Here is a 111,557-nt window from a genome sequence, read left to right on the forward strand (position 1 = left end):
GGGTTCGGGGGCGGCCGGGGGGTTGACGGTTGGGACGGGCATGGTTGCTGCGGCCGGGGACGGGGTTTCCGGCGGGGTGAGGGGAGCTGGGGCCGGGGTGGGGCGGTGGTGGAGTTTGTGGGGGGCTTGTTCTGCGGAGCGGGTGAAGGGGGTTCCCGGCAGGGTGGGGTCGTCCGTGTGTTCCGGGGGGCGGGTGGGGTCGCCTAGGAGGATCCAGTTGCGGGTGCGGACGGCGCCTACCAGGAACTGGGCGTCGGTGATGGCTTCGGCGCCGGTGACGATGAGGGTGTCGTACTCGGCGGACGGGGGGAGGGGGGCGGCTGCGGCGGCGAGTGGGGTGGCGCAGACGAGGTCGGCGGTGCGCAGGAGGATGTCGGCGGTCTCGCCGGAGGCGTCGTGGGCGCCCGCCTCCAGGTAGCCGGTGAGCTGCTCGATCCGTTCCATGGCGCGGCGCTGGTGGGTTTCGAGTTGGCCGGGGGTGGCGTCGGCGGGGTCGGTGCCGCAGAAGTCCTGGACGTTCTCGCGGGTGCGTCGGGCGGTCTCCTCGGCGGACGCCAGTTCGGCGGAGCGGGTGGCCTGTTCCTGTTCGGTGGCCGATTCGAGGTCGGCCAGTTCGGCTTCGGCCTCGGCCAGGCGCTGCGCCGCGGTCGCCGCGAGGGTGCGGCTGCGTTCGCCCGCGGCCTGGGCCTCCTGGCGGGCGGTGCGGGCGGCCGCGAGGCGTTCCTCGATCAGGCGGACGGTCTGGTGTGCGTGCCGGGCCGCGCCGGACGCCTGGGTGGCCCGGTCGACGGCCTCGGCGGCCTCGCGGGCGCGTTCGCGGTACTCGCCGGCGGCGGTCTCGCGTTCGGCCGTCAACCGGATGATCTCGGCGTCGAAGCTCTGCTGGGCCTGGCGGGCGGCGGTCAGTCCGGCGCCGCCCTCGTTGACGAACCGGATCAGCCCCGAGCGGCGCAGTTCCGCCTGTTCGGCGGCCTGCTTGGCCTCGGCCGCGCGCAGGGCGGCGTCGTCGGCCTCGCGCTTGCGGGCCTTGGCCTCGGCGCGCAGGTCGCGCAGGTCGGGCGGCGGCGCGGCGACGTGCAGGCGCTGGCCGAGGGTCATGGTGCGGCGCCGTGCCGACAGCGCCGACTCGGCGGAGACGGCCCGGTAGTAGGCGGCGTGGGCCACGGCGGCGGCGTCGGCGGAGGCGGCCTGGAGCCGTTCGGCCTCGGCGGTGGCGACGGGCAGGTCCTGGCGCGCCTTCTCGAGCTGCCCCGCGAGGGTGGTCTCCTGCTCGCGGGCGGCCTGGAGTTCGGTGCGCGCGTGGGCGAGCCGGGCGTCGATCTGGGCGCAGCGGGCCTGGGCGGCGTCGGCGGCCTCGGAGAGGCGGTTGGCTTCGGACGCCGCCGCGTCCGCCGCGGCCTGGAGACGTTGCGCCTCGGCGCGCGGCTCCGCCAGCTCGGCGGTGATGCGGTCGAGTTCGGCGGCGAGCCGTTCGTCCTCGCTGTCGGCCTCGGTGACGGCCTGTTCGGCCGCGCCGACGGCGGTCCGCAGCTCGTCGATGCGGGCGCGCAGGTCGGTGCGCCGGGCGTCGGTTTCGGCGCGGCGGCGCCGGTCCTCGGTGCGGAGGGATTCGAGGGCGGCGGCGTCCCGCGGCCACTGCTCCATCCACACCAGGCCGCGGCGCAGGAAGCGGACCTCGGTCTGCCACGCCTGCCGCCACGCCTCCCCGACCGGGCGGATGGTCGCGGCGCGCACGGTGGTCTCGGGCGCCGGAGGTTCGCCGGACGGCACGTCGTCCACGGGGAGCAGGGGCCTGGTGCCGGTCGTGTCGGCGAGGTTCTCCTCGGTGGCGGGCGTCAGCGGGAGCGTCCCGGTCGATCCCTGCGGCTCCGGCTCGGCGACCGTGTCGAGCCGGACGACGAAGGTGGCGTGGTCGTCGGCGAAGCCGCCCGTGATCTGCTCGACCTCGTCGGCCGTGGGCGCCAGCAGGAGGACGCGTTCGCCTCGGGAGAGCAGGGGCTTGACGACCTCGTGCGCGGCCTCGGCGGCGTCCCGCGTCACCTCGATCAGCTTGACCCTGGACGTGTCGAGGGACGCCGGGTCGACCAGCAGGCGCGCCAGTTCGTCCCAGTCGCCGACGACGCGTCGCTCACGGAAGGCGCGCAGCACGTCGACGTACGGGGTCCAGCCCACCGGGCGCACGCCCGTGGCCGAGGGACGCAGCCGGTCCTCCAGCCGCTCGTACGTCTCGGTGAGCGGTCCGTAGGTCTCCTCGACGGCCGCGCGCAGCCGTTCGGCCGGCGGAGTGTCGTCGTTGGTCCCGCTGCCCTGTCCTGACTGCTCCACCGCCGCCATCCCGCTTTTCCGACTCGGCTTGCGACCGTATGTCTCCCGTCCGTCCCGGGACTAACGTCTCATACGTTGTGGATCAACGATGCCCCGTCAGGACGGCGTGGTGGTCGATTCCGTCACGCGGCTGCGGATCGGCGTGGACGGCGGCGCCCGCCAGCCGGGGCAGCGCGTGCATCAGGGCGTGCTCGGCGTCCACGGCCACCTGGTGCGCCGCGACCACGTCGAGCCCCGGGTCGACGACGACGTCGCATTCGGCGCGCAGCCGGTGCCCCACCCAGCGCAGCCGCACCTGCCCGACGCCCAGCACCCCCGGGGTGCCGGCCAGGGTGCTTTCGGCGCGTTCCACGAGCGCCGGGTCGACCGCGTCCATGAGCCTGCGCCAGATCTCGCGGGCGGCCTGCCGTAGCACCAGGAGGATGGCCGCGGTGATGACGAGGCCGACGACGGGGTCCGCCCACGCCCAGCCCAGGGAGACCCCGCCCGCGCCCACGAGCACGGCCAGGGACGTGAACCCGTCCGTGCGCGCGTGCAGGCCGTCAGCCACGAGCGCGGCCGAGCCTATGCGGCGTCCCACGCGGATGCGGTAGCGGGCGACGAGTTCGTTCCCGATGAAGCCCACGAGCCCGGCCAGCGCCACCGCCCCCAGGTGCGACACCGGCTGCGGATGGGCGAGCCGTTGGACCGCCGCGTACCCGGCCCCTACGGCGGACGCGGCGATCGCCAGCACGATGACGATTCCGGCGAGGTCTTCGGCGCGGCCGTAGCCGTAGGTGTAGCGGCGTGTGGGGGGACGCCTGCCCGCCAGGAACGCCACGGCCAGCGGGACGGCGGTCAACGCGTCCGCCGCGTTGTGCAACGTGTCCCCCAGCAACGCGACCGACCCCGACACCGCGACCACGAGCGCTTGCAGCACCGTGGTCAGCCCGAGCCCCGCCATGGAAATCCACAGGGCCCGCATCCCCTCGGCACTCGACTCCAGCGCCGAATCCACTTTGTCGTGCGTCTCATGCGAATGCGGTCGCAGTACATGGGTGACGCGCGCCCGCAATCCGTGCCGGTGTTCGTGATGGTGATGGCCGCTCATACCCTCACCATGACTCACGGATCGCGTTGCGGCATCTCGACAACAACGCAGGTCAGGCAGCGGCGAATCGTTCGCAGGTGCGTTCGCGGCGCGGAATGGGAAGCCGCCTGGGAAAGCGTCCGGGAAACCGCCGGTGAATTGGAATCCGGCGGCGGGCCGGAATTGGGAGTGCGCGGCCCGCCGCCGGGGTCGGTGCGGTTCAGGTGTAGATCGCGTCGTGGAACTCGATCTCGGCGTCGAGCATGCCGGTGAACCAGCGGATCAGGTCGTCGTCGGGGACGGTGAGGCGGTCGACCTGGGCGGCCAGGGCCGCGACACCGGCGCGGAAGGGGTCGCGGGCGTGCAGGGCCACCCAGTCGCCGATCGGTCCCGGCCGCACCGTCCCCTGCTGGTGGGCCCGCGTGCACCAGGTGAGATACAGGATCTCGGCGGCGAACATCACCGTCGTCACCGCCGGGTACCCGCCGGCGCGGGCGGTGTCCAGCGCGTAGGCCGACAGGCGGTCGGCGCGGGCCAGCGCGTCGGGGCCGAGGCCGGACGGGACGGGCCAGGCGGCGCGGGCCGCCCGGAAGTAGTCCGTCTGCTCGGTGGTCAGCGCGTACGCGGCGGCGGCGTTGCGCTCCAGGGCGTCGCGGTCGGGGGCGTCCCAGACCGCCAGGCCGTGCAGGCGCGTGGCGGTCTCGACGAACCGTTCCTCGATGAGCAGGTAGTCCGCGTACGCCTGGTCGCTGATGACGCCGGTGTGGACCTCCTGGACGAAGCGCAGCCCCAGGGCCCTGTCGAGGGCGTCCGAGCAGGTCTGCGCCAGCCACCGGGAGCGCGTCATTCGGCGAGCCATTCGACGACGCCGCCGAAGACGCGGGCGTAGCCGTCCCAGTCCTCGCAGAAGTGGGTGGGCGCCCAGTGCGGGGAGCAGTCGGAGGTGAACACCGCCGTCCTGCCCTGCCCGTACTCGCCGACGGCGACGAGCGGGTCGTCGTTGAGCGTGGCCAGGACCTTCGTGCCGGGACGGGGCAGCACCCGGTTGTAGCCGAGCAGGGACGGCCACTCGCCCTCGACCCCGCCGAGCGCGGGGTGCGCGGCGTCGGTCACGGTGGCGTGCGCGCCCGCGGGCAGCTCGACCCGGTCGTCCTCGGGCAGCAGCTCCACCGGCAGCACCTCGTGCAGGACGGTGTTGCGGTACGCCGCCTTGCCCTCGATGCCGGTGAACGACAGGTACCCGCCGATCATCAGCAGGCCGCCGCCGGACGACACCCAGTCGCGCAGGGCGGCGAGCCGGTCCGTGCCCGGCCGGGCCTGCTCGAACACCTCGGGGGCGAGCTGGACGGAGTTGGCGCCGATGTCGGACAGCACGACGACGTCGTAGTCCGACAGGTCGGTCGGGAACTCGGCGGGCACCAGGTGCGCGGGCAGGTGCACCACCTCGTGGCCGCGGCTCCGCAGGGCCTTGCGCAGCGGTTCCACGCCGACGACGTACGAGCTGGCGGTGAAGTGGTCCACGCCCTTGATGTGGGTGGCCTGGGTGATCCAGCTCTCGCCGGCGATCAGAACGCGGCTCATGAACATGCTCCTTGTCGTGTCGTTGCGTCCGAAGCGGGGCGGCGCGCGAGGGGCTCAGGCGTCGGCCCGTGCCGCCTCGAACAGCCGGGTGGGGTTGGCGCGCAACAGGTCGTGGGCGGTCTCCGGGGGAGTGCCCAGCTCGACCAGGCGCTGGACGAAGAGGGTCGGCACGTAGCGGAACCCGTTGCCGCCGTAGCGGGTGAGCATGCCCTTGAGGAACACGTCGTGGCTCAGCAGCAGCCGGTCGCCGTGCCCCCGCCCGATCAGCCCGTGCACGGCGCGGGCCGTCTCGTGCGGGGCCGGGGACTGGCCCTCGCCGGGATACCGGTACGGCATCCCGATCATGTCGAACTCCAGCCAGACGCCCCGGTCGGCCACCGCGTTCTGGTAGCCGGGGTCCTCGCCGGAGGGGTCCATGTGGCACAGGACGACGGCGCCGGGCGGCACGCCGTACTCGCCGAGGACGATGTCGAGCACCTCGTGGGCGCGGCGCTGCCATCCCGGCAGGTGGATGTAGAGGGGCACGCCCGTCTCGCGCTGCGCCCGCGCCGCCGCCCGCAGCGCGTGCCGTTCGGCGGGGGTGAAGTCCGGGGAGACGCCGATCTCACCGATGACCCCCGGGACGATGCCGGTGTCGTCCACGCCGTGGACGAACTCCGCCACCAGCTCGGCCGCCAGGTCCCGCTCGGAGGTGTCGGCCAGGTGCGGCGGATGGAACCGCTCCAGGTACCAGCCGGACCCCATGACGACCCGCAGGCCGCTGCGCTCGGCCAGCGACCGCAGCACCCGGGGGTCGCGGCCGAGGCCCGCCGGGGTGACGTCCACGACCGTGCCGCCGCCGGACGAGGCGAAGGCCAGCAGGTCGGCCAGCATGGCGCCGGTGTCGTCCAGGACGCAGTGGTCCAGGCAGGCGTACGGGTTCTCGCGCAGCAGCCAGGCCAGCTCCGGTGCGGTCCTGGCGTCGCGCAGGAAGGCCAGCTCGGGGTCGTCCGGCGGGCGGACGGTCCCGCGCAGGTCGTTGCACAGGTGCTCGTGGGTCAGGGTGAGGCCGAGCCCCGTGGCGGGCACGGGGCCGGTCACCGTCATCACGGTCGTCGCCGTCATCGCTCCGCCGTCGCCGTGCCGTCGTCGATCCGCGTCATCGGCCGGGGGTCACCGCTTCCCCGTCAGATGGGCGAACAGGTCGGAGATCGACCGGCCGCGCAGGTTGATCCAGATCGCGATGAGCAGCACCAGGCCGGTGATGATCGGCGTCAGGAACGGGCTGACGCCCAGCAGCGTCAGGCCGTTGGCGATCACGCCGGTGAGCAGGGCGCCGATGATGGTGCCGACGACCGTGCCGCGCCCGCCGAACAGGTTGGTGCCGCCCAGCACCACCGCGGCGATCACGGTCAGCTCGAAGCCCTCGCCGGAGTTGGCCGACCCCGAGCCCAGCCGGGCCGCGGTGAGGATGCCGGCCGCGCCGGCCGCCAGGCCGGTCAGCATGAGGGTGATCATCTTGATCCGGTCGGTGTTCACGCCCGCCCGGCGCACCGACTCCTCCTGCGAGCCGATGCCGTTGACGTAGGCGCCGAAGCGCATCCGCGACAGCACCACCGCGCCGACCACCACGACCGCCAGGGCGATCCAGGCCAGCACCGAGAAGCCGAGGAACTCGGTCTCCCCGATCCGGGCGACCAGCAGCCGCCGGTCGATCGGGACCGAGAAGCCCTGCGTCCACAGCTGGGCCAGACCCCGGATGACCGACATGGTGGCCAGGGTGACGATGAACGGCGGGATCTTCTGGTACGCCGACAGCCAGCCGTTCACCGCGCCCCAGAACAGACCGGCGAGCAGCCCGGCCACGATGACCAGGGACGAGTCCCACCCGGCCTGCAGCAGCTCGGCGGTGGCCACGGCCACGAACGCGACGGTGGAGCCCACCGACAGGTCGATCTGCCCGGTGGTGATGACGAACGTCATCGCCACCGCGACGATCAGCGTGATGGCGACCTGGGTGGCCAGGTTGGACAGGTTGGTGAACGTCAGGAAGTTGTCCGACGCCACGCCGAAGCCGACGAACACCGCCACGGTGACGCAGGCCATCGCCAGCGTCGCCTTGTTGGCACGTTCCCAGAAGCTCGGGTTCGAGGCCGTGACCGTGCCGCCGGCCCGTCGTCCCGGCGCGGCCGTTCCCACGCTCATGCGGCCTCCCCGGAGTTCTCCACGTTCGATCGGGTGATCATGCCGACCAGGCGTTCGATGTCCAGGTCGGCGATGGCCTCGTCCTCGACGCTGCGGCCCTCGTACATCACCGTGATCCGGTCGCAGACCTCGAACAGGTCCTGCAGCCGGTGGGTGATCAGGATGACGCCGACGCCCTGCGCGGCGACCCTGCGGATCATGCTGAGCACCTGGCGGACCTCGGCGACCGCCAGCGCGGCGGTCGGCTCGTCCAGGATCAGCACGCGCGGCTGGAACGACACCGCCCGCGCGATCGCCACCGCCTGGCGCTGCCCGCCGGACAGGTGGCCGATCTCCTGGTGCGTCGACTTCACCCGCACGTGCAGGTCGGACAGCATCTCGGCGGCCCGGCGGTGCATCTCCCGGCGGTCGATGAACGGCCCGCGCCGCGGCTCGCGGCCCAGGAACAGGTTCCCGGCGACGTCGAGGGTGTCGCACAGCGCCAGGTCCTGGTAGACGATCCCGATCCGCTCGGCCCGCGCGTCGGCGGGGCTGGCGAACCGCACCTCGCGGCCGTCGATCTCGATCGTGCCCGAGTCGTGCCGCAGCGCCCCGGCCAGCACCTTCATCAGCGTGGACTTGCCGGCGCCGTTGTCGCCGACCAGGCCCAGCACCTCGCCGGGGTGCAGCGTCAGGTCGACGCCGCGCAGGGACTTCACCGCGCCGAACGACTTGGTGATGCCGCGCAGCTTCACCAGCGGTGTGTCACTCATGGTTCACTTCCCGAGGTAGTACAGGTAGTCCTGCACGTTCTGCGGCGTCACGATCTGGGTCGGCACCGGGATGTCCTTGGCCGGCTTGCGGCCGCAGGCCAGGTCGATGGCCGCGTTCATGGCCTCGTAGCCGAACTGGTAGGTGTTCTGCTGGACGACGCCGACGATCCAGCCCGCCCGCAGCCCGTCCACCGCCTGGGACGACAGGTCCCAGCCGACCACCTTGATGTTCTTGGTGCGCTGCTGGGAGTTGACCGCGGCGGCCAGGCCGACCAGGGCGGGCTCGCCGGTGGCGTAGGCGTAGGGCAGGTCGGGGTTGCCGGTGAGCAGGTTCTCGGCGGCGGTCTGCGCGTTCTCCTGGATGTTGCGGCCGTCCACCACCGTCTTGATCTTCATGCCGCCGCCGGTGACGGCGTCGGTGAAGCCCTTCTGACGCTCCAGCTGGATGGTGCTGTTGAGCGCGCCGACCACGCCGATGTCTCCCTTGCCGCCGGAGATCTTCAGCAGGTGCTCGGCGAGCTGCTTGCCGCCCTCGGCGTTGGCGGTGCCGACCTGGGTGGACACGGCCGGGTCCTTGACCGTGGCGTCCACCGCGACGACCGGCACGCCCGCCTTGTGGGCGCGGCGGACGGCGGGCTTGATGCCCTCGGTGTCGACCGCGTCCACGATGATCGCGTCGTACTTGTTGGCCACCAGGTCGTCGATGGCGTTGGCCTGGGTGGTGGAGTCGTCGTTGCCGTTGACGACCTGCACCTGCGCGCCGGCCTTGGACGCCACCATCTTGGCGCCGGTGTTGATCTGGTTGAAGAACAGCGCCTGCAGGTTGATCGTGACGATGCCGATCTTGGGCGCGCGGCCCTGCACCTGGCAGGACTGCGCCACCTTGGTCGGGGCGGGCGGCCCCGCCTGCTGCGCCTTCTGCTCGGAGGCGGTCTCCTTGCGGGCCTGGGCGTCGCAACCGGCGGCGGTGGCCGCCAGGCCGAGCGCGACCAGGGCCGTCACCATCTTCTTCATACGGGGTCCTCTCCCTCGGGTCGTCCCTCGGCGCCGACGGATGGGTGGGGCGGGGATGGGGTGGGGGTTTGCTGGGCTCACGGGGCTGGGGCTTACAGGGCTGGGGCTGTACGGCTGGGCTATGCGGCTGGGGCGGGGTAGGGGTGGCTGCTCAGGTATTCGAGGACGGACTCGCGGGTCGGCAGGCCGTCCCGCGCGCCCGGCCGGGTGCAGGACAGCCCGGCGGCGACGGCGGCGAACCGGGCCGCCTCGACCGGGGACGCGCCGCGGTCGAGCTGCGCGCCGTAGGTGCCGGCGAAGCAGTCGCCCGCTCCGGTGGCGTCCACGGTCGTGACGGGGATCGCCCGGCCGTCGTGCCGCTCGCCGGAGGGGGTGAGCAGCGTCCAGCCGCGGGGCCCGTCGGTGACGACCAGGTGGGTCCCGGACGCGGCGGCCGCCCCGGCGAGCGCGGCGTCGTCGCCGAGCAGCCGGGTCGCCTGGGCGCGGCCGACGATCGCGTGATCGGCGACCGCCAGCGCGGCGCGCACCGTCTCGGCCGTCTCGGCGCCGTCCAGATCGACCAGCAGACGCGGCATGCGGACCCGTTCTGGGCCTGTGACCTGGGTGAACACCGTGGCGGCCTGCGGGAAACGATACCCGTCCAGGTAGAGCCAGCCGGCCCCGGCCGCGGTCGCGGCGCGCAGCACGGCGGCCACGTGCGCGGTGTCCAGCTCGTCGTCCTGGCTGATGATGGAACGTTCCCCGTCGGGGGTCAGCAGGATCACCGACGTGGTGAGGGTGCCGGTGCGCGCCGTCCAGGACACGTCCACGCCGTCGTCGGCCAGGGCGCGCAGGAACGCCTCGCTCAGCGCGTCGTCGCCCACCACCCCGGCGAACCGGACGTCCGCGCCGGCCCGGGACGCGGCCACGGCGGCGTTGGCGCCCATGCCCCCGTCGCCGCGGTCCAGGCGCGTGGCCTGGACGCGGGCGCCGGCGGTGGGCAGCTCGGGCACGCTCACCGTGAGGTCGCTGTTGGCGTAGCCGCAGAAGACGATCACGGCAGCTCGGCTCCGGCGCGCTGCGCGGCCCTGGTCAGCTCGCGGACCTTGGCCGGGTCGACCCGGCCCCACCAGCGGCCGTTGTCCTTCACCGACGAGGCGACGATCCCGCCGGAGCAGGCGGGCAGCAGCTCGCCGATGTTGGCGGCGCTGATCCCGGAACCGATGATCACCGGCAGCACGGTGGCGGCGGCGATGCCCTCCACCTCGTCCAGCGCGGCGGCGTCGCCGGTGCGCGAGCCGGTGGCGATCAGCACGTCGGCATCGAAGAACTCGGCGTCCTCGGTCTGCTCGGCCAGCGTCCGGTCGGCGACGATGGCGTGCGCGCCGTGCTTGACGTGCACGTCGGCGAAGACCTTGACCGGCTTGGCGCCGATCCTGCTGCGGTAGCGGGTGGCCCGCGCCGACTGGCCCTCGATGATGCCCTCGTTGGCGACGTAGGCGTTGGCCCACTGGTTGACCCGGACGAACCCGGCGCCGCCCGCCCACGCCGAGGCGATGGAGCACTCGGCGGCGTTGGACAGCACGCTCACCCCGACCGACCCGGCGGTGGCCTCGCGCACCCGCTGGGTCACCACGGCCATGGACGCCGCCGTCTCGTAACCGTGCTCGCCCGGCTTCAGGAAGGGGATGTCCCAGTGGTTCTCGACGATGACGCCGTGGAAGCCGTTGTCGAGGTACGCGCGGGCCTCCTCGATCGCGAAGACCGAGATCTCGTCCAGCGGAACGCCCTCGTAATGGGGGCTGCCCGGCAGCGGCGGCAGGTGCACCGCGCCTATCAGGGCCTTCGGGGTGCCGAACAGGTCCTTGATCGCGTTCGGCTTGGGCGGGAAGACGCCCAGCCCGCGCCCGTCGTGGCCGTCCCCGGAGGTCTGCGTCATCCCGTGTCTCCGCCCTGTTGCTGTAATCGATTGCAGTGGAAGTTGGAATGAACCGTAGGTATATATCCGCAGGCAGTCAAGGGTCTATACTCAATTGATCAAGGGGCAGCCGATGACGTTCTGGTTGCGGATCGTTTCATGGAGGTAAACGATTGCGTAGCACCGAGGCAGGCAACGGACGTCAGGGCGCGGGCGGCCCCGGGAACCGGGTCACCATCGCCGAGGTCGCCGAACGGGCCGGGGTGTCCACCGCCACCGTGTCCCGCGTGCTGTCGGGACGGGGCCAGACCTCGGCCGAGATGCAGCGCCGCGTCCGGCGCGCCGCCGACGAGCTCGGCTACCGGGTCAACTCCATCGCCCGGGCGCTGCGCAACAGCCGCACCGACACCGTCGGCATGGTCGTCCCGAGCATCACCAACCCGTTCTTCACCTCGCTGGTCGAGAGCGTCGAGCACGCGCTCGGCCGGGAGGGCAAGGAGCTGTTCCTCTGCGACGCCCAGTCCGACCCCGAGGTCGAGGCCCGGCGGCTGGCCTCCCTGGTGGCGCGCAACGTCGACGGCATCATCGTCAGCCCCAGCCACGGCACCGCCAGCGGCGCGGCGGTGCAGGAGACCGCCGACCGGCTGCCGCTCGTCCAGCTCGACCGGTTCGTCGGCGGCACCGACACCGACTGGGTCGGCGTGGACGACATCGCCGCGATGCGCCAGGTCATCGACCACCTGCACGACGGCGGCGCCCGGTCGGCCGCGTTCGTGGGGTCCCAGCTCACCAACTCCTCCACCGAGCAGCGGCTGGCGGGGTTCCGGCGCCGCGCCGCCGAACGCGACCTGACCGTCCTGGAGGACTGGGTTCTCCTCGGCGACTACACCGTGGAGTTCGGCGAGGCCGCCGTCGCCCGGCTGGCCCGCATGGACGCGCTGCCGGACGCGATCGTCTGCGCCGACGACCTGATCGCGCTGGGGGTCACCCGCGCCTGCCGCGCCCACGGGATCGACGTGCCGGGACGGGTCCAGGTGACCGGATTCGACAACATCGAGTTCGCGCGGCTCGGCGAGCCCGCCCTGACGACGGTGGACCAGCCCCGCGACCGCATCGCGACCGAGGCGGTCCGGCTGCTGGCCGCCGCCGCGTCCGCCGCGGCCGACGGCGGCGAGCGGGGCCCCTGCGCCCACATCGCCCTGATCCCGTCCCTGGTCGTCCGCGACAGCACCCGCGCCCCCGCCCCGCGCGAACGCCCCACCGACCACTGACGGGAGACCCCCATGACCGACCCCGCCCGCGCCCATCAGCCGCCCGCACACGCCAACTCCGATCGCACCGCCTCCGACCTCGCCGAGGCCGAGCGTGGCTCGGGCGGACGTGAGGGGGCTTCGGCCGACGCCGCCATGCGCGAGGAGGCGGTGGCGCTCGCGCAGCGGCTCGTCCGGCTGGACACCCGTGCCGGCGGCGAGCGGCGGGCGGCCGACCTGGTGGCGGACATCCTCACCGACGCGGGCTACCGAGTGCGCGTGGACGAGCCGGTCGAAGGGCGTGCCAACCTCGTCGCCCTGTACGGCTCCGGCTCGGACGACGTGACGTTCACCGGGCACCTGGACACCGTGCCCGCGCGCGAGTCGGAGTGGTCGTTCGACCCGATGAGCGGCGACATCCGCGACGGCCGGCTGCTCGGGCGCGGCTCCAGCGACATGAAGGCCGGCGTCGCCGCGCAGGTCGCCGCGGCGGTGCGTCATGTGCGCGAGGGGGCGGACGGCCCGCAACTGGTCTTCACCTTCGGCGAGGAGACCGGCTGCGACGGAGCCGCCCACCTCGACCCCGCCGGCCTGCGTCCCGTCGCGCTGCTCATCGTGGCCGAGCCGACGGGCAACCGGATCGTCCTCGGCCACAAGGGCGCGCTGTGGCTGCGCGCGACCGCCCGCGGCGTGTCCGCCCACGGCTCCCGCCCCGAACTGGGCAGCAACGCGATCGCGGCCCTGGCGGGCGCCGCGCTGCGCGTCCACGGCCACGACGGCTGGCCCGCGCACCCGGCGGTGGGTCAGGCCACGGTGAACGTGGGCACCTTCCACTCCGGTGTGCAGCCCAACCTGGTCCCCGACCACGCCGAGATGTGCCTGGACATTCGCACCGTCCCCGGCTTCGGCTCCGACGAGGCGGCCGACGCGGTCGCTCGCCTGTGCGGACCGGGCATCGAACTGGAGCGGCTGCTCGACCTGCCGGGCGTGGCCACCGACCCGTCCGAGCCGGGGCTCGGCGACGTCCTGGAGACCCTCGTCCCCGGCTCGTCGGCGCTGCCGCCCACGTACGCGACCTACTTCACCGACGCCTCGCTGCTGCGCGACAAGCTGGGCGGCCCGGCCGTGGTCGTCTACGGACCGGGCGACCCCGAGCAGGCCCACGTCACCGACGAGACCTGCTCGGTGTCCAACATCGGCGACTGCGCCGCCGCCCTGTACCGCCTCCTGCGCAGTCGCTGACGCGACCGACGCGGCCTGGCGACGGGCCGCTTTGAGACGATGCCTGCCCGATATCGGGCAGGAATGTTGGCGTTGGCCCGGCGGGGTCGGCAGGATTGTGGCTCATGGTCGCCCAGCCCCATGACGAGCTCGTCGCCCACCTGTGCCGCACCAGCCCGCTCCGGCCGGGCGAGGCCGCCCGCGTCATCGCCGACGTGCTGGCGTACTTCGGCGAGCCGGTGGAGGAGTTCATCCGGCGCAGGCACGGCGAGCTGCGGGCGCGCGGGCTGACCAACGACCAGATCTTCGAGCGCATCGCGGCCGAGCTGCCGTTCCGGCGGGTGGCGCCGCCCGAACTCTCGCTGCGCCAGCTGCGTCGCATCGTCTACGGATAAACGCCTCAAACGGAGACATCGTGTGCGGAATCGTTGCCTACGTCGGTCCCCGGGACGCCGTCCCCATCCTGACCGAGGGACTGGCGCGCCTGGAGTACCGCGGGTACGACTCGGCGGGCCTGGCCGTCATCGCCCGCTCCGGTGACCTGAAGGTCCGCAAGGCCAAGGTACGGGTCGCCGAACTGGCCGCCGGCCTGCCCGCCCGCTTCAAGGGACGCACGGGCATCGGCCACACCCGCTGGGCCACCCACGGCGAGCCCAGCGACGTCAACGCGCACCCGCACGTGTCCGGGCCGATCGCGGTCGTGCACAACGGGATCATCGAGAACGCCGACGAGCTGCGCGCCAAGCTGGAGGCCGACGGGGTCGTCCTGACCTCGCAGACCGACAGCGAGGTGCTGGCGCACCTGATCGCCCGGTCCGGCGCGGACGAGCCGGAGGACGCCGTGCGCGAGGCGTTGTCGCAGGTCGTGGGCACCTACGGGATCGCGGTCATGGACACCCGCCACCCGGACGTGCTCGTCGTCGCCCGCAACGGCAGCCCCGTCGTCCTCGGCATCGGCGAGAAGGAGATGTTCGCCGCCTCCGACGTGGCGGCGCTGGTCCGCTACACCCGCCAGGTCGTCCACCTGGACGACGGCGAGCTGGCCACCGTCCGCGCCGACGGGTTCCGCACCTCCACCCTCGACGCCCGCGCGACCAGCAAGAAGCCGTCCGTCATCGAGACCGACGAGGCGGCCTACGACGCCGAGGGCTACACGCACTTCATGCGCAAGGAGATCCACGAGCAGCCCGCCGCCGTCGAACGGGCGCTCGGCGGACGGCTCGACGACCGCTTCCACACCGCGCACCTCGGCGGCCTCAACCTCGACCCGCGCGAGGCGCGCGGCGTGCGCCGCGTCAAGATCCTCGGCTGCGGCTCGGCGTACTACGCCGGGCAGGTGGGCGCCCAGCTCATCGAGGAGCTGGCCCGCATCCCGGCCGACGCCGAACCGGCCTCGGAGTTCCGCTACCGCAACCCGGTCGTCGAGCCGGACACGCTGTACATCGCCGTCAGCCAGTCCGGCGAGACCTACGACACGCTCGTCGCCGTCCAGGAACTGCGGCGCAAGGGCGGACGGGTGCTCGGCGTGGTCAACGCGGTCGGCAGCGCCATCGCCCGCGAGTGCGACGGCGGCGTCTACCTGCACGCCGGCCCGGAGATCGCGGTCGCGTCCACCAAGGCGTACACCTCCACCGCCGTGGTGTTCGCCCTGCTCGCCCTGCACCTGGGACGCATCCGCGACCTGTCGCCCGCCGACGGCCGCCGCATCGCCGCCGGGCTGCGCGCGCTGCCCGGCCAGATCACCGAGATCCTCGCCCAGGAGGACCGGATCGCCGCGCTCGCCGCCGACCTGGCGACCTACCGCAGCATGCTGTTCATCGGACGCGTCCGCGGCTGGCCCATCGCCCGCGAGGGCGCGCAGAAGCTCAAGGAGGTCTCCTACGTCCACGCCGAGGCGTACCCGGCCAGCGAGCTCAAGCACGGGCCGCTGGCGCTGGTCAGCCCCGAGCTGCCGACCGTCGCGATCGTCCCGGACGACGAGCTGCGCGACAAGAACCTCTCCACCCTCGGCGAGATCCGCGCCCGGCAGGGCCGCGTCGTCACGATCGGCCACCGGGACCTGGGCGACGACTCCCTGGTCGTGCCCAAGAACGAACCCGAACTCGACCCGATCCTCCTGACGATCCCGTTGCAGCTGCTGGCCTACCATGCGGCCGTCGCACTGGGCCACGACGTCGACAAGCCCCGCAACCTGGCCAAGAGCGTCACCGTCGAATGACCCTCCTGACCTTCGCCGGAGTCGCGGCCCTGCTGACGCTCATGCCGGGCCCCGACTCCCTGCTTGTTCTGCGCACCGCCGTGGCCCACGGCCGCCGCGCCGCCCTCACCGCCGCCCTCGGCATCCAGGCCGGCTGCCTGTGGTGGGGCGTCGCGGCCGGCCTGGGCCTGTCCGCCGTCCTTGCCACGTCCGAAACCCTCTACACGGCGGTGCGCTGGGCGGGCGCCTGCTACCTGCTCTACCTGGGCGCCCGCCTCCTGCTCCAACGCGCCGACGCCGACGACGCCGTCGAGCCGCCCGGCCGCCGGTTCTTCGTACGCGGCCTGCTGACCAACGCCCTCAACCCGAAGGTGGGCGTCTTCTACCTCTCGCTACTGCCGCAGTTCGTCCCACAGGACGCTCCCGTGGCCGCGTGGAGCCTCCTGCTGACCGGCGTCCACGTGGCCGAGGGCATCCTGTGGTGCGCGACGATCGCCGTCCTGGCCGACCGCCTCGGCCACTGGCTCCGCCGCCCCACCTTCCGCCGCGCCCTGGACCGCGTGGCCGGAACCGCCTTCATAGGCTTCGCCTTCCGCCTGGCCCTCCGCCCCTGACGGCGGCACAGCGTCGTTCCCGGTCAGGAAGGCCGGGAACGACGCTCGGCGTAGAGGCGGCCGACGAGCGCCCCGAGGTGGATGACCACCCCCACCGCCACCAGCCAGGACAGGATGACCATAACGACGCCGATAGAGCCGTAGATCTGCTGGTTGGCCACGATCTGCGCAGAGAAGTAACGGGCGGAGAACACCCCCAGGCCCACCCAGCACACCCCGGTGGCCAGGGCGGACGGGAACAGGGCGCGCCATCGCATCGCGCCCAGGAGCAACACCTTCATGCTGCCCCACCAGAAGAGCGTCGCCAGCACCAGGCCGAGCAGAGCCTGCGCCACCGGCCCGCCGACCGGACCGATGATCCGGCCGGCCGTCGCCTGGACGGCACAGTAGGCGAGCAGCGCCGTCAGCCAGCACACCTGGGCGGCGACACTGCGCCACCCCTGGTGCGGGACGTCGAACACCCTCTCGTACCAGCTCTGCAGGGTCCCGGCAACGGCCACGGCGCCCAGGATCAGCAGGAACGCGCTCGGCACCGTGAAGGTGCCCGACCGGTGACCTGGCCTGAACAGGGCCGCCACGGCCTGCGCGGCCGGCTGGTCCAACCCCAGCCAGCCGGCGACCACCGCCGCGACGTCACGCCCGGCCGCGCCGGTCACGACGATGAGGAACGGAAAGAAGCACAAGATCGCCAGCGCGGCCAGCTGGAACGAGCCGGCGAAGAAGTCGACCGCCGTCAGCCGTCCCCACAGCCGGCCCGCCTCGCTGGCCCTGAGCCGCTCGGCGGCCACCCGGACCTTCACGGCCGAGACCGCCCAGCCCACGCGCCTGCGTCCTCGCTCACCGCGTGGGCCGGTCGGCGTCCCGGGGCCCGTCATGGACGTCGCTTCACGACCGCGCGCCCTCCGTCGCCCGGCCCCGGTTCGCGCACCGCGGCCGGTCAGGCCGTCCGCCGCTTGGGCATCCGCCCCGGTCGAGCGGCTCGACCGGGCGTCCGAGGGCGAATCCGCCAGTGCCGGCGGCCGCGCGGTTCACCCGGCCAGAACCTTGGTCTTGGCGCGCTGGTACTCCTCCGCAGTGAGATCGCCGTGATCCTTGAGCGCGGCGAGCCGGCCGAGTTCCTCCGCCTGACTCGCGGCGCGACCTCCCATGGCCGCCTGGTACTGGGCCTCGCGCGCACGCATCGAAGCGATCTCGCGATCGCCCATTCCCCTGCCCCGGACGATCAGGTACGCCAGGACACCGACGACCGGCAGGACGATGACGAAGATCGTCCAGCCGGCCTTCGCCCAGCCGTTCAGCGAGTCGTCGCGGAACACATCGGTGATGACCCGGAACAGCAGCAGGAACCACAGCGCCAGCAGGAACAGCCACAGCATCGTCAGGAACGCGTTGAGCAACGGATAATCCATGATCGTTGTCCTGTCGTCGTGTCCGGCGCGCGACCTGACGGCGCCGCCGCACATCCAGCGGGCCAGGTTCCGGCGTGCCCGAGGAATCACTGCGGGCGCCGCGTCCCCCTGCGGCCCCTCGTCCACGACGCGGAGTGAATCCTGCCCCTCACCTCATGTAATGGCTGAATTCCCCATTGCGCGGCGCATACTCGGCACCGCCTCCAAAGCCGCACGGCCGCGTCATGAACGCCGCGGCGACACTCACACGGCCGACCTCACCGGAACTCTCCCCGCGGCCTCGGCGCCCCGACACTCGTGGGACGAATTTCGCGGTAGTGACATAGTGGCGCGGGCCTCCTGTGTCTGTGAGGGAGACAGGAGGGAGGCCCGGTGAACCCAGAGTCCCGGGAGAGCTTCACCCGGTTCGTCGCGGCACGGTCGGGCAGCCTCATGCGCCTGGCCTACGTGCTCACCGGCGACCAGCACGCCGCCGAGGATCTGCTGCAGTCGGTGCTGACCAAGACCGCGGCACGGTGGCGGCACGTCGACGACAACCCCGAGGCCTACGTGCGTCGCGCCATGTACCACGAGCAGATCAACCGCTGGCGGCGGCGCCGCCGGGAGTCGGCGGTGGCCGCGCCCCCGGAACGTGTCGCCGCCGACCGCAGCGACGAGGTGGACCTGCGGCTGGCGCTGGAACGGGCCCTGCTGGCGCTGCCCGCGCGCAAACGGGCCGTGCTGGTGCTGCGGTACTTCGAGGATCTGCCCGAGGCGCAGGTCGCCGAGATCCTCGGCTGCTCGGTGGGCACCGTGCGCAGCCAGACGCACCGAGCGATCGTCCGGCTGCGCGAACTGGTGCCCGAGCTCGCCGACCATCTCCAGACCGCGAAAGGCTGACATGAGCGACCAGATGTTCAAGGAGGCGTTCGAGCGCATCGCCGACCGGGCCGAGCCCGTGGAGGGGCTGGCGGAACGGGCGCTGCGGCGGGCCCGGAGGCGGCGCGCCGCGATGCTGTCGGGCGCGGCGCTGGGCACGGCCGCCGCGGTGGCGGTCCCGATCGCGCTGCTGAACGTCGGCGGCCGCGCCGGGCCCGCCCCCCGCCCGCAGACCGCCGTCACCGCGCCCGGCCTGCCGTCGAACAGCCCCGCGGAGGCTGAGGTCGTCCGGGCCTGCATGCGGAACGGACCGCCGATCGGCCCCAGCCAGAAGCCCGAGCCGCAGCTCGGCGGGCCCGCCGACTACCGGCTGCTGGTGAGCCAGAAGGTGGGCCGGGAGACCGTGGCCCTGGTAGGCGGCGACCGCGGGTTCGTGCTGTGCGCACGTGAGACGAAACGGAACTTCGAACCGCCCCTCTTCCATCCGTGGCCGAACACGACCGGCAAGGGCCTGGGGAGCTTCGCGGGAGAGGGCCGGGTCGACGTCATCAGCAGCCTTACGAGCGCCGCCGGGACAGGCAGGGACCTCCACCACCTGGTCGCCGGCCGGATCAAGCCGGACGTCGCCCGCGTCGTCGTCACCTGGGACCGAGGCCGGACGGTGAACGCGACCATCCAGAACGGTTTCTTCCTCGCCCGCGTCGACAGCCGAATCGTCAAGACCGGCCCCGGTGCGTGGTCGGACAGGGACGAACGGGTGTTGTCAGTGGAGGGCTTCGGCAGGGACGGCGTGAGCCGCTTCCTCGTCAAGGCCCCGAACAAGGGCGTCCAGGCGTTCCGCCCCGGCGACTGCCCAAGCGAGAACGGCCCGTCCAACTTCCTCTGCCAGGGATTCGTCCCACGCTGACGCTGCCGCAGGCAGCCGGTGCAGTTGTCCCGTCCGGACGAACCTCGCAGAGCCGGAGACGGAGGCTTCAGTGGGCGCGGAGCGCGTCCAGGATCAGGGTCACCGTCCGGTGGCGGAGGTCGTCGGACCAACCGGCGGCCAGGGCGCCGTGGACGGTGCCGGTGAGAAGGGCCATGACCTCATCGAGGCGGACCTCCGGGCGGACGGTGCCGGCGTCTCGGGCGGCGTCCAGCAGTGAGCCGAAGGTGTGGGTGAGCGCCCTGATCTGCTCACCCGGCTCGATGGGGGTGCCCTCCTCGGCGAGGAGGCTCACGACGGTGCCGACCTTGGTCGAGCGTTCGACGAGGAAGGCGAAGTAGTCGAAGAACGCGGTGCCGGGATCGCCGTCGGCGATGAGGGCCTCCGCCTTGTCGATGAGGCTCCCCCGCACTTCCTTCATGATCGCGGCGAGGAGGTCGCGCTTGGTGGGGAAGTGACGGAAGACGGTCCCGATGGCGACGCCGGCGCGGGCGGCGACCTCCTCGGTCGAGGCGGAGGTGCCGCGTTCGGCGAACACCTCTTCGGCGGCGGCGAGGATGCGGGCGCGGTTGCGTCGGGCGTCGGCGCGCATGGGCTTGCTCGGTGTCATTCGTCCACTCGTTGACAACGTGAGTAGAGACTCATATTTTTCATGAGTCGCCACTCATGTTAGGTGCTTCCGAAGGGATCGCTCCATGTCCACGCCGACCCCACGGGACCTGTTCGCCCGCTTCCAGCACAACGCCCTCGCCGGTGCGGCCGGTTTGGACGAGGAGATGCTGGCCGAGAACGTCGTCGTGGAACAGCCGTTCGCCCCCGCCGGGCACCGCAGGATCGAGGGCCGGGACAAGGTCATGGCCATGACCCGGGCGGGCCGCGAGGCTCTGCCCCTCGTGTTCGAGGAATTCCGGGACGTGGTGATCCACGAGACCACCGACCCCGAGGTGATCATCGCGGAATACCAGATGGTGGCCACCACGCCGGGCGGTGGCACACGAGCACAGGCCGCGTTCCTGGTGGTCCTGCAGGCTCGGGACGGACGCATCGTGCGTTGGCGCGAGTACCAGGACCGCACGGCGATCGCCGAGGCCCTGGCCTGAACCACTCCAGAAATCCGCCGCCCCGCAGCACGCGGAGAAGAGCTACCGCAGCAAGGCACGTTGCCGCGCGGCCGCGGCAGGTGAGCGCGTCACTCGACGGGGATCACGTAGGCCCGCAGATCATCGGCGATTCGCAGGTAGGCGGGCTGCATAGGAGCTCCGGGGTGTCGTCAGTCCAGGCCTAGCCAGGAGGCGAAGGTGCGTAGGTCCTCGCTCGGCCGCGCCTCGGCTGTCGCGATCGTCTGCACCAGGTCCCGCACCATGGGATGAATCCGCGCCTGCTGCGGCGACACCCGCCGAGCCCGCCGCAACGCCTCAAAGGCACGACGCCGGTCGCCGTAGTAGTACCAGGCGCGCGCGACGTCGATCCAGTGGTGGCCCGCTCGCTCGGGCGGTAGGTCGGCCGGGAAGTGCTCGTACAGCGGGAGGGCTCGTTCGACCGCCAAGGGGCCGTCCTCCATCTCGACGGCCACCGACACGGCGTGGAGGGCGACGTTGGACGGCCCGAACTCCATTCCGTAGTGGTTCGGCGCCGGGCTGGGGAGCAGTTCCGCGGCCCGCGCCGCCTCCCGGAGGTGCTCGTCGGCCAGGTCACCGTTCCCGGCCCGTGCCGCCAGCACGGACGACCGCAGGTGCAGGCTCCCGTACACCGAGATCGCGGCGGGTTCCATGCGCCCGGGGTCGTCGCCGAGGTCGCGGCGGGTCCGGTCCATGAGCCGAAGGCCCTGCCCGTAGGCGGACACCGCGAGAAGTGACACGCCGCGCGACCACTTCGTCCGTGCGACCAGCAGCGGGTCGCGGCTCAGATGGCTTTCTCGTTCGACGCGGTCGAGCGCGGCGCTGCGCAGGTCCAGATAGCCGATCTTGTGAGCCAGCGCGGACACGCCCCCGTACGCGACCGCGAGTAACCGATGCAGCTCGGGATGGTCGTTGTCGGCGAGCGCTGTGGACAGCTCCTCCAGGAGCGGCGGCAGCATCCGCCCCAGCTTGACGTACTTGGCCTGCCGGGCGAGCCGTGACGTCTCCTCGACGTCGGCGCGAAGATCCTCGATGGGGCGGGGCGGCGCGTCCTCGGGTGGAAGGTCGTGGGTGAGCAACGCGCGGCGCAGCGATTCGACGCTGGCCTGGAGCTGTTGCATCTGCCTGGCCGGCTCGTGGTAGGGCTGGCCGGTGATGCGCGGCACGTCGACTTTGAGTGCGCGCGCGACCGCGCCGATCAAGGCGGGCGTGGCCGGGGCGTGCCCGGATTCGACCTTGGTCAGCAGGCTGTAGGACACGTGGGCGCGGGTGGCCAGCCCGCGCTGACTGAAGCCTCGTAGCTTGCGCAATGCGGCGATCCGGGCGCCGATGGTCTCCGCCATCACCCCTCACTTTCAAGGCTTCTGAAAGTTCGCGGTCTTCCTCAGTATGACGCTGGGCTCCATGACGCGCTGTGACAATGCAGATACGGCGAGGGGCTCGCTGACCAGAACGCGCCGTCGGACGGTGCGTCATGAGGGCCGCGCCGTTCGAGGACGCTGCCGCGTGGGAGAGGGAGATCGCGGTGCTGGAGCGCAACTTTCCCGGGGTGCAGGTGTGGTTCGGCCGCTACACGCGGTGCTGGTGGGGGTTGTATGCGGGGCGCTTGGTCGAGGGGCGGACGCCCGCGCACATCGGTGAGCAGATCTTCCGTGCCCGCCAGCGTGTGAACGTGCACGGCGCCGACCCGAGGCCGCCGGAGGCGTCCCACCGGTGCCAATGCTTGTACGACTGCGTGTGCCGCTCCCAGGAGGGAAGGCCATGACGGTGGTGGGGGTCATTCTTCTGCGCTACTACCTGGGGCGTCGCGGGTGGCGGTTGTACGACCGTGGTAACGGGACGTTCGAGATCGCCCCTGCGGACGGTCAGCGCCTGCGTCTGCCGCTGCCGCCGCTGCGTCTGGCGCCGTTGCGGCGGGACGGCTGGGTGTGGTGGCAGTGGGACGCCAGGCCGCCGGTCCCGATCTGCCCCGGCGGGTGGCTCGACCGCGCCGGTCCGCTCATCGTGGCGACGCTCAGCAAGAACGGCCTGGATGACTGACAGGCGGAAGAAGGAGATCGGCGTGAGGTATGAACTCGCTTTCCTCAGTCGTTGAGGAGTCGCCATGTGGTTAGGGCGAGTCTGGCTCTTGCCAATCCGGTGGGGTCGGTGAGGTCGATGCCCAGGGTCTTGCCGATCTGCTCGAGGCGGCGGGCGACGCTGCTGTGGTGCAGGTGGAGGACGTCGGCGGCCTGTCGTAGGGAGCCGGTGACGCAGTAGGCGTCCAGGGTTTCGAGATCTTCTGGGGTGTCGGCCATGCGGGTGATGGCGGCGACGTCGGTGTTGGCTCGTGCGGTGTCGGGAGGTATCTCGGCCAGGAGCGCCAGTGCGCCCAGGTCGTCGTAGTGGACGACCGGTTGGCGCGGGGTGGCGAAGCGCAGGGCGGTGCGGGCTTGCTGCCAGGATCGGTCGGGGCTTTCGGTGGCGCCGATGCCCGCGCGTACGCCCGAGGGAATCCGGGACGGGGCAACGGTGGTGGCCAGGATGACGCCCACATCGGCGAGCGGGGCAGCCTTGACCGGGCGGGACGGGCAGATGAGGCCGCCGATCTGGTCGAGCGGGGTTTGCGTGCGTACGGCGACGACGCGGACCGGCACGTCGGCGGCGAAGCCCAAGAGGCGCAGTGCTCGGGCTCGGGCGGCCTCGTCGGCGTCGGTGCTGATCGCCAGTTCGACGAGGGCGGGGTCGGCCATGGTGGTGCGGGCCGGGCCGTACCGTTCGACGACCGCCGCGGCGGCGATGACGAGCCGGTCCAGCAGCCCTTCGTCGAGCGAGCCCGGCACACCGGGGCGTTCCAGCCACGCCGTGCCGATCTCCTCCTCGTCGAGTGTGATCGGCGCCGTGCTGGACGCGGGCGATGGCGGGCCGGACGCGCGCCTGCCGTCGGGCGACATGCGGATCACCTGGCCCGTGCCGTGCAGCCGGATGCCGACCACGCACTCGGCCAGACCCGCCGACGCACGGGCGAGGGCCGGCAGATCCACCCGTCGGCGCATCAGCGTGTCGTAGAACATGACGATGCGGATCATGCCCTCGACCTGCGGGTCCAGGTGCGACAGCCGTTCGGCCAGTGCCTCCATGACAGGAGCATAGGCCGCCACGGTCGGAGGCGCCGATCGGTGCGTGATCTCGGCGGGATGCCCGACGGACGGCGGATGCTCGCGAAGGGGGCGACCCGTGAGGATGGCCGGCATGGACCCCGAACTCGAAGCATTCATCCCCTTTCTCCCGCAGCTCGACCTGACCGACCCGGTCAACGCACGCAAGGGCTTCACCGAGCTCGCCGCCGCGCGGCCGGCGCCGGACACGTCCAACCTGGAGATCGAGGACCGCACGGTGCCCGCCGAACCGGACGTGGCGGTGCGGATCTACCGCCCCCATGGGGCGCAGGGCGCCGTCGTCTGGCTGCACGGCGGCGGGATCATCTTCGGCGACCTGGACACCGAGCATCCGTGGGCCGCCCGGCTCGCCGACGGCTCCGGCGCGGTGGTGATCTCGGTCGACTACCGCCGGGCCCCCGAGAACCGGTTCCCGGCCGCCTTGGACGACGCCTACGCCGTGCTGACCTGGGCGGCCGAGCACGCGGCCGAACTGGGTGTCGACCCGGGACGGATCGCGGTCGGAGGCCACAGTGCCGGCGCGGGCCTGGCGGCGGCGGTGGCGCTGCGTGCCCGCGACGAGCAGGGGCCGCCGATCCGCTTCCAGCTGCTCAACGAGCCCGGGCTCGACGACCGGCAGGAGACGTGGTCGGCACGCAACTTCACCGACACGCCCTGGCATGACCGCGACAAGATCACCGCGGCGTGGCGGCACTACCTGGGGTCCGCGCCCGCCACGCCGTACGCCGCCCCGGCGCGGGCCGCCGACCTGTCCGGCCTGCCGCCGGCCTACATCGCCACCGCGGAGTTCGACCCCGTCCGCGACGAGGGCATCGACTACGCGCTGCGCCTGCTGCAGGCCGGCGTGTCCGTCGAGCTGCACCAGTGGCCCGGCACGTTCCACGGATCGCAGGCGATCCTGTCCGCCGAGGTGTCGCAGCGGCAGATCGCCGCACTCGGCGACGCGCTGCGCCGTGGCCTGGCTCGGTGAGGCGGGGCGGCCGACCGGCTCGGCCGCCCCCGCCCCAGCCGATGGAAGATCACCGCAGGAAGGGCGTCCCGGCATGGCCGTCATCCCGATCGATCTCTTCGCGTCCTCCATTCGTCTTCAGCAAGGCGGCAGGATCCGCGCCGACAGAAGAACAGCCGACGTCGACCAGGACGGCTGGCGGCTGCGGGCCTTCCACGCGAAGACCGACGCCGACGTCCACGCCGGCCACTGGGAGGTCCACCCCGAGGCCGAGGAGGTCGTGTCCTGCCTCATCGGGAAGATCCGCCTCTACCTCCGTCCGGAGCGGCCGGGACAGGAGGAGGAAGAGATCAGCCTGACGGCCGGAACCGCCGCCATCGTCCCGCGCGGGCGATGGCACCGGATCGAGCTGGACACGCCGAGCACCATCATGGCCGTCACCCTGCCGCGCGGCAGCCGGCTGGAGGAGCGGACCGAAACCTAGACGGCGCTCCTCACCCATGAGCACGACGGCGGTCGCGGTCCAGCAGGGTCGTGGCTATCGCGATCTGGACCGGGTCGAGCGCGGTCTTGCCGTCCTCGACGTCCCACAGCGCGTTCTGCAGGACGCGGCCGAGCGTCCAGCCGGTCGCGCGTCGCCGGTCCAGGTCGAGCACCTCGGTCAGCAGGTCGAAGCGGCGGAGCACCGCGCGGGGGACGTCGCCCGAGGCGACCACCTCGTCCCAGCGGTTGTCCAGGGCCGGCAGCAGGTCGAAACCGGGATCGCCGGCGAGCGGTTCGGGGTCGATCGCCAGCCATGGCTCGCGCTGCCCGGCCAGGACGTTGTCATAGTGCAGATCCCAGTGCAGCAGACGGTCGCCGGGCTCGCCGATCAGCTCGGCCACGGCCGAGGCGCAGGTCCGCACCAGTTCCCGCTCTGCCGGGTCGCGCAGCGCCGGCACGGCGTGCGGTACCTGGTCGAGCATGGCGGCGGCGACGTCGGCCAGGTGCCGCAGACCGTCCGGTGCGGGCACGGCGACCAGGCGGGCCAGCAGCTCGGCCAGGATCTGGTCGGCGTCGTCGCCGGCCACCGAGGACAGCGGCCTGGTCGCGTCCAGCCGTTCCAGCAGCATGGTGCCGGTGGCCGGGTCGTGGTCGAGCAGGAGCACCACGCCGTCGCCGTTCCAGGCGCGCAGCCCGATCGGCGCTCCGGCGTTGTCCTCGGTGACCGGCTGGAGCTTGAGCACGGCCGGTACGCCGTCCGCGCGGGTCACCGGCAGGACGAGCGACGCCATGCCGTGCGCCGGAGGTCCGTCCGGCCGCAGCGACCAGCGGTCCAGGAAGTCGGTGACCAGCCCCGGCAGCGCCGGGATCCAGGCGCGTACGGACGCGTCGCTGTGCTCGGCGTAGGACGCGACCAGTGCGTCTGGCACATCGATGTGCATGTGCGGGTTCTCCTTCGTGGGTTCGGGATTCCGATGGCTGACACGAAGGAGGTGATGGTGGTGCCCGGCTGCCGGGCAGGGGTCAACGCATACTCCGACCCTACTCGAACATGATCAGTGTGGCCGCCGGGCGATCACCTGCGCGGTACCGAGGGCTTGGGCGGCGTCCTGCCCAGGCCGCGTGCGGTCGTTTCGGGGCGTGGGGTGACGGGCTTCGTGGCCCGTGACGACGCGGCCGGTGATGACGCACTGGGGGAGGACCTGGTGGCCGGTGGGGTTGCGTGTTGTGGGTCGGTGTCCCAGTTGTGGGCTTCGCCGGTGAACGCCGGGGTGGGGAAGGGCTCCACGGGCAGGTCGCGGGTCGCCTTCTCCATGAAGGAACGCCAGATGCGGGTGGGGCCGGTCTCGCCGCTCACCTCGCCGGGGTGGCCGGGCAGGTTCCTGAGCGTGCGGCCCTGGGTGTCGGCCATCACCACCGCGGTGGACAGCTGCGGGACGTAGCCGACGAACCAGGCGGCGCGGTGGCGGTCGGTGGAACCGGTCTTGCCCGCCGCCTCCCGGTCGGGCAGGGCCGCGTCGCGTCCGGTGCCCGTGGTGACCGTCCTGCGCAGCGCGTACGTCACCTGCGCGGCCTGCTCGGTGGTGAGGACGCGGCGGCGTGGCCAGGTCCAGGGCAGGGGGACGGTCCGACCGCGCGCGTCGACGATCTTCGTGATGAGGTGCGGGGTGACGGGCGTGCCGCCGTTGGCGAACGCCGCGTACCCGGCCGCCTGATGGGCCGCCGAGATGTCCGCGATGCCCAGGGCGATGCCCGCCTGGCCGCGGAACGGTTTCAGCGCCTCGGCGGGGACACCGAGATCGACAGCGGTGTCGGCCACGTTCGACAGCCCTGCTTCGAAGGCCAGCTTCACATAACCGGTGTTGACCGACAGGGCGGTGGCGGTGGCCAGATCGACACGTCCGACGGAGCCGATCTTCTCGTCGTTGTCCACCAGGTAGCCGGGGGCGCTCAGCGGGGTGAGGCTGCCATCGGGGGCGAACTTCCGCGGGGCGTCGCCGTTGACCACCGAGCGGACGCTGTACCCGCGCCGCAGCGCCGCGGCCAGCACGTACGGCTTGAACCCCGACGCCGCCTGCGCCACCGGCGTGAACAGGCTGTCGTGCTGGGTGCGTTCCGGGTCGCCGCCGTAGAGCGCCCGCACGGTGCCGTCCGCCGGGTCCACCGCGATGAGGCCGCCGCGCACCCGCTGCGGCCACTCCGGCTCGCGTGCCCGGCGCATCGCCTGCTCGGCGTACGCCATCCAGCGCCTGTCCAGGCCGGTGTAGATCTTCAGGCGGCCGTTGACGACGGACTGGGCCGGGATGCCGAGCGTCTCCAGTTCGTCGAGCACCCGCTGCCGGACCAGCAGGTCCTGGCCGGTCAGGTTGACGCCCTGCCATTCGCGGCGGGTGCGGGGGAAGCGCAGGCGCTCCGCCGCCGCGCGGTCCAGGCGGCCCATCGCGACCATGCCGTCGACCACGTACCTCCAGCGGGCCCGCAGCGCGCGGGCGGGCGCGTCGTCGCCCTGCGTCCGGAAGTACTCCGGCCGCTGGATCATGGCGGCCAGCAGCGCGCTCTCGGCGACCGTCAGCTGCCAGACGTCCTTGTCGAAGAACGCGCGGGCGGCGGCCTGCACGCCGGAGGTCTGGCGGCCGAAGTAGACGGTGTTGAGATACAGGTCGAGGATCTCGTCCTTGGGACGGTCGCGGTTCATCTTGACGGCGACGACCAGCTCCTTGACCTTGCGTCCGAGCGTGCGGTCCCGGCTCAGCCCCTTGTAGTAGTTGCGGGCGAGCTGCTGGGTGATCGTGGAGGCACCCTGCATGTCGCCGCCCGAGGCGTTGTTCATCAGGGCGCGCAGCATGCCCTTGGGGGAGACGCCGTGGCCTGTGTAGAAGCCGTGGTCCTCGGCGGCGAGCACCGCCCAGCGCAGATGGTCGGGGATCTGGTGGTGCCGGACGACCTCGCGGTTGGCGCCGAGGCGGAACATCGGGGTCCGGCCGTCGCCGTAGTAGACGGTCGAACCTTCGTCGGCCGCGCCGGCCTGCGGTTCGGTCGGCAGCGGCGTCCGGACGTAGAGGACGGCGATGGCCGTGGCTGTCGGCAGGACGCAGGACAGGACGGCGGCGAGCAGCCCGCGCCCGCCTCTCAGGAAGCGGGGCAGGCGGAAGGAGCGCTTGGGACGGGTTCGGGCATGGCGGGGACGACCGGCACGCATACGACCTCATTCGACGCGGAGCGGGAGGAATCCCGTCCGAGCGCGCCAGGGCGGTCACCGACCGGGCCGGAACCGTCCAGGGGACGCGTCCGGTGCCGAGAGACCGCCGAGGTAGCCCGCGCCAACGCGGACAGGGCGAAGTCGGACGACGCTGCGAGGAAACGCAGTCGAATGCATGCCAGGTCGTGGCCGGTGGACACCGGGCATCGGAGCCCGCGGAGCGCGAACCCGTGCCGGCGCGTTACGTCACCGTGATCGCAACCTAGTCATCGGTCCGGTGCCGCCGCAAGCGATCGAGAAGATCCGGGGTCCAAAGATCGGAGTCCCGCCCGCGCTGCGGGGCGCGGACGGGACTCCTCGTGCGGGTCAGTGCGGGTTGGCGGCCAGGAGTTCGGCCAGCAGGTCGTCCAGGGTGACGATGCCCATGTAGTCGCCGCCGGGGGAGTTGACCACGGCCAGCTGGGCGCGGGCCCGGCGCATCCGGGTGACCGCGTCCAGGACGGTGGTGCCCGCCACCAGCGCCGGGGCCGGGTGGGCCAGGTCGGCGGCGGTGCGGGTGCCGTCGGGGTTGGTCACGGCGGCGCGGACGTGGACGATGCCGGCCACGGTGCCGTCGCCGGCGCGGACCAGCAGGCGGCTGTGGCCGCTGGCGGTCGCGACGCGGCGGACGTCGGCCGCGGTGGCGTCCGCGGCGATCGTCGTGACCGACGTGGCCGGGACCACCAGGTGGTCGACGGTGACCTCCCGCGCCGAGATGGCCCGGCGCAGCAGCTCGTGGTCGTGCCGTCCGATCAGGCCCAGGCGGCGGGACTCGCCGACCAGGTGGCTGAGGGACTGCGGGTCGGTGTGCTCCTCCAGCTCGTCGCGCGGCGGGATGCGCACCAGGCGCAGCAGCGCGTTGGTCGTCTCGTTCAGCAGCGACAGGATCGGCCGGGAGATCTTGGCGAACGCGCGGAACGGCAGCGCCAGGATCACGGCCGAGCGCTCGGGGTGCGCGATCGCCCAGGACTTGGGCGCCATCTCCCCGATGACCATGTGCAGGAACGTCACGACGGCCAGGGCGGTGGCGAACGCGATCGCCTTGGAACCGGCGTCGGGGACGCCCAGCGCGTGCAGCGGCGGCTCCAGCAGGTGCTCGAACGCCGGCTCGGTGACGATCGCCAGGCCCAGCGAGCACATGGTGATGCCGAACTGGGCGCCCGCCAGCATCAGCGACAGCTCCCGCGACCCGGCCACGGCGGCGGCCGCCGGGCGGCTGCCGCGCGCGGCGGCGCGTTCGAGCTGGCCGCGGTTGGCGGCGACCAGCGCGAACTCGGCGGCGACGAAGAAGCCGTTGCCGAGCAGGAGCAGAACGGTGATCAGCAGGGTGGTCATCGGGTCCATCAGGACTCCACCGCCGCCAGGTCGGGGGCGAGGACGCGCAGCCGCACGTGGCGGGCCACGCGCCGGGCCACGGTGACCACCTCGATCTCGACGCGGCCGGCCGGGTCGAGGTCGACGGTGACCCGGTCGCCGGGCGAGGGCAGGCGGCGCAGCCGCGCCATGACCAGCCCGCCGAGGGTGTCGTACACCTCGTCCTCGGGCAGCGCCAGCCCGGTCAGGCGGACGATCTCGTCGATGCGCTTGGCCGCGTCCACCAGCCACGACCCGTCGGGGGCGGCGGCGGGGGCGCTCTCGCGCACGTCGGTCTCGTCGGTGATCTCGCCGACCAGCTCCTCGGCCACGTCCTCGAAGGTGAGGATGCCGGCCAGGCCGCCGTACTCGTCGACGACGCAGGCGAACTCCTCGCCGGTCTCGCGCATCCGCTCGATCACCCCGTACAGCGGCTGGCTGCCCGGGATCAGCAGGGCGGGCCGGGCGATCTCGCGGACCGGGGTGGCCGGGTCGAGGCCGTCGTCGGCGACCTCCCGCACGCCCGCCACGCCGATCACGTCGTCGACCTCCCCGTCGTACACGGGGTAGGCGGTGTGGCCGGTGCGGCGGATCAGCTCTACCAGGTCGGCGACGGGGGCGTCGCCGGACAGTGCGCGGACGCGGGTGCGCGGCACCATCACCTCGTCGGCGGTGTGCTCGCCGAACGTCACGGCGCGTTCCAGCAGCCCGGACAGGTCGGCGGGCAGGTGCCCGGCGCTGTGCGAGCGGCCGATGATGTCGCCGAGCTCCTCCAGGGTGGCGCCGCCGTGCAGCTCCTGCACCGGCTCGACGCCGACCGCCCGCAGCAGCCGTTCGGCCGACTTGTCGAACAGCCGGATCAGCGGGCCGAACACCGTCAGGTAGACCAGCGTGGAGGAGGCCAGGGCGCGGGCCAGCGACTCGGCGCGGGCCAGCGCGAGGTTCTTGGGGAACAGCTCACCCAGCAGCATCTGGATGAGGGTGGCCAGGACGAAGCCGGTCGCCAGGGCGATCGCGCCGGCCGCGCCGGTGGGCACGCCCACCAGCGGAAGCAGCGGCTCGATCAGCTCGGCCAGGGCGGGTTTGGCGATGAAGCCGACCACCAGCGTGGTCATGGTGATGCCGAGCTGCGCGCCCGACAGCATGAACGACAGGCGGCCGAGGACCTTCAGGGCCCGCGCGGCGGCCTTGTCGCCGCGTTCGGCGGCCTGGCTCAGCCGCGACCGGTCGGCGGCGACGTAGGCGAACTCCTGAGCGACGAAATACCCGGTGGCCGCGGTGAGCAGCACCACGGCCAGCACACCCAGCACCGCGCTCACCGTGGGGCACCGGGTCTATGACTGGGGTCCGACACTGCGGACGCTCAACTCCTCTCTGGACTGCCTCATGTACGCAAACGCAAGCTCACACCAGGTCGTTCCCGAAAACAAGAAGGGAGGTCGTGTGATGACCACCGCTTGTGCCCGAAAGTGTCACCGATCACACTGATTGGTAAGCACCTGCCGGATTCTTGACGCTGAGGGTGGTCTTTTGCTCCCGGGCCGCCCAGCGGGGGGACGGGGCGGGGCAGCGAATCCAGCGGGGGCCGGGCCGGATCGAGCGCGGAGCGGACGTGAACGAGAGCGGGGCTGGGGCGGCCGCGCCCATGAGCCGTGAGGGCGTCGACCATGCCCTGCGGACGTTGCGCGAGGAGCACGAGCGGATCGCCGACTCGCTGCTGGAAGTGGAGGCGCACCAGGGGTTCCGGCTGCTCAAGGGCGCCGTCCTGACGGGGGAGACCTGGCGGCGCTGGGACGAGGCGCAGCGCCGCATCGAACGGCTGTGGCTGCTGTTCGACGCCTGCCGGCAGGTGGTGGAGGCGGCCGAGCGGCTGCGGGCCCGCCGCAGCCGTCCCGACCCGGCGACGCTGGCGGAGCTGAGCGAGCTGCTGGCGGGCCCGTCGGTGGAGACGCCCGAGAGCGAGATCCCGCTGGAGCGGCGCACCCTGCTCGGCCCGGACCGGCGGCGGCTGACGCTCGGCGAGGCCGTCGCCCTGATGTCGGAGACGTTCGACCGGGTGGTCGAGGTGGTCGTCGCGGCGGACGCCGCGTGGACGGCGCTGCTGGTCCCGCTGGACGAGGTGGAGAGCGACTGGCGGGAGGCCGCCCGGCTGGCGCAGGCGCTGGACGGCGCGCGGCGTCCCGAGGTCGACCGGCTGGGGCGCGAGCTGACGGCGTTCGGCCAGCTCGCCCGCACCGACCCGCTGTCGCTGGTGCGGGACGGACGGGCCGACACGTCCCGGCTCTACCGGCTGCGCGCCGCGCTGGACGCGCTGCGCGAGTCGCTGGGCGAGGCTGTGCGGCTCAAGGAGGACTACGAGCGGCGCGTCTCCGACCTGCGCGCGTCCGTCGACGGTGTGGCGGAGGCCGAGCTGCTCGCGGCCCGGGCCAGGGACGAGGCGCTGGAGAAGATCGCCGCTCCGGTGCCGCCCGAGCCGGGTCCGTCGCGCGCGGCGGCGCTGCGCGAGCAGGTGGCGACGCTGGACGGGCTGCGCCGCGCGGGCCGCTGGACCGAGCTGGTCGGCCGGGTCACCGAGCTGGACGCGGCGGCCCGCCTGGCCCTGGAGCAGGCCCGCGACGAGCAGCGGCTCAGCACGGGCCTGCTGGACCGGCGCGGCGAGCTGCGCGGTCGCCTGGAGGCGTACCGGGCCAAGGCCGCGCGGCTGGGCCTGGCCGAGGACGACGGGCTCACGACCCTGTACAAAAGGGCCCGTGACCTTTTGTGGTCAGCCCCGTGCGACCTGCGACGGGCGACGGTGGCGGTGGCGGATTATCAGCGTGCGATCAAAGTGTGGGAGAGCGAGGCGGGGGCGGGGCGATGACACGGTGCACCCAGCCCGACTGCTCGGGCACCGTCGGTGAGGACGGTTTCTGCGACGAATGCGGCATGGCCCCGCCTGCCGGAGGCACGGTCCCACCGGCCACCGGGCCGACCACGGGGCCGGTCCCCTCGTCTGCCGGGTCCCCGGCTTCGGGGCCGCTCGCCGCCCCGCCTTCCGGCCCGCCCGTCACGACCCCGACGGCCGGCAGCGGCTCGGGCGGGGTGAGCGCGGGGTCGGCGGGAGGCGCGCCGTCGCCCGGGAGCGCCGGGAGCGGTGGGACGGCCGGGGGGCGGGCGAACTCCCAGACGCCGGGGCCGTCCAAGCCGCAGGCCGGGACGCAGCCGTCCGGCGCGGGCTCGCAGGGGTCCGGGCCGTCCAGCGGGGGACGGACGTTGTGGCGGGGGTCGCAGTCGTCCGGCGCCACGGGCGGCTCCGCGCGGCGCGGCACGCTGGGCGAGGGACTGGTGAACGTGCCGCCCGTCCCCTACCGCGACCCCGCGTCGGCGATCATGGAGCGGCCGGAGGTGCCGGAGAAGCGCCGGTTCTGCAGCCGCTGCGACGAGCCCGTCGGCCGCAGCCGCGACGGGCGTCCCGGCCGCACCGAGGGCTTCTGCCGCAAGTGCGGGCACCCGTTCTCGTTCACGCCCAAGCTCAAGCCCGGCGACCTGGTCGGCGGGCAGTACGAGGTGCTCGGCTGCCTGGCGCACGGCGGGCTCGGCTGGATCTACCTGGCCCGCGACCACAACGTCAACGGACGCTGGGTCGTGCTCAAGGGCCTGCTGGACACCGGCGACGCCGACTCGCTGGCCGCGGCCGCCGCCGAACGCGCCTTCCTGGCCGAGGTGGAACACCCCAACATCGTCAAGATCTACAATTTCGTCCGGCACGGGGACTCCGGCTACATCGTCATGGAGTACGTCGGCGGCCAGTCCCTCAAGGACATCCTGCTGCAGCGCCGCACGCAGGACGGCGAGGAGGCGGCGCTGCCGCTGCCGCAGGTCCTCGCCTACGGATTGGAGGTGCTGCGCGCGCTGGGCTACCTGCACGGCGTGGGCCTGCTGTACTGCGACTTCAAGCCCGACAACGCCATCCAGTCGGAGGAGCAGCTCAAGCTGATCGACCTGGGCGGAGTGCGGCGGGCCTTCGACGTCGACAGCCCGATCTTCGGCACGCCCGGCTACCAGGCCCCCGAGATCTCCGACCGGGGCCCGTCGGTCACCTCCGACCTGTACACCGTGGGCCGGGCGCTGGCGGTGCTGAGCTTCCCGTTCCGCGGCTACACCCGGCGGCACCTGCGCAGCCTGCCGCCCCGCGACGAGGTGCCGCTGCTGCGGCGGGAGGAGTCGTACTACCGGCTGCTGCGCCGCGCCACCCACCCGGACCCGGCGGCCCGCTTCCAGAGCGCCGCCGAGATGGCCGAGCAGCTCACCGGGGTGCTGCGCGAGGTGCTGGCCGCCGAGGACGGCAGGCCGCGCCCGGCCCTGTCCACGCTGTTCGGGCCGGAGCGGGACGCCGCCGGAACGGAGATCGCCGACATCGGCACCGCCGTCCGCAACGGCCCGGCCGTCCGCAACGGCGGCGTGGCGGGCACCACGGTGCAGGCGATCGCGGGCGGGCCGGGCGTGCTGGCCCCGCTCGACCCCGCCGAGGCCGTCGCCGCGCTGCCGGTGCCGCAGGTGGCCGACAACGATCCGGCGTCGGCGTTCCTGGCCGGGCTCACCTCCCGCGACCCGGACTCCCTCGCCGCCGCGCTGGCCGCCTCGCCGCTGCCCTCGCTGGAGATCGACCTGGCGCTGGCCCGGGTGCGGATCGAACGGGGCCACCTGGCGGACGCGTCCGGCCTGCTCGGCCGCGTCGCCGACCGGCACCCCGACGACTGGCGCGTCGACTGGTACCGGGGGACGCTCGCGCTGGCGGGCGGGCAGTGGGCGCAGGCCCGCCGGATCTTCGACGAGCTGTACGACCTGATGCCCGGCGAGACCGCGCCCAAGCTGGCGCTGGCGTTCTGCGAGGAGTGCGACGGCCGCTGGGAGCCCGCCGCCCGCTTCTACGAGACGGTCTGGCGCACCGACCCGACGTACGTGAGCGCCGCGTTCGGCCTGGCGCGTGTGCGGCTGGCCACCGGCGACCGGGCGGGCGCCGAACGCGTCCTGGACTCGGTGCCCCCCGTGTCCAGCCACTACCTGGCCGCGCAGCTCGCGGCCGTGGCGACCGCGGTGCGGGGACGGCGCGTCGAGGAGCTGACCGCCGACGTCCTGACCGGGGCGGCGCGGCGCCTGCAGGCCCTGCGGCTGGACACCGAACGGCACGCCCGGTTCGCCGCCGAGGTGCTGGAGGCCGCGCTGACCTGGCTCCGTACCGCCCCTGCCCAGAACGGCTCCGCCCCGAACGGCGCGACCGCCGAGGTGCTCGGCACCCCGCTGGTGGAGTCCCGGCTGCGCCGCAGGCTGGAGGAGACCTACCGCACGCTGGCCAAGCTGGCCGACGGCGCCGAGGACCGGCACGCGCTGGTCCGGAGGGCCAACGCCGTCCGCCCGATGACCCTGCTGTGATGCCGCTGTGACGACGTACGCGGACGGGCAGGCGGGCAGCGGGGCGGGCGACGTGACGGCCTGCGCCCGGTGCGGCGAGCCCCTCGCCGAGGACGACCGCTTCTGCGAGGCGTGCGGCGCGCCGAGCCCCGCCTACGCCGCCGCCTCCCAGGCCCCGGCGGTCGCGGTGCCGCAGGCGCGCTACCCGGTGCAGGTGCGGCCGGACGAGCCGTCGGTGTCGGTCGCCCGCCGGGCCCGCCGCACCCCCGAGGGGCCGTCCTGCGGGGACTGCGGGGCGACCGCGATCAGCGAGGACGGTTTCTGCGAGGAGTGCGGGCTGCGCCAGCCCAGCGGCCGGGAGCACGTCGAGATCGAGCTGGCCGCCGCCTGCCATCCGGAAGGCCGTCCGGCGCCCGCGCAGGCCGCCGGGGTCAGCGACCGGGGCCTGCGGCGCGCCCGCAACGAGGACGCCCTGGCGATGATCTCGCTGCCGGAGGCGGTGTGCGCGGTGGTGTGCGACGGCGTCGCGTCCGTCCCGGGATCGGAGGAGGCCGCCCGCCTGGCCGCGGAGACGGGCGTGGCCGTGCTCGCCCGCGCCCTGTCGGCCGGGGTCGCGCCCGTCACCGCCACCCGGACCGCGATCGCCGCGTCGGGCAGGGCCGTCGCGCGGCTCGGCGAGGCGGGCGGCGGACGGCCCGACGACTCGCCCGCCTGCACCTACGTGTCGGCCGTCGTGACCCCCGAGGAGATCACGGTCGGCTGGGTCGGCGACAGCCGCGCCTACTGGCTGGCCGGGCCGTCCGGCGGGTCGCGCCCCTCCGCGCTCTTGACCACGGACGACTCGTGGGCGGCGCACATGGTGTCGCGCAACGCGATGAGCAAGGCCGCCGCCCACGCCGACCCCCGCGCGCACCAGCTGACCGGCTGGCTCGGCGCGACCGCGTCCCCCGACCCGCACGACGCCGCCTTCCGGCCGGGCGGTCCCGGCGTGCTGCTGCTGTGCAGCGACGGCCTGTGGAACCACCTGCCCGAGCCCGGCGACCTCGCCGCCGCGCTGGCGGACGGACCCGACGCGTCCGGCGACCCCCTCGGCGCCGCCCGGCTCCTGGTGCGCGCCGCCCTGGACGCCGGAGGCCACGACAACGTCACCGTGGCCGTCGTCCCGTTCCCGTCCGCCGCGTCCGCCGCGCCTCCCACCCCGACCGCACCGACCAGGGAGCAGTCATGAGCGACCTTCCCGAGTTCACGATCAGAGTCGACCAGAACCCGTACCTGCCCGCGGGCGGCCGGGAGATGCACGCCATCGTGACCGTCGGGGCGACCGGGGCCACCGGGGCCACCGGGGCGACCGGGGCCACCGGGGCGACCGGGGCGGCGGTCGCCGGGAGCGCCGCGCCGGCGGCCGGCTCCGCGGAGATCATCATCATCGACACCTCGGGGTCGATGTCGTACTCCGGCAAGATGGCCGCCGCCAAACGCGCCGCCCGCGCCGCCATCAACGTCATGCGCGACGACGTGCACTTCGCCGTGATCGCGGGCGCCAACGGGCCGCGCATGATCTTCCCGCGCGGGGACCGGCTGGTGCGCATGTCGGCCGTGACGCGCGAACGGGCGCTGGCCGCGGTCGGCCGGCTGGACGCCGCCGGGGGCACCGCCATCGGCTCCTGGCTGTCCATGGCCGGACGGCTGTTCGCCGACCATCCCGGCGCCGTCCGGCACGCGATCCTGCTCACCGACGGCAAGAACCAGCACGAGACCGACGAGCAGCTCGACGAGGCGCTGACGCAGTGCGCGGGCGTGTTCGTGTGCGACGCGCGCGGCGTCGGCACCGACTGGGACCCCGCCGAGCTCCGCAAGATCACCTCGGCGCTGCTCGGGAGCTTCCTGGACGTGCCCGACCCCGACGACCTGGAGCACCACTTCCGCGAGATGACCGAGTCGGCCATGGGCAAGCAGGTCGCCGACGTGGCGCTGCGGGTGTGGACGCCGCGGCACGCCAAGCTGCGGTTCGTCAAGCAGATGGTGCCGACCGTGCAGGACCTCACCGGCAAGCGCGTGGAGTCCGGGACGCAGACCGGCGACTACCCGCTCGGCGCGTGGGGCCGGGAGGAACGCGAGTACCACCTGTGCGTGGAGGTGCCGCCCGGCGACGTCGGACGGCAGATGCGCGCCGCCTGGGTCAAGCTCGTCGTCCCCGGCGCCGCGCCGGACGCGCCCGCGCAGGAGCTGGCCATGGGCAACGTCCTGGCCGAATGGACCGACGACGAGGCCAAGTCGACGCGCATCAACGCCCGGGTGGCGCACCACACCGGGCAGCAGGAGCTCGCCGAGGCGATCCAGGAGGGCCTGGAGGCCCGCCGCAAGGGCGACGAGGACACCGCCACGGCCCGGCTCGGCCGCGCCGTCGTCCTCGCCCAGAAGGTCGGCAACGAGCAGATCGCCGGGCTGCTGGACCGGGTGGTGGACGTCCTCGACCCCGCCACCGGCACCGTCCGGCTGAAGAAGGACGTCTCCAAGGCCGACGAGCTGTCCCTGGACACGCGGTCGGTCCGCACCGTCCGGACAGGCCCGGCCCCCAGATCCGAGCCGGACGGGACGCAGGGCTGAGCCATGCCCGCCCGCATCCGCCTCGGCGCGTGGACGACCATCACCCTGCACCCGCACGGGGAAGGCCCCTCATGACGACGCCAACGAGCAGCCCCCCGGCCGTCGCCACCCCCGCCGGCGGCGGTCCCGCCCCGCCGGCGAAGGCCGCCGCCAGGCGCCCGCGACGGTTCAGGGTGGCCGGCGTGCGGACGATCCCCGGTCAGATCCGCGTCTACACGGCCGCGTCGCTGCTGGCCGTCGTCCTGCTGCTGGCCGTGACGATGGCCGCGGTCGGCAACGCGCGCGACGGCGTGCAGACCATCGGGCACGACGCCGGGCCGCAGGTCATGGCGACCGGCACGCTGTACTTCGCGCTCAGCGACATGGACGCCCAGGTCGCCGACATCCTGCTGATCGGGCGCGAGCACGACCTCGGCATCGGCCGCGCCGAGTCGCTGCGCCGCTACGAGCAGCGCCGCGCCGAGGCCGACCAGGCCGCCGTGCAGGCCGCGCAGATCGCCGGACGCGACGAGGCGCGCCGCCGGACCGTCCGCGAGGTCCTGGACGGCCTCGGCCGCTACGAACGGCTCGTCGGCGAGGCCATGCTGCTGGACCGGCAGTCCGCCCATCCGGCCGGGGAGCTGCCGCAGAACGTCGTCGACACCTACCGGCGCGCCACCGACCTGATGAAGATGGAGCTGCTGCCACGGGCGTACAACCTCACGCTCGACAGCGGCGCCACCGTCCGGCAGTCCTACGAGACCGACCGGGACGCCGTGCTGGACGGACGGGTGCGGGTCGGCCTGGCCGGGGCGCTCGCGCTGGCGCTGCTGATCGCCGCGCAGATCTACCTCGCCGGCCGGTTCCGGCGGCTGGTCAACCCGGCGCTGGCGCTGGCGACCGTGCTCACGCTCGCGGTGGTGGCCCTGGGCATGGCCATGCTGTCCGCGCAGGCCGGGCACCTGAAACGGGCCAAGGAGGAGGGCTTCGACTCCATCCTCGCGCTCAACCGCGCCCGCGCGATCAGCCACAGCGCGTTCGCCGACGAGAGCCGCTATCTGCTCGACCCCGGCCGCGCCGACACCTACGAGCAGACCTTCCTCGACAAGGCCCTGTCGGTGCTGTACGTCGACCCCGGGGAGCGCCCGCTCAACCTGGAGACGTACTACGACCTGCTGCCCGGCGCCGTCCGCAGCTACGAACGCGATCCCAGCGGCCCGCCCGTGGAGGTGCTGGGCCTGTTCGGCGAGGAGAAGGGCAAGAACCTCGCCGAGTTCGAGGAGAGCCGGCTGCGGCTGACCGTCCAGGCGTACCAGCGGGTCATGGACAACGACCGCCGCATGCGCGAGCTGGCCGCCGCGGGGGACCGGCGGGGCGCGATCCAGCTGCGCATGGGCCGCCAGTCCGGGGCGATCACCGCGTTCGACACCTACGACCAGCAGCTCACCCTGCTGATCCAGGCGCACCGCGACGAGTTCGACCGGGCCGTGCGGGCGGGCGACGACGGGCTGGGCGGCTGGGACGTGCTGCCGCCCGTGGCCGCGCTCCTCGTCGCCGGGCTGATCCTGGCCGGTGTCCGTCCCCGCCTGGCCGAGTTCCGCTGAGACCGGCTGACCGGAGGGTTGAGTCATGCACAACCGGCGCCTCCCGCACAAGGGGATCGCCCTGGCCACCGCGGCCGTCGCCGTCGCCGCCCCGGCGGGGTGCGCGCTGGAGCCCGACGCCGACACCATCGTGGGCGCGCACTCGCTGACCATCGGCGTCAAGGCCGACCAGCCGCACCTGGGGCTGCGCCGCCCCGACGGCCGCTACGAGGGCTTCGACGTGGACGTGGCCACCTACCTGGCCGGACGGCTCGGCGTGCCGCCGGAACGGATCCGCTTCCGCACCACGCCGTCCTCGGTCCGCGAGCAGGCGCTGCGGGACGGCACCGTCGACATGATCGTCGCCACGTACTCCATCACCGCCCCGCGCAAGACCCAGGTCACCTTCGCCGGGCCGTACTACGTGCCGCACCAGGACACCCTGGTGCGCGCCGACGACACCACCATCCGCGGCGTGCGCGACCTGAAGGGCAAGCGGCTGTGCCAGGTGACCGGCTCCAACTCCTGGCGGCGCGTCACCGAGGAACGCAAGATCGACGCCGACCTGGTCCGCGTCGACACCTACAGCCAGTGCATGGACCTGCTGGACGCGTCCCGGGTCGACGCCGTGTCCACCGACGACCTGATCCTGGCCGGGTTCGCCGCCGGCCGCAGCGGCAGGATCATCAACGCCCCGTTCACGGACGAGAAGTACGGCGTCGGCCTGCACAAGGGCGACCTGGCCGGGTGCGAGGCCCTCAACCGCGCCATCACCCGCATGTACCAGGACGGCACCGCCGCCCGCCTGCTCACCAAGTGGTTCGGCGAGTCGGGCCTGAAGCTCACCACCAGCGTCCCCCAGTTCGAGGGCTGCTCCTGACCCGCGCGCGGGCGCGGGCGCGGGCCGGCCCCCCTCAGGAGGTGGCGGTGGACGGCAGGGCGCCGATCGCCTCCCGCAGCGTCTCGTAGGTCGGGACGAACTTGTCGACGCCGGTGATCCGGAACACGCGCCGGACCCGGGGCGGCAGCGCGACCAGCGCGATCGGCACGCCGCGCTCGGCGGCCCGGCGGTTGGCCGCCACGATCGCGTTGAGGCCGGTGGAGTCACAGAAGGTGACCTGCCGCATGTCGACGATCATGGGGCTGCCCGTGTCGATGACCTCGAACATGGCATGCTCGAAGCGCGGCCGGGAGACCACGTCGATCTCTCCCTGCACCCGCACCAGGGTGCAGCGGTCGTGGTGCATCAGGTGCACGTCGAAGTCCATGGGCAACCTCTCGTTCACTGCCCGGAAGAGGTCCCGTCCCCTGCCCGTCGATCCTCAGCATCGCGCAACCGGGGCCTCAATCCAAGCGCTCGGAGGACCCGGATGCCCCCCGGCGGGGGACCCGATCCCCGCCGGCCGCGCCGCGGGCCCCGGGGGACCGCCGGTGATACACGGTGTCCCCGGAAAGCTACTCATTGGGAACCTACCCCGTGGTAAGAAATGCGATGCCGCCGGGGATCGTCCCCTATATCAAAGACTTCCGTCGCTCCACGCGATATGGTGGGATATATCACCGATCAGCGGCCTTGACCTGCGATGGGGCCATTCCTGGCGGTAGGCCGGGGTGGAAACGGCGGTCCCTAAGCGGGGTCCGGTTCGGCCAGCGGGTTACAGTAGCGGTGCCGAATTGGGGAGGCTGGGTGTTCTACACTTTCATGTCGCGCGTGGTCGCTCCGATCCTTCGCCTGCTATTCCGGCCGCGGGTCGAGGGGCTCGAGAACGTCCCGCACTACGGTCCGCTGATCGTGGCCAGCAACCACCTGTCGTTCATCGACAGCTTCATCATCCCCCTGGCGATCCCCCGGCCGGTCACCTACATCGCCAAGGCCGACTACTTCGTGGGCGGCGGCCTCAAGGGGCGGTTCGTCCGCTGGTTCCTCACCACGCTCGGGCACATCCCGGTCCAGCGCGGCGCGCAGCGGGCCGCGATGGGCGCGCTGGAGCAGGGCCTGGAGGTGCTGGAGAACAGCGGCGCGTTCGCGATCTACCCCGAGGGCACCCGGTCCCCCGACGGACGGCTGTACCGGGGGCGCACCGGGGTCGGCTGGCTGGTGCTGGCCTCCGGCGCCCGCGTGCTGCCGGTCGGCGTGACCGGCACCGAGAAGATCCAGCCGCTCGGCGCGTCCATGCCGCGCGTCTTCGGGCCCCGCCCGACCGTGCGCATCGGCCAGCCCATGGACTTCTCCCAGTACCGCGACCTGCCGCCCGCCCGGGCGCGGCGCGTCATCACCGACGAGATCGTCGCGACGATCCAGAAGCTGTCCGGGCAGGAGTACACCGGCGTCTACAACGAGCGCGCCGACAAGGCCTGAGCCGCCCCCGGCCGCGCCCGGCCGCGCCCGCCCGGCTCGGGATGGGGCCGACGGCGTGTCGTCCCGGGTGACTTGCCCCGAGTGCCCCATAGGGTCGCCCCATGGCGCACAGGCTCCTACCGCTGGCGGTGCTCACGGCGACGGCGCTGTCGGTGACGCTGGCGTCCTGCGCGGGTGACGACGGGGACGCCGAGCCCCTCAGGACGACCGACCGGGCCGCGCCCGTCGGCACCGGCTACACCTCCGACCAGCTCGAACAGGCCCTGCTGCCGGACGTGTCCGGCTACGAGCGGGCGGGCGAGCCCGACTCCGGCGAGTACGGCTCGCTCAAGGCCATCCAGAACTTCGACCAGCTCCAGGACCAGGTCACCCTCGACAAGCCGCGCTGCGCCAAGGCGGCGGGCCGTCCGGCCGCGGGCGTCGACCGCAGCACGCCCACCGCGATCGTCACGTTCGCCCGCGGCAACGGCCAGACGGCCACCGAGACGCTGATGGCGATGACCACCGACGCGGCCGAGCAGCAGGTGAAGGCGCGTGTGCCGGCGGGCTGCCTGACGTTCCGCACCCGCGTGGGCTCGCAGTGGTCCGAGCATCGCGTGTTCGAGGCCCCGCCCGGCACCCTCGGCGGCGGTTCGCGCACCGTGGGCGTGACGACGACCAGCGGCGGCTCGCACACCAAGACCTGGTACGTGGTGCTGCGCGGCCGCCGCTTCCTGGCCACGATCAGCCTGTACGGGCCGAACGCCACCCGCGCCGAGGCCGAGCAGCTCGCCCGCGCGGCCTACGACCAGGCCCGCCGCATCCTCCCCTGACCCGTTCGTCCACCCGCCGGGGCGCGCGGAACCCGGGACGCGGAACCCGGGACGCGGAACCCGGGACGCGCGGAATCCGGGACGCGCGGCGCGCACGGAACGCGGGGCATGGTCGCGATGGGGTGGTTGGAGCGGATACCGTTCCCCTACACATCGCGCGGGCGCGCGGTGGCACGGGCCGGGACGGCCGGGCACGACGCCGTCCGGGCGCGCCGCCTCCGGAGCACGGGAAACAGCGGGGGGAGCCCTTGATCGGCAAGGAGGGCCGGGTCACCGGCAGGATCGGCCCCGGTCTGGTCGGCGAGGTGATGATCCCCGTGCGCGGCGGGGTCGAGGCCTTCTACGCCCATCCGGTCGACCCGCGCGAGGAGATCCCGGTGGGGAGCATCGTGGTCGTCGTCGAGTACCATCCGCCCCGCACCGTCTACGTCGCCCCAGCCCTGGCCTGATCCCCCCCGCCGGCCCGCGGTTCGCGGCCTTGGCATGGCCGGTCACGGCCTTTTCGTTCAAACGACAGAACCGTTTCGGGCTGTACCGCGTCTATTGGGCGAGTCGAGTGGCATCGGGGGGGTCCCGGGACCGGTAGGAGGCCGCATGTCCATAGCAATACCCATCGCGGTGGTCGTCGCGCTGATCGTGTTGATCATCCTGTTCAAGATGGTCTGGCGGGTCGCCGAACCCAACGAGGCGCTGATCATCTCGGGGCTGGGCGCGCGGTCCAAGCCGATCGACGGCGTGGACAGCCTGGGCTTCAAGATCGTGACGGGCAAGGGCACCGCGGTGCTGCCCGGGTTCCAGGTGGCGCGGCGCCTGCGGCTGGACAGCCGGGCCGCCAACCTGGAGGTCAACTGCGTCACCCAGCAGGGCATCCCGGTCCGGGTGCTCGGCGTCGTGATCTACAAGGTGGGCGACGACTTCGTGTCCATCGCCAACGCCGCCCGCCGCTTCCTGGAGCAGCAGGGCTCCATGGACGGCGCCATCCACGAGCTGTTCACCGGCCACCTGCGGTCGATCATCGGCGGCCTGACCGTCGAGGACCTGATCCTCAACCGGGAGCGGCTGACCAGCGAGACGCGCAGCTCGGCCGCCGACGAGATGAGCAAGCTCGGCCTGGTCGTCGACTCCCTGCAGATCCAGGAGATCGACGACGAGACCGGCTACATCATGAACCTCGGCCGTCCGCACGCCGCCCGGGTGTCGTCGGCCGCCCGCATCGCCGAGGCCGAGCGCGACCAGGAGGCCACCGAGCGCGAGCAGGAGGCCGAGCGGCAGAAGGCCGCGGTGATCCGGGACACCGAGATCAAGAAGGCCGAGTACGAGGGCCAGGTGCGGCAGGCCGAGCAGCAGGCCCGGCAGGAGGTCATCCTCAAGGAGACCCGCAACGCCGAGCTGGAGGCCGAGCGCACCGAGAAGCGGCTGGAGAGCGAGATCCGCAAGCCCGCCGACGCCCGCGCCTACGAGCGGGTCAAGCTGGCCGAGGCCGAGCGCGAGGAGCGCATCCGCCGCGCCGAGGCGCAGGCCAAGGAGATCCAGCTCAAGGCGCAGCGGGAGGCCGAGGCCACCCGCATCCTGGGTGAGGCGCAGGCCGAGGCGACCCGGCAGAAGGGTCTGGCCGAGGCCGAGGCGATCAAGGCGCGGGCCGCGGCGCTGGCCGAGAACCAGGAGGCCGTCATCGCCCAGCAGCTCGCCGAGAACTGGCCGCAGATCGTCGAGGCGGGCGCCAAGGTGTTCGGCAACGTCGACAACATGGTGGTGCTGAACGGCGCCGACGGCATGGAGGACATGCTGGCCAAGGCCCTCACCCTCGGCGGCACCGGGCTGGGCCTGGCCCGCCAGCTGCTGGCCGGGATGAACACCGCGCCCACTTCCAACGGTCACGTCCCGGCGGTCACCAACGCCACGCAGGACGACTGACACCACACCTTCCGGCCCGTCCGTGCGGCGCCCGCGAGTAGCGGTCGCCTCGCGGGCGGGCTTTCGGCCGGACGGGCCGCACGAGCACCGGTCACCGCGTACCGGCAGCCGGTAACGTTCGTGACATGACCGTGCCCCGCCTCGCCGTCACCGTCGACCTCGTCGTGCTCACCGTGCGCGGCCATCGGCTGTGCGCGCTGATGTGGCGGCGCGACCGCGACCCCTACAACGGCTGCTGGTCGCTGCCCGGCGGGTTCATCCAGCTCGACGAGGACCTGCCGGTGGCCGCGGCGCGGCTGATGGCCGAACGCGCCGGGCTGGCCGACGTGCGCATCCACCTGGAGCAGCTGGCCACCTACGGCTACCCCGACCGCGACCCGCGCCAGCGCGTGGTCAGCGTCGCCTACCTGGGCCTGGCGCCCGACCTGCCCGCCTCCAGCCGCGCCCAGGTGCTGTGGACGCCGGTGGACGACCTGATCAACCGCGACCGGGCCGCCTTCGACCACCGCCGCATCCTGTGCGACGGCGTCGAGCGGGCCCGCGCCAAGCTGGAGTACACCTCGCTGGCCGCCGCGTTCTGCCCGCCCGAGTTCACCGTGGCCGAGCTGCGCCGGGTGTACGAGATCGTCTGGGGCTGCCCGCTCGACCCGCGCAACTTCCACCGCAAGGTCACCGGGGCCGACCGCTTCCTGATCCCCACCGGCCGCACCACCACCCGCGACGGCGGCCGCCCCGCCCAGCTCTACCGCCGGGGCGACGCCGAACAGCTCCGCCCGCCCATGCTCCGTCCCCGCCCGGACCGCACCGCCACCCCCCAGCCCCTCACCCACACCTGACCCGCCCGGCGGGGCGTTGCGCAGGGTCACCGACCCGCTGCGAACGCGCGGGCGGAGAGCGCGGCGCGTGATCATCAACTGACCGGGCGCGACGTGCGGCGAGGTTGTTGGTACGGGTTTCGGGGGTGACGTCGCGGCAGGTGGCGGGCGTTGCTAGCTTGTCGCCATGGATGATCTGTCGGAGGAGCTGGGCCTGCTGGTCCGCGACATCGGCGAGGCCGGCGTGGCGGAGATGGCCTGCTCGCCCGCGCTGGTCGCGGCCGTCGACCAGCACGCCGCCGAGATCCGCGAGATGCGCCTGGCGCCCGGACGGTCGCAGACCGAGGCGCTGCTGGCCTACCTGCACGACTTCACCGAGGAGGTGTTCCGGCGCGGCTGGCGCCCGAACGGGACCCGGGACTGGGAGTTCGTCCGGATCGTTACCATTTGCTGGATGCTGCGTCAGGCGTCCGGTTCATAGGTCTGTTTCGCTCGGGTGGCCGGTTCGTACCCTGGACCCCACCACCCCGTCGCTCTGGAGGACAACGGTGTCCGAGGCAACCACACCGCGCTTCCGTTCGGTCCTCGACCGGTTCGTGGCCTACAAGCCCGGCAAGATGGTCGTGTCGCCGGACGGCCGGTCGTTCAAGCTGTCGTCCAACGAGTCTCCGCTCGGCCCGCTGCCGTCGGTGGTGGAGGCGATCGGCCGGGCCGCCGGGCGCGTCAACCGCTACCCCGACAACGCCTGCGCCGAGCTGACCGAGGCGATCAGCGCCCGCCAGGGCGTGCCCGCGGACCACATCGCGGTGGGCTGCGGCTCGGTCGGGGTCACCCAGATGCTGCTGGAGGCGGTCGGGGAGCCGGGCGCCGAGGTGGTGTACGCCTGGCGCTCGTTCGAGGCCTACCCGCTGCTGGTGTCGCTGTCGGGCGCCACGTCCGTCCAGGTCCCGCTGCGCGACGAGACGCACGACCTGGCCGCGATGGCCGACGCGATCACCGAGCGGACCCGCCTGGTGTTCGTCTGCAACCCCAACAACCCCACCGGCACCGCGGTACGGCGCGCCGAGCTGGAGGCGTTCCTCGACCGGGTGCCCGCCGACTGCCTGGTGGTGCTGGACGAGGCGTACCGCGAGTACATCCGCGACGCGGACGTGCCCGACGGGCTGACCCTGTACGGCGACCGTCCCAACGTGGCCGTCCTGCGCACCTTCTCCAAGGCGTACGGGCTGGCCGGCCTGCGCATCGGCTACCTGGTGGCGCACCCGGCGGTGGCCGAGGCCATCCGCAAGACCTACCTGCCGTTCTGCGTCAGCAGCGTCGCGCAGGCCGCCGCCGTGGCGTCGCTGGCCGCCACCGACGAGCTGCTGGCACGCGTCGACGAGACCGTCAAGGAGCGCGACCGGGTCCGCGAGACGCTGCTGGCCGACGGCTGGACGGTGCCGCCCACGGAGGCCAACTTCGTGTGGCTGCGGCTCGGCGAGCGCACCATGGAGTTCTCCGCGGCCTGCGACGCCCAGGGCGTCAGCGTGCGGCCGTTCGCGGGCGAGGGCGCCCGGGTGTCGATCGGGACTCCGGAGGAGAACGACGCCTTCCTGGCCGTCGCCGCCGCCTTCCCGCACCGCGCCTGACGGCTGACGGGGGTCAGGCGCCGGCCTTGGGCCCCAGCTTCTCGACGATCAGCCGGTAGAGCTGGCGCGGGCGGCCGGGCTGCGGCGTGCGGTTGGGCGGCAGCGGCCAGGCCAGGCCCTCCTCGACCAGCGTGCGCAGCAGCCGCCGGGCGGTGCGCGGCGTGACGCCGAGCATCTTGCCGGCGTTCTCCGCGTCCACGATCAGCGGCTGGTCCTGGTCGCCGAGCTTGTCGGCCAGCCGCGCCAGGATCTCCAGCCCCTTGGGCTTGGCCTGCGGCTGGGTGCGCGGCGGCGTGCGCGGCGCGGGGACCAGCGCGCGGCCGTCCCGGTCGAGCGCGAACCCCTGCGTGCGCTGCGAGCTCTGCGACCGGGCCAGCGCGGCCCGCGCGTGCGACTCGGCCTCGTGCGCCGTGCGGCCCATGCCGATGCCGACCTCGACGGCCAGCCCGAGCTCCTCGCGCACCCGCTCGACGAACGGCGGGGTGCGGAACCCCTCGGTGCCGGCGGTGACCGACCCGCGCGTGGCGATGACCAGGTAGCTGTGGTCGTCCAGCGGCCACACCGAGGCGTTCATGCGGTGCGCCTCCTGCAGCAGCACCCGGTGCAGGGCCAGCTTCAGCTCGTCCCGCCAGTAGCGGGGAGTGACCCGGCGCGGCGTCTCGCGCAGCGTCGGCACGTCCACCAGGACGACCACCAGCTGCGACTCCTCCAGCCGGTGGTGCGCGCCGAGCAGCGCCGCCGTCTGCAGCGCGCTGCGGATCGCGGCGCCGGTCGGACGCACCCGGATGGTCGGCACCCCGGCCATCTCCATCCGTTCGGCGGTGGCGTGCACGCACGTCATCGCCACCGTGGTCGCGCCGCGCCGCCACAGCCGCTCGTGGAAGGCGGCCAGCGTTCCGGGCCCGGCCGCCTCCTCGCGCAGGTGCACCTGGTCGGTGGCCAGGTTGATCTCTGAGTACGCCTCCTCGACCTCGGCCCGGCCCAGCACGTCGATGCTGACCCGGGCGGGGTCGTACCGTTCGTCCAGCGACGCCCGCAGCAGCGCGCCCTGCAGGGCCGCGCCGTTCAGCGGGACGAAGGTCGCCGGCATGGTCAATACCCCGGCCTTGCGGGCGAAGTCGTATGGCACCGGGCTGGCGAACAGGCACACGTCCACGCCCGAGCCGAGCCGGACGACCTTGTCGGCCGCCTCCTGCTCGTCCCGGTACGCCGCGGCCACCAGCCGGCTCGGCACCGGCGTCGGCCCGTGTCCCATCAGCATGACCCGCTCCACCAGGTCATGCGGGCCCACGACGCCGATCGTGAGCTCCGGTGTCACCGATCCCGACCGTGCGGCGGTCATCGGCGACCGCCCGTTGCCCGCTCGGCCCCTCGGCGGGGCCCCGGCCCCGGCCCTGCGTTCACGCACGCTCCGCCCAACGGTTGACTCATGGCTTGTCGCCCCTGCCTTCTGACCCAGCACCGCAGTTCCCGTGCGATTCGTTCCTCAGTGGGCAGATCGGGTCAGGGCGACGTTGTGTGACGCCCAGACGCGAAATCGAATCAAGAGTGCGGCGAAAAAGTAACCTACGCGACCCCTCAGTCAGTAATTTGTCACCATTCGGTCAGTCTTGATCCTGCATCTTCGGTCGTCCGAAGATGAAAGGCAAGACCCGAAAACGCCGCAACAGCACCGCTGTTGCGCTGATGCGCATTGAGAAGACCCCCGTAGCGTACGTTTGGTTTACCTGTGGCCGGAAATTCGCCCATTCCATGGTGGCCATCGCCAAAAATCAAGCGAAACGTCAGTTTGGACGCCCGGAAGGCGCCGTTCCCGGGTCCGGCGGCGCCCCTTCGCCCGCTGGTCAGCCGTCCCGGGGCGGTCCGGCCGACGATCCGCTGACGCTCTCCTTCTGCGTACCGCCGCCCTTACCGTGCGTGAACACGGTCGTGGTGGGGGCTATGCAGGTGAATTTGTTACGGTCGTGACTGTGTTGCCGCGTATCAGTAAGGACGCCGCTCAGACCGGCCGACGTTACAAGCGATCTTGACAACGCACGCCACTCCGGAGCGCCCGGAGAAGGCCGACGAGAGGGGGGAAACCGGGTGAAAAGGCAAACCGCCCGCGCCGCGCGGTGGCGGGCGGGCGGTCGGCGGGACCGGGGCCGGGTCAGGCGGTCTCGCGGGTGATCTCGGCGCCGAGCTGGGACAGGCGCTCGGCGGTGTGCGCGTGGCCGCGGTCGAGGTAGTAGGCCGAGGTGATGGTGGTCTCGCCCTCGGCGGCCAGCCCGGCCAGCACCAGGGCGCTGCCGCAGCGCAGGTCGTGCGCCTGCACCTCGGCGCCGCGCAGCGGACGCGGGCCGTTGACCTTGGCGCGGTTGCCGTTGACCTCGATGTCGGCGCCCATCTTGCGCAGCTCGTCGGCCAGCTTGAAGCGGCCGTCGAAGATCCGCTCGTAGATGTAGGACGGGCCGTCGGCCAGGCAGGACACCGCCATGATCGGCGACTGCAGGTCGGTGGCGAAGCCGGGGTACTCGTCGGTGATGACGTTGATGGGACGCAGCGGGCGCTCGCGGCGCACCTGCAGCACCGCGCCCTGCTGGTGGAACTCCACGCCCATCTGCTCCAGCTTGTCGGCGGCCACGCCCAGGTGCTCCAGCGAGGCGCCCACCAGGTTCAGGTCGCCGCCGGTGATCGCGGCGGCCATGACGAACACGCCCGTGTCGATGCGGTCGGGCATGACGGTGTGCTCGACGGCGGTCAGCCCGTCCACGCCCTCCACGGTGATGAAGCCGGTGCCGCCGCCGCTGATGCGGGCGCCCATGGCCTGCAGCAGCGCGATGTGGTCGAGCACCTCCGGCTCCAGCGCCGCGTTCTTGATCAGCGTGGTGCCCCGGGCCAGCGCGGCGGCCATGATCAGGTTCTCGGTGCCGGTGTGCGACGGGGTGTCGCAGTACAGCGTGCCGCCGCGCATGTCGCCGGCCTTGATGTGGATGATCCCGTTGCCGTTGCCGTCCATCTGCTCGGTGACGGTGGCGCCGAGCCGCTTGAAACCGTTGTAGTGGAAGTCCAGGTTGCGGCTGCCCAGATTGCAGCCGCCCACGCCCTCGATCACGGCCTCGCCGAGCCGGTGCAGCAGCGCGGGGACGAACAGGAAGGAACCACGGAAACGGGAGGCGATGTCGGCCGGCAGGACCGGGCTGTCCAACCGGGACGCATCGATCACCAGGGTGCGCTCGGCCTCGTGCAGCTCGGCCTTGGCGCCCACGGCCCGGGCCAGCTCGACGGCGCGCCGCACGTCCTCGATGATCGGCACGTTGCGCAGGACCGTGCGGCCCGTGGCGGCCATCAGCGAGGCGCCGATCATCGGCAGGACGGCGTTCTTGGCGCCCTGGATGAAGACGGTGCCGTGCAGTCGCCGCCCGCCGCTGACGCGGTAGCGGACCTCGTGGCCCATGGTCATCCCGACTGACTCCTTTAGCTGCGAAAACGGTGTGTCCTGAGGCATGTGTGACTGGCCTGCCCGCCCGTCCGACGAGGAAACGGGGGTCGTGTGCCGAAGGCGCCGGACGGTGTCCCTGTGCGTCGGCGCGCCCAAGTAAACCACCGTGACGCCGATGAGACGTCCGGACCGGGGACCTCGTTCCGCCGGTCACATCGTTAGATCGCACGTCGGCCCCCCAGGGTTCGGATCGAGTGTCCTCAGGGTCTCCCGTTTCGCCGTAACGTGTCCCCCATGTCGGACTAAGGTGACGGTCTATGGCTGAAACATCCCCCGGCTGGGACGCGATCGACGGTGCACTCGCCCGAATCTACGGCGATGCCGAGCCGTACCACTGGGGAACGATCATCAAGTGGGCGCTGGGCGGGCCCGACCCGCTCGACGGCATCAGCGTCTACCGGCGCGAGGACCCGGTCCCGCACTGGCATTACGTTTCCTACGGGATGACCGAGCTGTACGACAAGCACTCCAGCAATCCCGACGAATCGGGCTGGGGCTTCGAGTTCACCTTCCGGCTGGTGCGCGATCCCGCCGAGTCCGCCGACGCCGAGCCGCCGGTCTGGCCGGCCAACTTCCTGCAGAACCTGGGCCGGTACGTGTTCAATTCGGGCAACTGGTTCGAGGCCGGGCACCACATCGACCTCAACGGCCCGATCGCCACCGACCGCGACGACACCGCGATCCGCGCCGCCGCGTTCGTCCAGGACCCGGAACTCGGGGCGATCTCCACACCGCACGGCCGCATGGAATTCCTGCAGGTGGTCGGGCTCGCGTACGACGAGTACGAGGCGGCCCGGGGCTGGAACACCGAATCGCTGCTGGACACGCTGAGCCCGCACCTGCCGCTTTTCGTCACCGATATCGACCGGGCCTCGCTGATGACGGATCCGGCCGTGGCCGAGACCGTGCGGCAGGGCGCCGCGCGCGACGGGTCGAGCCAGGGCTCGGTGTTCGTGGACGTCGTGAGCTGGAGCCGCGAGGCGGACACGGTCACGATCCGCCTGGGCGCGCTGCCCGCCCCGTCCATCGCCGAGGCGCTGCGCCGCCGCCTGCCGTTCGGCCGCGACCTGATCGTCCACGGGAACGACGCGCGGATCTGGTTCCGGCCCGGCGACGCCTACTCCGCCGTGGAGATCGACGACGAGGCGCTGGCGGTCACCGTCCCCGAGTCGGCGCTGGAGTCCGTGCTGGACGATCTGACCGCCGCCCTGCCCCCCGAGGCGGGCCGCCGGACGGTGCCGTCCCTGCCCGGCCTGGTGATCGACATCGAGCGGTCGGTCATCCGCGACGCGCGGTCGGGCGAGGCGACCGGCCGGGTCGTCGGCTGACGGCCGCTACCGTGCCTCCAGGACCTCCACCGGGTCGCCGACCGTCAGGGTGCCCAGGGTTCGCGGGACGGCGTTCTGGCCGAAGCGGATGCCGCGACCGATGGTCCGGTACGCGGCGAGGGTGCGCAGCGGCTCGCGTCCGCGTTCGCCGGTGTCCTGGTCGGTCGTGGTGATCACGCAGCGGGCGCACGCCTTGACCAGCTCGATCACCGTGGGCCCCACCCGCAGCAGCCGCGCCGCGTCCTCACCGAACGCGCCCAGCCCCTCGATCACCAGGTTGGGCCGGAACCGGTTCATCGGCAGCGGCTCGGCCAGCCGCGCGTTCAGGTCCGCCAGCGACTCGGCGGAGATCACCAGCAGCGGGTAGCCGTCGGCGAACGCGACCCGGCCGCCGGCCCGCGAGGTCGGCCGGTGGCCGGTGAAGCGCACCAGGCGGCAGTCGGCGCCCAGCAGCGCCGAGAACCAGGCGGCCGCCTCGTCGCCCTGGTCGATCCCCTCGCAGGCGGACCGGTGCACGAACACCTCGCGCACCGGCCCGTCGGCCACGGCCTTGTGCACCAGCGGCGTGACCCCGGCCGCCGGGCCGGCGACGTCCACGGTCAGGACCGCCCCGTCGAACGACGGCCGCAGCAGGGCCATCCGGGTGAAGTCCCGCTGCGACAGGAAACGCCCCTCGGGGGTGACGAGCATGAACTCCCGGTCGTGCGTCAGCCCCGTGGGCGTCAGCTCGGCGGTGCGCAGGGACGTGCCACGGCCGCTCTTGAACGGGTACACGTTCAGCTCGGTGAGCACTCCACGGGGGAGGTCGTCCCCCCTCGCGGGTACCGTCACGGCGACTCCTAGGGATGCTGCGCGCGCCCGGGGCGGTGTGCGGTGCGCGCGGTGCGGGTCAGGTGAGGGCCGCCAGGCGGTCGAAGACGGGGCCGAGGCGCTCCACGAACCGTTCGGGGCGGCACACCTCGTCCAGCCGCGCCTCGTCCAGGGCCAGCCCCGCGCCCTCGTTCCAGGAGGCGGCGTGCTTGCGCAGCGTCTCGCGGAACGGTACGCCCGTCTGCCAGGTCTCCATGGCGGCCTTCTGGACCAGCGGGTACGCCTCGTCGTCGCGCGACATGCCCATCTCCACCAGCTCCAGCAGCACCGTGGAGGTGTAGATCAGCCCGCCGGTCGACTCCAGGTTGGCCTTCATCCGGTCGACGTCCACCACCAGGCCGGACATCAGCCGGTTGGTCAGGTGCAGCATGTAGTCGAGCGCGGTGGACGCGTCCGGCAGCGCGATCCGCTCGGTGGAGGAGTGCGAGATGTCGCGCTCGTGCCACAGCGGGACGCCCTCCAGGACCGGGACGATCTGCGCCCGGACGATCCGCGCCAGCCCCGCCAGCCGCTCGGAGATGATCGGGTTCTTCTTGTGCGGCATGGCCGAGGAGCCCTTCTGGCCCTTGCCGAACGGCTCCCACAGCTCGCGCACCTCGGTGCGCTGCCCGTGCCGCACCTCCAGCGCGATCGCCTCGCACACCGTCGCCATGATCGCCAGCGCGGACGTCCACTCGGCGATGCCGTCGCGCAGCACCACCTGCGTGGACACGTCGGCGGGGCGCAGCCCGAGCCGGTCGGCGACCTGCCGCTCGATCGCCGGGTCGATGTTGGAGTAGGTGCCGACCGCGCCGGAGATCGCCATCACGCCGACGGCCTCGCGGGCGCGGCGCAGCCGGTCGCGGGAGCGTGCCATACCGAACGCGAAGTCGGCGACCCGGTGCCCCCACACGTCCGGCTCGGCGTGGATGCCGTGCGTGCGGCCGACGCGCAGCGTGGCGCGGTGCGCCAGGGCGTGGTCGCGCAGCGTGGCGACCAGCGCGTCCGCCTTGGCCAGCAGGATGTCGGTGGCCTCCACCAGCTGCAGGGCCAGCGCGGTGTCCAGCAGGTCCGAGGACGTCATGCCGAAGTGGACGTACCGGGCCGCCTCACGGGGCTCGGTGTTGTCCGCCCACGCCGACAGGAACGCGATCACGTCGTGCTGGGTGACCGCCTCGATCTCGTGCACCGCCTCCGGGGTGGGCGGCGGCGCGTTGCGCACCGGCTCGACCACCTCCGCCGGGATCGTGCCCGCCGCGGCGTGCGCCTCGACCACCAGGGTCTCGACCTTGCACCACAGCTCGTACTTGTGCGCGTCGCTCCAGACGCGCCCCATCTCCGGAAGGGTGTACCGTTCGATCACGCCCCCGATTCTCGCAGGTCGCGCGAGGTGCCCGGGCCCTGGGGGACGGGCTGTGCGGGGCCGGTCAGGCGCATTCGCGCCGGTCGCGCGGACGGCGCGGCGGCGCGGCGCACGACAGGGCGGGCGCGGGCGGCGGCTCCGGGTACCGAGGCCGGATGCCGCGGAAGGCGTCCGCACAGGTCTGCCCGTCGATCCGTCCCGCCAGATGCAGCAGGTACACCCGCAGCAGCCGCTCGTTGACGCTCCTCATCCGGTCCGCTCCCCCCGCTCGGTGATCTTCCGCGGCAAGTCTTGATCGGCGGGAGGGAGCGGGGGAAGCGCGGACGACCCGGCGTAAGGATCTTGTAAGCGGCGGCGCGCGCCGCTCAGGCGCCGGTCAGGCGGACTGGGCGGCGGCCTGCCGGGCGATGTCGGTGCGGTGGTGGGAGCCGCGCAGGCCGATCCGGCCGAGCGCCTCGTACGCGCGGTCGCGCGCCTGCGTCAGGTCCGCGCCGGTGCCGACGACGTTCAGCACCCGGCCGCCCGCCGACACCAGCCCGCCTTCGGGGCCGACGGCCGTCCCGGCGTGCAGGACGTAGGCGTCCGGCACCTGAGCGGCCTCCTTCAGCCCCGTGATCACGTCGCCCTTCGCCGGGGACGCCGGGTAGTTCTCGGCCGCCAGCACGACCGTCACGGCCGCGCCCGGACGCCACTCCAGGCGCGTGGACGGGGCGAGCCCGCCGATCGCGCACGCCTGCAGCAGCCCGCCCAGGGGAGTGGCCAGGCGGTCCAGCACGACCTGCGTCTCCGGGTCGCCGAAACGGGCGTTGAACTCCACGACCCGCACGCCCTTGGACGTCAGCGCCAGCCCCGCGTACAGCACCCCGACGTACGGCGTCTCACGGCGGCGCAGCTCGGTCACGGTGGGGAGCACGACCGTGTCCATCACCTCGTCCACCAGCCCGGTGGGCGCCCACGGCAGCGGCGTGTACGCGCCCATGCCGCCGGTGTTGGGGCCCTCGCCGCCGTCGTAGGCGCGCTTGAAGTCCTGCGCGGGCAGCAGCGGCACGGCGTGCTGGCCGTCGCTCAGCGCGAACAGCGACACCTCCGGGCCGTCGAGGTACTCCTCGATGACGACCCGCCCGCACGCGGCGGCGTGCCGCAGCGCCTCGTCGCGGTCCTCGGTGACGACCACGCCCTTCCCGGCGGCCAGCCCGTCGTCCTTCACCACGTACGGCGGGCCGAACGCGTCGAGCGCCGACTCGGCCTGGTGCGCCGACTCGCAGACGTGCGACGCGGCGGTCGGCACGCCCGCGGCGGCCATGACCTCCTTGGCGAACGCCTTGGACCCCTCGATGCGGGCGGCCGCGCGGTCCGGGCCGAAGCAGGGGATGCCCGCCTCGCGCAGCGCGTCGCCCACCCCGGCGATCAGGGGGGCCTCGGGGCCGACCACCACCAGCTCCGTCCGCAGCCGCCGGGCCAGCTCGACGACGGCGGTGGGGTCGGTGATGTTCAGCGCGTGGTTGTCGCCGAGCGCGGCGGTGCCGGGGTTGCCCGGCGCGCAGTGCAGGGCGGTGACGGCGGGGTCAAGGCTGAGGGCGCGGGCGAGCGCGTGCTCACGGCCGCCGGATCCAAGGAGGAGTACTCGCACGTCACGCGAGCTTAGCCGTCCGCCCGGAGGCGACTACGGGTCAATGCCGGTTAAGGCGCGTTGAGACGAGTTAAGGACCGGTTGGGAGCTGTCAGGAGCTGTTCAACGGCTGTCCTTGTGCAGGGCATACGCATGGGGGCGCGAACGTTGCGATAATGATGCGGGCGTCCGGACGGCGTAGTACGCCATGGCCCGGAGCCCCGCGCGTCCCCCCGGTCGAGTGACCACGAACACGTCGTGCGGCGTCAACCGTGCCGTCGCCCGCATCGTCTTATATGTCGACTGGTAGGCTACCGAGGCTGTGATCTGACGGCCGTGAGCGAAGGGAGGTGGTCGTGATGAGCCCTGGCGATCCTTGCAGTACGCCGGAACTCCCTCACAGTCCGATGTCGACTGTTCGTCCGACCGCCTCTTCCAGGCGCCCGGCCTCCGGCTTCGCGCGCTCCTCCCGCTGACGCACGGGTGAGCGCGCGCTGCGCGCGTGTGGCCGGCGGGTTAGGAGCAACCTCATGGCCATGACAAGGGTCCGCCCTGGTCGCGCGACGATGTCGCTTTTCCGGACGCGGGGACGACCGCACGCGTCCGGCTCCTCCAACGGCGGCCCGCTCCGCGACACCGCGGTGATCGACTGGGCCGCGTACATCGACGGCAACCGGGTGTCCACCGACACCGCCGCCGACGCCGTCCGCCTCATCCGCGACGGCCGCCTGACCGCCGACGGCGACAGCGCCGGCTTCGTGTGGGTCGGGCTGCACGAGCCGTCCGCCGCCGAGCTGACCGACCTGGCCGACGTGTTCGGCCTGCACCCCCTCGCCGTCGAGGACGCCATCCACGCCCACCAGCGGCCCAAGCTGGAGCGCTACGACGACGTCCACTTCCTGGTGATGAAGACCGTCGGGTACGTGCGGCGCGAGCCCGGCGGCGCCGAGGTCGTCGAGACCGGCGAGATCATGATCTTCTGCGGCGCCGACTTCGTGGTCACGGTGCGGCACGGCGCCCACGGCGAGCTGGGCCCGGTGCGGCGCCGCCTGGAGAAGAACCCCGAGCGCCTGGCCCTCGGCCCGGCCGCCGTCGTGCACGCCATCGCCGACAGCGTCGTCGACGGGTACGTGTGCGTCGCCGACGCCGTCCAGGAGGACATCGACGAGGTCGAGGAGGCGGTGTTCTCCCCCGACCGCACCGACGAGTCGCGCCGCATCTACCGGCTCAAGCGCGAGGTCATCCAGCTCAAGCGGGCCGTCGGGCCGCTGGCCGGGCCGCTGCGCAACCTGTCGGGCCGCCGCTTCGTGCCCGCCGAGATCAAGGAGTACCTGCGCGACGTCGAGGACCACCTGACCCGCGTGCGCGAGCAGGTCGAGTCCTACGACGAGCTGCTCAACCCGATCCTGCAGGCGCACATGACGCAGGTGACGGTCGGCGACAACCAGGACATGCGCCGCATCTCCGCGTGGGGCGCGCTGTTCATGGTGCCCACCGCGATCGCCGGGATCTACGGCATGAACTTCGAGTTCATGCCCGAGCTCAAGTGGAAGTACGGCTACCCGATGATCCTGGGGATCATCGCGGTGACCTGTGTGTCGCTGTACCGGGGCTTCCGGCGCAACGGCTGGCTGTGACCGGCCGTTCCCGCAGTGAGCCTCGCGGCGCTCGCTCGTTCGGGGGGCTCACTGCGGGATCGGCGCGGCCATCGGCCTGGGCAGCGGCAGGCGGTGCTCGGCGAAGACGGTGCGCAGCCTGTCGGGGTAGTCGGTGACGATCGCGTCCACGCCGTAACCGATGAACCGCGACATCTCCTCCGGCTCGTTCACCGTCCACACCACCACCGGAAGCGCCAGCGTCTGCGCCTCGTCCACCAGCACGGGCGTGGTCAGGTGGTGCTCGGGTGACAGCGCCGTCGCGCCGATCTTCATGGCGCTGCCGGCGGGGTCGTCGGGCGCCATCCCGGCCAGCCACGGGGAGTCGGGGACGAGCGTGCGCCGCTCCACCAGCGCGACCCGCCCGGCGGCGGGGGCGTGGCGCTGCGCGGCCGTCAGCACCCGCCAGTCGAACGCCAGCAGCCGGCTGCGGCCCGTCAGCCCGAACTCCTCCAGGACCTCCGCCACGGCGGCCGTGAAGCGCTCCACGTCGGCGTCCGGCCAGCTCGGGTCCGTCTTCAGCTCGACGGCGAGAACGACGTCGTACGCGCCGCTCAGCAGCGCGCAGGCCTCGGCCAGCGTCGGCAGCGAGGTGCCCGGCACCGGAAGCTGCGTCAGCACGAACGGGTCGTCGTCGCCGCGCGGGCGGCGCACGCCGGCCTCCAGCGTCTTGACCTGCTCCAGCGTCAGATCGCGGATGGCCCTGCCCACGTAGGGGAACAGCGGGTCGCCGGGACGCGCGGGCGCGGTGTCCGCCAGCGTCACGGGGGACAGCACCTGGTCGTGGTTCAGCACCACCACGCCGTCGGCGGTGATGCCGACGTCGAGCTCGATCGCGTCGACGCCGAGTTCCAGCGCGTGCGCGAAGCCCGCCAGAGTGTTCTCCGGTCGAAGTCCCCGTGCTCCCCGATGGCCGTGGAGCTCGACGGCTCCCCCGGTGAAAATCACGCGTGGAACGCTACAGCCTTGTCACTAACGAAAGGTGGCCGACCGGTGAGAAAACATGAAACCGCATGTAAGACGGTGTTCAGACGACGTTGCCCGCGCGGGCGCCGCGCTCAGACCAGCGGACGCAGCGACAGCGTCTGCTCGCGGCCCGGCCCCACGCCGATCGCGGAGATCTGCGCGCCCGCCATCTCCTCGATGGCCCGCACGTACGCCTGGGCGTTGTCGGGCAGGTCGGCGAACGTCTTGGCGCCGCTGATGTCCTCCTGCCAGCCGTCCAGGTACTCCAGGATCGGCTTGGCGTGGTGGAACTCGGTCTGCGACGGCGGCATCTCGTCGTGTCGGACGCCGTCGATGTCGTACGCCACGCACACCGGCACCCGGTCGAGGCCCGACAGCACGTCCAGCTTGGTCAGGAAGTAGTCGGTGATGCCGTTGACGCGGGTGGCGTAACGGGCGATCACCGCGTCGAACCAGCCGCAGCGGCGGTCGCGGCCGGTGGTCACCCCGTACTCGCCGCCGGTCTTGCGCAGGTACTCGCCCTGCTCGTCCAGCAGCTCGGTGGGGAACGGCCCCGAGCCGACCCGCGTCGTGTACGCCTTGAGGATGCCGATCACCTTGGTGATCTTCGTGGGGCCGAGCCCGGACCCGGCGCACGCGCCGCCCGCCGTGGGAGACGACGACGTCACGAACGGGTAGGTGCCGTGGTCGATGTCCAGCAGCGTGCCCTGGGCGCCCTCCAGCAGTACGACCTTGCCCTCGTCCAGCGCCTTGTTGAGCACCAGCGTGGTGTCGGTGACGTACGGGCGGATCCGCTCGCCGTACTCGACGTACTCCTGCACGATCGGGCCGGTGTCGATGCGGCGCCGGTTGTAGACCTTGGTGAGGACCTGGTTCTTCTCGCGCAGCGCCAGGTCGAGCTTCTGGGTGAGGATGTTGGGGTCGAACAGGTCCTGCACCCGGATGCCCATGCGGTTGATCTTGTCGGCGTACGCCGGGCCGATGCCGCGGCCGGTCGTGCCGATGCGGGCCTTGCCCAGATACCGCTCGGTCACCTTGTCCAGCGCCCGGTGGTGGGGCATGATCAGGTGCGCGTTGGCGGAGATGAGCAGCCGCTCGCAGGAGACGCCGCGCTCCTTCAGGCCGTCGATCTCCGACAGCAGCACGGCCGGATCGATCACCACCCCGTTGCCGATCACCGGGACCACGTCCGGGGACAGCACCCCCGACGGCAGCAGGTGCAGCGCGTAGCTCTCGTCGCCGATGACCACGGTGTGTCCGGCGTTGTTGCCACCCTGGTAGCGGACGACGTAGTCGACGTCCCCGCCGAGCAGGTCGGTGGCCTTGCCCTTGCCCTCGTCTCCCCACTGGGCCCCGACAAGAACGATGGCCGGCATGCCGATCTTTCCTTCCCACGACGAAGGCCCCTGGTCGCAAGCGCGAAGGGGCCTCTTGCGATCGCATCGTACCCGCCACCGGAGACAGAGGAAAACGCACCTCACGGCCCGGAGGGGCCATACATACCGGTTGCGGCGCCCGTGACGGGTGAGGTCAGGAGGTCAGCGCCTTGGCGGCCGCCTCGCTGCTGTCGCGCAGGAAGGTCCGGCACCGCTCGGCCTCGTCGTCCTCGCCGATGGCCGCGGCGGCCCGGCCGAGGGCGTGCAGGGCCCGCAGGAACCCGCGGTTGGCCTCGTGCTCCCACGGGATGGGCCCGTGGCCCTTCCAGCCCGCCCGGCGTAGCTGGTCGAGACCGCGGTGGTAGCCGGTGCGCGCGAACGCGTAGGAGTCGATGACGCCGCCCCGCGCGAAGGCCCGGTCGGCGAGCTCGGCCCACACGGCGGGGTAGTCCGGATGACGGGCGGCGACCTCGAACGGGTCGACGCCGCTCTCCAGCGCCTCGCGGGCATCAGCGTTGTCCGGAAGATGGGTGGGGGGCGGTCCGCCGAGCAGGTTCTGGGTCATGCGGCTCATCGTAAGTCCCACCAGCTCGTCCATATCAACTCGGTCGGCCGGGGGCTCCGGCCGCCCCGGCGGGTTCAGCCGTCGAAGTAGTGCCCCTCGACGCCCACCCCGCGGCGCGCCCGGACGGTCGCGCGCCGAGGGGTCTGCGTCGCGACCTGTCAACGTGGGGTGAGTTCGCCGTGCGCCTCGATCGAAAGGTCCTGTCCGTCGGCCCAGGTCTTGAGCCGGTCGGCGTAGACCTGCTGGAGCTTCTCGTAGAAGCCCTGGCCGAAGAGCACCCGCAGGGGCGGGGCGTCGGAGTCGACGATCTTCAGCAGTGTCCGCGCCGCGGCCCGCGGGTCGCCGGCGGGCTGCCCTCCCATGGTCTCGGCGAGGCGTCGGCGGAGACCGTCGTAGGCCGGGTTGGTCTCGGCCATGTGGCCGTTGGCGAGCGGATCGGGGTTCTTGCCGGACCTGGTGGCGAAGCCGGCGGGCTCCACCACGGTCACCTTGAGGCCGAACTCGGCGCCCTCGTGGGCGAGGGTCTCGTTCAGGGCCTCCAGGGCCCACTTGGAGGCCTGGTACGCGCCGCCGAGCGGCATGGCGATGAGCCCGGCGACCGAGGACAGCTGGATCACGTGTCCTGAGCCCTGCTCGCGCAGGTAGGGCAGCGCGGCCTGGAGGACCCACACCGCGCCGAACACGTTGGTCTCGAACTGGTCGCGCAGTTCCCGCTCGGACAGCTCCTCGATCGCGCCGATCTGGGCGTAGCCGGCGTTGTTGACGATGACGTCGAGACGGCCGAAATGATCCTTGGCCCGCCGCACGCTCTCGAAGACGGCGGCCTTGTCGGTCACGTCCAGTTCGAGCGGGAGCACCGCGTCGCCATAGGCGGCGACCAGCTCGTCAAGGCTTCCGGTGCTCCGTGCGGTCGCGGCCACCCGGTCGCCGCGAGAAAGAGCGGCCTCGACGAAACAGCGGCCCAGACCGCGCGACGAACCGGTGACGAACCAGACCTTGCTCATGACTTTTTCCGTTCTTCCGTTTGTCGGCTGTCGGACACCAGACACCGGCGACCCCGATCCTTGTGACAGGCGCGGCCCGGTGACGTGCGCCACAGCGGGCAGGGCCGGCATCAGCCCGATTCCTCATGGCCGCGAACATTTGGTAGTAACTGGTTACTAAGGTAAATTCGGGCCATGGGCGCCAAGCGGAGCACCGCCGCGCAGCGGCGTGGGCAGGCGGTCGCGGCGGGAATGCGGGTGTTCGCCGACCACGGCCTGACGATGGCGGCGATCCAGCAGGTCGCGGACGAGATCGGGGTGTCGCAGCCCTACATGTTCCGGCTGTTCGGGAACAAGCGGTCGTTCTTCCTGGCCTGCCTGGACGAGTTCGAGGACCGGGTGCGCGAGGTGTTCCGCCGGGCCGCGGAGACGTGCCCGGACGATCCGCTGGAGGCGATGGGCGCGGGCTTCCGGGAACTGGTCGCCGACGGGGTCGTCAGCGGTTTCTGGTTGCAGGCGTGTGCCGCCGCGCGCCGGGACGAGGAGGTGGCGGCCCGCTGCCGCTCCGTCATCTCGGGAGTCCTCCAGGAGACCGAGCGGCTCACCCAGGCCACGCCTGACGACATGGCACGGTTCGCGGCCAGCGGCGCGCTGGTGGTGCTGCTCCAGGCGATAGGCGCGGACCTGACCGGTGGGAGCCGGGCGGCCGTGGCGTCCCTGCGTCCCGAAAGGACGAGTTCATGAACCCGCTCCTACTGCCCGTCATCGCCGCACAGGGGATATGGGTCCGATCCCGGACCGAACGGCTCCCCGAAGCCTCCGGCCCGGCCGAGGGAAGCGTCGGCGACGGGTCCGGCCCGCCGCTGCGGATCGCCGTCCTGGGCGAGTCGACCGCGGCCGGCTGCGGGGTGGGCACCCACGACGAGGGATTCGCGGCCGCCCTGGCACGCGAACTGGCCGCACGCGCCCACCGGCCCGTCACCTGGGCGGCGGTCGGGCGCAACTCCGCCACCGCCCACGTCATCCGCCACCGGCTCCTGCCGCGGCTCCCCGAGGACCTGGACGCCGCCGTGCTCCTGGCGGGCGTCAACGACGTGCTCACCCGGCGCGCCCCCGCGGCATGGGGTGAGGACCTCGCCGCCATCGTCAGCGGTCTCCACGATCGTGCCGCGCACGTCGCGGTGGCCGGAATCCCGCCGTTCGAAGCGTTCTCCTCGCTCCCGGCCGCGCTGGGCCGCTACCTCGCCCAGCGCGCGGACGCCCTCGACGCGGTCTCCCGGCGAATCTGCGCCGGGCGACCACGGACCACCTGGATCAACTCGGCCGGCATCGTGCCCGTGGGGCCGGACTTCTTCGCCCGCGACCGTTTCCACCCCTCGGCCGAGGGCTACCGCAGGTGGGCCCAGGCCGCCGCCGACCACATCGCGGTGTGACGCGCTTCCGCCCGCCCTCGCTCCTAGGGGCGTCAGGAAGGCGTCAAGGGGAGGTGGAAGCGGGCCGAGGTCCCGTCCCAGGTGGGGCGGGCCGTGGGCCACATGGTCCTCAGGGCGGCCAGGGCCTCCCGGTTCTCCAGCAGCAGGTCGGCGCGGAAGGCCGTGATGCGGCGGCGCAGGGCCAGGTCGCCGAGGCAGGTGACCAGGATGCGGGCCAGGCCGTGGCGCTGCCAGGAGTCGGCCACCAGGACGGCCAGGTCGGCGTCGCAGGGGCGGGTGGCGTCGCGGACGTATTCGGCGGTGCCGATCAGTTCGCCGTCCAGGACGGCGACGATCGCCTCGCGGTCCCAGTGGTCCAGGGTGCGCAGGGAGCGGACGTAGTTGTCGGGCAGGTGCGGGGTGCCGGCGAAGAAGCGGTGGTAGAGGCTGCGGCGGGAGAGCCGCTGGGACATGCGCAGGAGGCGTTGCTCGTCGTGGGCGCCGTACGGGCGGATGCGCACGTCGTCCACGCTGGCCAGGCCTGCGAAGCTGGGACTGGCCATAGCGAGTTGTGTCATGCAACTTATTGGACCGCGACAGGGTTGCTTCACGCAACTGGCGAAGAGGTCAGGCGCCGGGGCCTGGGCGGGCCTCGACGTCCCTGGGGCCCAGGGAGGCGCCGCAGGCGTCGCAGGTGAGGCGGGCGGTCAGCCTGCCGTCGCAGCCGCGGTGGCCGATGATGACGGGCGGGCCGTCAGGGGCGTAGTGGCGGTCGCCCCACAGGAGCAGGGTCATCACCGCGGGCCACAGTTCGACGCCCTTGCGGGTGAGGCGGTACTCGAAGCGGTCGGGACGCTCCTGGTAGCGGACGCGGCGCAGCAGGCCCTCGTCGCACAGCCGGGTGAGGCGGTCGGTGAGGACGTTGCGGGCGATGCCGAGATCGTCCTGGAAGTCGTCGAAGCGGCGCACGCCCTCGAAGGCGCTGCGGATGATCAGCAGCGTCCAGCGGTCGCCCACCACCTCCAGGGCGCGGGCCACCGAGCAGTTCTGCGAGTCGTAGGTGCGGGGCAGCACGTTCTCAGGGTAAGGCGTTGCGTGACGCAACGAACCCCCGGACGGCGTGGCGCCGCCCGGGGGTCCGAAGGAGACCTACTTGATCTTCTTGCCGGCCGACAGCAGGTGCTCGCAGGCCTCGACCACCCGCTTGGCCATGTTCTCCTCGGCGGCCTTGCCGTAGGACCGCGGGTCGTACTTCTTCTTGTTGCCGACCTCGCCGTCCACCTTCAGGACGCCGTCGTAGTTGCTGAACATGTGCGCGGCGATCGGACGGGTGAAGGCGTACTGGGTGTCGGTGTCGATGTTCATCTTGACGACGCCGTACGACACCGCCTGCCGGATCTCCTCCAGGCTGGACCCGGAGCCGCCGTGGAACACCAGGTCGAACGGCCGCTCCTTGCCGTACTTGGCGCCGACCGCGTCCTGGATCTCCTTGAGCACCTCCGGACGCAGCTTGACGTGTCCGGGCTTGTAGACGCCGTGCACGTTGCCGAACGTGGCGGCCAGGATGTAGCGGCCCTTCTCGCCCAGCCCGACGGCCTCGGCGGTCGCCAGGGCGTCCTCGGGCGTGGTGTAGAGCTTCTCGTTCATCTCGCCGACGATGCCGTCCTCCTCACCGCCGACGACGCCGATCTCCATCTCCATGATCACGCGGGCCTTGGCGCACTCCTCCACCAGTTCGGCGGCGATGGCCAGGTTCTCGTCCAGCGGGACGGCCGACCCGTCCCACATGTGCGACTGGAACAGCGGCTCCTGGCCGCGCGCCACCCGCTCCTGGGAGATCTTGACCAGCGGACGCATGAAGCCGTCCAGCTTCTCCTTGGGGCAGTGGTCGGTGTGCAGCGCGATGTTGACGGGGTACTTGTCGGCGACCACCCGGGCGTACTCGGCCAGGGCGGAGGCGCCGACGACCATGTCCTTGACGGTGGCGCCCGACAGGTACTCGGCGCCGCCCGTCGACACCTGGATGATCCCGTCGCTCTCCGCCTCGGCGAAGCCGCGCAGCGCCGCGTTCAGCGTCTGGCTGGAGGTCACGTTGATCGCGGGGTAGGCGAAACCGTCCTGCTTGGCACGGTCGAGCATCTCCGCGTAGACCTCTGGGGTCGCGATGGGCATGGTGAGCGTCCTTTCTTACGCGATGGTGCCGCCGGGCATCCGGCCGTGTGGACCGCGTCGCAGGCTTGGCCCCTACAACGGAAAGGCCGGGCGTGACGCGTCGGCCACCGGGCCGAGTCTCCGCCCGGTCCGCGGACCGACGGGCGCCACAGCAGTCAGTATCTCGAATTTTCCCGGTCAGGCCAGTCGTGGCACCTACGGAATGTCACCGGGCGCCACCGCCCCCGTGCCGGGGGGTATGCCCGTGATCTGGGAGAACAACGGTGTCGGCGGGGCGAACGGACGAGGACTGTTTACGGTGGGCCGACGCGCCGGCCGGTAGTCTCGGTTCGTGGATCTGGCGCTCATCTCCTCGAACATCACCGAATGGCTGCATCCCACGGCGTGGCTGCAGCTGTTCGGCACCTTCGCGACGATCGGCGTGCTCGCCATCATCTTCGCCGAGACCGGGCTGCTGGTCGGCTGCCTCCTGCCGGGCGACTCGCTGCTGTTCACGGCGGGGATCCTCACCGCGGTCACCGAGGTCAACGGCCAGAAGTTCCAGCCGCTGTCGCTGCCCTGGCTGCTGGTCGGCGGGCCGATCGCCGCGATCGTCGGCGCCCAGCTCGGGCACTGGCTCGGCGCCCGGTACGGCCGGCGGCTGTTCGACCGCCCCGACTCCAGGCTGTTCCGCCGGGAGTGGGTGGAGAAGGCCGAGTACTACTTCAACCGGTTCGGCCCGGCCCGCGCGGTGGTGCTGGCGCGGTTCATCCCCATCGTGCGGACCTTCCTCAACCCGCTGGCCGGGATGCTGGGCATGCCGCCCCGCCGGTTCCTGGTCTGGAACGCCCTGGGCGCCGTGGTGTGGGCCGACGCCATGTTCCTGGCGGGCCACTTCCTCGGCACCAGCGTCCCGGACATCGAGCGCTACATCCTGCCGGGCGTGGCGGTGATCCTGGTGCTGTCGGTCATCCCGATCGTCCTGGAGGTGAGGAAGGGCCGGCGCCACGGAGCGAATAAGAATGGCTCTGAAGAGTCACGTCCGTCGCTCAGCAGTGACACTTATCGCTAACCTCCCCATGTGGGACGTCATCGGTCGGACCCTCGGGGTCTTGCGCGCATACTGATCGCGGCCGTGGCCGTGATGCTGGCATTAGCGCTTCTCGTCGTCGGCGGGGTCGCGCTGGTGAACGCGCTGAGCTCCGACAGCGAGGGCGGCCCCCCGGAGACGGCCGCCACGGCCGGCACCGCCGGCACGCCCGGCTCCGCGGACCCCGCCCCCACGCGCAGCTCCAGGTCGCGGAGCGCCGCCTCCACCCCCCTGGTCATCCGGGTGATCGGAGCGCCCACCAAGGTGGTCGTGACCGTGCCGGAGACCGGCGAGGTGCTGCAGCAGGGCGTGCTCAACACCGGCGAGGAACGCCAGTACGACAAGGCCCCCCTCCAGGTGGTCGCGGCGGACGGCGGTGCCGTCGAGGTGCTCATCTACGGCCGCGAGCAGCCCCGCGCGACGGCCGGCGAGCGCAAGAACTGGTTCGTGCCGTCCAGGGGGTGACCCTCGGGAGGTGAGCCGCGTCGCGGACGGTGCCCGGCGTGCCCGGGCACCGTCCGTCGCGCACGCGTGGGTCCGCCCTCAGGAGACGCCCAGATCGTCCAGGACGAACGGATGGCGGTACTCCAGGCCCTCGGCCGCGATGCTCTCGGCGGCGCCGCGCTCGACGATCGTGGCCACGGCGACGACCTCCGCGCCCGCCTCCCGCAGCGCCCGCACGGCCGTCAGCACCGAGTTGCCGGTGGTGGAGGTGTCCTCAACGGCCAGCACGCGGCGGCCCGCCACGTCCGGGCCCTCGATGCGGCGCTGCAGGCCGTGCGCCTTGCCCTCCTTGCGGACGACGAACGCGTCCAGCTCCCGGCCGCGGGCCGCGGCGGCGTGCAGCATGGCCGTGGCCACCGGGTCGGCGCCGAGCGTGAGCCCGCCGACGGCGTCGTAGTCCAGGTCGGCGGTCACGTCCAGCATGACGCGGCCGACCAGCGGCGCCACCCGGCCGGACAGGGTGATCCGGCGCAGATCCACGTACCAGGACGCGCGCCGCCCGGACGACAGCACGAAGTCGCCGTGCACGACGGCCCGGTCCTTGATCTCTTTCAGCAGGTCATCACGATCGCTCACATCACCCAACCCTATTGGTGCCGTTCCATGCCCTCATGACCGCGCCGTCCCGTGTAGCGTGGCGGCAACCCGCCACGGGGCCGTGGGAGGTGGAGCGATGACGCCCGGGACCCTCGTGCTGCTGCACACCCCGCACGCCACCGCCGGCATGTGGGGCGACCTGCCCGAGGTGCTGCGCTCGTACGGGCTGGACGTGGTCACGCCCAACGTCGAGGGCGAGGACGGCACGCGGTACGTGGCGCGGGCGTCGCTCATCATCGCCGCGACGGCGCCGGCCGCGCCGCTGGTGCTGGCCGGGCACGGCGCGGCGGGGCCGCTGCTGCCGGGCGTCGCGCTGGCGCAGCGGGCCGCGCACCGCAAGGTCGGCGGGTACGTCTTCGTCGACGCCGAACTGCCGCGTCCGCTCACGCACGACCACGGCGTGCCGATGCCGCCCGACTGGCCGGAGGCGCCGTGCGGCTACCTGCGCACCCGGTCGGCGCGCGGCGAGCACGACCGGGCGATGCGCGAGGCGCGGCTGCGCGGCTGGACCGTCAGGGAGCAGGCGCCGCCGGCCGGCGTCGCGCAGGCCCTGAGCGAGCTGATCGCCGCGCTGTGAGCGCTCAGTTGTTCTTCAGCAGGTCGTCCAGGAGGGCGTCGTAGTCGTCCTCGGCGCGGCCGAGGTCGACGCGGGCGCGGTAGCGCAGCCGCAGCAGGGCCTCCAGGCTGTCCTCGGCGATGGCCACGTCCTCGGGGCCGGGCTCGTCGGGCCGGTCGGGCTTCTCGCCGGTGGTGACGGCCCTGCCCGCGGTCGCCGCCTCGGATCCCGCGCCCATGCCGGTGCCGACCGCCCGGTCGCGCAGCGCGAGCACCACGTCGGCGCCCGTGGTGGCCCACTCGTGCGCCCCCGCCGCGTCGCCCTGGGCGTACAGCACCTCCGCGACCGCGCGGTAGACCTCCGGGTCGCGCGGGTCGTCGGCGCGGATCTCCTCGACCAGCTTGCGGGCCTCGTCGGCGCGGCCGAGCTCGAACAGCGCGTCGGCCAGGTAGGCGCGCGGGTCGCCGTAGGTGTCGCCGCCGTCCTCGATGGCCATGCGGTAGGACTCGGCCGCCTTGTCGTGACGGCCCGCGTGCTGCCACTGCTCCCCCGCGCGCAGCAGCACCTTGGCGCGTGACACCCCGCCGGACACCGACTCGGCGAGCTCGCCGAGCCGCCGCGCCGCGCTGATGTGGTCGCCCGTGCGCAGGGTGTCGAACTCCAGGTCGTCGAGATCGTCTTCCGTCACATGGGTCACGCTTCAACGCTACCCGTCACTCGGCGAACGAAGCGGGTGAATCGAGGATGATCGTGAATTACCTACATGTTCAGCGAAGAATCTCGCTGATCTTGCCTTACCGGCGGACCGGTCCGCTGTGCCGGGTGGCCGCCCTGGGTGGCCGGCCGGGCCGCCGCGCCGGCGGTTCAGCGGCGGGAGCGTTCGAGGGCGTCCCAGAAGCCGCGGCGCAGCGCGTGCCGCACCTCGTCGTGCAGCAGGAAGTCGATCGGCAGCGAGGAGCCCTGCAGCAGGCGCGCCTCCAGGTCGGAGGGCATGCGCGGCTTGCGGGCCAGCACCGCCTCCAGCCACAGCGCGGGCGCGTCGCGGGCGACCGACTCGCCGAAGTCCTGCCCCTCCTGGTGCGCCGCCTTCACCGCGTCGGCCAGGGTGGGCGTGTTCTGCTGGACGGGCACCGGCGCGATCTGCTGCGGGCCGGTGTAGGGGCCGACCGGCTGGCCCGGCACGGGCGTCTGCCCGGACGAGGGCGACGGGACGTACTGCGGGCCGGTGGTGCTCTGCGGGGCGGTGGTCTGCGCGGTCGGGGCGGGTGTGGCCGGCGCCGGTTGCAGGGGCCCGGTGGTGGACGACGGCGGCGGCGTGCCGGGGAGGGACCCGGGGGTGTAGCCGCCCGTCCCCGTGCCGAGGTCGGAACCCGAGCCCAGCCCGGACGTCCCGGACGAGCCCAGGCCGGAGCCCGAGCCGATGCCGGAGGACGACCCGATCCCCGAGCCCATGCCCGATCCCATCCCGGACGTGGAGCCGATGCCGGACGTCGAGCCGATCCCGGAGGAGGAGTCGAGCCCGGAAGGAGAGCCGAGCCCCGAGCCGGAACCGATGCCCGTCCCGGAGCCGAGCGCCGGCGGGCCTGAGCCGGTGTCGGAGGACCCGGGCTTGGCGGCGCCGATCCCCGATCCGATGCCCGACCCCAGGCCGGACGTCGTGCCGCCGCTCGTGCCGAGGCCGGAGGCCGACCCGATGCCGGAGGACGAGCCGATGGGGGACGACGAGCCCACCCCCGACGAGCCCACCCCGGACGAGCCCATTCCGGAGGGCGTGCCGAGACCGTAACCGCCCGACGACCCCGATCCGGTACTGGGACCCGCGCCCATGCCGGACGACGACGGCCCCGACGACGAGCCGGTCAGCTGCGGCGGCCCGGTGAGCGGCGTGGAGGGCGGCGGGCCGCCGGGCGAGACGCTCTGCAGCGGGCCGAGCGCGCCGCCCGCACCCGATCCGCCGCCGTGCCCGTTGGACAGCGGCCCGGCGGGCAGGCCGGACGAGCCTGTGGCCGACTCCACGCCCGCCAGCAGGTTGACGTACGGGCGCAGCTGCCCGGCGGCCAGCTCGATGAGGTCGTCGCACTCCTGGCGCAGCACCCGCGAGATGGTCCAGTTGCCGTCGACCGCCACGTGCACCACGGTCACCCGGACGCCGAGGTCCTGGGCGTCCGCGACGACCTGGGCGAGGTCCTCGTCACCGCTGACGATCACCGCGTCGGCCAGCGCGCCGTTGCGGGCCAGCGTCATCAGGTCGCGGTGGATCTCGGTGTCGACGCCCTCGCGGCGGCCGGGACGGATGCGGCCGAGGCGCAGCTTGAGCCCGGGCAGGTCGGCCAGCGCCTCGTGCTCGGGGGAGCGGCGGCCCTCGACCGTCGCCTCGTACCAGTAGCAGCGCAGCAGCGGCAGGCCGGTGCGTTCGCGGGCGAGGCCGCCCAGCAGCTGCAGCAGGCCGCCGAAGTCCCAGGAAACGGTTTCCCGATGGCGGGTGCCGTGCACCGCCATGGCGCCGTCCGCCAGCAGATAGCCGGCGTCCACGAACAGCGCGCAGCGATCCATGCGGCACCGCCTTTCCTCAACTCGGGACCTCTCCGGGGACCCACTGCACGGTCAGGTTCTTCGGGGTGACCATCTCGGGTGGCCCGCCCTTCCTGCTCGCCCGGACGTGAGCCGACGGAATTGACCCGGCGTCTATAGCGTAGTGAAGGCCGCTGGCCACGTAAGCCGATACGGCGATTCGCCACTCTTTCATGACAGGTGGTCGGGCGCGAGCCCGCGAGGCGGCGAATCCGGCGGTCGACCACCCCACCCGGCTTTCGCGGACTGTCAGCGCGGGACGCTACCAGCCGTTCCGGTCTGTCCATAATGCATCCGCATGATCTTTACGGGAAGAATCGGCTTCGCGGTTCAGTCGTGGGGTGTCGGAAACCAGAAGTTAACCGGGGAAGGGCCCGGCGACGGTGAGGACCCCCGGCAGGCAGGCGTCCCGCCCGGTGGTGAAGGCCACTGTCCCGGCGCGACGGAGAAACGCCGGGAAGACATCGACATCTATCCCGAAGGACAGCTCCGAGTCGATCGCGCCGTCCGCGGAGCCGTCCAGGACATTACGGGGATCGCGGTCACCCGACGTGGGCACGAGCGGACGTCCGTCCAGCAGCAGCCGGTCGCCGGGCAGATCCGCGTCGCCCTCCCAGGTCACCGCGCCGACACGGCCGGGCCGTGCGCCGGTGAACAGCCCGCCCACCGGCGCGTCGAGCCGCCGCCGCAGCCCCGGGCCGAGCGCCGGGGCCCGCCTCGCCCCCAGCGTGTCGAGCACCATGGCCTGCTGGTGCGGCGCGTCCGGGGACGCCGCGACCACCACCAGCGCCCACCCCGCGTACCGCGCCACGCCCGTGCGCAGCGGCGGGTCGGCGCCCCACCACACGCCGCCGCCGTACTGCCGCACGAGCGAGGTGACGTCGGCGAACGCCTGGTAGACCGGGCCGCTCGGCAGCCGTCCGCGGCTCACCTCGGTGGCGCGGATCGTCCGGTACGACCCGCCCGGCGGCCGCAACTCCAGGGTGACGGGCCCGTCGGCGCGTGCCGTGGCCGACCAGTACAGCCCGGCCCACAGCACTTCCGGTCGCCTGGGCAGCCGCACCCGGGCCGCACTCGACGTTCTCGTCGCGTTCGAACCGTCCCGGTCGAGGCGCCGCATCCGCCACCGGTCGTTGTCGCGCCGCTCGCCCTCGCGGCGCACCGCGCGGCGGCAGCCGGAACGAGAGTGCTCGCAGGTGAGCAGCGCGTTGCCCGCGTGGACGACGCGCAGGTTGCCGTCGGCGGCGAAACGGGCGGGCAGGCCGTCGCGCATGACGCCGTGCGGGGCGCGGGCCTCGGCGGCGTCCTCGCCGTCCGAGGTCACCGTGGCCGCAGGCGGCGTGTCGTAGGGCGCCGCAGCGTCGACGTCGACGTGCAGGTACGCGGTCGTGACGGCGCCCGGCGGCAGCGGCGCGCGGGTGCAGCGCACCCGGCTCGCCCCCGGGCGGCAGTGCCAGCCGTCACCGGGCGCGTGCCGCTTCGTGAACAGCGCCGCGTCACGTCCGGTCGGGCCGCCCGCGTACGTCACGCCGGGCGGCAGGGCGACGTCGGCGACCAAGTCTCCGCTGAGGCCGGCGCCGTCGTTGCCGACCGATATCGCCACGATGCCCGGCTGGTCTCGCACCAGCGCGCCGACCGCTCCGATGCGCACCGTCAACCGTGCCGGAGGCTGCACGGCCGGGGGATTCGCCGAGGGCGACGGAGTGGGCACGGGGTGGGCTCCGGGTTCGGGGGCGGGATCGGTTTCGGGGTCGGCTCCGGGGGCGGGGGAGCGTGACGACGGCGTGTCGCGGGGCACCGGCGGGGTGACGGCGGGCGGCGGTTGGGCGGCGGGCGGTTTCGGGTCCGGTGCCGATTGGGGCGGTGCGGGAGAAGGAGAGTGGGCGGGTGGCCGGGGTGTCGGCTGGATCGGCTCGCTTCCCGACATCAGCACCAACGCGAGTCCGACCAGCGCCGCCAGGGCCGCCGCCGCCCCAGCGCCGAGCGCCTGCCGCCGCTTCGGCAGCCGCCGCCACCGGCCGAGAACGCCGCCGAACACCGACCCGCCCTTGGCGGCGCCGACGTACGCGGTGGTCGCCGCGCCCAGGAACAGCGGGCCGATGACGTCGCGCAGCGCGGAGTTGATGACGGTCAGTTCCGCGTAGATCGCCTTGCAGCGTTCGCAGTCGTCCAGGTGACGTCCGACGGGACGCGACTCGCGCCTGGACAGGCCGCCGCGCACGTACGAGCCCATTTTGTCCAGCGTCGCGCGGCACTCCTCGTCCAGCGGGGCGGCGGCGGGGTCTGTGGTGGGCAGGTGCATCTGCAGGTACGCCTGGCGCAGCCCTTCACGCGCGCGGTACGCCAGCGCCGCCACGCCGTTGGGGGTGAGGCCGAGCAGCGGCGCCACCTCGGCCGGTCTGGCGCCCTCGATCTCGGTGTGCCACAGCACCGTCTGCCAGCGCTCGGGCAGCGACCGGAACGCCCGCACGATCATCGAGCGCTCCAGCCCCTCCAGCGCCGGGTCGACGAACGGGACGCCCGGGTCGTACATCTCGATCTGGTCGGTGGACTGCAGCCGCCGCTCGCCCCGGTACCGGTCGTAGACGGTGCGGCGGACCGCCGTGAGCAGGTACGGGCGGAACCCCGAGCGGGGGCCGCCGCCACGGCGCAGCATGTCCAGGACCTTGGCGAAGGCGTCCTGCACGACGTCCTCGGCGGCGTCGGCGCCGATCAGATGCCGGGCCAGGGTCCGGGCGGCGGCCAGGTGCCGTTCGTACAGCTCCGCGTAGGCCGACATGTCACCGGCGTGGATGCGTGACATCAGGGCCGCGTCGCTCGCCTCCGTCGCGCTGGGGTCCGGCGACGCGGCGTCGCTCACGAAAACCTCCCGGGCCGATCGAGGCGGTCCCTAGGCGGGCCGCGCCGGTTCACCGAACACTTATCGTGACTCCACAGACACGTAAAGTCGCGCAAGATGATTCCGCAAACCGCGTCATGACCCAACCGTTTCGCCGTCTCCGATGGTGAGGACGCGCCGGCGGGCCGCCCCCGCCGGTGACCGGCCCTCCGGGCGGGCGACGCTGTGCGGCGAGCGGAGGCGGCATGACGAACCTGGCGGGCGGGTCCGCGGCATGGCCGTCGCGTGCGGACGGCTCGCCGCCCTGGCGGCGCCAGGGCGGCGTGGTGGCGAGCGACCTGCGCACCGTCTTCAATGGCGGGAAGACGTTGACGCCTGGTCGGCACGGGACGCGTCGCCTGCTCGCCGGGACGTTCTCGTCGGCTCGTTCCCGGCCGGCGCCCGTGAGAACGACGCGTACGGGCTCGGCCGTCCCGGCGACGGCGTTCTGGTCAGAGCCGAGCTGGTCAGAGCCGAGCTGGTCAGGGCCGAACGCCTGCCCGCCCCGTACGCCGAGGGGCGGGCCCTTCTCGAAGCCTTAGGGGGTTGATGGTCCGGGGCCGCGGCGACCGGACGGAAGGGCCGCCGCCGTCCCGTGACCGCGCGGGCGCCATCGGCGTCGTCGGCCCCGAAGAGGGGGCGGGGCGGGCGCCGATGGCCCGGTGGGAGGCGTCCGTCCCGTCGGAGGGGGCGGGACGGACGCCGCCTCCGTAGACGCCGTGGTCAGTCGGTGAGCTGGATGTCGCGCAGCTCGGACAGTTCGGTCTCGGTGCGCGGCGTGCGCCAGCGCACCCGGCACTCACGGCCCGACAGTTGCACCGTCGCGATCGCGTTGTCGAACCACGGCCCCTCGGTGATGCGCCACCGCAGCGGCGGCGGGGCGACCTTGGCCAGCCGCGCCAGCAGCCGGAACGCTCCCGCCGTGCCCGGCACGGTGGCGATCTTGTTGGCCCAGCGGAACGTGCCCAGCAGCTGGTTGCGGAACGGCGAGCACACGATCTGCGAGATCGTCGACGTGGTGTCCGGGGAGGTGACCCGCGCCAGGTAGGAGTAGTGGATGTCGCCGGACAGGAACGAGATGCTCGCCGGAGCGGCACCGCGCTCGCCGCGCGCCACCGCGAGCACGTCCTCGGCCACCGCGCGGAACGAGGCGTTGAACGCGGCCCAGTGCTCCAGGTCGGCCGCCTGCCGCATCTTCTCGCCGACCCACGCGCCGCTCTTTCCCCAGGCGCCCTCGGCCATCGCCTCGTTCCAGTTCTCGGCGTTGTGGATCGTCCGCGGCAGCAGGTACGGCAGCGAGCTGGCGATCAGCAGGTGGTCGCGGTCGCCCTGGCACTGCTCGTCCAGCCAGCGGAACTCCTCGTCGTCCAGCATGCCGCGGCGCTCGGAGGTCAGCAGCCGGGAGCAGCGGCTGTCCACGACGACCAGGCGGGTGCCGCCCCAGTCGTGCGCGTAGCTCCAGCGCGTGGACGCCGGGTCGCGGTCGGCCCGGTCGGCGAACTCGTCCAGGATCTCGGCGCCGTCGCCGCCGTGCTCGGCGGCCGCGAGCACCGCCTTGTACACCGGGTCGGCCGCGCGCTCCTCCGGCGCCAGGTTGCCCAGATGCTGGTAGATCCAGTACGAGCCGATGCCGCCGATGATCCGGTCGCGCCACCACGGCGTGGCCTCCATCTGCTGCCGCCACGCGTAGGAGGTGTTCCAGTCGTCCCGGATGTCGTGGTCGTCGAAGACCGTGTAGGTGGGGACGGTCGACAGCAGCCAGCGCACCGCCGGGTCGTCGCGCCAGGCCAGCCGGTACAGGTAGGTGTAGTCCTCGAAGTCGGCCAGCTCGTCGTAGGGCTCCTGGCCGGCCTTGCGGCGCTGCGCGATGAACGCGCGCATCTCGTCGCTCAGCTCGTCGGCGTACACCTGGTCGCCGACCATCAGCAGCACGTCCGGCCGCTCGCCGCCGCTCGCCAGCGCGTGGCCGTAGGCGGCCAGCGCGTCCAGCCCGTGCCGGTTGGCCTTGTCGGGGGAACGGCGGCACGACCCGAACGCGATCTTCAACGTGTCGGGTTCGCTCGCCATCGTGCGGATGAGGCTCGGGGGAAACGGGGACTGGGGCTCCGGCCACACCGTCTCACCGTCGAGCGTCACCTCGTACGGCACCGTGGAGCCGGGCTCCAGGGTGTCGACGTCGACGATGGCGTAGTGGTGCCCATGCAGGGTGAACGTCCGAGCCGCGGCGTCCACGCCGTGCTCCCGTGACACGACGCGCACCTCGCAGGGGGCGTCGGTCTCCACCCAGACGGTGGCGGTTCGCTCGCTCACATGCCTGAGCAGGGGCCCGAGTACCAAGGCGGTCATAGCTGGCTCTCTATCGAACGGGGGATGGCCATGTCCATCATTCCGCTCGTTTCCCGCGGTCTCCCGGGCCCCTGCCAAATTCCTTAGCGGGCGTTCACGGATACGACGTTGTAGGGCGTGGTCGGAGTGGGGGTGGTGGTGAAGCGCGCGTTGGGCATGTAAAGGCGTCCCTTGAACGCGGCCACGGTCGTCGGTACGTCGAAGCGGGGGTCGGTGATACGGCGGAGCACCTTGGCGGACGTGCCCTTGTCGTTCACCTTCAGCACGGCCACGGCGTTGGTACGGTTCTGCACCACGTAGAGGGTGTTGCCCCGCAGCAGCAGGCCGTCGCCGTTGACCACGGACTCGCCGCCCAGGTCAACGGTGCGCGCGACACCCGTCCTGGGGTCGACCCTGAACAGCTTGCCCGTGGTGCTCTGCACGACGAACAGGCCCTTGCCGTCGGGCGTCTTGGCGATGCCGTTGGCGTTGTGCCCGGCCGGGTCGTAGACGAAGTCGCCCGACAGCGGAAGACGCTGCGCTGCCTTGGGGAGCTTGCCGCCGCGTCCCAGTGCGAGCTTGTAGAGGGCCGGCTGGGGCGACATGGAGTCGGTGAACCAGGCCGCGTCCCCGGTGAGCACCACGTCGTTGATGAACGTGGTGCCGCTGCCCAGCTGGTAGGTGGCCAACACCTTTCCGGTACGGGTGTCGATGACACGGGCGTTGCCGGCGTTCCCTCCGGAGGCGAACAACCGCCCGGCGGCGTCGATCTTCACCCCGGTCGTCGGGGTGCCGGGGCCCTGGCTGATCACCTTGCCCCGGCCGGTGCGCAGGTCGGCGCGGTAGATGCTGCCGTCCGCGAGCGAGCCCAGGTAGGCGTACGGCCCGGGGCCGATCGCGATGCCCTCGGGCCGGAACCCGTCCGGCAGCGCGAACGTCACCGGGTACGTCGTGTGGTGCTGCGCGACGGCGCCCGCGGGGGCGGCCGCGGCGTGTGCGGCGGGCGCCGTGGCGGCGACCAGCCCGACGGCGGCCAGCGAGGCCGCGGCCACGGTGATTCGGCGGCTCATGGAGATCGTCCCTTCTCTCATGCGACCAAGATTTCCAGGGACGCGCCGCCTGGGAAAGCCCTTTCCCATGACCGGACCGCGCCACCCGCCCCCCTGCCGCACCGCGCCCCACCCCAGTGCCGCCCCCACCCCACAACACGATCAAACCGCCGTCCCGGTTCCCGCGCACCGTGTCAACGCCGCTCAACCTCGGCGTCAGGGCCGCACAGGCAAAACGACGTAGATCAATTTCCATGGAAGAGAGATCTATGTCAGAGTTCTTCCTCCAGCGACAGGTGTGACGTTTACCTATCAGGTGCATACTTAGGGGGAGGCCGACGGTTGAAGGTGTACTTCGCCGATCGGCGACTGCGCGATCGATGTGCCGATGATCGGGAACTGCGGAAGGAGTACGGCGCCGAGGGAGCCAAGAAGATCAGGCTGCGGCTGGCGGTCCTGGCGGCGGCCGAGTCGCTGGACGACGTCATGCGCGCCCCTGGCAAGTGCCATCCCCTTCAAGGGGACCGCGCGGGCTGTTACGCCATGATGCTGCATGCGGGCTGGCGCCTGGTCTTCCAGCTGTTCACGGGGAGGGACGGCGAGGAGAGCGTGTTCCGGTTGATCGCCATCGAAGACGGGCAGGAAGCGCCGGGCGCCCCGGGCGAGGTGGCCGCACTGGTCACCGAGATCGTTGACTACCACGGATGAATGACCGGGATCGGGGGAGGAGGAGCGACGGTGACCAAGGATCCTGTGGTTGACGTCTATCCGGCGGGTGAGCCGAACTACGCCGTGCCTCCCGGCGAGACCATCAGGGAGTTCCTGGACGAACTCGGCATGAGCCAGCGGCAGCTCGCCGTCCGGCTGGGGCTGACGGCCAAGCATGTCAACCAGCTGATCCAGGGGCTGGTTCCGTTGTCCCCCGAGGTGGCCCAGCGGCTCGAACTGGTGACCGGCATGTCGGCACGGATGTGGAACCGGCTGGAGGCCGACTACCAGTCCGCACGGCAGCGTCTGCGCCATCGCGGGGACATGGCGGAACTGACCGCTTGGCTGGCGGAGATGCCCGTCTCCGAACTGGTCCGGTGTGGTGACCTTCCCGCCGAGACGGACGATCCCCGTGACCGCGTTCATCAGCTTCTGATGTTCTTCGGCGTCGCACACGTGTCGACCTACCGGGAGCTGTATGAAGCGCCCGCGCTCGACTTCCAGCGCACCAGGGCACCCGGCGCCAGGCCAGGCGCGGTCGCGACGCTCCTACGGCTCGCCGAGCTCAAGGCCCGCGATATCGCCTGCGATCCGTACAGCCGGCAAGGTCTCGAAGCGTCACTCGACAAGCTCCGGCAATTGACGTTGCAGCCGCCGGGCGTGCTGCTGCCGCTGATGCGCGACATCTGCGCGCGCAACGGCATCGCCGTCGTCATCGTCCCGGATTTCGCCGACACGCACGTCAAGGGCATGACCCGGTGGTTGTCGGCGGACAAGGCGATGGTCGCGTTGAGCACTCATCACGACAGTGCGGGCGAGTTGTGGTTCACCTTCTTCCGGGCGATCTATCAGGTCCTCAGACACGGCCGGACCAAGTCGATGGTGTGGATCCATGACGGCCGTCCCGGCGTCGACCCGATGGAGCGCGAGGCGGACGCGTTCGCGCGTGACCTGTTGATCCCGCCCGACCAGGCGGCCGGCCTGGCCTCGCTGGACAGTCCGGACGAGGTGCGGAGGTTCGCCGACCGGATCGGTGTCGCCGTGAGCGTGGTGGCCGCACGCCTGCCCGGCAAGGTGCGCATGCGGGGCAAGCACGCTCGCAATATCGACTTCTCGGAGTTCTGTCACGCTAGGTGAGTGAGTCCAAGGGGTGTGCTCGGCGGGCCGTGGTGATGGCCTGGGGACACCGGGCGGGCGTCGTCGGTGGCTTTGTTGCTACTCGTTGGGCGCGGGGAGGGGGGAGCGCGGGACGCCGGTCTGAGCGGCCGTTTTCTCGGTGTCCTGCGTTGCGGCCCACGTGCCGAGCAACCGGAGCGCCTCTGCGGAGTGCGATCCGGGTTCTGCCGCGTAGGCGTAGAGCCAGCGCTCCCCGCCGATCCGGCGATCGCGTCAGTGGCCGCAAAGCACAACGTCTCGGCGGCGCAGATCGCGCTCGCCTGGCTGCTCGCCCGCTACGACCGCATGCTGCTCATCCCCGGCACGAGCTCGGTCGCCCACCTCGAAGAGAACCTGGCCGTCGACGGCATCCAGTTGGACGACGACGACCTCGCCGCGCTCGACCGCGTCACCCACCTCGGTGCCCCGGGCTTCTGATTCGGAACGGACCGATCGTGGCCGCCGGCTCATCCGGCGGCCACGTCGTCCAGCCGGCCGGGCGTGGATACTCAGGCGATCTGAGTAGCGGCGCGGTGCCGTCCGGCTCGCCGGGACGGGAGCCTGGACGGCATGAGGCGAACGTTCGGACGCGCACTGGCGGCCACCCTGCTGGTCATGGTCCTGAGCATGGCCGACTGGGCGGCCTGGCTCGGCTGGGACCAGCACATGGACGAGCTGCCGGACGGCAGCGTCCGCGGGCCCTACGAGGCCTGGCAGGTGATCGGCCTGGTCGGCGTCCTGCTGGTCATCGGCGTCGTCGTCGCCCGCCGGGTGTCGGCCGTGGCCGCCGTGCTGGGCGCGACGCTCGGCATGACGGCGGCCGCGGCCTACGACTGGTCGGACGACGCCAGCGGCCTGTGGGTCATCGGGGCGGGGCTCGTCATGCTCGGCACCTTTGTCGTGAGCCTCTTCGTCGCGGTCCTCGCGCGCTTCGTCAGGCGTCCCGCGCACTGAGCGTCGTGCCCGGCGTCGACAGCGGGGGTGTCGACGCCGGGTCGGGGATCGCCCGTCTCAGCGGGGCACGAGGACGACCTTGCCGCGGTTGGCCCGTGCCTCGATGACACGGTGGGCCTCGGCCGCGTCCTCCAGGGGAAATGACGCGTGGACGGCGGGGCGCAGGCGGCCGTCGATGTGCAGCCGCCACAGCTCGCGCTGGTGGCGTTCGTACACGTCGCGCCGCAGGCCGGCCAGGTGGGCCATGGCGAAGCCGATGACGGCCGTGCCCCGCATGCGCAGCTCGTTGACGTCCACCTGCCCGCCCACGCCGTTGAACGAGACGAGCCGTCCCAGCGGGGCGAGCGCCCGCAGGCAGGACGCCTGCACCTCGCCTCCGACGCCGTCCAGGACGATGTCCACCGGGTCTCCCCAGTCGTCCTGGTCGTAGGTGACGACGTGATCCGCGCCCAGCTCGCGGACGAATTCCGCCTTGGCGACGTCGCCCACGGCGGCGACCACCCGGCTCGCGCCCAGCGCGACCGCCAGCTGCACCGCCAGATGACCGACCCCTCCGGCGGCCGCGGTGACCAGCACGCTGTCGCCCTTGGCGAAGCCGCCCGCGTGCAGCGCGCCCCAAGCCACCTGGCCGCTGCGCGACACCAGCAGCGCCGCATGGTCGTCGACCGCGTCGGGCACGGGCGTCATGAACGCGGCGGACACCGCGGCGTACTCGGCGTAGGCGCCGCTGAAGGCCAACCCGGTGACCCGCTGGCCGATCTGCCAGCCCGAGGCGGACGGGCCGATCGCCGCGACCCGTCCGACGATCTCGCCGCCGGGCGTGTGCGGCAGCGGTACCCCGGCGCCTTCCGGGGAGCCGTGGGTGAGCCGGACGACCGGGAGCGTCACCCCGATCGCGTCGACCTCGACCAGCAGTTCCCCTTCTCCGGGCTCGGGTGTGGGCACCTGCTCGGCTCGCAGCACCTCAGGGCCGCCGTACTGGTGAAAACGTACTGTGCGCATCGCTGACCTTCCTTTCGTGACGGGGGGCGAGGGACGTCCGGCCGCGCGGGGTGCGGCCGGACGGCGTCGTCACGGCGTGTTCCTGATCAGCATGCGCTCTCCTCTCCGACTGACTTCAACGGTGTTGAAGTTCAACGGTGTTGAAGTCTGCGCCATACTGGTCGGGCGCGTCAACCGGATAGGGAGGGACGGCGATGCGGCTGACCCGCGACCAGGTGGTCGCCGGAGGGCTCGACCTGCTGGACGAGGTGGGCCTGGACGGGCTGACGATGCGCCGGCTGGCGGCGTCGCTGGGCGTCCAGAACGGCGCGACGTACTGGCATTTCTCCAGCAAGCAGGCCCTGCTGGAGGCCATGGCCGACCGCATGCTCGCCGACGTCGCCGCCGGGCTCGACGCCGGCCTGCCGTGGGACGGGCGGATCGTCGAGACGGCCCGCCGGCTGCGGAGGGCGCTGCTGTCCCGGCGCGACGGCGCCCGCCTGTTCTCGGGGGTCTTCTTCCCCCTGCCCAACGCCCTCGCCTACGGCGAGACGATGATCGGCGTCCTGCGCGACGCGGGCCTCGGCGCCCGTGACGCCGTGTGGGCGGTGGACGCCCTCACCTACTACGTCGTCGGCCACGCCGCCGAGGAGCAGCTCGCCGCCGCGGTCCCCGAGGCCGCCGCCGACCGCCTCACCGCCGCGCTCGATCCCGAGCGTCACCCGCACATGCTGGCCGCGGCGGACGACCTGGCCGCGCCGCACCCGGAGGAGCACTTCACCTACGGCCTGGAACTCCTCATCGAAGGGATCCGCGGCAAGATCCGTCAGTTGTAGATGGCGGCGCCCTTGGAGCCGGTGATCTTGTCCTCGTCCCCGTCGCGGGCCTTCGGCTCGAAACGGACGACGGCGCCCGTGTGGTCGATCTTCCGCACGGTGACGGTGAGGCCGGCGCCGAGGCTGAACCAGCCGGTTCCCCGGTTGTAGGCCTGCACGGACTCGCCGTTCGTCCGGATGACGACGTAGGTCATCTTGTTGGGCGGCACGTGCGTGACGAGGAACGTCGTGATGCCGAACCTGGGGGCCAGCGGTATGGCGGTGGACCTGCCCCGGACGAGGATCTCGCAGTCGGCGTCCTTGCACGCCTTCACGTCCGCGCCGTCCGCCCCGGTCAGCGCGGGGTGCGGCAGCGGAAGCAACGGGGTGGCGGTCGCGCTCTTCTCGGCGGTGGACTGGTCGGACGACGAGGAGCATCCGGCCGCCAAGAGCACGGGAACGAGCAGCGGGAACGCACGCCTGACGAGCGTGATGTGACTCATGGTAGGTCTTCATAGCAGAGCGTGACCGAAAGGGATCCCGGACGTGCCCGCGCGTCAGGGATCCTGAACCGTTCCGTGGTCTTGTAGGTAGACAGAACGTTCTATATGGTTCCGTGTCATGGACGACGCCAGTGGACGCACACCCCCCGCCCGGGAACGGATCCTGCAAGCCGCCGACCAGCTCTTCTACGCCAACGGCATCAACTCGACCGGCGTCGACGGCGTGATCGAGGCCGCCGGGGTCGCGCGGATGACCTTCTACAAGCACTTCAAGGGCAAGGACGGGCTGATCCTGGCCTACCTCGACGGCCGCGAGGTGCGCTGGCAGGCGCTGCTCGACCGCTGCATCACGCAGGCCGGGGACGACCCCCGCGCCCGCCTCCTCGCCGTCTTCGACGCGCTCAGGGAATGGGCGACCTCGCAGACCCGGTACCGCGGCTGCTCCTTCGTCAACGCCATGGCGGAACTGGCCGACCCCGACCACCCCGCCCGCACCGTGGTCACCTCGTACAAGCGCTCCCTGCGCGACCGCATCTTCGAACTTGCGCAAGCGACCGGCGTGGCCGATCCCGGACTGCTCACCGACCAGCTTCTGCTGGTCTACGAAGGCGCCATCTCGAATCGAACCTTCGGCAACGTGGACGACGCCTGCGACAAGGCCCGTACGACGGCCCGCCAACTGATCGCCATGGCTTGAGCTCGCGTCCGAGAGCGGAGACGGTCGTGGGGTACCCGTCCCGCTAAGGAGAGCCCATGGCGCACATCGAACTGAACAACGACGCCCCCGGAATCCTCGGCCTGATGCACTACCGTCCGGAGACCGCGGGCCCCCTGAACGCCCTGGCCGAGGTACTGCTGCGCGGCGACAGCACCCTGACGCGCGGCGAACGCGAACTGATCGCCGCCTACGTGTCCAACCGCAACGAGTGCCGCTTCTGCGAACGCTCCCACGCCGCCTTCGCCGCCGCCCAGCTCGACGAGGGCATGACCCTGGTCGACCAGGTACGCGCCGACCTGGACAGCGCGCCGGTCTCGGCGAAGATGCGCGCCCTGCTGCACATCGCGGGCGCCGTCCAACGCAGCGGCCGCGACGTCACCGACAAGCACATAGCCGCCGCCCGCGACGCCGGCGCCACCGACGTGGAGATCCACGACACCGTCCTGATCGCCGCCGCCTTCTGCATGTACAACCGCTACGTGGACGGCCTCGCCGCCACCACCCCCGACGACCCCGCCATGTACGAAGCCGTAGCCGAAAACCTCATCAAAACCGGCTACCAACGCCTGACCTGACCCCGTCCGAAGGCCGAAGGGGCCGACTATATGGTCGGCCCCTCCGGCCTTCGGCCGCGGATTCAGAGTGCCAGGGCCGCAAATGAACAGGCCCCCGCCGAAACGGCGCGACGGGGGCCGACGAAGGTGTTCTCACCGAGAGCGGTGCTTGACCCAAGTCCGTCCGGCCTGAGCGGCACGGGCGCGGAAGTCCTTCGCCTCTTCCGGGCCATGGAGCGCCTTGTACTCCCGGAACAGCGTCCACAGCGCCGCGACCCCGGTCACGGCGTCGGCGGACGCAGTGGCCCAGCCGGGATGATCGGCCACGAACGCTTCGGCTTGGGCGGGGCTGTGCCCGGCCTCGATGAGGCGGGGTACCAGGAAGGCGACGTCGATCCAGGAGGCCCCGGCACAGGCGAAAGCCCAGTCGATCACCATGACCCCGGCCCGGGTGACCTGGAAGTTGCCGGGATGGGGGTCGTAGTGCAGCAGAGACGGCCCTGTCACAGCCTCCGGAGAGAACCCGGCCACCGCTTCCGCGTACATCGCCCAGTGCGGCTCGTCCGGCCGCTTGGCCAGCAGAGCGGCGGCTTTCTCCTGGAGCGCGGCCAGGTTGTCGCCCACGGGCGGGGCGTCCTCCCAGGCGTGCCGCGAGTTGACACGCCTCATTGCCTCCAGAACGCCGGGAAGGTCAGGCGAGCCGGGCGAAAGATCGGCGTCCCGCCCGTCCACGTGCTCGAAGACCAGCGACACCCAGCCCTCAGAGTCGCCTGACCACAGCACCCGAGGCGCGGGGACGTCACCCATCGCCTGATTGGCGTCGCGCTCCCGCCGATACAGCCGGGCGGCGGGGTGCTCGCCTGGGATCCCCTTGAAGAAGAAGGCCCGGTCGCCGGTGTGCAGACGCGCAGCCAGACCCGGCATCAGCCCGCCGGTGACGGCCTCGGCCTTGAGGATCTGGCCGCAACGAGCCTCGATGACGGCCCGGTGCGCTTCGGGAACGGCCTCCCAGTGCAGTCCACTCACCTCAGGCACCCCTCGGATCGTCCGCGCATCCGGCATAACACTGGCTGCACTTGCTGGACGGGACTCCCCGCCGCCCGCATCGCCGCGACGGTAACCCGACCACCTCCACCCCGCGCGTCCTCTCGCCAAAATCGCTGGATTCCCTGGGACACATTTCATTCGCCTGCGTGGGGAGGGGGCGGTGCGCGCAACGGCGGTGGCCCTCGCGTGGTGACTGATGGGGGACGGCGTCGTGGCGGGTCTTGCTCAGGGGGCGGGGGTGGAGGTGGGGGCGCCTTCCAGGTGGCGGACGAGGAGTTCGGCGGTCTCCTGGAGATCGATGAGGGGACGCCGGACGCAGCGGCCCGGCTCGGGCCGCCAGCAGAAGTGCTGTGGGAGGACCCAGACGTTCAGGCCGGGCAGTTCCACGACGGAGACGCCTTCCTCGTCACTGCTGCGCCTGCCGGTGTAGCCGCGTTTGCCGAGGTTCAGCATGAGCGTTTGCGCGGCCGTGCCGGGGTGGACGCGCAGGTGGCGGCCCGGCCAGCGGAAGGGCAGCGGAAGCGCGAACCAGACGGTCTTGCCGGGCGTGCGTTGCGCGGACAGCCGTGACCGAGACGGGCCGGTTCCCCAGTCGGCGGTGACTGCGGTGACGAGGTCGAGGCCCTTGCCGTGCTCGTCCAGCAGTTCGGTGCCGGTGGGGTGGGGGAGGGCGTGTCTGGCGCAGTCGAAGAGCGAGACGACGAGTTGCGGCGCGGGGACCGTCCGCGCCCATATCCACAGCTCCGGGCCGGTGTCCGCGGTCTCCGCAGTGACCGGTTCGGGGTGCGCGTGCCGCAGCGCGTTGGTGGCCGTCTCGGACACCGCGAGCTTGCCGTCCTCGATGAGGTCGCGCTCCAGACCGAGCCCGGCCATGACCTGGTGCAGCAAGGACCGCGCCGCAGCCGGCCCGCGCTCGTCGGCCGGAAGCAGCCAGGCGCACGCACCACCCGCGGCCAGGTTAGGGGGACGAAACATCACCATCGGGAGCCACCTCCGTCAGCGTGCATGAGCAGACGAGATTTCGATCACTCTTTGTGTCTTCTCAGTCACAGGACGTTCGGAACGGCTTCATGCTGGCCTGGTTCAATCCCAGATGCAATCCCATCTGGGATAGAGGTACGACAGGTTAGGCTTTCCTTCCCTTTTGGTGATCGCGACTCCGCAGCGTGCATGGGAGAGCACAATGACGACCGAGCAACGAGGAGGTGTCGCCATGCCACGCCCCGAGAGTCCGACTGTTCGGCGAATCATGCTCGGCATCCGGCTCCGCGAGCTGCGAACTCGGGCTGGCATCACGGCCGACGACGCTGCTCGTCACATCGCGCGAACCGACTCCACCGTCAGTCGTATGGAGACCGGCCAAAGTTCCGTGTCGGCCCGGGTGCTCGAACGGCTCATCGAGCTTTACGAAGCGACTCCTGAGGAGGCGCGCGAGTTGGCCGAACTCGCCAAGGCCGCGCGACAGCGCGGCTGGTGGCAGCGGTACGGCGAAGTGTTGCACCCTGGCTTCGAGCTCTACCTTGGCCTGGAGGCCGAGGCCACAGAGATCAACGTCTACGCCAGCGAGTGGGTACCCGGTCTCCTCCAGACTCCGGCGTACGCCCGTGCGATCTTGTCAGTTGAGCCCCGGCCGCCCTCAGAGAAGGAAGTTCAGGGACGGGTCGACGCACGGCTCGCTCGCCAAGCGGTCCTCGACACGGACGAGCCAGTCCAGTACTGGGCCGTCCTCAACGAGGCAGTGCTCAGGAGAAACGTCGGCGGCCCCGCGGTCATGGTCGAGCAGCTCCATGTCCTTGCGGCCAAGGCCCGTCAGCGAAACGTGAAGCTGCAGGTCCTGCCGTTCAGCCTCGGTGCTCATCCCGCCGTGAGTGGCGCCTTCACCTTCCTGTCACTTGATCTTGGTGAAGCTGCACTGGCTGAATACGTCTATGTCGAGAACCGTGCCGGCTCGCTGGTGATGGACAAGACAACGGAAATCGAGATACATAGGTTGACATTCGATGCCCTTCGGGCGGATGCCCTGAGTCCGGAGGAGTCGATCGACCTCATCGAGAAGGTTGCTGCAGGGCTGGCATGAAGAGGAGATGACGGCCGTGACCGAACATGAAAACAGCCGTGCTGTGTGGCGCAAGAGTTCTCGCAGTGGCAGCTCAGGTGGCGAGTGCGTTGAGGTTGCACGGCTGGGGAGCGCACGTGGTGTGCGTGATTCCAAGGCCCCTAAGGCTGGGTACCTGGCCATCGACCATGGGCGGTGGGTAGCTCTGCTCTCGGAGATCAAGCAGGGGAACTACGACCTCTGAGCCTGGGCGCCTGCCCCAGGCGGAAGGGCAGGCGGAGTGCTCATGGCGGATCTCACCAAAGTCGTCTTCCCTAAGAGTAACCACAGAGAAGGCGGCTGTGTCGCTGCTGGGCGACCCGCCCGGTCGGCCTGCCCGAACTGGTCCGGGTAGCCGGATCCCGGCGGAGCGACGAAACATCACCATCGGGAGCCACCTCTGGGACCGTAGAGAGCAGGCCGGACAGCTCCCCGCCCGGGGCGCCGGCTTGCGGCCTTCGAAGGTCCGCAACGCACGCGAACGCACCGGCCGCCAGGAAGGATCGAGTCGCTCTCGTGGACTTGAGGATGCTGCGTGATATCGCCACCATCGCTGATCCGATCGAGCGGGCGCGGGCGGTCAGTCGCGCCATGACCGAGCAGCAGGGCCTCACGGAGGAGGCCGCGCGGATTCGCCGCGGCGCGATCGCCGAGGCTCGGGAGGCGGGGCACAGCTTGGAGGAGATCGCCAGAGCGCTCGGTGTCACGCCCGGTCGCGTCTCGCAGATGCGCAAGGGCCCCGCGGCCAAGGCGCCGGCGGCGCCGGTGAGTCAAGGGCCGAAGGTCATCGTGCAGCGCGCCTTGCCGACCGACCCGGCGACGCGCGGGTCGGCGTCGCTCTTCATGACCGAAGCCGAGCGGCAGGGGATCCGGCCCGGGCGCCGCATGCTGTACGTCGGCCTCGAACCCGCGTCCGAGCACGTCGCGGCGTGCCTGCGGGTGAATCCGGGGGACGAGATCATCGCGCGGCGGAAGATGATGACCGCCAACGACGTCCCGGTGCGGATCGCCACGTCGTACTTCCGGGCCGACCTGTTCGGCGGCACGCGCATCGCCGAGCCCGAGTTCGTCAAGCCGTCCCTGCAGGCCGCGATCGAAGCGCTCGGGTACACCTTCGGTCACGCCGAGGAGACGCTGACCGCCCGTCCGGCGACGCGGTTCGAGGCCGACACGCTGGAACTGGACCCGGGCGAGTGGGTGGTGCAGGTCCTGCGGGCGTCCTACTCCACCGAAGGCACACCTGTGCACACGCTGGAGACGATCTGCGCCGCCACGCGGCATATCTTCACTATCGGCCAGGTCGGCGGCCTCGACGAGTTCTGAGTTCATTCCTGTCACACAACCGCCAAGCTGGACCGGTCACCGCCGGGGCCACGCTCCGCGACGCCCTTGTGCAGCCTGCCGACGCAGTCGGACTGTGTTGGGGTTGCACGGGTCGGGACCGTCACGCGGTCCGTGACTCCAAGGACCCCGAGGGCGCGTTCTTGATCGTGACGCGCGGCGCATGGAGCGGTCTGGTGTCGGAGATCAAGCAGGGGAACTACGACCTCTGAGCCTGGCGCCTGCGCCAGGTGGAAGGGCGGGCGGAGTGCTCACGGTGGATCTCACCAGAGTCGTCTTCCGCAAGAGCAGCCGCAGCGAAGGCGCCAATGGCTGTGTGGAAACCTAGCGGGGGCATGCGGCGGTGATGGTGTTGGTCGGGTCGTCCCGCCAGACCTGCTGGCCGGTGGCGGTGATGGTCATCCCGAACCGGTTCCGGCCGGGGCTGCCCCAGCTGACCCACCGAAGGTAGGCGTCGGCCACCTCGTCCCACAGCCGCCGGGGTCCGGCCTGGTGGACGAGGCGTTCGCGGGCGCCGGGCCGGTGCCGGCAGCAGGCCCAGGAGGTCCCGGCGGTGTCGGCCAGGATCAGGCACCAGCGGCCTTCTCCGCCGTCGCTGCCGTCGTCGTGGGGGCGGGTGGAGCGTTCGGCGCCCATCACGTCGGGCAGCATCCCGGCGATCGCCACGTCGGCGCCGTAGGAGTCGCCGACGACGGTGCGCGGGTCCAGCAGCGTCACCGACTCCTCCACTCCGGGCACACCGGCGGGCTCGTCGGGCACCTGCAGTTCGGGGCCGCGCTGGGCGCGCAGCATCATGTACGAGGCCGATCCGTGGAACCGGCCGATGGCGCGGCCGTCGCCGGTCACCGTCAGGCGGGCCTTGTGGCCTCCGGCGAACTCGGGCATCCAGGGGAACACCAGGACCCCGCCGGGCCGGGTCTGCCGCACCCACGCGTACGGCACCGTGGTGACGCCGCAGGTGACGTGAACTCGGTCGTAGGGTGCGCCGTCGGGTGCGCCGTCTTCGCCCTCGCCGGTGAGCAGGGTCGGGGTGAACCCGGCGGCGCGCAGGTTGGCCGCCGCCTGCTCGGCCACGGCGGGATCGACCTCGACCGAGGTGACGCGGTCGTCGCCGAGCCGGGCCGACAGCAGCGCGGCTGTCCATCCGGTGCCGGTGCCGATCTCCAGGACCCGGTCGCCGGGGCGGGGGGCCAGCAGCTCCAGGAACGTCATGACCGCTCCAGGTGCCGACAGTGAGGAGGTCCACGGCCCCTGCCCGGTGGCGGGGTCGGCGTCGCCGTCGGCGATCTGGGTGATGATGGCCGCGTCGGCGTACGCGCCGTCCCACCAGCCGCGAGGGTCGGCGGCCCGGTCGATCGTGTGCGCGACGCCCGGCCCGTCGGGCACGCACCAGGCCCGAGCGGGCGTGAACAGGTGACGCGGAGCGGCGTGCATCGCCTGCCGCCACTCGGGCCGGGTCAGATCCCCGGCCGCGGCGAGCCGGTCGGCCAGCTGGTCGATCAGCCGTCCCGTGGGCGCTGCCGTATGCCCCGGCCCGGTGGTCTGGTCGGTGAGTTGGTCACGGCCGGTGGGGGTGTTCACTTTCCGCGCTTCCCGCCGCCGCCGCTGTTGTCGTCGTCCTTCTTGTCCGGGGGAATGTCTTTGTCGGGACGGTGCCTGTCGCCGGTGTTGTCGTGCTTGCCCATCACAGGGTCCTCTCCGTCACTGCTGATCACGGCCCTAGGCGCTGCGCTGACGGCCGCCGTCGCGGGTCGCGCGGGGCGGTCCCTCGGGGGCTTGCAGGAAGGAAAACACACGAGCACGGAGCGCACCATGAGGGCTACGCAACTGTGACAGCCGCGCGCGGTCCTGGCGGGGGACGGGTTCCGTTCGGCCCGCATCGTGTCGCACACCCCTGCGGCGCCGACCGTGCACGCCCACGCCGTCGCGGCCACCTAGCGGGGTCACGCGGCGGTGGGTTCGTCATGGTGAGCCTGGACACCACCGTGATGCAGGTCGCCGGAGCCGCGATCCCAAGCCGCCACGTCACTACAGACCCGCTGCCCCGGCGGATGATCCGCAGCAGGCGCCGCCCCCGTCGTCGATCTCGCGGACGCGTACTCGCTCAGCCACGAGCACAGCCTCCCTGCCGCGCGTTGCCGGCGAGTGTCATTCCGTCGGCGTACCGATCCGAAGCCGGTTGCCGTCAGGGTCGCGCAGTTCAATCTCGCGTGCCCACGGAGCGTCCTGCGCCTTCACACCGAACTCGGAGGCGATGGCCTCGACGTCACGAACGCGGAGGTAGACCAACGTGTCGGGGCGGGCATCGCCCTTGTGCTCCGACAGGAACAATCGCACCCCGCCCCGGGCGACCTCGACGAACGCGGGAAGTCCCGGTTCGAAGCGGTGTTCCCACTGCTTGGCGAAGCCCAGTCGCTCGTACCAGGCAACCGCCGCCGCAGCATCCGCAACGCGAAGAATGGGAATGACTTCCTCGTCCATGGCGCCATCGTCGCAGACCGCCCAGGGCGGACGTTGCCTGATGCGGCACTGGGACCGCTTACTGCGACTTCGTTCCGGAACTGTCGGCGACGGCCGACGTGGCGAGCATCGAGGTCCGGCGGATGCCGCCGGGCTAAATAATGGGCGTCGGCCAGGCTTTACGGCGGGAGCGGCGGCAGGTGCGGGCCATTCATCTGTCCGGAACCACCCACACCGCGCATGTCCATTATGTGCTCAGTGCTTTCAGGGCTAGGCTGGTTTGGAGAGGTAGTAGTAGAGCGAGATGTCCTCTGGGGCGTGGAGTCTTTCTTCGCCGCCGCCGACCATGAGCACCCAGCCTTTGGGAGTCGATCCGTAAGCTGGGCCGGGTTTCGTTATGGTGAACGGTCCGGTTCCGTTCTGGGCCCAGACTTTTGCCCCGAAGGTGACCTTGTGGCCGTCGCGGGTGCGGTACTTCGCCATGCGCTACTTGATATCAGCCTGACATGCTGCCGCCAAGAGTCCAGGACGGTTCGTTGGCCTGTCCGGGTGGTCGGTGTCTCGGACGCTAATTGGACCACGGGCAGTAATGGCTGCGGCTGTTACGCCCGAAATGGTGGGCGGTGCCCAGTGTCGTGATGATCTGCCGGGCGGTGTCCTGCGAGAACCACCGCCTGCACCGTCGAGGCGCGTGCCCCCATCAGTTGCGTGGTGTGCTCGGCGGCGGAGTGCTTCCGGCTGGTGCACCAGACCAGGTCGAGACCGAGTTCGGTGAAGCCACTGGCCTTACTGGGAGTTCAGCCACGGCGAGATGGTCTGGGGTGGCGGGTTGCAGGTGCAGCGGGTATATCCGGCGGCGTCGGCCTGCGACCCCAGTACGGGGGTTCAAGACACCGGCGACATCCAGCAGCGCCGGTCGCCGGGCGCGGCGGTGAGCCTCGTCCGGGTGAGGGCGGCCTTATCGATGGCGCCGCATTGGTTCGCGGTGCTGGACGTGCACGGAAGCGGAGGCTCAGGCCCGCGTCGGTCAGTGACGTCCCAGGAGATTGTCGGCGACGTTCTCCAGGTGGCGGCGCATGGCGTCCTGGGCGCTTTCGGGGTCGCGGTCGCGCAGGGCCTCGACGATGGCGGTGTGCTCGTCGTGGTAGCAGCGCATGCGCTCGGGCGTGGATGTGCGGCGTTTGAGACTGCCCCAGATCGGCAGGCTGCGCGCGGTGTTCATGACGTCGAACATGCTCATCAGGAGCCCGTTGTGGGCGGCCTGCGCGATGGCGTGGTGGAGCCGGGTGTCCCACGTCTCGAAGTCCTGGTGGTCGTCGCTCTGGCCGCCTCGGTCGAGACAGTGCGCGATGCGGTCCAGGTCGGCCTGGGTGGCGACGCGGGCGGCCAGCGCCGCGACCGGAGGCTCGATCAGCAGCCGGACCTGCATGATCTCGGCGGGGCTGGTGTCGGCCGGGGCGACCTCGTCCGGCGGGATGGCGGCCTCGGTCAGGAAGGTGCCGCGTCCGACCTGGCGGACGACCAGCCCCTCCTGCTCCAGCACGCCCAGGGCGCGGCGGATGGCGCTGCGGGGCGCGGCAAGGCGTTCGACCAGGGCGCGCTCGGTGGGCAGCTTGGCGCCGGGCCCCAGCGCGCCACTACGCAGGCCCTCACGCAGCAGGGTCCGCAGCGACTGCTCCACTGTGATCACCGCGCCATGGTACCCGCCTGAACCAATGTAGACCAATTGTGCCCGGCAAAACTCCACCCGGCAGCCTCTCGACAGCGGGAACGATCGGGTCATACAGTTGCGGTCGTCACATTGGTTCGTTTGGTTCAGATTGGTTCAACCCTGTGAAGCTGGTGACCTTCCGCCCCGCGGACTCCGCCGGGACCGAACGGCGCGTAGGCGTCGTTGACAGCGAGCGCCGGATCGTCCATGACGCGACCGTCCTGCTCCCGCCCGGCACCGGGATGCCGGAGCTGATCGAGGGGTGGGAGGAGCTGGGGCCGGTGCTGCGGGACGCGGCCGGTGACCAGCCCACCCTGTCCCTGGACTCGGTGGAGTTGCTGGCGCCGATCCCCGTTCCCCGTCGCGATCTGTTCTGCGTCGGCAAGAACTACCGCGACCACGCGGTGGAGTTCGGACGCAGCGGCTACGACACCCCCGCCCGTTCCGAGGACCTGCCGGACAAGCCGATCATCTTCAGCAAGGCGACGACGTCGGTCACCGGCCCCGGCGCCGACATCGATCCGCATGCCGGGGTGACCGCGGAGCTCGACTACGAGGGCGAACTCTGTGTGATCATCGGCCGTGGCGGACGGGGCATCTCCCGGGAGCGGGCGTTCGACCACGTGTGGGGCTACACGATCGTCAACGACGTGACGGCTCGCGACCTGCAACGCGACCACAAGCAGTGGCTGCTGGGCAAGTCGCTGGACACCCACTGCCCCATGGGCCCCTACGCGGTCACCGCGGACGAGATCACCGACGTGACCGCCCTGCGGGTCGAGACCACGGTCAACGGAGAGCCGCGGCAGAGCGCTCCGGTCAAGGACCTGATCTTCGACGTCCCGGAGCTGATCGCCACGATCTCGGCCGGCATCACCCTGCTGCCCGGCGACCTGATCGCCACCGGCACCCCGGCCGGAGTGGGCATCGGCTTCGACCCGCCCAGGTTCCTGGCCACCGGCGACGTGGTCGAGGTGACGATCACCGGGCTGGGCACGCTGCGCAACCGCGTCGGCTGAACGATGACGAGCAGAGAGGCGAACGTGAACATCAACGGCAGGACACTGGCGGTCGAGGTCGAGGGGCAGGGCCCGCCGGTCCTCATGGTCCACGGCCTGGGCGGCACCTCGAACTTCTACCAGGTGCAGGCGGACGCCCTGGCCGAGCGTTTCCAGGTCATCCGCGTCGACTCGGCGGGGGCGGGACGCTCGCCCCTCGCCGCGGACATCAGCATCGAAAGCCACGCCGACGACCTGGCCGCGGTCCTCGACGAACTGGACGTGCCCTCGGCCGCCGTCGTCGGGCACTCGATGGGGACTCTGGTGGTCCGCGCGCTGGCCGCCCGCCATCCCGGCAAGGTCTCCGCGTTGGTGCTGCTCGGCGCCGTGAGGGTGCCGAACGAGGCGGCACGGCAGGCCCAGCGCGACCGCGCGGCCGTACTGCGCGAGCGGGGCACGGCCGCGGTGGCGCCCGGTGTCGTCGCCAACGCCCTGTCCGAGCAGACCCGCCGCGACCGTCCCGAGGTCGCCGCCTTCGTCCGCGAGCTCGTCATGCGCCAGGACCCCGAGGGCTACGCGCGCAACTGCGAGGCCCTGGCGGCGGCCACCGACCCGGGCCCGATCGACCCCGCGCTGCCGCTGCTGCTGGTCACCGGCGACCAGGACAAGGTGGGGCCGCCGGAGGCCAGCCGGGAACTCGCCGACGTCCACGGCAAGGCCACGGTGGAGATCCTGCCCGGTGTCGGCCACTGGACGGCCCTGGAGGCCGCCCGCCCCACGACCGACCATCTCCTGAACTTCCTCTAGAACCACCTACGGCACCAGGGCCTGGTGCCGTCACCGTCAGGAGCATTGCCATGCCCATCCCACCCCACAGGACCCTCTTCCGCGACGTCCGGATCCTCGACTCCACCGGTGCGGACCCCTACCCCGGCGACGTGCTCATCGACGGTGACCGCATCGCCGCCGTGGGCGCGGTCGACCCCGCGCATGCCGCGGGCGCCCGGGTGATCGAGGGCCGCGGCCGCACCCTGATGTCCGGGCTGTGCGACGCGCACACCCATTTCAGCTGGAACAACAGCGCGGACCTGGACGGCCTGGGCACCCTGCCGGTCGAGGAGCACCTGCTGTTCTGCCTCGAGTCCGCCCGCACCTACCTCGACTCCGGTTACACGATGTGCGTGGGCGCCGCCTCCGCCAAGGACCGCCTGGACGTGGTGTGCCGCGACGCGATCAACGCCGGCCGCATCCCCGGCCCGAGGTACCTGGCCAACGGCCCGGAGATCGCCGTCACCGGCGGCGCGCTGGTCAAGTCGATCACCAAGTTCGCCGACGGTCCCGAGGGCATGCGCAAGGTCGTCCGCGAGCTGATCGATCTGGGCGTCGACCAGATCAAGCTGTCCATGACCGGTGAGGAGATCACCGGCTCACAGCGCGCCGAGGACACCTACTTCTCCGACGAGGAGGTCGCCGCCGCCGTCGCCGAGGCCCACCGTCGCGGCAGGCGCGTCTGCGCCCACGCGCGCAGCGCCGAGAGCGTCAAGATGTGCGTGCGCCACCACGTCGACATCATCTACCACGCCAGCTTCACCGACGAAGAGGGCATGGACATGCTGGAGGCCAACAAGGACTGGGTGTTCGTCGCCCCCGGCATCAACTGGCTGATCGCCACCCTCTACGAGGCGGAGTCGTTCGGATTCCCGCAGGAGGCCGCCGAGGCCGTCGGCTACAAACGCGAACTGGAGATCGCCACCGAGGGGCTGCGCGAGATGCACCGCCGCGGCATCCGCATCCTGCCCGGCGGTGACTACGGCTTCGCCTGGACACCGCACGGCACCTACGCCCGGGACCTGCAGCACTTCGTCGAACGCCTCGGCTTCACCCCGATGGAGGCGATCCTGTCGGCCACCGCGCTGGGCGGCGAGATCATGATGCGCCCCCACGAGCTGGGCAAGGTCCAGCCCGGCTACCTCGCCGACGTGATCGTGGTGGACGGCGATCCGCTCGCCGACATCACCATCCTGCAGGACCAGGACAGGCTGCACTACATCATGAAGGACGGGCGCTTCCACAAGGAGCGGCAACCGGCCGACGCCTGACAGCCACCGACCGCAGGGCACCGGCGGCTCGCGCCGGTGCCCTGCTCATCCGCCACCTGGAACCCCGATGCCCCTGCTGATCTGCCGAACCTGTCCCCGCTACGACGCCCACGCCACGGGCGACTTCGGCCGCGAGCTCAACGCCGCCATCGCCCGCCACCGGCAAGGCGGCACCCTCCTCGTAAGGAACGTCGCCTGCCTGGGCGGGTGTCCCGATCACGGGGCCGTGGCCGTCGACGGTCCGGGCAAGACCCGCGTCCGCTTCACCGGCCTCGGCGTCCAGCACGCCGAAGCGGTCGTCCAGGCGGCCCTCGCCTACGAGGCCAGCACCAGCGGCACCCCCGCCGACTGGCCGATCCCGGCAGAACTGGCAGAGCACATCAGCTCGGTGACCTTCAAACGCACAGCGGTGCCCACGCGGGACACAGCCTCAAGCGGCATGTCGCCGTAGCGTCCGCTGAGGAGCAGCACCGGGCGGCGCACCCCTCGCTCGGCCGCTCGTCGGGCGAACGGGTCGACAAGGGGAAGCGGGTCGGCCACGGCCACCGGTGCGATCAGGTAGGCGCGGTCCGCGTGGCGCAGCGCGGGTTCGTGGGCGGCCGGATCGGCCCAGTGGGAACGCCGTGGTGACCACGGGCCTCGTCGGGGATGGCCGCGATGTTGTCGTCCTCTGTGCTGTGGTGCGTCAAGGCTTGGGGGCGAGGTGGTTGAGGGTGCGTTCGAGTTCCGTGCGGATGATGCGGGCCGCCTCGGCGGGGGAGCGGTCGCGGATCGCCTCGACGAGGGCGGTGTGGGCGGCGTGGCCGTGGGTGGCGTCGGCCGCGTGGACGTTGACGAGCTCGGCCAGGTCGAGCAGGCCGTCGCGGAGGACGGGGACGAACGTGGTGAACAGGTCCGACAACACCGGGTTGTGCGCGGCGGCGACGATGGCGACGTGCAGGGCGATGTCGGCGTCGATGAACGCGGCGTCGTCGCCGCCCGCCTCGGCCTCGTGGCGGGCGGCCAGGCGGGCGTCCATGACGGCGAGGTCGGTGTCGGTACGGCGTTCGGCGGCGAGCTCGGCCGCTCGGATTTCGACCATCATGCGGATCTCGCAGACGTCCGTGACCGAGGCGCGGCGCAGCCGCGCCGCGAAGTCCTCGGCGGGTTCGGTGGCGACGACGAACACGCCCGCGCCCTGCCGGGTGCGCACCAGGCCGGCGCCGGCCAGGGCGCGGATGGCCTCGCGGACGGTGGAGCGGCCGACACCCAGCTCCCTGGCCAGGGTCGTCTCGCCGGGAAGCCGGGAGCCGACCGGCCAGTCGCCCGCGGCGATCCGCTCGCGCAGGTGCCGGACGGCCTGGTCGACCAAGGGGCTGGGACGCAGCACCGTATACCTCTGCTTGTCTGACAAGCTGACAGATGGCTAGAGTACCCCGCATGCCGATGCGTGGTCTGCTTCTCGTCCGCCGCGGCGGGGCCTGACCGGACCGGCACCCCGCCGCGGGGGTCGACGCTGCCGGTCCGTCGACCGGTTTCGTCAAGGAGAACACGTGGAAGCGTTCCCGACCCTGCGCACCCCCGAAGGCCCGGTGCCCGACGACGCGCCGTGGTGGAATCCGCAGCGCGGCAGTGCGATGCCGTACCACCGCTACCGCCCGGCGCACGAGCGCGTACCCCTGCCCGACATCGACCGCACCTGGCCCGACCGGCGCGTCGAAAGCGCCCCGCTGTGGGTGCCGGTGGACCTGCGCGACGGAAACCAGGCCCTGGCCGAGCCCATGGACCCCGCGCGCAAGCGCAGGATGTTCGACCTGTTCGTGGCCATGGGTTTCAAGGAGATCGAGGTCGGTTACCCGTCGGCCAGCCGGACCGACTTCGATTTCGTCCGGCACCTGGTCGAGACGGACGCGGTGCCCGACGACGTGACACCGGTGGTGTTCACCGCCGCCCGCGCCGACCTGATCGAGCGGACGTTCGCCTCGATCGAGGGTCTGCCGCGCGCGGTCGTCCACCTGTACACCGCCACCGCGCCGACCTGGCGCCAGGTGGTGCTCGGTCGTGACCGGGCCGAAGTGCACGCCCTGATCCTGGAGGCCGCCGCACACGTCGGGCGGCTGGCGTCCCGGTGTCCGGGGGTGCGCATGGAGTTCTCGCCGGAGACGTTCATGCTCACCGAGCCCGACTACGCGCTGGAGATCTGCGACAGCCTGACCCGGCTGTGGGAGGCGTCGCCCGACCGGCCCGTGATCCACAACCTGCCCGTCACCGTCGAGATCGCCACGCCCAACGTGTACGCCGACCAGATCGAGTACATGCACCGCCACCTGGCGTGCCGGGAGGCGGTGATCCTTTCGGTGCATCCGCACAACGACCGGGGCACCGGGGTGGCGTGCGCCGAGCTGGCGCTGCTGGCGGGCGCGCAGCGGGTCGAGGGGTGCCTGTTCGGCAACGGCGAGCGCACCGGCAACGTCGACCTGGTGACGCTGGCGCTGAACCTGCACGCGCAGGGCGTCGACCCTCGGATCGACTTCTCCGACATCGACGAGATCCGCCGTACGGCCGAGCACTGCAACCGGCTGCCCGTGCACGAACGCCACCCGTACGCGGGCGACCTGGTCTACACCGCGTTCTCCGGCACCCACCAGGACGCGATCGCCAAGGGCATGGCGCACCACGCGCGTCGCGCCGCCGACCTCGGCGTGCCGGAGCGGGAGGCGCCGTGGGACGTGCCGTACCTGCCGATCGACCCGGCGGACGTCGGACGCGACTACGCGGCGGTGATCCGCGTCAACAGCCAGTCGGGGAAGGGCGGCATGTCCTACCTGCTGCGCAGCGAGTACGGGCTGGACCTGCCCCGGCGGCTGCAGATCGAGTTCTCGCAGGTCGTGCAGCGTGCCACGGACGACAGCGGCACGGAGGTCACCGCCGCGCAGCTGTGGGACCTCTTCCGCGCCGAGTACCTGGACAAGGCGGACGAGGGGCCGGTCGAGCTGGTGGAGTGGCGCACCGCTCACACCGGGCCCGAGCGGCACGACTTCACCGGTGTGCTACGCGTCGACGGGGTGGAGGGCGAGCACACGGGCACGGGCAACGGCCCCCTGGACGCACTCACCGACGCGTTGGCGAAGGCCGGGATCAAGGTGGACGTGCTGCAGTACGTCGAGCAGGCCACACAGAAGGGGGCGAACGCCCCCGCGGCCGCGTACGTCGAGTGCCGTGTCGACGGGGTGACACGCTGGGGTGCCGGCCTCAGCACCTCCCTGCTGACGGCGTCGGTACAAGCGCTGGTGTCGGCCGTGAACCGCGCACGATGACCCGGCGGCCGCGCCGCAACAGCCCTGGAGCGGCGCGGCCGTGGTCGCGGTGCCCGTACCGGCTCCCCGCCGAGAGTGCGGAACGTCCCCCTGCGCCGGGCGCGTGCGCGGCCTGGGGTCAGAGGGTGATGGCTACTTTGCCTCGGGCGTGGCCGTGCTCGACGTAGCGCAGGGCCTCGGGGAGGTCGGTGAACGGGTAGGTCCGGTCGATGACGGGTGTCAGCTGTTCCTTCTCCATGAGTTCGGCCAGGAACCGGAGGTCGGTGGAGTTGGGCCTCCAGCTGACACTGGTGATGCGCTGGCTGACGAAGGGGGAGGCCAGGGCCCCGCGGAGCATCTGCGCTGCGGGGCCGAGCAAACCGCCGCGGGGCGAGGCGATGCCGCCGACGATCAGGAGCGTCCCACGGGAGGTCAGGGGGCGCCGCAGCTGCGCCAGTGACCGGTCGCCCACGATGTCCATGAGCAGGTCGTAGCGCCCTTTCCGTTCGGTGAAGTCTTCGCGGGTGTAGTCGACGACGTCGTCCGCGCCCAGGGAGCGGACCAGTTCGATGTTGCGGGTGCTGCACACGCCGGTGACCTCGGCTCCGAATGCCTTGGCGAGCTGGACGGCGAACGTGCCGATGCCGCCGGAGGCTCCGTTGACGAGGACCCGCTGCCCGGCGGAGAGCCTCCCCGCGTCCCGCAGCCCTTGCAGCGCGGTGTGCGCGGCCATCGACACCGACGCCGCCTGCTCGAAGGTGAGACGAGCGGGCTTGACGGCCAGCCTGTTGCGCGGGACGGCGACGGTCTCGGCGAACGATCCCAGCCGGACCTCCCCGAAGACCTCGTCGCCGGGACGCAGGCCGGTCACCTCGTTGCCCACCCGCTCGACGACGCCGGCGAGGTCGGCGCCGAGGACCAGGCCCGGTCTCGGCCGCCGCAGGCCGATGCTCAGCCGGACCAGCTTCGGGTGGGCCCGCATGTGGCGCCAGTCGTAGGGGTTGACGGATGCCGCCCGCACCCGCACCAGCACTTCGTCCCGCGCGATGTCGGGTTCGTTGATGTCTCGGAGAGTAAGCACGTCGGGCGGGCCGTAGCGGTCCCAGGTCCAGGCTTTCATGGCGTCTTCCTTTCGGTGGGTGTCCACACCGGGTGAGAGGGGGGTGGGCCGGGATGACCTGAACGCGCTCAGGTGTCCGGCTCTTACGGGCGCTCATCGGCCCCTGTGCCTGGTGTCCGCGTGCCGCTTCCGGGCGGGCCGCTGTCGTACGGTGTAAGGCTGTCGTACGTCGTAAGGTTATCGTGCGGCGTAAGGGAGTCAAGGGGTGTGGCGTGAAGGGGCTCAGTCGGTGACCGAAGGTGATGAGAGTGTGGCGCGCTCGGTCAGGAACCGGCGGCGCGGCGCCGTTCCAGCCCTTCGAGGATCAGGTCGAGCGCGAACTCGAACTCGAACTGGTCGTCGCAGAAGCCCAGGGTGCCGTCCGGATCGTCGTGGACGGCGTCCGCCAGCATCCCGACGATGTTCGGGAACCGGTCGGCCATCTGCTCCATCATCGCGGCGGCCTCGGCGTTCGAGGTCTGGACGCCGCCGGGCTGGAACAACTCCTGAGTGAACCCGAGGGCGCGGCTGCCCAGGACGTGCAGCGCGTGGTGCGCCAGGTCGAACGAGAACCCGCCCGCCCGAAGGATGGCGACGACGTGGTCGTAGTAGGCGATGACGGCCGGGCTGGTTTCGGTGCGGCTTTCCAGTACCTGCGGGGCCCAGCGGTGGCGCAGGAGGACCTCCCGGGCGGCGAGGATCCGCGCGCGCAGCGCCGCCTGCCAGTCCTCCTCCGGGGACGGAGCCTCGACCTCCTCCACCGCCGCCATGATCTCCCCGAGGATCACCTCGACGATGCCGTCGAAGACGGCCTGCTTGTTGGCGACGTGGTGGTACAGCGACATCGCCTCGACCCCGACCTCCTGCGCCAGCCGGCGCATGGTGAGCGAGTCGAGGCCGTCGCGGTCGGCGAGCTCCACGGCGGCGCGCAGCACCCGCCTCCGGCTCAGCGGAATCCGGGGCTGCTCGGTCAGCTCGTCGGCGTCGGTCCGTGGAGTCATGGATCTTCCTCCCGACGCACTCTACCCGTACACGGTAAGTCTCCCCGGCCCACGCCAGGCGTCGGCCGTTCCGTCAGCCCAGGCGGCAGCCCGCCGGTGGGACGGCCCTCAGTGCAGGGCGCTCACTCGGCCGCCATGGGTCAACCGCTCCAGAGGGACGGGAAATTGATGTCGGCTCGCAGCGGCAGGCGTTCCGCGTCCCCGGTAGCTTGTCGGTGACCGTTGCGAGGAGCGATCGGATGATCACATCTGGCGGGTGGCCGCTGACATTGGCCGCCGTCGTACTGCTGTCGGCCGCCTGCTCGTCCAATGACGAGCCGCACACGCTCACCCTCGACATCACCGGCGAGGGAAGTGTCACCGTCACCTACGTCATCAACGGCCATTCCACGACGGAGCCCAAGGTGGCGCTGCCTTGGCGGAAGGACATCAAACTCACCAAGCAGGGCGAGGACACCTGGAGCGTTGCCATACGACGCCAGGACGACGGCCCGGTGAGCGCCGTGGCCTACGTCGACGGCCGGCCCTTCACCCGCGCCGAAGGCTCGGGCAGCGGCACCAGCAACCTCAGCGGCTCCATACGCTGACGAACCGTGCCGACAATTTCCCGCATCCACTGACACAGGAACGGCTCCGCCCCACCTCAGGTCGACGCCCGATCACTTCGGGCGTAGTGCCGTGATGGGGCCTCCGCCGTAGCGTTTGGTGGCGTCGGCCCGGACGACGACGAGGAATTCGCCGACCGTGACGGGTTCAAGGGCGCCGCTGTAGAAGAAGATGTCCTGGTCGTCGTTGGTGAGGTCGCCGCCGATCTTCGCTCCGGTCAGGGAGAAGTTCCGGACGCGCAGATGGCGTCCGGTGCTGCTGGACACCGGTGCTTCGATCCGGTCGCCGGTGAGGCGTATCCACTTGATGGCCAGCCGCTTCTGGGGGCGTGACCATTTGCGTTCTCCCGTGGTCGGCGAGTACGCGACGAGGGCGTCGCTGGTGCGGTGGTCGTCGCCTTCGGCCACCAGCAGCAGCGTGTCGCCGTGGACGGCGAATCGCCGCACCGGGCGGAGCGGGAAATCTCCGGGGTGCTCCTCCAGTTCGATCTTCCCGTCCTGGTCGTCGAAGGGGATGGCGGCGCGTGGCCTGCCCGTCTCGTCGAACGTGTGCAGCACCTCGCGTCCGCGTTCGCCGCTCTCGCCGATCTTGACCAGCAGCGGGTGCGCCGACACCAGTTCGGCCGATCGGACCTGGCCTTCGGGTGCGTCGGTCACCGCCGTGCGACGCAGTGGCCGTCCGGTGCGGGGGTTCAGGACCGAGACCGTGAAGCCCCTGGCGCCGCAGCCGGACAGGACCACCGTTCCGCCGGGCCCGTTTCCCACCGCGCGGGGAGTGCAACCGGGCACCGACCACCGCCAGAGCGGCCTGCCCGTCCGGGGGGCGAACGCCATCACCGTGGCGTCGCCGGCCACGACGGCGGCCCGCGCCGAGATCTCGATGCGGTCGGCCTCCCGGCCCTCGCTCGCGGAGAAGCGCCGGCTGCCCAGGCTCCGTGTCCACAGCGTCCGTCCGGTGCGCAGATCGATCGCGGCGAGCGTGGTGCAGGTGGTCCCGGCCGGGCCGTAGCCGATGAGCCCGACACCGCCGGACGTCGAGCGGCTCATCGCGCACAGTTCCACGCGGGCGGGCAGTTCGTGGACCCAGGTGCTCGCCTGCTGCTCGACGTCGTAGGCGATGAGCCGGTCGAACCGGGCCCGGACGACCCGCGGCCCGTCGGACCAGACCCCGGCGGCGCGCGTCGTGGCGGGGCGTTCGGACGGCGTCGTCCAGGCGACCTGCAGCAGCCGCCCCCGCAAGGCCCCGAACGCCCGATCGGCGGGCCAGTATCCCAGTGCGAAGGCCAGCAGGGCGGCCGAGCCCGCCGCGATCAGCTGCTTGGCCGACCGGCGCAGCCGGGACCGGACCGTCGCGATGACGAAGATGATGCTGATCAGGAGCAGGAGGTTCAGCCCCAGCGTCATCCAGATGATGGGGACGCTTCCCTGGGAGCAGGCAGGTAGTCCGCTACCGCAGTTCCCCCTCGGCAAGCTCCAATATCTGATGTCGAACGCTGCGGCCCAGCCCAGCACCATGGGCGCCACCAGGCACTGCAGGGCGACCAGTGCCGCAGCGGAAACCCGTTTCCCCACCCGCCCCCCAAGAAGATCGATCAGGGATCCTACGGCGTCGGTGGGCTCACCGGAAAACGGGGTCCTGGCCGGGGCGCCTGTCAGTGGTGGTGTTGGCGGAGGCCGGGGGAGGGCGGCGGGGCGGGGGGCTGGCCTCGTTCGAGGACGACGAACTGGCCCATCATCCCCTGGTCCTCGTGGTAGAGCATGTGGCAGTGGAACATGTAGGGCCGGTGCGGGTCGGCGTAGTCGTCGAACCGCATGATGAGCCGCATCCGGGTTCCCGGGGGCAGCAGGACGGTGTCCTTCCAGCCCGCCAGGTGCGGGGGCGGGCGCCGGTCGTCGACCGACAGCACCTGGAACTGCACGTCGTGGACGTGGAAGCTGTGCAGGGTGCCGTCGCCGCTGCGGACGTCCCAGATCTCGGTGGTGTCCCTGAGCACGTGGGCGTCGATCCGGCCGGGATCCATCTTCCTGCCGTTGATCTGGTGTTCGGCGAGTTCGAAGGTGCGGGTCCGGACGGCGGTGCGCGCCGGGATCGCGGGGACGTCGGCCAGGCGGGCGGGCAGGCCGGGGGACGGGGCCAGCCGGGCGGCGGCGCGTAGTTCCAGGACGTCGAACCGGTCGGAGCCGCCGTCCCGCTGGACGAAACCGGCGCCCGTGGCGGGGGCGACGCTGCGCAGGACGGCGCGTTCCCCCGGCGCGACCGTCACCACGATCTCCGCGCGCTCCCCCGGGGCCAGCTGGACCTGGCGGGTGGTGTGCGGCGCCCGCAGCAGCCCGCCGTCGGAGGCGATCTGGGCGAACGCGCGTCCGTCGGCGAAGGTGAAGTTGAAGACGCGCGCGTTGGAACCGTTCAGCAGCCGCAGCCGGACGCGCGTGGTGGTGACCTCCAGGTACGGGCCGAGGACGCCGTTGACGAGCAGTTGGTCGCCGAGGAAGCCGGTGGTGCCGGACATCGGCTCGTCCGGGTCGAGCCTGCCGTCCACGAGCCTGCGGTCCTGCACGATCAGCGGGACGTCGTCGACGCCGTACCGGTGCGGCAGGCCGGGCACCGGGGCGTCGTCCACCAGGAACATGCCCGCCAGCCCCCGGTACAGGTGCCGGGCGGTGCGTCCGTGCGGGTGCGGGTGGTACCACAGCGACGCGGCGGGCTGGTCGATCGTCCAGGTCGGCGACCAGGTGGCGCCCGGCCTGATCGGCTGGTACGGCCCGCCGTCCATCTCCGGCGGCAGGTGCATGCCGTGCCAGTGCAGGGTGGTGGTCTCGCCGACCTGGTTGGTGACGTTGACCAGCACCCGCTCGCCGCGCCGGGCGCGCAGGGTCGGGCCGAGGTAGTCGCCGTCGATGCCCCAGGTCGCCGACGGACGGCCAGGGACGAACTCGCGTCGTCCGGTGCGGACGCGCAGGTCGAACACGCGGCGTCCGGCGGCGTCGATCCGGGACGGGGCGAGCGGCGGCGCCTGCACCCGGTTGGTGAACGCGACCCGGCCGACCGTGTCGACCTTCCCGCGTGTGGCGGACACCAGCAGCCCGGCGGCGGGCACCGCCACGGCCGAGGCGCCGAGCAGGCGCAGCGCGTGCCTTCGGGTGAGGTTCATGACGCGCTCCCGGTGCGGACGGGGGCGGCGGAGCGGGCCGCCGGGCCGGCGGAACGGTCCGGATCGTCCGGGCCGGGCCGTCCCGCGGACCTGACCTGCGTCAGCAGCATGATGCTCGCGCCGAACATCAGGACGCCGACGGGCACGTGCAGCTCCCGAACGTGCGCGTACCCGAGGGCGGTCTGCACCAGCGCGAACACGAGCATGGGCGTGCTCTTGACGATCATTCGCGCCGGGCCGCCGAACGGCCGCCAGGCCAGGACGGCGGCGCCGAGGTTGAGCAGCACGGCGAGGACGACGGCACCGGCCATGACGCCGTGGACCGTCCGGCCCGCCGGAACCGAGGCCAGCAGGAGGCCGGCCGACACCGCCTGCGCGAAGATGACGATCGTCTGGAGGAGGACGGTGACCCGCATCAGCCGCAGCGGGTCACGGTCGCGTCGGTGGGGCATGGAGGTCGCTCCGGAAGTCGACGGGAACGGGCTCAGCGGGACTGCCGGACGCCGCACCGCCACACGTCGCGGATGTCGCGGGTCGCGGTGATGTCGCGGGTGGGGTCGCCCTCCACCAGAACCAGGTCGGCGCGCAGGCCGGGGGCGACGCGCCCCCGGTCGGTCAGGCCGAAGCGGTCGGCGGTGACGCTCGTGCTCGCGGTCAGCGCCTCCAGCGGGGTGAGCCCGGCCCCGGTCAGCAGTTCCAGTTCCCGGTGCAGGCCGTCGCCGTGGCCGGGGGCGAACGGGGTGGCGTCGGTCCCGGCCAGCAACGGCACACCGGCGCGGTGCAGCGCGCCCGCCACCCGCTTGGCGCGCTGGGCGCGTCCGGGGTCGTTCTCGCCGACGACCTCGATGTAGGCGAGCGTGGTGATCACGAAGACGTCCTGTTCGGCGATCCGCTCGATCAGCCGGTCGGCGGCCGGATCGCCCGGCGCGGCGTCGGACCAGACGTGGCCCAGCCCGTCGACGCCCGCGTCCAGGGCGATCGCCGCGTCGGCGGCGGTGGCCACGTGCGCGATGCTGCGGAGCCCGGCGGCGCGGGCCGCCTCGACCAGCGCCGTCGCGGTGTCGCGGCCGAGCGTGGGCACCGGGCTCCAGCCCGTCGAGCCGTCGTCGATCACGATCTTCAGGTAGTCGCTGCCCTCGGCGACGCGCGCCGCGACGAACGCCTCGGCCTCGGCGGCGGAGGAGATCGTGTCGAACGGCCCGACCGCGTCCGGCGCGCCGGGCAGCTGGTCGGCCATCGCCGTCATGACCCCCGTCGGATGGCCGCCGGGCGCGGTGGCCAGCACCCCGGCGCTGCGGAGGTCGGCGACGTCGTCGCGCTCGGCGGCCAGCTTGCGCTGCCGCGCCAGGTTGCCGGGCAGGCAGAACATGTCCAGCTCGGTCGTCACGCCGTACCGCAGGGCCGTGGCCAGGTCGCCGTCGAAGGTGTGGGTGTGGGCGTCGATCAGCCCCGGGAGCAGCGTCCGGCCGATGCCGTCGACCACGACGTCGGCATCGCGGCCGTCCGGCTCGACGATCGTGGCGCCGTCGATGAGGACGTCCGCGCGCTCAAGGACCCGCGTCCCGTCGAACAGGCGCACATCACGGATGAGGGTTCGCATGACGAAACTCCCAATTCGTTACAGAGGTGAATAGATCGATTGCTGAGGGTGAGCAAGGGGGGGTGCCGCGTACCGGAGTGGAATTGGTGACGCGGCGGGCCGGGTCTGTGCGGGGTTTGTCGTCCTCCGGCTAGCGAGGCTCGGGGACGTAGGTGAGCTTGTCGGGATTGCGGACCACGTCGACCGCGACGACGCGTCCGGCGTCCACGGTGAACGACGCCACCGACAGCACGTCGTCGGGAGCCCGCAGGACCAGCCCCGCCGCGCCGTTGACGGTGGCGAACCGCATGTCGATCTCGGCGCCGCGGGTGAAGGACAGCAGCAGGTGCGCGACAGGTTCGGCGCCGCGCACCTCGTGCGGGACGGCTCTGACCTTGCCGCCGCCGTCGCCCCGGCACACCACGTCCGGCGCCAGCAACGCCACCAGCCCGTCCAGGTCGCCGCGCCGGCACGCGGCGGCGAACGCGGAGACCAGCGCCCGCTGCTCGGCGGGGGAGGGCGGGAAACGCGGACGGCCCTCGGCGACGTGCCGGCGGGCGCGCGAGGCCAGCTGCCGGACGGCGACCGGTGACCGGCCGACCACCTCCGCCACCTCGTCGAAGGTCATGCCGAACACGTCGTGCAGCAGGAACGCCGCGCGCTCGGCCGGCGACAGGCTCTCCAGCACCAGCAGCAGGGCCGTGCTGACCGACTCGTCCAGCGTGACCCGGTCGGCCGGGTCCGCCTCGTGCTCCCCGACCAGCGGTTCGGGCAGCCAGGTCCCGACATAGCGTTCCCGCCGGGCGCGGGCGCTGCCGAGCGCGTCGAGCGCCAGCCGTCCGACCGTCCTGACCAGCCAGCCCTGCAGGTCGCGGATCTCCTCCGGGTCGTCCAGGGCGCGCAGCCGCAGCCACGCCTCCTGCACGCAGTCCTCCGCCTCGGCCACCGATCCCAACGTGGCGTAGGCGATGCGCCGCAGCCGCGGACGTTCGGCCTCGAAGGCCCGGACGAGCTCCTCGCGCGTCATGCTCCCGCCCCGCGGACGTTCCCGCAGGGGGCGATGACCCGCCCCTCCGACGACCTGCTTCCGACGATCACAGCCGCTCTCATGCCCGAAGGACGACACAGCCCCTCGAAGTGTGACATCCCCTCGGTCCGGGTGCGGCGAGCAGCCCGCCGATCGCCCGGTCGGTCCGAGCGCGCTAGCGGGTATCACCCCTATATTGACCGTCGTTTGGCGCTGCTCGGAGGGATGCATGGGCGACCGGTTGGAGAGGCGTAGGGAGCGGCGTCGGACCGACCTGCTGGCTCTCGCGCGGGAACGGGGTGAGCCGGACACGCGGGCCATGTGGCTGTTGCCGTATGCGCAGCGCCGGCCGCATCGGGAGCATCCGCTGTTCAAGGGGCACTGGAACAACGACCTGCCGGACCTGGGCTGGCGGCACCTGTCCATGTCACAGGGAATCCAGATCGAAGTGCGGCACCCTTTCGGTGGCTTCACATATCGGCACCAGATGAAGTGGCAGGTCCCGTACACGTTCTTCCGGCGCTGCCGCCCTTCTTCCGAATGGTTCCCCCCGATCTTCCAAGATCGGCTGTCGGCGTTGTGTGATCTGTACGTGGCCTCCTATGAGAAGCCCGATGCGTCATGGGGCGCCGACTTGCGCATGCGTCTGCCCGCGGAGCCCGAGCCCGACGCCCCCGAACCGATGCTGGAGCCTCGCGAGCGTGCGGGCCTCGCAAGCGACGAGCCATGGGCGGCAGAGGTGGTGGAGGCGGTCCACGTCGCGGCGGACGAGGACGATCTCCGGCGGTGGCAGCAGGCCGCGATCGCGTATCTCACCGAGATCGACGAAGTGGTCCGGCAGCTCGGCGACGCCTGGACCGAGTACGGGCACCGCATCGCCCCGTCGCCCCGGCGCACCCCCAGGCGGTTCGCGCGATGGCAGGCGGCGCTGACGGACGGGTACGACCGTCTCCTGCGCGCGTCCGAGCAGTACCGGCCGATCCACGACGAGGTGCGCGCGCAGGCAGAGCAGACCGCGAGAACCTATCCGCGGATCAGCGCGCACTTCGCCGGGCTGTTCACCTGGCAGCAGCGGAAGCTGTGGTACCTGGCGCCCGCCGGAACGGACGAGTTCCGCATCACCCGCTCGGACGTGGCGGCGCCGGCCGAGACCGCCACGTCGGTCAGCCGCCTCAAGGACGTCATCGAGGAGGCGCGGGACAAGCGCCTCGATCTGCACCTGGTGGACTGGGACGAAGATTCGGTCCGTCTCGCCGACCGTGAACTGGCCGACATGGCCGCGCGACTGCCGCCGCCCTCCGGGACCACTCCGGCGGGACGTCCCATGGTCCCTGAGTTCCCGCAGTCGTTCCTGGCCATGGTCGACGACTGGTTCGGTCCCGTGGTGGAGCGCCTGCGCAACCGTGAGGAGCTTGAGCGCGAGCGCGCGCAGCGCGCCCAATGGCGGGCCGAGCGGGCCGCCGACAAGTCCCGCCGAACGTCGGGATACCACGGCGGCAGCTACCCCACCGACCCCGGCGGCGGCGACTACGGGGGCGGCGACTTCGGATCCTTCGGCGGGTTCGGCGTCCACACATGACGCCCCGGCCCGGCGTCAGGCCGTCGCCGGGGCGGCTCGGGGAGAGGTTCGGCGGGCTCGCGAGGTATCCGTCGGCCGACCTTGAAGGCGAGCACGTCGGTGTCGTTGCCGCGTCGACCGCTTGCAGGGGGTCGTCGTCCAGGTAGAGGAACCCTGTGGCGGAGTGTTCGGGTTGGCCCCACCCCGCTTGGGGAGTCTGCTCCCTGGGGCGGCGGGCGGGCGCTGCCTAGATTCGGGGATATGAGCGGACGTAGGCGGATGAAGGTCGTGATCGCGATGCTGGTCGCCGTGTTGGCGGCAGGGGTGCTGCCGCCGCCGCCCAACCCCGCCAACGCGCTGACCGGTCACCGGCACGAGGGCCGGTGACCGGTCGCGGGATCACGCTGTCGGGATCACGCTGTCGGGATCACTTCGCCAGGTCGACCGCGCGGGCGGGCGCCACGGTGAGCGCGTCGGCGTCCTCGGCGCGGTCGACGACCACCTCGTCGCCGTCGCGGACCTCGCCCGACAGCAGGGCGCGGGCCAGCTGGTCGCCGATGGCCGACTGGACCAGGCGGCGCAGCGGACGGGCGCCGTACTGCGGGTCGAAGCCGGTCAGGGCCAGCCACTCGCGGGCCGCCTCGGTGACGGTGAGCGTCAGGCGGCGGTCGGCCAGGCGCCGGCGGAGCCGGTCGATCTGCAGGTCGACGATGCCGGTCAGCTCCTCGGTGGACAGCGAGTCGAACACGATCACCTCGTCCAGCCGGTTGAGGAACTCGGGCTTGAACGCGGCCCGGACGGTCTCCATGACGGCCGAGCGCTTGGCGGTGTCCGACAGGTCGGCGTCCATCAGGAACTGCGACCCCAGGTTGGACGTCAGGATCAGGATCGTGTTGCGGAAGTCGACCGTGTGGCCCTGCCCGTCGGTCAGGCGGCCGTCGTCCAGCACCTGCAGCAGGATGTCGAAGACCTCGGGGTGGGCCTTCTCCACCTCGTCCAGCAGCACCACCGAGTACGGGCGGCGCCGCACGGCCTCGGTGAGCTGGCCGCCCTCCTCGTAGCCGACGTAGCCGGGCGGGGCGCCGACCAGGCGCGCCACGCTGTGCTTCTCGGAGTACTCGCTCATGTCGATGCGGGTCAGCGCCCGCTCGTCGTCGAACAGGAACTCCGCGAGGGCCTTGGCCAGCTCGGTCTTGCCGACGCCGGTCGGGCCGAGGAACAGGAACGAGCCGGTCGGACGGTCCGGGTCGGAGATGCCGGTGCGGGCGCGGCGCACCGCGTCGGAGACGGCGCGCACGGCGGCCTTCTGACCCACCAGGCGCCGGCCGATCTCGTCCTCCATGCGCAGCAGCTTGGCGGTCTCGCCTTCGAGCAGACGGCCCGCGGGGATGCCGGTCCAGGACGCCACGACCTCGGCGACGTCGTCGGGGCCGACCTCCTCCTTGACCATCGCCTCGCGGGTCTCGGCCTGCTCGGAGGCCTCCTGGAGCTGCTTCTCCAGCGCGGGGATCTCGCCGTACATCAGGCGGGCGGAGGTCTCCAGGTCGCCGTCGCGCTGGGCGCGTTCGGCCTCGCCGCGCAGCTGGTCGATGCGCTCCTTGATCTCGCCGACCCGGTTGAGCCCGGCCTTCTCCCGGTCCCAGCGGGCGTTGAGGGCGTTGAGCTGCTCCTGCCTGTCGGCCAGGTCCTTGCGCAGCCGCTCCAGCCGTGCCCGGGACGCCTCGTCGGTCTCCTTGGCGAGGGCCAGTTCCTCCATGCGCAGCCGGTCGACGGCGCGCTGCAGCTCGTCGATCTCGACGGGACGCGAGTCGATCTCCATGCGCAGCCGGGACGCGGCCTCGTCCACCAGGTCGATCGCCTTGTCCGGCAGGAAGCGCGCGGTGATGTAGCGGTCGGACAGCGACGCGGCCGCGACCAGCGCCGAGTCGTTGATCTGCACCTTGTGGTGCGCCTCGTAGCGGCCCTTGAGCCCGCGCAGGATCGCGACGGTGTCCTCGACCGTCGGCTCGCCCACGTACACCTGCTGGAACCGGCGCTCCAGCGCGGCGTCCTTCTCGATCCGCTCGCGGTACTCGTCCAGCGTGGTCGCGCCGATCATGCGCAGCTCGCCGCGGGCCAGCATCGGCTTGAGCATGTTGCCCGCGTCCATCGCGCCCTCGGCGGCGCCCGCGCCGACCACGGTGTGCAGCTCGTCGATGAACGTGATGATCCGGCCCTCGCTGGCCTTGATCTCGTTCAGGACGGCCTTGAGGCGTTCCTCGAACTCGCCCCGGTACTTGGCGCCCGCGACCATCGCGCCGAGGTCCAGCGCGACGAGCTGCTTGTTGCGCAGCGACTCGGGGACGTCCCCGGCCACGATCCGCTGCGCCAGGCCCTCCACGACGGCGGTCTTGCCGACGCCGGGCTCGCCGATCAGCACCGGGTTGTTCTTGGTGCGCCGCGACAGCACCTGCACCACGCGGCGGATCTCGGTGTCGCGGCCGATCACCGGGTCGAGCCGGCCCTCGCGGGCCCGCGCGGTCAGGTCGACGCCGTACTTCTCCAGCGCCTGGTAGGTCTCCTCGGGGTTCTCGCTGGTGACGCGGGCGTGCCCGCGCACGCGCTCGAACGCCTCCAGCAGCGCCTGCGGCGTGGCCCCGAACTCCTTGAGCAGGTCGGCCACGGCACCGCCGTCGGACGCCAGGCCGACCAGCAGGTGCTCGGTGGAGACGTACTCGTCCTCCAGCCGCCTGGCGTGGTTGGCGGCGGTGTTCATCGCCACGATCAGCTGCCGGGACAGCTGCGGCGACGACACGGTCGCGCCCGCCGCCTTCGGCAGCCGCTCCAGCAGCTCCTCGGCGCGGCGGCGCACTTCCCTCCAGTCGGCGCCGACGGCCTCCAGCAGCGGCACCGCCGTGCCGTCGCTCAGCCCGATCAGCGCCGTGAGCAGGTGCGGCGGCTCCACCTGCGGGTGGCCCTCGGCCGCGGCCCGGCGGACCGCGACCGACACCGCCTCCTGGCTCTTCTGCGTCAGCTTGTAGTCCATGGTGCGTTCAGCTCCCCCTCGGCCCGGACGGGGCCGTCGCTCGGCGGCGCTACTCGGAGCGGCGCTCGTGCCACAGCACCACGCTGGTGCGGCGGATCGGCACGAGGTCGCCACCGGAGGTGCCGCCGGTGTCCCCGCGACGCCGCTGCTGCGCCAGGCGCGCCGCGACGGCGCGGGTCGATTCGAGTTCGTTGCTCAGCTCCTCCAGCGCGGCGCGGGCCGCCGCCAGCTCCTCGCGGAGCCGGACGTTGTCGCGCTGCAGCTCGAGGATGTGCTTGATGCCCGACAGGTTGATGCCCTCCTCCTGGGAGAGCCGCTGGATCTCGCGCAGCTGCACGATGTCGCGCATCGAGTAGCGGCGGCCGCGCCCGGCCGTGCGACCGGGCGACACCAGCCCCAGCCGGTCGTAGGTGCGCAGCGTCTGCGGGTGCAGGCCGGACAGCTGCGCCGCCACGGAGATCACGTAGACCGGGGTGTCGTCGCCGAACGGGTCCATGGAACGCTCACTCCTCCCTGGCCTGCCGGAGCAGCTCGCCGCGCAGCTCGTCACCGCCGCCCGCGGCGCGCAGCCGTTCCAGCGCCTCGCGCGTCGGGTCGTCGACCTTCTGCGGCACCTGCACCTCCACGGTGACCAGCAGGTCGCCCTTGGTGCCGTCGCGCCGGGTCGCGCCCCGGCCGCGCACCCGGAAGGTGCGGCCGTTGGGGGTGCCCTCCGGCAGGCGCAGCGTCACCGGCTGCCCGCCGAACGTCGGCACCTTGATCTCGGCGCCCAGCGCGGCCTCCGGGAAGGTCACCGGGACCGTCAGGGTCAGGTTGTCGCCGCTGCGGCCGAACACCGGGTGCGGCCGCACCTTGATGTTGACGTACAGGTCGCCGGCCGGGCCGCCGTTCTCGCCGGGCGCCCCCTTGCCCTTGAGCCGGATCTTCTGCCCGTCCTTCACCCCCGCCGGGATACGGGCCTGGATGGTGCGGGTGCCGGTCGCCCGTCCGCTGCCGTGGCAGTTCGGGCACGGGTCGTCCACGACCAGCCCGCGGCCCCGGCACTCCTTGCAGGGCTCCTGGAAGCCGAAGCTGCCCAGGTTGCGGGTCTCCAGGCCGGTGCCCTC

At 72.1% G+C, this 111,557-nt stretch carries 110 protein-coding genes (1 of these 110 running past the window's edge); 52 read left to right on the plus strand and 58 right to left on the minus strand.

All coding sequences use genetic code 11. The features are described from left to right. The 10 genes from ABD811_RS41055 to ABD811_RS41100 form a co-directional block, all read right to left on the minus strand. Positions 1 to 2,325, minus strand: a 2,325-nt coding sequence (locus tag ABD811_RS41055) for a coiled-coil domain-containing protein (RefSeq protein ID WP_344958685.1), incomplete at its 3' end; no start/stop codon positions are given. A gap of 82 nt (positions 2,326 to 2,407) precedes the next feature. Then, positions 2,408 to 3,322, minus strand: a complete 915-nt coding sequence (locus tag ABD811_RS41060) for a cation diffusion facilitator family transporter (protein WP_344958687.1) — start codon at positions 3,320 to 3,322, stop codon at positions 2,408 to 2,410. Between the two features lie 292 nt (positions 3,323 to 3,614). Further along, positions 3,615 to 4,241 carry a TenA family protein gene (locus tag ABD811_RS41065; RefSeq protein ID WP_344958689.1) on the minus strand — a complete coding sequence of 209 codons (627 nt, stop codon included), beginning with the start codon at positions 4,239 to 4,241 and terminating at the stop codon, positions 3,615 to 3,617. Next, positions 4,238 to 4,975, minus strand: a complete 738-nt coding sequence (locus ABD811_RS41070; RefSeq protein ID WP_344958692.1) for a glutamine amidotransferase — start codon at positions 4,973 to 4,975, stop codon at positions 4,238 to 4,240. The genes ABD811_RS41065 and ABD811_RS41070 overlap by 4 nt, the downstream gene beginning before the upstream one ends. Before the next feature lie 54 nt (positions 4,976 to 5,029). After that, positions 5,030 to 6,079, minus strand: coding sequence for a phosphotriesterase family protein (locus ABD811_RS41075; RefSeq protein ID WP_344958694.1), 1,050 nt, complete (start codon positions 6,077 to 6,079; stop codon positions 5,030 to 5,032). A 48-nt stretch (positions 6,080 to 6,127) separates the two neighbouring features. Next, a complete protein-coding gene (locus tag ABD811_RS41080; RefSeq protein WP_344958696.1) occupies positions 6,128 to 7,159 on the minus strand; it encodes an ABC transporter permease in 1,032 nt (343 codons plus the stop codon). Then, positions 7,156 to 7,911, minus strand: coding sequence for an ATP-binding cassette domain-containing protein (locus ABD811_RS41085; protein WP_344958698.1), 756 nt, complete (start codon positions 7,909 to 7,911; stop codon positions 7,156 to 7,158). The genes ABD811_RS41080 and ABD811_RS41085 overlap by 4 nt, the downstream gene beginning before the upstream one ends. Before the next feature lie 3 nt (positions 7,912 to 7,914). Further along, entirely contained in the window at positions 7,915 to 8,925 is a 1,011-nt protein-coding gene (locus tag ABD811_RS41090; protein ID WP_344958700.1) for a substrate-binding domain-containing protein, read from the minus strand. A 119-nt stretch (positions 8,926 to 9,044) separates the two neighbouring features. Beyond that, complete coding sequence (locus tag ABD811_RS41095; protein ID WP_344958702.1) at positions 9,045 to 9,962, minus strand: carbohydrate kinase family protein; 918 nt, start codon at positions 9,960 to 9,962, stop codon at positions 9,045 to 9,047. Continuing rightward, positions 9,959 to 10,843 (minus strand): BtpA/SgcQ family protein, encoded by an 885-nt coding sequence (locus tag ABD811_RS41100; RefSeq protein ID WP_344958704.1) that lies wholly within the window; start codon positions 10,841 to 10,843, stop codon positions 9,959 to 9,961. Before ABD811_RS41100 ends, ABD811_RS41095 begins: the two co-directional genes overlap by 4 nt. A 152-nt stretch (positions 10,844 to 10,995) precedes the next feature. On the opposite strand from ABD811_RS41100, the gene ABD811_RS41105 reads away from it, so the two are divergent. From ABD811_RS41105 to ABD811_RS41125, 5 genes are all read left to right on the plus strand, one after another. Then, positions 10,996 to 12,093: a LacI family DNA-binding transcriptional regulator gene (locus tag ABD811_RS41105; protein WP_344958706.1), complete on the plus strand. Its 1,098-nt coding sequence runs from the start codon at positions 10,996 to 10,998 to the stop codon at positions 12,091 to 12,093. 12 nt (positions 12,094 to 12,105) lie between these two features. Further along, positions 12,106 to 13,314 (plus strand): M20 family metallopeptidase, encoded by a 1,209-nt coding sequence (locus ABD811_RS41110; RefSeq protein WP_344958708.1) that lies wholly within the window; start codon positions 12,106 to 12,108, stop codon positions 13,312 to 13,314. A 104-nt stretch (positions 13,315 to 13,418) separates the two neighbouring features. Further along, entirely contained in the window at positions 13,419 to 13,688 is a 270-nt protein-coding gene (locus ABD811_RS41115; protein WP_344958710.1) for a hypothetical protein, read from the plus strand. Positions 13,689 to 13,708: 20 nt separating this feature from the next. Then, positions 13,709 to 15,511 (plus strand): glutamine--fructose-6-phosphate transaminase (isomerizing), encoded by a 1,803-nt coding sequence (glmS, locus tag ABD811_RS41120; protein ID WP_344958712.1) that lies wholly within the window; start codon positions 13,709 to 13,711, stop codon positions 15,509 to 15,511. Then, positions 15,508 to 16,104 (plus strand): LysE family translocator, encoded by a 597-nt coding sequence (locus ABD811_RS41125; RefSeq protein ID WP_344958714.1) that lies wholly within the window; start codon positions 15,508 to 15,510, stop codon positions 16,102 to 16,104. Before glmS ends, ABD811_RS41125 begins: the two co-directional genes overlap by 4 nt. A 23-nt stretch (positions 16,105 to 16,127) precedes the next feature. On the opposite strand, the gene ABD811_RS41130 is transcribed toward ABD811_RS41125, so the two are convergent. After that, positions 16,128 to 16,925 carry a YhjD/YihY/BrkB family envelope integrity protein gene (locus tag ABD811_RS41130; RefSeq protein ID WP_344958716.1) on the minus strand — a complete coding sequence of 266 codons (798 nt, stop codon included), beginning with the start codon at positions 16,923 to 16,925 and terminating at the stop codon, positions 16,128 to 16,130. A gap of 207 nt (positions 16,926 to 17,132) precedes the next feature. Beyond that, complete coding sequence (locus ABD811_RS41135; protein WP_344958718.1) at positions 17,133 to 17,639, minus strand: PLD nuclease N-terminal domain-containing protein; 507 nt, start codon at positions 17,637 to 17,639, stop codon at positions 17,133 to 17,135. 246 nt (positions 17,640 to 17,885) lie between these two features. On the opposite strand from ABD811_RS41135, the gene ABD811_RS41140 reads away from it, so the two are divergent. Next, entirely contained in the window at positions 17,886 to 18,392 is a 507-nt protein-coding gene (locus ABD811_RS41140; RefSeq protein WP_344958720.1) for a SigE family RNA polymerase sigma factor, read from the plus strand. Between the two features lies 1 nt (position 18,393). Then, a complete protein-coding gene (locus ABD811_RS41145; protein ID WP_344958722.1) occupies positions 18,394 to 19,278 on the plus strand; it encodes a hypothetical protein in 885 nt (294 codons plus the stop codon). A gap of 67 nt (positions 19,279 to 19,345) precedes the next feature. Here ABD811_RS41145 and ABD811_RS41150 read toward each other — a convergent pair whose 3' ends face one another. Further along, a complete protein-coding gene (locus ABD811_RS41150; protein WP_344958723.1) occupies positions 19,346 to 19,906 on the minus strand; it encodes a TetR/AcrR family transcriptional regulator in 561 nt (186 codons plus the stop codon). Positions 19,907 to 19,991: 85 nt separating this feature from the next. On the opposite strand from ABD811_RS41150, the gene ABD811_RS41155 reads away from it, so the two are divergent. After that, positions 19,992 to 20,396, plus strand: a complete 405-nt coding sequence (locus tag ABD811_RS41155) for a nuclear transport factor 2 family protein (protein ID WP_344958725.1) — start codon at positions 19,992 to 19,994, stop codon at positions 20,394 to 20,396. Between the two features lie 170 nt (positions 20,397 to 20,566). On the opposite strand, the gene ABD811_RS41160 is transcribed toward ABD811_RS41155, so the two are convergent. Next, positions 20,567 to 21,757 (minus strand): helix-turn-helix domain-containing protein, encoded by a 1,191-nt coding sequence (locus ABD811_RS41160; RefSeq protein WP_344958727.1) that lies wholly within the window; start codon positions 21,755 to 21,757, stop codon positions 20,567 to 20,569. A 131-nt stretch (positions 21,758 to 21,888) separates the two neighbouring features. Between ABD811_RS41160 and ABD811_RS41165 the strand changes: the two genes are divergently transcribed. Both ABD811_RS41165 and ABD811_RS41170 read left to right on the plus strand, forming a co-directional pair. Continuing rightward, positions 21,889 to 22,179 carry a hypothetical protein gene (locus ABD811_RS41165; protein WP_344958729.1) on the plus strand — a complete coding sequence of 97 codons (291 nt, stop codon included), beginning with the start codon at positions 21,889 to 21,891 and terminating at the stop codon, positions 22,177 to 22,179. Continuing rightward, complete coding sequence (locus ABD811_RS41170; RefSeq protein ID WP_344958731.1) at positions 22,176 to 22,454, plus strand: hypothetical protein; 279 nt, start codon at positions 22,176 to 22,178, stop codon at positions 22,452 to 22,454. Before ABD811_RS41165 ends, ABD811_RS41170 begins: the two co-directional genes overlap by 4 nt. Positions 22,455 to 22,498: 44 nt before the next feature. On the opposite strand, the gene ABD811_RS41175 is transcribed toward ABD811_RS41170, so the two are convergent. Next, complete coding sequence (locus ABD811_RS41175) at positions 22,499 to 23,533, minus strand: PucR family transcriptional regulator (protein WP_344958733.1); 1,035 nt, start codon at positions 23,531 to 23,533, stop codon at positions 22,499 to 22,501. A gap of 112 nt (positions 23,534 to 23,645) precedes the next feature. Here ABD811_RS41175 and ABD811_RS41180 point away from each other — a divergent pair, with 112 nt between their 5' ends. Continuing rightward, entirely contained in the window at positions 23,646 to 24,542 is an 897-nt protein-coding gene (locus tag ABD811_RS41180) for an alpha/beta hydrolase (RefSeq protein ID WP_344958735.1), read from the plus strand. Positions 24,543 to 24,615: 73 nt separating this feature from the next. Then, positions 24,616 to 25,005, plus strand: a complete 390-nt coding sequence (locus tag ABD811_RS41185; protein ID WP_344958737.1) for a cupin — start codon at positions 24,616 to 24,618, stop codon at positions 25,003 to 25,005. Between the two features lie 10 nt (positions 25,006 to 25,015). On the opposite strand, the gene ABD811_RS41190 is transcribed toward ABD811_RS41185, so the two are convergent. The 4 genes from ABD811_RS41190 to ABD811_RS41205 all read right to left on the minus strand — a co-directional run bounded on the left by ABD811_RS41190 (position 25,016) and on the right by ABD811_RS41205 (position 30,914). Next, positions 25,016 to 25,945, minus strand: coding sequence for an aminoglycoside phosphotransferase family protein (locus tag ABD811_RS41190; protein WP_344958739.1), 930 nt, complete (start codon positions 25,943 to 25,945; stop codon positions 25,016 to 25,018). Positions 25,946 to 26,079: 134 nt separating this feature from the next. Beyond that, on the minus strand, positions 26,080 to 28,203 hold the full coding sequence (locus ABD811_RS41195; RefSeq protein ID WP_344958741.1) for a transglycosylase domain-containing protein: 2,124 nt from the start codon (positions 28,201 to 28,203) through the stop codon (positions 26,080 to 26,082). Between the two features lie 366 nt (positions 28,204 to 28,569). Then, positions 28,570 to 29,586, minus strand: coding sequence for a hemolysin family protein (locus ABD811_RS41200; protein ID WP_344958743.1), 1,017 nt, complete (start codon positions 29,584 to 29,586; stop codon positions 28,570 to 28,572). Beyond that, positions 29,586 to 30,914 carry a hemolysin family protein gene (locus ABD811_RS41205; protein WP_344958745.1) on the minus strand — a complete coding sequence of 443 codons (1,329 nt, stop codon included), beginning with the start codon at positions 30,912 to 30,914 and terminating at the stop codon, positions 29,586 to 29,588. Before ABD811_RS41205 ends, ABD811_RS41200 begins: the two co-directional genes overlap by 1 nt. Positions 30,915 to 31,207: 293 nt before the next feature. On the opposite strand from ABD811_RS41205, the gene ABD811_RS41210 reads away from it, so the two are divergent. The 6 genes from ABD811_RS41210 to ABD811_RS41235 all read left to right on the plus strand — a co-directional run bounded on the left by ABD811_RS41210 (position 31,208) and on the right by ABD811_RS41235 (position 40,035). Further along, complete coding sequence (locus tag ABD811_RS41210; RefSeq protein WP_344958747.1) at positions 31,208 to 32,455, plus strand: hypothetical protein; 1,248 nt, start codon at positions 31,208 to 31,210, stop codon at positions 32,453 to 32,455. Beyond that, positions 32,452 to 35,007 (plus strand): serine/threonine-protein kinase, encoded by a 2,556-nt coding sequence (locus ABD811_RS41215; RefSeq protein WP_344958749.1) that lies wholly within the window; start codon positions 32,452 to 32,454, stop codon positions 35,005 to 35,007. The genes ABD811_RS41210 and ABD811_RS41215 overlap by 4 nt, the downstream gene beginning before the upstream one ends. 7 nt (positions 35,008 to 35,014) lie before the next feature. After that, complete coding sequence (locus ABD811_RS41220; RefSeq protein ID WP_344958751.1) at positions 35,015 to 36,214, plus strand: PP2C family protein-serine/threonine phosphatase; 1,200 nt, start codon at positions 35,015 to 35,017, stop codon at positions 36,212 to 36,214. Then, positions 36,211 to 37,593 (plus strand): vWA domain-containing protein, encoded by a 1,383-nt coding sequence (locus tag ABD811_RS41225; RefSeq protein ID WP_344958753.1) that lies wholly within the window; start codon positions 36,211 to 36,213, stop codon positions 37,591 to 37,593. Before ABD811_RS41220 ends, ABD811_RS41225 begins: the two co-directional genes overlap by 4 nt. Before the next feature lie 182 nt (positions 37,594 to 37,775). Continuing rightward, positions 37,776 to 39,176, plus strand: coding sequence for a hypothetical protein (locus ABD811_RS41230; RefSeq protein WP_344958755.1), 1,401 nt, complete (start codon positions 37,776 to 37,778; stop codon positions 39,174 to 39,176). A gap of 25 nt (positions 39,177 to 39,201) precedes the next feature. Then, the gene (locus ABD811_RS41235) at positions 39,202 to 40,035 is read left to right on the plus strand and encodes a glutamate ABC transporter substrate-binding protein (protein ID WP_344958756.1); all 834 of its coding nucleotides are present in this window, start codon (positions 39,202 to 39,204) and stop codon (positions 40,033 to 40,035) included. A 34-nt stretch (positions 40,036 to 40,069) separates the two neighbouring features. Here ABD811_RS41235 and ABD811_RS41240 read toward each other — a convergent pair whose 3' ends face one another. Further along, a complete protein-coding gene (locus tag ABD811_RS41240; protein WP_344958759.1) occupies positions 40,070 to 40,423 on the minus strand; it encodes an STAS domain-containing protein in 354 nt (117 codons plus the stop codon). 419 nt (positions 40,424 to 40,842) lie between these two features. Between ABD811_RS41240 and ABD811_RS41245 the strand changes: the two genes are divergently transcribed. The 7 genes from ABD811_RS41245 to hisC all read left to right on the plus strand — a co-directional run bounded on the left by ABD811_RS41245 (position 40,843) and on the right by hisC (position 46,683). Beyond that, entirely contained in the window at positions 40,843 to 41,514 is a 672-nt protein-coding gene (locus ABD811_RS41245; protein WP_344958761.1) for a lysophospholipid acyltransferase family protein, read from the plus strand. A 101-nt stretch (positions 41,515 to 41,615) separates the two neighbouring features. Further along, positions 41,616 to 42,326 carry a hypothetical protein gene (locus ABD811_RS41250; RefSeq protein ID WP_344958763.1) on the plus strand — a complete coding sequence of 237 codons (711 nt, stop codon included), beginning with the start codon at positions 41,616 to 41,618 and terminating at the stop codon, positions 42,324 to 42,326. Between the two features lie 248 nt (positions 42,327 to 42,574). Then, entirely contained in the window at positions 42,575 to 42,775 is a 201-nt protein-coding gene (locus tag ABD811_RS41255) for a hypothetical protein (RefSeq protein ID WP_344958765.1), read from the plus strand. Between the two features lie 145 nt (positions 42,776 to 42,920). Continuing rightward, a complete protein-coding gene (locus ABD811_RS41260; RefSeq protein ID WP_344958767.1) occupies positions 42,921 to 44,240 on the plus strand; it encodes an SPFH domain-containing protein in 1,320 nt (439 codons plus the stop codon). 125 nt (positions 44,241 to 44,365) lie between these two features. Next, on the plus strand, positions 44,366 to 45,076 hold the full coding sequence (locus tag ABD811_RS41265) for an NUDIX hydrolase (RefSeq protein WP_344958769.1): 711 nt from the start codon (positions 44,366 to 44,368) through the stop codon (positions 45,074 to 45,076). Between the two features lie 166 nt (positions 45,077 to 45,242). After that, positions 45,243 to 45,536: a DUF6401 family natural product biosynthesis protein gene (locus ABD811_RS41270; protein ID WP_344958771.1), complete on the plus strand. Its 294-nt coding sequence runs from the start codon at positions 45,243 to 45,245 to the stop codon at positions 45,534 to 45,536. Between the two features lie 67 nt (positions 45,537 to 45,603). After that, positions 45,604 to 46,683, plus strand: coding sequence for a histidinol-phosphate transaminase (hisC, locus tag ABD811_RS41275; RefSeq protein ID WP_344958773.1), 1,080 nt, complete (start codon positions 45,604 to 45,606; stop codon positions 46,681 to 46,683). Between the two features lie 13 nt (positions 46,684 to 46,696). Here the strand turns inward: hisC and ABD811_RS41280 are convergent, their stop codons facing one another. Beyond that, entirely contained in the window at positions 46,697 to 48,025 is a 1,329-nt protein-coding gene (locus ABD811_RS41280) for a transcriptional regulator (RefSeq protein ID WP_344958775.1), read from the minus strand. A gap of 296 nt (positions 48,026 to 48,321) precedes the next feature. On the opposite strand from ABD811_RS41280, the gene ABD811_RS41285 reads away from it, so the two are divergent. Beyond that, positions 48,322 to 48,651: a hypothetical protein gene (locus tag ABD811_RS41285; protein ID WP_344958777.1), complete on the plus strand. Its 330-nt coding sequence runs from the start codon at positions 48,322 to 48,324 to the stop codon at positions 48,649 to 48,651. Positions 48,652 to 48,832: 181 nt separating this feature from the next. Here the strand turns inward: ABD811_RS41285 and murA are convergent, their stop codons facing one another. Then, positions 48,833 to 50,119 (minus strand): UDP-N-acetylglucosamine 1-carboxyvinyltransferase, encoded by a 1,287-nt coding sequence (gene murA / locus ABD811_RS41290; protein WP_344958893.1) that lies wholly within the window; start codon positions 50,117 to 50,119, stop codon positions 48,833 to 48,835. Between the two features lie 302 nt (positions 50,120 to 50,421). Between murA and ABD811_RS41295 the strand changes: the two genes are divergently transcribed. Then, a complete protein-coding gene (locus tag ABD811_RS41295) occupies positions 50,422 to 51,492 on the plus strand; it encodes a suppressor of fused domain protein (protein WP_344958779.1) in 1,071 nt (356 codons plus the stop codon). Positions 51,493 to 51,498: 6 nt separating this feature from the next. Here ABD811_RS41295 and ABD811_RS41300 read toward each other — a convergent pair whose 3' ends face one another. From ABD811_RS41300 to purD, 4 genes are all read right to left on the minus strand, one after another. Next, complete coding sequence (locus ABD811_RS41300; protein ID WP_344958781.1) at positions 51,499 to 52,323, minus strand: MOSC domain-containing protein; 825 nt, start codon at positions 52,321 to 52,323, stop codon at positions 51,499 to 51,501. 58 nt (positions 52,324 to 52,381) lie between these two features. After that, complete coding sequence (purB, locus tag ABD811_RS41305; RefSeq protein ID WP_344958783.1) at positions 52,382 to 53,704, minus strand: adenylosuccinate lyase; 1,323 nt, start codon at positions 53,702 to 53,704, stop codon at positions 52,382 to 52,384. A gap of 64 nt (positions 53,705 to 53,768) precedes the next feature. Further along, positions 53,769 to 53,954 carry a hypothetical protein gene (locus ABD811_RS41310; RefSeq protein ID WP_344958785.1) on the minus strand — a complete coding sequence of 62 codons (186 nt, stop codon included), beginning with the start codon at positions 53,952 to 53,954 and terminating at the stop codon, positions 53,769 to 53,771. A 126-nt stretch (positions 53,955 to 54,080) separates the two neighbouring features. Then, positions 54,081 to 55,334, minus strand: coding sequence for a phosphoribosylamine--glycine ligase (purD, locus tag ABD811_RS41315; protein WP_344958787.1), 1,254 nt, complete (start codon positions 55,332 to 55,334; stop codon positions 54,081 to 54,083). Between the two features lie 545 nt (positions 55,335 to 55,879). On the opposite strand from purD, the gene ABD811_RS41320 reads away from it, so the two are divergent. Next, positions 55,880 to 56,950 (plus strand): magnesium and cobalt transport protein CorA, encoded by a 1,071-nt coding sequence (locus ABD811_RS41320; RefSeq protein WP_344958789.1) that lies wholly within the window; start codon positions 55,880 to 55,882, stop codon positions 56,948 to 56,950. Positions 56,951 to 56,998: 48 nt separating this feature from the next. On the opposite strand, the gene ABD811_RS41325 is transcribed toward ABD811_RS41320, so the two are convergent. The 4 genes from ABD811_RS41325 to ABD811_RS41340 form a co-directional block, all read right to left on the minus strand. Beyond that, positions 56,999 to 57,916: a glycerophosphodiester phosphodiesterase family protein gene (locus ABD811_RS41325; RefSeq protein WP_344958791.1), complete on the minus strand. Its 918-nt coding sequence runs from the start codon at positions 57,914 to 57,916 to the stop codon at positions 56,999 to 57,001. Positions 57,917 to 58,026: 110 nt separating this feature from the next. Then, positions 58,027 to 59,310 (minus strand): adenylosuccinate synthase, encoded by a 1,284-nt coding sequence (locus ABD811_RS41330; RefSeq protein ID WP_344958793.1) that lies wholly within the window; start codon positions 59,308 to 59,310, stop codon positions 58,027 to 58,029. Between the two features lie 154 nt (positions 59,311 to 59,464). Then, positions 59,465 to 59,884, minus strand: coding sequence for a DUF3151 domain-containing protein (locus ABD811_RS41335; protein ID WP_344958795.1), 420 nt, complete (start codon positions 59,882 to 59,884; stop codon positions 59,465 to 59,467). A gap of 149 nt (positions 59,885 to 60,033) precedes the next feature. Further along, a complete protein-coding gene (locus tag ABD811_RS41340) occupies positions 60,034 to 60,879 on the minus strand; it encodes an SDR family NAD(P)-dependent oxidoreductase (RefSeq protein WP_344958797.1) in 846 nt (281 codons plus the stop codon). A gap of 174 nt (positions 60,880 to 61,053) precedes the next feature. On the opposite strand from ABD811_RS41340, the gene ABD811_RS41345 reads away from it, so the two are divergent. Together ABD811_RS41345 and ABD811_RS41350 are read left to right on the plus strand one after the other, a co-directional pair. Continuing rightward, positions 61,054 to 61,602, plus strand: coding sequence for a TetR/AcrR family transcriptional regulator (locus ABD811_RS41345; RefSeq protein ID WP_344958799.1), 549 nt, complete (start codon positions 61,054 to 61,056; stop codon positions 61,600 to 61,602). Continuing rightward, the gene (locus ABD811_RS41350) at positions 61,599 to 62,291 is read left to right on the plus strand and encodes an SGNH/GDSL hydrolase family protein (protein ID WP_344958801.1); all 693 of its coding nucleotides are present in this window, start codon (positions 61,599 to 61,601) and stop codon (positions 62,289 to 62,291) included. Before ABD811_RS41345 ends, ABD811_RS41350 begins: the two co-directional genes overlap by 4 nt. 32 nt (positions 62,292 to 62,323) lie before the next feature. Here the strand turns inward: ABD811_RS41350 and ABD811_RS41355 are convergent, their stop codons facing one another. The 3 genes from ABD811_RS41355 to fbaA form a co-directional block, all read right to left on the minus strand. Further along, positions 62,324 to 62,848, minus strand: a complete 525-nt coding sequence (locus tag ABD811_RS41355; RefSeq protein WP_344958803.1) for a GNAT family N-acetyltransferase — start codon at positions 62,846 to 62,848, stop codon at positions 62,324 to 62,326. A gap of 49 nt (positions 62,849 to 62,897) precedes the next feature. Next, positions 62,898 to 63,344 carry a winged helix-turn-helix transcriptional regulator gene (locus ABD811_RS41360; protein WP_344958805.1) on the minus strand — a complete coding sequence of 149 codons (447 nt, stop codon included), beginning with the start codon at positions 63,342 to 63,344 and terminating at the stop codon, positions 62,898 to 62,900. Positions 63,345 to 63,419: 75 nt separating this feature from the next. Beyond that, complete coding sequence (gene fbaA, locus ABD811_RS41365; protein WP_344958807.1) at positions 63,420 to 64,442, minus strand: class II fructose-bisphosphate aldolase; 1,023 nt, start codon at positions 64,440 to 64,442, stop codon at positions 63,420 to 63,422. Positions 64,443 to 64,773: 331 nt separating this feature from the next. On the opposite strand from fbaA, the gene ABD811_RS41370 reads away from it, so the two are divergent. Together ABD811_RS41370 and ABD811_RS41375 are read left to right on the plus strand one after the other, a co-directional pair. Next, positions 64,774 to 65,493, plus strand: a complete 720-nt coding sequence (locus tag ABD811_RS41370) for a DedA family protein (protein ID WP_344958809.1) — start codon at positions 64,774 to 64,776, stop codon at positions 65,491 to 65,493. Positions 65,494 to 65,565: 72 nt separating this feature from the next. Next, entirely contained in the window at positions 65,566 to 65,976 is a 411-nt protein-coding gene (locus tag ABD811_RS41375; protein ID WP_344958811.1) for a hypothetical protein, read from the plus strand. 78 nt (positions 65,977 to 66,054) lie between these two features. Here ABD811_RS41375 and pyrE read toward each other — a convergent pair whose 3' ends face one another. Then, positions 66,055 to 66,591 (minus strand): orotate phosphoribosyltransferase, encoded by a 537-nt coding sequence (gene pyrE, locus ABD811_RS41380; RefSeq protein ID WP_344958813.1) that lies wholly within the window; start codon positions 66,589 to 66,591, stop codon positions 66,055 to 66,057. 97 nt (positions 66,592 to 66,688) lie between these two features. On the opposite strand from pyrE, the gene ABD811_RS41385 reads away from it, so the two are divergent. Next, complete coding sequence (locus tag ABD811_RS41385) at positions 66,689 to 67,189, plus strand: hypothetical protein (protein WP_344958815.1); 501 nt, start codon at positions 66,689 to 66,691, stop codon at positions 67,187 to 67,189. A gap of 4 nt (positions 67,190 to 67,193) precedes the next feature. Here ABD811_RS41385 and ABD811_RS41390 read toward each other — a convergent pair whose 3' ends face one another. The 5 genes from ABD811_RS41390 to ABD811_RS41410 form a co-directional block, all read right to left on the minus strand. Then, the gene (locus tag ABD811_RS41390) at positions 67,194 to 67,865 is read right to left on the minus strand and encodes a tetratricopeptide repeat protein (RefSeq protein ID WP_344958817.1); all 672 of its coding nucleotides are present in this window, start codon (positions 67,863 to 67,865) and stop codon (positions 67,194 to 67,196) included. A gap of 167 nt (positions 67,866 to 68,032) precedes the next feature. After that, complete coding sequence (locus tag ABD811_RS41395; protein WP_344958819.1) at positions 68,033 to 69,721, minus strand: NYN domain-containing protein; 1,689 nt, start codon at positions 69,719 to 69,721, stop codon at positions 68,033 to 68,035. Between the two features lie 376 nt (positions 69,722 to 70,097). Further along, entirely contained in the window at positions 70,098 to 72,599 is a 2,502-nt protein-coding gene (locus ABD811_RS41400; RefSeq protein ID WP_344958821.1) for a sigma-70 family RNA polymerase sigma factor, read from the minus strand. A gap of 741 nt (positions 72,600 to 73,340) precedes the next feature. Beyond that, on the minus strand, positions 73,341 to 74,963 hold the full coding sequence (locus tag ABD811_RS41405) for an alkaline phosphatase D family protein (protein WP_486303624.1): 1,623 nt from the start codon (positions 74,961 to 74,963) through the stop codon (positions 73,341 to 73,343). A gap of 83 nt (positions 74,964 to 75,046) precedes the next feature. Beyond that, positions 75,047 to 76,012 (minus strand): SMP-30/gluconolactonase/LRE family protein, encoded by a 966-nt coding sequence (locus tag ABD811_RS41410; protein WP_344958825.1) that lies wholly within the window; start codon positions 76,010 to 76,012, stop codon positions 75,047 to 75,049. 321 nt (positions 76,013 to 76,333) lie between these two features. On the opposite strand from ABD811_RS41410, the gene ABD811_RS41415 reads away from it, so the two are divergent. From ABD811_RS41415 to ABD811_RS41430, 4 genes are all read left to right on the plus strand, one after another. Then, entirely contained in the window at positions 76,334 to 76,699 is a 366-nt protein-coding gene (locus ABD811_RS41415) for a type II toxin-antitoxin system RelE/ParE family toxin (protein ID WP_344958826.1), read from the plus strand. A gap of 30 nt (positions 76,700 to 76,729) precedes the next feature. Then, positions 76,730 to 77,836, plus strand: a complete 1,107-nt coding sequence (locus ABD811_RS41420; RefSeq protein WP_344958828.1) for a HigA family addiction module antitoxin — start codon at positions 76,730 to 76,732, stop codon at positions 77,834 to 77,836. Between the two features lie 255 nt (positions 77,837 to 78,091). Beyond that, positions 78,092 to 78,292, plus strand: coding sequence for an aldo/keto reductase (locus tag ABD811_RS41425; protein WP_425549513.1), 201 nt, complete (start codon positions 78,092 to 78,094; stop codon positions 78,290 to 78,292). Between the two features lie 132 nt (positions 78,293 to 78,424). After that, a complete protein-coding gene (locus ABD811_RS41430) occupies positions 78,425 to 78,808 on the plus strand; it encodes a hypothetical protein (RefSeq protein ID WP_344958833.1) in 384 nt (127 codons plus the stop codon). Positions 78,809 to 78,865: 57 nt separating this feature from the next. Here ABD811_RS41430 and ABD811_RS41435 read toward each other — a convergent pair whose 3' ends face one another. Further along, positions 78,866 to 79,810 (minus strand): quinone oxidoreductase family protein, encoded by a 945-nt coding sequence (locus ABD811_RS41435; RefSeq protein WP_344958834.1) that lies wholly within the window; start codon positions 79,808 to 79,810, stop codon positions 78,866 to 78,868. Positions 79,811 to 80,004: 194 nt separating this feature from the next. Here ABD811_RS41435 and ABD811_RS41440 point away from each other — a divergent pair, with 194 nt between their 5' ends. Further along, positions 80,005 to 80,625, plus strand: coding sequence for a TetR/AcrR family transcriptional regulator C-terminal domain-containing protein (locus ABD811_RS41440; protein ID WP_344958836.1), 621 nt, complete (start codon positions 80,005 to 80,007; stop codon positions 80,623 to 80,625). Here the strand turns inward: ABD811_RS41440 and ABD811_RS41445 are convergent. Beyond that, a complete protein-coding gene (locus ABD811_RS41445; protein ID WP_344958837.1) occupies positions 80,616 to 81,107 on the minus strand; it encodes a hypothetical protein in 492 nt (163 codons plus the stop codon). The genes ABD811_RS41440 and ABD811_RS41445 overlap by 10 nt on opposite strands. Before the next feature lie 118 nt (positions 81,108 to 81,225). On the opposite strand from ABD811_RS41445, the gene ABD811_RS41450 reads away from it, so the two are divergent. Next, complete coding sequence (locus ABD811_RS41450) at positions 81,226 to 81,804, plus strand: TetR/AcrR family transcriptional regulator (protein WP_344958839.1); 579 nt, start codon at positions 81,226 to 81,228, stop codon at positions 81,802 to 81,804. A gap of 56 nt (positions 81,805 to 81,860) precedes the next feature. Continuing rightward, positions 81,861 to 82,400 carry a carboxymuconolactone decarboxylase family protein gene (locus ABD811_RS41455; RefSeq protein WP_344958840.1) on the plus strand — a complete coding sequence of 180 codons (540 nt, stop codon included), beginning with the start codon at positions 81,861 to 81,863 and terminating at the stop codon, positions 82,398 to 82,400. A 132-nt stretch (positions 82,401 to 82,532) separates the two neighbouring features. Here the strand turns inward: ABD811_RS41455 and ABD811_RS41460 are convergent, their stop codons facing one another. Then, positions 82,533 to 83,414, minus strand: a complete 882-nt coding sequence (locus ABD811_RS41460) for a phosphotransferase family protein (RefSeq protein WP_344958841.1) — start codon at positions 83,412 to 83,414, stop codon at positions 82,533 to 82,535. A gap of 237 nt (positions 83,415 to 83,651) precedes the next feature. Continuing rightward, positions 83,652 to 84,407 carry an ATP-binding protein gene (locus ABD811_RS41465; protein WP_344958843.1) on the minus strand — a complete coding sequence of 252 codons (756 nt, stop codon included), beginning with the start codon at positions 84,405 to 84,407 and terminating at the stop codon, positions 83,652 to 83,654. 202 nt (positions 84,408 to 84,609) lie between these two features. Between ABD811_RS41465 and ABD811_RS41470 the strand changes: the two genes are divergently transcribed. From ABD811_RS41470 to ABD811_RS44115, 4 genes are all read left to right on the plus strand, one after another. Beyond that, the gene (locus ABD811_RS41470; protein WP_344958844.1) at positions 84,610 to 85,503 is read left to right on the plus strand and encodes a helix-turn-helix domain-containing protein; all 894 of its coding nucleotides are present in this window, start codon (positions 84,610 to 84,612) and stop codon (positions 85,501 to 85,503) included. Between the two features lie 7 nt (positions 85,504 to 85,510). Continuing rightward, complete coding sequence (locus ABD811_RS41475) at positions 85,511 to 85,726, plus strand: DUF397 domain-containing protein (RefSeq protein ID WP_344958845.1); 216 nt, start codon at positions 85,511 to 85,513, stop codon at positions 85,724 to 85,726. A 323-nt stretch (positions 85,727 to 86,049) separates the two neighbouring features. Then, the gene (locus ABD811_RS41480; protein WP_344958846.1) at positions 86,050 to 86,844 is read left to right on the plus strand and encodes a UTRA domain-containing protein; all 795 of its coding nucleotides are present in this window, start codon (positions 86,050 to 86,052) and stop codon (positions 86,842 to 86,844) included. A 68-nt stretch (positions 86,845 to 86,912) separates the two neighbouring features. Next, the gene (locus tag ABD811_RS44115) at positions 86,913 to 87,074 is read left to right on the plus strand and encodes a DUF397 domain-containing protein (RefSeq protein ID WP_425549514.1); all 162 of its coding nucleotides are present in this window, start codon (positions 86,913 to 86,915) and stop codon (positions 87,072 to 87,074) included. A 112-nt stretch (positions 87,075 to 87,186) separates the two neighbouring features. Here the strand turns inward: ABD811_RS44115 and ABD811_RS41485 are convergent, their stop codons facing one another. From ABD811_RS41485 to ABD811_RS41500, 4 genes are all read right to left on the minus strand, one after another. Next, positions 87,187 to 88,443, minus strand: a complete 1,257-nt coding sequence (locus ABD811_RS41485) for a methyltransferase domain-containing protein (RefSeq protein ID WP_344958848.1) — start codon at positions 88,441 to 88,443, stop codon at positions 87,187 to 87,189. 567 nt (positions 88,444 to 89,010) lie between these two features. Continuing rightward, positions 89,011 to 89,343, minus strand: a complete 333-nt coding sequence (locus ABD811_RS41490) for a glyoxalase superfamily protein (protein WP_344958850.1) — start codon at positions 89,341 to 89,343, stop codon at positions 89,011 to 89,013. A 249-nt stretch (positions 89,344 to 89,592) separates the two neighbouring features. After that, a complete protein-coding gene (locus ABD811_RS41495) occupies positions 89,593 to 89,805 on the minus strand; it encodes a hypothetical protein (RefSeq protein ID WP_344958852.1) in 213 nt (70 codons plus the stop codon). A 544-nt stretch (positions 89,806 to 90,349) separates the two neighbouring features. Beyond that, positions 90,350 to 91,012, minus strand: a complete 663-nt coding sequence (locus tag ABD811_RS41500; protein WP_344958853.1) for a FadR/GntR family transcriptional regulator — start codon at positions 91,010 to 91,012, stop codon at positions 90,350 to 90,352. A gap of 143 nt (positions 91,013 to 91,155) precedes the next feature. On the opposite strand from ABD811_RS41500, the gene ABD811_RS41505 reads away from it, so the two are divergent. From ABD811_RS41505 to ABD811_RS41520, 4 genes are all read left to right on the plus strand, one after another. Further along, positions 91,156 to 92,052: a fumarylacetoacetate hydrolase family protein gene (locus tag ABD811_RS41505; protein WP_344958856.1), complete on the plus strand. Its 897-nt coding sequence runs from the start codon at positions 91,156 to 91,158 to the stop codon at positions 92,050 to 92,052. Positions 92,053 to 92,055: 3 nt separating this feature from the next. Then, positions 92,056 to 92,838 (plus strand): alpha/beta fold hydrolase, encoded by a 783-nt coding sequence (locus ABD811_RS41510; protein ID WP_344958858.1) that lies wholly within the window; start codon positions 92,056 to 92,058, stop codon positions 92,836 to 92,838. A 50-nt stretch (positions 92,839 to 92,888) separates the two neighbouring features. Beyond that, positions 92,889 to 94,130: a metal-dependent hydrolase family protein gene (locus ABD811_RS41515; RefSeq protein ID WP_344958860.1), complete on the plus strand. Its 1,242-nt coding sequence runs from the start codon at positions 92,889 to 92,891 to the stop codon at positions 94,128 to 94,130. A 67-nt stretch (positions 94,131 to 94,197) separates the two neighbouring features. Further along, positions 94,198 to 94,581: a DUF1636 family protein gene (locus ABD811_RS41520; RefSeq protein ID WP_344958862.1), complete on the plus strand. Its 384-nt coding sequence runs from the start codon at positions 94,198 to 94,200 to the stop codon at positions 94,579 to 94,581. 234 nt (positions 94,582 to 94,815) lie between these two features. Here the strand turns inward: ABD811_RS41520 and ABD811_RS41525 are convergent, their stop codons facing one another. Beyond that, entirely contained in the window at positions 94,816 to 95,499 is a 684-nt protein-coding gene (locus ABD811_RS41525) for a FadR/GntR family transcriptional regulator (RefSeq protein WP_344958864.1), read from the minus strand. Between the two features lie 247 nt (positions 95,500 to 95,746). On the opposite strand from ABD811_RS41525, the gene leuA reads away from it, so the two are divergent. Continuing rightward, positions 95,747 to 97,426: a 2-isopropylmalate synthase gene (leuA, locus tag ABD811_RS41530; RefSeq protein ID WP_344958895.1), complete on the plus strand. Its 1,680-nt coding sequence runs from the start codon at positions 95,747 to 95,749 to the stop codon at positions 97,424 to 97,426. Between the two features lie 118 nt (positions 97,427 to 97,544). On the opposite strand, the gene ABD811_RS41535 is transcribed toward leuA, so the two are convergent. Beyond that, positions 97,545 to 98,525, minus strand: a complete 981-nt coding sequence (locus ABD811_RS41535) for an NAD(P)-dependent alcohol dehydrogenase (protein WP_344958865.1) — start codon at positions 98,523 to 98,525, stop codon at positions 97,545 to 97,547. Between the two features lie 263 nt (positions 98,526 to 98,788). Beyond that, complete coding sequence (locus tag ABD811_RS41540; RefSeq protein WP_344958867.1) at positions 98,789 to 99,505, minus strand: TetR/AcrR family transcriptional regulator C-terminal domain-containing protein; 717 nt, start codon at positions 99,503 to 99,505, stop codon at positions 98,789 to 98,791. A gap of 239 nt (positions 99,506 to 99,744) precedes the next feature. Between ABD811_RS41540 and ABD811_RS41545 the strand changes: the two genes are divergently transcribed. Then, on the plus strand, positions 99,745 to 100,092 hold the full coding sequence (locus ABD811_RS41545; RefSeq protein WP_344958868.1) for a hypothetical protein: 348 nt from the start codon (positions 99,745 to 99,747) through the stop codon (positions 100,090 to 100,092). A 72-nt stretch (positions 100,093 to 100,164) separates the two neighbouring features. On the opposite strand, the gene ABD811_RS41550 is transcribed toward ABD811_RS41545, so the two are convergent. The 5 genes from ABD811_RS41550 to sigJ all read right to left on the minus strand — a co-directional run bounded on the left by ABD811_RS41550 (position 100,165) and on the right by sigJ (position 105,868). Continuing rightward, complete coding sequence (locus ABD811_RS41550; RefSeq protein WP_344958870.1) at positions 100,165 to 101,514, minus strand: outer membrane protein assembly factor BamB family protein; 1,350 nt, start codon at positions 101,512 to 101,514, stop codon at positions 100,165 to 100,167. A gap of 248 nt (positions 101,515 to 101,762) precedes the next feature. Then, a complete protein-coding gene (locus tag ABD811_RS41555; RefSeq protein ID WP_344958872.1) occupies positions 101,763 to 103,262 on the minus strand; it encodes a multicopper oxidase family protein in 1,500 nt (499 codons plus the stop codon). Then, positions 103,259 to 103,714, minus strand: coding sequence for a hypothetical protein (locus ABD811_RS41560; RefSeq protein WP_344958873.1), 456 nt, complete (start codon positions 103,712 to 103,714; stop codon positions 103,259 to 103,261). Before ABD811_RS41560 ends, ABD811_RS41555 begins: the two co-directional genes overlap by 4 nt. A 32-nt stretch (positions 103,715 to 103,746) precedes the next feature. After that, positions 103,747 to 104,862: an amidohydrolase family protein gene (locus ABD811_RS41565; protein ID WP_344958875.1), complete on the minus strand. Its 1,116-nt coding sequence runs from the start codon at positions 104,860 to 104,862 to the stop codon at positions 103,747 to 103,749. Positions 104,863 to 104,992: 130 nt separating this feature from the next. Further along, positions 104,993 to 105,868: an RNA polymerase sigma factor SigJ gene (gene sigJ, locus ABD811_RS41570; protein ID WP_344958877.1), complete on the minus strand. Its 876-nt coding sequence runs from the start codon at positions 105,866 to 105,868 to the stop codon at positions 104,993 to 104,995. 319 nt (positions 105,869 to 106,187) lie between these two features. Here sigJ and ABD811_RS41575 point away from each other — a divergent pair, with 319 nt between their 5' ends. Next, positions 106,188 to 107,447: a hypothetical protein gene (locus ABD811_RS41575; protein ID WP_344958879.1), complete on the plus strand. Its 1,260-nt coding sequence runs from the start codon at positions 106,188 to 106,190 to the stop codon at positions 107,445 to 107,447. A 240-nt stretch (positions 107,448 to 107,687) separates the two neighbouring features. Beyond that, complete coding sequence (locus tag ABD811_RS41580; RefSeq protein WP_344958881.1) at positions 107,688 to 107,813, plus strand: hypothetical protein; 126 nt, start codon at positions 107,688 to 107,690, stop codon at positions 107,811 to 107,813. A 40-nt stretch (positions 107,814 to 107,853) separates the two neighbouring features. Here ABD811_RS41580 and clpB read toward each other — a convergent pair whose 3' ends face one another. The 3 genes in view from clpB to dnaJ are tightly spaced (at most 49 nt apart) and all read right to left on the minus strand, a layout consistent with a single transcriptional unit that may run on beyond the window. Then, positions 107,854 to 110,451 carry an ATP-dependent chaperone ClpB gene (clpB, locus tag ABD811_RS41585; RefSeq protein ID WP_344958883.1) on the minus strand — a complete coding sequence of 866 codons (2,598 nt, stop codon included), beginning with the start codon at positions 110,449 to 110,451 and terminating at the stop codon, positions 107,854 to 107,856. Between the two features lie 49 nt (positions 110,452 to 110,500). Further along, positions 110,501 to 110,947: a heat shock protein transcriptional repressor HspR gene (locus tag ABD811_RS41590; RefSeq protein WP_344958885.1), complete on the minus strand. Its 447-nt coding sequence runs from the start codon at positions 110,945 to 110,947 to the stop codon at positions 110,501 to 110,503. 7 nt (positions 110,948 to 110,954) lie between these two features. Then, positions 110,955 to 111,557: the 3' portion of a molecular chaperone DnaJ gene (dnaJ, locus tag ABD811_RS41595; RefSeq protein ID WP_344958887.1), read on the minus strand. The gene runs 570 nt beyond the window's last position; only the last 603 of its 1,173 coding nucleotides appear in the window; the start codon falls outside the window, past its right edge; its stop codon occupies positions 110,955 to 110,957.

Source organism: Actinomadura miaoliensis (assembly GCF_039536785.1).
GTDB lineage: Bacteria > Actinomycetota > Actinomycetes > Streptosporangiales > Streptosporangiaceae > Spirillospora > Spirillospora miaoliensis.

What these genes read in the sequence shown, in the direction of transcription:
- ABD811_RS41065 (WP_344958689.1), bottom strand. Translation starts at nt 4,241, where the DNA reads ATGACGCGCTCCCGGTGGCTGGCGCAGACCTGCTCGGACGCCCTCGAC.
- ABD811_RS41070 (WP_344958692.1), bottom strand. Translation starts at nt 4,975, where the DNA reads ATGAGCCGCGTTCTGATCGCCGGCGAGAGCTGGATCACCCAGGCCACC.
- ABD811_RS41075 (WP_344958694.1), bottom strand. Translation starts at nt 6,079, where the DNA reads ATGACGGCGACGACCGTGATGACGGTGACCGGCCCCGTGCCCGCCACG.
- ABD811_RS41080 (WP_344958696.1), bottom strand. Translation starts at nt 7,159, where the DNA reads ATGAGCGTGGGAACGGCCGCGCCGGGACGACGGGCCGGCGGCACGGTC.
- ABD811_RS41085 (WP_344958698.1), bottom strand. Translation starts at nt 7,911, where the DNA reads ATGAGTGACACACCGCTGGTGAAGCTGCGCGGCATCACCAAGTCGTTC.
- ABD811_RS41090 (WP_344958700.1), bottom strand. Translation starts at nt 8,925, where the DNA reads ATGAAGAAGATGGTGACGGCCCTGGTCGCGCTCGGCCTGGCGGCCACC.
- ABD811_RS41100 (WP_344958704.1), bottom strand. Translation starts at nt 10,843, where the DNA reads ATGACGCAGACCTCCGGGGACGGCCACGACGGGCGCGGGCTGGGCGTC.
- ABD811_RS41110 (WP_344958708.1), top strand. Translation starts at nt 12,106, where the DNA reads ATGACCGACCCCGCCCGCGCCCATCAGCCGCCCGCACACGCCAACTCC.
- ABD811_RS41115 (WP_344958710.1), top strand. Translation starts at nt 13,419, where the DNA reads ATGGTCGCCCAGCCCCATGACGAGCTCGTCGCCCACCTGTGCCGCACC.
- ABD811_RS41125 (WP_344958714.1), top strand. Translation starts at nt 15,508, where the DNA reads ATGACCCTCCTGACCTTCGCCGGAGTCGCGGCCCTGCTGACGCTCATG.
- ABD811_RS41145 (WP_344958722.1), top strand. Translation starts at nt 18,394, where the DNA reads ATGAGCGACCAGATGTTCAAGGAGGCGTTCGAGCGCATCGCCGACCGG.
- ABD811_RS41150 (WP_344958723.1), bottom strand. Translation starts at nt 19,906, where the DNA reads ATGACACCGAGCAAGCCCATGCGCGCCGACGCCCGACGCAACCGCGCC.
- ABD811_RS41155 (WP_344958725.1), top strand. Translation starts at nt 19,992, where the DNA reads ATGTCCACGCCGACCCCACGGGACCTGTTCGCCCGCTTCCAGCACAAC.
- ABD811_RS41160 (WP_344958727.1), bottom strand. Translation starts at nt 21,757, where the DNA reads ATGGCGGAGACCATCGGCGCCCGGATCGCCGCATTGCGCAAGCTACGA.
- ABD811_RS41165 (WP_344958729.1), top strand. Translation starts at nt 21,889, where the DNA reads ATGAGGGCCGCGCCGTTCGAGGACGCTGCCGCGTGGGAGAGGGAGATC.
- ABD811_RS41170 (WP_344958731.1), top strand. Translation starts at nt 22,176, where the DNA reads ATGACGGTGGTGGGGGTCATTCTTCTGCGCTACTACCTGGGGCGTCGC.
- ABD811_RS41175 (WP_344958733.1), bottom strand. Translation starts at nt 23,533, where the DNA reads ATGGAGGCACTGGCCGAACGGCTGTCGCACCTGGACCCGCAGGTCGAG.
- ABD811_RS41180 (WP_344958735.1), top strand. Translation starts at nt 23,646, where the DNA reads ATGGACCCCGAACTCGAAGCATTCATCCCCTTTCTCCCGCAGCTCGAC.
- ABD811_RS41185 (WP_344958737.1), top strand. Translation starts at nt 24,616, where the DNA reads ATGGCCGTCATCCCGATCGATCTCTTCGCGTCCTCCATTCGTCTTCAG.
- ABD811_RS41190 (WP_344958739.1), bottom strand. Translation starts at nt 25,945, where the DNA reads ATGCACATCGATGTGCCAGACGCACTGGTCGCGTCCTACGCCGAGCAC.
- ABD811_RS41195 (WP_344958741.1), bottom strand. Translation starts at nt 28,203, where the DNA reads ATGCGTGCCGGTCGTCCCCGCCATGCCCGAACCCGTCCCAAGCGCTCC.
- ABD811_RS41200 (WP_344958743.1), bottom strand. Translation starts at nt 29,586, where the DNA reads ATGGACCCGATGACCACCCTGCTGATCACCGTTCTGCTCCTGCTCGGC.
- ABD811_RS41215 (WP_344958749.1), top strand. Translation starts at nt 32,452, where the DNA reads ATGACACGGTGCACCCAGCCCGACTGCTCGGGCACCGTCGGTGAGGAC.
- ABD811_RS41225 (WP_344958753.1), top strand. Translation starts at nt 36,211, where the DNA reads ATGAGCGACCTTCCCGAGTTCACGATCAGAGTCGACCAGAACCCGTAC.
- ABD811_RS41235 (WP_344958756.1), top strand. Translation starts at nt 39,202, where the DNA reads ATGCACAACCGGCGCCTCCCGCACAAGGGGATCGCCCTGGCCACCGCG.
- ABD811_RS41240 (WP_344958759.1), bottom strand. Translation starts at nt 40,423, where the DNA reads ATGGACTTCGACGTGCACCTGATGCACCACGACCGCTGCACCCTGGTG.
- ABD811_RS41250 (WP_344958763.1), top strand. Translation starts at nt 41,616, where the DNA reads ATGGCGCACAGGCTCCTACCGCTGGCGGTGCTCACGGCGACGGCGCTG.
- ABD811_RS41260 (WP_344958767.1), top strand. Translation starts at nt 42,921, where the DNA reads ATGTCCATAGCAATACCCATCGCGGTGGTCGTCGCGCTGATCGTGTTG.
- ABD811_RS41265 (WP_344958769.1), top strand. Translation starts at nt 44,366, where the DNA reads ATGACCGTGCCCCGCCTCGCCGTCACCGTCGACCTCGTCGTGCTCACC.
- ABD811_RS41270 (WP_344958771.1), top strand. Translation starts at nt 45,243, where the DNA reads ATGGATGATCTGTCGGAGGAGCTGGGCCTGCTGGTCCGCGACATCGGC.
- ABD811_RS41280 (WP_344958775.1), bottom strand. Translation starts at nt 48,025, where the DNA reads ATGACCGCCGCACGGTCGGGATCGGTGACACCGGAGCTCACGATCGGC.
- ABD811_RS41285 (WP_344958777.1), top strand. Translation starts at nt 48,322, where the DNA reads ATGAAAGGCAAGACCCGAAAACGCCGCAACAGCACCGCTGTTGCGCTG.
- murA (WP_344958893.1), bottom strand. Translation starts at nt 50,119, where the DNA reads ATGGGCCACGAGGTCCGCTACCGCGTCAGCGGCGGGCGGCGACTGCAC.
- ABD811_RS41295 (WP_344958779.1), top strand. Translation starts at nt 50,422, where the DNA reads ATGGCTGAAACATCCCCCGGCTGGGACGCGATCGACGGTGCACTCGCC.
- ABD811_RS41310 (WP_344958785.1), bottom strand. Translation starts at nt 53,954, where the DNA reads ATGAGGAGCGTCAACGAGCGGCTGCTGCGGGTGTACCTGCTGCATCTG.
- ABD811_RS41320 (WP_344958789.1), top strand. Translation starts at nt 55,880, where the DNA reads ATGTCGCTTTTCCGGACGCGGGGACGACCGCACGCGTCCGGCTCCTCC.
- ABD811_RS41330 (WP_344958793.1), bottom strand. Translation starts at nt 59,310, where the DNA reads ATGCCGGCCATCGTTCTTGTCGGGGCCCAGTGGGGAGACGAGGGCAAG.
- ABD811_RS41335 (WP_344958795.1), bottom strand. Translation starts at nt 59,884, where the DNA reads ATGAGCCGCATGACCCAGAACCTGCTCGGCGGACCGCCCCCCACCCAT.
- ABD811_RS41340 (WP_344958797.1), bottom strand. Translation starts at nt 60,879, where the DNA reads ATGAGCAAGGTCTGGTTCGTCACCGGTTCGTCGCGCGGTCTGGGCCGC.
- ABD811_RS41345 (WP_344958799.1), top strand. Translation starts at nt 61,054, where the DNA reads ATGGGCGCCAAGCGGAGCACCGCCGCGCAGCGGCGTGGGCAGGCGGTC.
- ABD811_RS41350 (WP_344958801.1), top strand. Translation starts at nt 61,599, where the DNA reads ATGAACCCGCTCCTACTGCCCGTCATCGCCGCACAGGGGATATGGGTC.
- ABD811_RS41355 (WP_344958803.1), bottom strand. Translation starts at nt 62,848, where the DNA reads ATGACACAACTCGCTATGGCCAGTCCCAGCTTCGCAGGCCTGGCCAGC.
- fbaA (WP_344958807.1), bottom strand. Translation starts at nt 64,442, where the DNA reads ATGCCCATCGCGACCCCAGAGGTCTACGCGGAGATGCTCGACCGTGCC.
- ABD811_RS41375 (WP_344958811.1), top strand. Translation starts at nt 65,566, where the DNA reads ATGCTGGCATTAGCGCTTCTCGTCGTCGGCGGGGTCGCGCTGGTGAAC.
- ABD811_RS41385 (WP_344958815.1), top strand. Translation starts at nt 66,689, where the DNA reads ATGACGCCCGGGACCCTCGTGCTGCTGCACACCCCGCACGCCACCGCC.
- ABD811_RS41395 (WP_344958819.1), bottom strand. Translation starts at nt 69,721, where the DNA reads ATGGATCGCTGCGCGCTGTTCGTGGACGCCGGCTATCTGCTGGCGGAC.
- ABD811_RS41405 (WP_486303624.1), bottom strand. Translation starts at nt 74,963, where the DNA reads ATGACCGCCTTGGTACTCGGGCCCCTGCTCAGGCATGTGAGCGAGCGA.
- ABD811_RS41410 (WP_344958825.1), bottom strand. Translation starts at nt 76,012, where the DNA reads ATGAGCCGCCGAATCACCGTGGCCGCGGCCTCGCTGGCCGCCGTCGGG.
- ABD811_RS41430 (WP_344958833.1), top strand. Translation starts at nt 78,425, where the DNA reads ATGAGGCGAACGTTCGGACGCGCACTGGCGGCCACCCTGCTGGTCATG.
- ABD811_RS41435 (WP_344958834.1), bottom strand. Translation starts at nt 79,810, where the DNA reads ATGCGCACAGTACGTTTTCACCAGTACGGCGGCCCTGAGGTGCTGCGA.
- ABD811_RS41440 (WP_344958836.1), top strand. Translation starts at nt 80,005, where the DNA reads ATGCGGCTGACCCGCGACCAGGTGGTCGCCGGAGGGCTCGACCTGCTG.
- ABD811_RS41445 (WP_344958837.1), bottom strand. Translation starts at nt 81,107, where the DNA reads ATGAGTCACATCACGCTCGTCAGGCGTGCGTTCCCGCTGCTCGTTCCC.
- ABD811_RS41450 (WP_344958839.1), top strand. Translation starts at nt 81,226, where the DNA reads ATGGACGACGCCAGTGGACGCACACCCCCCGCCCGGGAACGGATCCTG.
- ABD811_RS41455 (WP_344958840.1), top strand. Translation starts at nt 81,861, where the DNA reads ATGGCGCACATCGAACTGAACAACGACGCCCCCGGAATCCTCGGCCTG.
- ABD811_RS41465 (WP_344958843.1), bottom strand. Translation starts at nt 84,407, where the DNA reads ATGGTGATGTTTCGTCCCCCTAACCTGGCCGCGGGTGGTGCGTGCGCC.
- ABD811_RS41470 (WP_344958844.1), top strand. Translation starts at nt 84,610, where the DNA reads ATGACGACCGAGCAACGAGGAGGTGTCGCCATGCCACGCCCCGAGAGT.
- ABD811_RS41475 (WP_344958845.1), top strand. Translation starts at nt 85,511, where the DNA reads ATGACGGCCGTGACCGAACATGAAAACAGCCGTGCTGTGTGGCGCAAG.
- ABD811_RS41480 (WP_344958846.1), top strand. Translation starts at nt 86,050, where the DNA reads ATGCTGCGTGATATCGCCACCATCGCTGATCCGATCGAGCGGGCGCGG.
- ABD811_RS41490 (WP_344958850.1), bottom strand. Translation starts at nt 89,343, where the DNA reads ATGGACGAGGAAGTCATTCCCATTCTTCGCGTTGCGGATGCTGCGGCG.
- ABD811_RS41495 (WP_344958852.1), bottom strand. Translation starts at nt 89,805, where the DNA reads ATGGCGAAGTACCGCACCCGCGACGGCCACAAGGTCACCTTCGGGGCA.
- ABD811_RS41510 (WP_344958858.1), top strand. Translation starts at nt 92,056, where the DNA reads ATGACGAGCAGAGAGGCGAACGTGAACATCAACGGCAGGACACTGGCG.
- ABD811_RS41515 (WP_344958860.1), top strand. Translation starts at nt 92,889, where the DNA reads ATGCCCATCCCACCCCACAGGACCCTCTTCCGCGACGTCCGGATCCTC.
- ABD811_RS41520 (WP_344958862.1), top strand. Translation starts at nt 94,198, where the DNA reads ATGCCCCTGCTGATCTGCCGAACCTGTCCCCGCTACGACGCCCACGCC.
- leuA (WP_344958895.1), top strand. Translation starts at nt 95,747, where the DNA reads ATGCCGTACCACCGCTACCGCCCGGCGCACGAGCGCGTACCCCTGCCC.
- ABD811_RS41535 (WP_344958865.1), bottom strand. Translation starts at nt 98,525, where the DNA reads ATGAAAGCCTGGACCTGGGACCGCTACGGCCCGCCCGACGTGCTTACT.
- ABD811_RS41540 (WP_344958867.1), bottom strand. Translation starts at nt 99,505, where the DNA reads ATGACTCCACGGACCGACGCCGACGAGCTGACCGAGCAGCCCCGGATT.
- ABD811_RS41545 (WP_344958868.1), top strand. Translation starts at nt 99,745, where the DNA reads ATGATCACATCTGGCGGGTGGCCGCTGACATTGGCCGCCGTCGTACTG.
- ABD811_RS41550 (WP_344958870.1), bottom strand. Translation starts at nt 101,514, where the DNA reads ATGACGCTGGGGCTGAACCTCCTGCTCCTGATCAGCATCATCTTCGTC.
- ABD811_RS41555 (WP_344958872.1), bottom strand. Translation starts at nt 103,262, where the DNA reads ATGAACCTCACCCGAAGGCACGCGCTGCGCCTGCTCGGCGCCTCGGCC.
- ABD811_RS41560 (WP_344958873.1), bottom strand. Translation starts at nt 103,714, where the DNA reads ATGCCCCACCGACGCGACCGTGACCCGCTGCGGCTGATGCGGGTCACC.
- ABD811_RS41565 (WP_344958875.1), bottom strand. Translation starts at nt 104,862, where the DNA reads ATGCGAACCCTCATCCGTGATGTGCGCCTGTTCGACGGGACGCGGGTC.
- sigJ (WP_344958877.1), bottom strand. Translation starts at nt 105,868, where the DNA reads ATGACGCGCGAGGAGCTCGTCCGGGCCTTCGAGGCCGAACGTCCGCGG.
- ABD811_RS41575 (WP_344958879.1), top strand. Translation starts at nt 106,188, where the DNA reads ATGTGGCTGTTGCCGTATGCGCAGCGCCGGCCGCATCGGGAGCATCCG.
- ABD811_RS41580 (WP_344958881.1), top strand. Translation starts at nt 107,688, where the DNA reads ATGAGCGGACGTAGGCGGATGAAGGTCGTGATCGCGATGCTGGTCGCC.
- clpB (WP_344958883.1), bottom strand. Translation starts at nt 110,451, where the DNA reads ATGGACTACAAGCTGACGCAGAAGAGCCAGGAGGCGGTGTCGGTCGCG.
- ABD811_RS41590 (WP_344958885.1), bottom strand. Translation starts at nt 110,947, where the DNA reads ATGGACCCGTTCGGCGACGACACCCCGGTCTACGTGATCTCCGTGGCG.